This is a genomic window from Duganella sp. Leaf61 (genome assembly GCF_001421905.1).
Taxonomy (GTDB): domain Bacteria; phylum Pseudomonadota; class Gammaproteobacteria; order Burkholderiales; family Burkholderiaceae_D; genus Rugamonas; species Rugamonas zoogloeoides.
The window spans coordinates 1-115,343 of the sequence record NZ_LMLM01000033.1 but is presented as its reverse complement, the minus strand read 5'-3'; the positions used below and the strand labels follow the sequence as shown (position 1 = coordinate 115,343).

The 115,343-nt window shown below is 62.7% G+C and carries 104 protein-coding genes and 1 tRNA gene (1 of these 105 running past the window's edge); 59 read left to right on the top strand and 46 right to left on the bottom strand.

The annotated features are described in order from the left end of the window. From lysS to udk, 4 genes are all read right to left on the bottom strand, one after another. Positions 1–1,362 carry the 5' portion of a lysine--tRNA ligase gene (gene lysS / locus ASF04_RS25670; protein WP_056148265.1) on the bottom strand. Its footprint begins 168 nt before the window's first position, so only the first 1,362 of its 1,530 coding nucleotides appear in the window; it begins with the start codon at positions 1,360–1,362; the stop codon falls past the left edge of the window. 29 nt (positions 1,363–1,391) lie between these two features. Further along, entirely contained in the window at positions 1,392–2,087 is a 696-nt protein-coding gene (locus tag ASF04_RS25665; RefSeq protein ID WP_056148644.1) for an HAD family phosphatase, read from the bottom strand. A gap of 14 nt (positions 2,088–2,101) precedes the next feature. Continuing rightward, a protein-coding gene (gene prfB, locus ASF04_RS25660) for a peptide chain release factor 2 (protein ID WP_152882120.1) occupies positions 2,102–3,206 on the bottom strand; the annotation gives its coding sequence in 2 pieces (ribosomal slippage) (positions 2,102–3,124 and positions 3,126–3,206; 1,104 coding nt in all). Positions 3,207–3,294: 88 nt separating this feature from the next. Continuing rightward, positions 3,295–3,936 carry a uridine kinase gene (gene udk, locus ASF04_RS25655; RefSeq protein WP_056148263.1) on the bottom strand — a complete coding sequence of 214 codons (642 nt, stop codon included), beginning with the start codon at positions 3,934–3,936 and terminating at the stop codon, positions 3,295–3,297. Between the two features lie 170 nt (positions 3,937–4,106). Here udk and ASF04_RS25650 point away from each other — a divergent pair, with 170 nt between their 5' ends. The 7 genes from ASF04_RS25650 (at position 4,107) to ASF04_RS25620 (ending at position 12,084) form a co-directional block, all read left to right on the top strand. Continuing rightward, positions 4,107–6,137 carry a bifunctional 2',3'-cyclic-nucleotide 2'-phosphodiesterase/3'-nucleotidase gene (locus tag ASF04_RS25650; protein WP_056148260.1) on the top strand — a complete coding sequence of 677 codons (2,031 nt, stop codon included), beginning with the start codon at positions 4,107–4,109 and terminating at the stop codon, positions 6,135–6,137. A 118-nt stretch (positions 6,138–6,255) separates the two neighbouring features. Continuing rightward, entirely contained in the window at positions 6,256–6,984 is a 729-nt protein-coding gene (locus ASF04_RS25645; protein ID WP_056148257.1) for a Crp/Fnr family transcriptional regulator, read from the top strand. Then, positions 6,981–8,699, top strand: coding sequence for an ATP-binding protein (locus ASF04_RS25640; RefSeq protein ID WP_056148254.1), 1,719 nt, complete (start codon positions 6,981–6,983; stop codon positions 8,697–8,699). The genes ASF04_RS25645 and ASF04_RS25640 overlap by 4 nt, the downstream gene beginning before the upstream one ends. After that, positions 8,696–9,523, top strand: a complete 828-nt coding sequence (locus ASF04_RS25635) for a response regulator (protein WP_056148252.1) — start codon at positions 8,696–8,698, stop codon at positions 9,521–9,523. Before ASF04_RS25640 ends, ASF04_RS25635 begins: the two co-directional genes overlap by 4 nt. A 65-nt stretch (positions 9,524–9,588) precedes the next feature. Next, on the top strand, positions 9,589–10,428 hold the full coding sequence (locus tag ASF04_RS25630; protein WP_056148251.1) for an aldo/keto reductase: 840 nt from the start codon (positions 9,589–9,591) through the stop codon (positions 10,426–10,428). Positions 10,429–10,454: 26 nt separating this feature from the next. After that, positions 10,455–11,537, top strand: a complete 1,083-nt coding sequence (locus ASF04_RS25625; protein WP_056148250.1) for a DUF4272 domain-containing protein — start codon at positions 10,455–10,457, stop codon at positions 11,535–11,537. A 109-nt stretch (positions 11,538–11,646) separates the two neighbouring features. Then, complete coding sequence (locus ASF04_RS25620) at positions 11,647–12,084, top strand: RcnB family protein (RefSeq protein WP_056148249.1); 438 nt, start codon at positions 11,647–11,649, stop codon at positions 12,082–12,084. A gap of 58 nt (positions 12,085–12,142) precedes the next feature. Here ASF04_RS25620 and ASF04_RS25615 read toward each other — a convergent pair whose 3' ends face one another. After that, positions 12,143–12,904, bottom strand: coding sequence for a lipase secretion chaperone (locus tag ASF04_RS25615; protein ID WP_156368774.1), 762 nt, complete (start codon positions 12,902–12,904; stop codon positions 12,143–12,145). Then, the gene (locus ASF04_RS25610; protein WP_056148247.1) at positions 12,904–13,833 is read right to left on the bottom strand and encodes a glycoside hydrolase family 43 protein; all 930 of its coding nucleotides are present in this window, start codon (positions 13,831–13,833) and stop codon (positions 12,904–12,906) included. The genes ASF04_RS25615 and ASF04_RS25610 overlap by 1 nt, the downstream gene beginning before the upstream one ends. 260 nt (positions 13,834–14,093) lie before the next feature. On the opposite strand from ASF04_RS25610, the gene ASF04_RS25605 reads away from it, so the two are divergent. Continuing rightward, the gene (locus ASF04_RS25605) at positions 14,094–15,974 is read left to right on the top strand and encodes a carbohydrate-binding module family 20 domain-containing protein (RefSeq protein ID WP_229205204.1); all 1,881 of its coding nucleotides are present in this window, start codon (positions 14,094–14,096) and stop codon (positions 15,972–15,974) included. A gap of 25 nt (positions 15,975–15,999) precedes the next feature. Here the strand turns inward: ASF04_RS25605 and ASF04_RS25600 are convergent, their stop codons facing one another. From ASF04_RS25600 to ASF04_RS25580, 5 genes are read right to left on the bottom strand one after another with little or no spacing between them, the layout of a single operon-like run. Then, the gene (locus tag ASF04_RS25600) at positions 16,000–16,329 is read right to left on the bottom strand and encodes a DUF2288 domain-containing protein (protein ID WP_056148244.1); all 330 of its coding nucleotides are present in this window, start codon (positions 16,327–16,329) and stop codon (positions 16,000–16,002) included. 1 nt (position 16,330) lies between these two features. After that, positions 16,331–17,020 (bottom strand): RES family NAD+ phosphorylase, encoded by a 690-nt coding sequence (locus ASF04_RS25595; protein ID WP_056148241.1) that lies wholly within the window; start codon positions 17,018–17,020, stop codon positions 16,331–16,333. Then, positions 17,020–17,454 carry an antitoxin Xre/MbcA/ParS toxin-binding domain-containing protein gene (locus ASF04_RS25590; RefSeq protein ID WP_056148239.1) on the bottom strand — a complete coding sequence of 145 codons (435 nt, stop codon included), beginning with the start codon at positions 17,452–17,454 and terminating at the stop codon, positions 17,020–17,022. Before ASF04_RS25590 ends, ASF04_RS25595 begins: the two co-directional genes overlap by 1 nt. 52 nt (positions 17,455–17,506) lie before the next feature. Then, positions 17,507–19,201, bottom strand: coding sequence for a single-stranded-DNA-specific exonuclease RecJ (gene recJ / locus ASF04_RS25585; RefSeq protein WP_056148238.1), 1,695 nt, complete (start codon positions 19,199–19,201; stop codon positions 17,507–17,509). Between the two features lies 1 nt (position 19,202). Next, positions 19,203–20,252: a hypothetical protein gene (locus ASF04_RS25580; protein WP_056148234.1), complete on the bottom strand. Its 1,050-nt coding sequence runs from the start codon at positions 20,250–20,252 to the stop codon at positions 19,203–19,205. A gap of 308 nt (positions 20,253–20,560) precedes the next feature. Here ASF04_RS25580 and ASF04_RS25575 point away from each other — a divergent pair, with 308 nt between their 5' ends. The 12 genes from ASF04_RS25575 (at position 20,561) to ASF04_RS25520 (ending at position 36,804) form a co-directional block, all read left to right on the top strand. Further along, positions 20,561–25,354, top strand: a complete 4,794-nt coding sequence (locus ASF04_RS25575; RefSeq protein ID WP_056148227.1) for an SdrD B-like domain-containing protein — start codon at positions 20,561–20,563, stop codon at positions 25,352–25,354. 50 nt (positions 25,355–25,404) lie between these two features. Continuing rightward, entirely contained in the window at positions 25,405–26,154 is a 750-nt protein-coding gene (locus tag ASF04_RS25570; RefSeq protein ID WP_056148225.1) for a Cys-Gln thioester bond-forming surface protein, read from the top strand. A 95-nt stretch (positions 26,155–26,249) separates the two neighbouring features. Beyond that, positions 26,250–27,515 carry a lipoprotein-releasing ABC transporter permease subunit gene (locus ASF04_RS25565; protein WP_056148222.1) on the top strand — a complete coding sequence of 422 codons (1,266 nt, stop codon included), beginning with the start codon at positions 26,250–26,252 and terminating at the stop codon, positions 27,513–27,515. Between the two features lie 18 nt (positions 27,516–27,533). Continuing rightward, positions 27,534–28,799 (top strand): lipoprotein-releasing ABC transporter permease subunit, encoded by a 1,266-nt coding sequence (locus ASF04_RS25560; RefSeq protein WP_056148220.1) that lies wholly within the window; start codon positions 27,534–27,536, stop codon positions 28,797–28,799. Beyond that, entirely contained in the window at positions 28,792–29,547 is a 756-nt protein-coding gene (gene lolD, locus ASF04_RS25555; protein ID WP_056148217.1) for a lipoprotein-releasing ABC transporter ATP-binding protein LolD, read from the top strand. The genes ASF04_RS25560 and lolD overlap by 8 nt, the downstream gene beginning before the upstream one ends. A gap of 28 nt (positions 29,548–29,575) precedes the next feature. Next, positions 29,576–30,376: a TatD family hydrolase gene (locus ASF04_RS25550; protein WP_056148213.1), complete on the top strand. Its 801-nt coding sequence runs from the start codon at positions 29,576–29,578 to the stop codon at positions 30,374–30,376. Between the two features lie 116 nt (positions 30,377–30,492). Continuing rightward, positions 30,493–31,341, top strand: a complete 849-nt coding sequence (locus tag ASF04_RS25545) for a CsgG/HfaB family protein (protein ID WP_082489022.1) — start codon at positions 30,493–30,495, stop codon at positions 31,339–31,341. A 73-nt stretch (positions 31,342–31,414) separates the two neighbouring features. Then, the gene (locus ASF04_RS25540) at positions 31,415–33,949 is read left to right on the top strand and encodes a DNA internalization-related competence protein ComEC/Rec2 (RefSeq protein ID WP_056148210.1); all 2,535 of its coding nucleotides are present in this window, start codon (positions 31,415–31,417) and stop codon (positions 33,947–33,949) included. Positions 33,950–34,071: 122 nt separating this feature from the next. Further along, positions 34,072–34,905: an alpha/beta fold hydrolase gene (locus tag ASF04_RS25535; protein ID WP_056148204.1), complete on the top strand. Its 834-nt coding sequence runs from the start codon at positions 34,072–34,074 to the stop codon at positions 34,903–34,905. A 54-nt stretch (positions 34,906–34,959) separates the two neighbouring features. Continuing rightward, positions 34,960–35,526 (top strand): dCTP deaminase, encoded by a 567-nt coding sequence (gene dcd / locus ASF04_RS25530; protein ID WP_026637094.1) that lies wholly within the window; start codon positions 34,960–34,962, stop codon positions 35,524–35,526. Positions 35,527–35,582: 56 nt separating this feature from the next. After that, positions 35,583–36,314 (top strand): bifunctional 2-polyprenyl-6-hydroxyphenol methylase/3-demethylubiquinol 3-O-methyltransferase UbiG, encoded by a 732-nt coding sequence (locus ASF04_RS25525; protein ID WP_056148199.1) that lies wholly within the window; start codon positions 35,583–35,585, stop codon positions 36,312–36,314. A 112-nt stretch (positions 36,315–36,426) separates the two neighbouring features. After that, on the top strand, positions 36,427–36,804 hold the full coding sequence (locus ASF04_RS25520; protein ID WP_082489021.1) for a FlxA-like family protein: 378 nt from the start codon (positions 36,427–36,429) through the stop codon (positions 36,802–36,804). 8 nt (positions 36,805–36,812) lie between these two features. On the opposite strand, the gene ASF04_RS25515 is transcribed toward ASF04_RS25520, so the two are convergent. The 3 genes from ASF04_RS25515 to ASF04_RS25505 are packed head-to-tail and all read right to left on the bottom strand — an operon-like array spanning position 36,813 to position 40,254. Then, entirely contained in the window at positions 36,813–38,012 is a 1,200-nt protein-coding gene (locus ASF04_RS25515) for a PrpF domain-containing protein (RefSeq protein ID WP_056148194.1), read from the bottom strand. 3 nt (positions 38,013–38,015) lie between these two features. Further along, a complete protein-coding gene (locus ASF04_RS25510) occupies positions 38,016–39,557 on the bottom strand; it encodes a cell wall metabolism sensor histidine kinase WalK (RefSeq protein ID WP_056148191.1) in 1,542 nt (513 codons plus the stop codon). 4 nt (positions 39,558–39,561) lie between these two features. Beyond that, complete coding sequence (locus tag ASF04_RS25505) at positions 39,562–40,254, bottom strand: response regulator transcription factor (RefSeq protein WP_019920796.1); 693 nt, start codon at positions 40,252–40,254, stop codon at positions 39,562–39,564. Positions 40,255–40,457: 203 nt separating this feature from the next. On the opposite strand from ASF04_RS25505, the gene ASF04_RS25500 reads away from it, so the two are divergent. Together ASF04_RS25500 and ASF04_RS25495 are read left to right on the top strand one after the other, a co-directional pair. Then, positions 40,458–41,042, top strand: coding sequence for a Spy/CpxP family protein refolding chaperone (locus ASF04_RS25500; protein WP_056148636.1), 585 nt, complete (start codon positions 40,458–40,460; stop codon positions 41,040–41,042). A 67-nt stretch (positions 41,043–41,109) separates the two neighbouring features. After that, a complete protein-coding gene (locus ASF04_RS25495) occupies positions 41,110–42,009 on the top strand; it encodes an intradiol ring-cleavage dioxygenase (RefSeq protein WP_056148188.1) in 900 nt (299 codons plus the stop codon). A gap of 53 nt (positions 42,010–42,062) precedes the next feature. Here the strand turns inward: ASF04_RS25495 and ASF04_RS25490 are convergent, their stop codons facing one another. The 3 genes from ASF04_RS25490 to ASF04_RS25480 form a co-directional block, all read right to left on the bottom strand. After that, a complete protein-coding gene (locus ASF04_RS25490; RefSeq protein WP_019920800.1) occupies positions 42,063–42,254 on the bottom strand; it encodes a YqaE/Pmp3 family membrane protein in 192 nt (63 codons plus the stop codon). A 135-nt stretch (positions 42,255–42,389) separates the two neighbouring features. Continuing rightward, the gene (locus ASF04_RS25485) at positions 42,390–44,642 is read right to left on the bottom strand and encodes an arginine/lysine/ornithine decarboxylase (protein WP_019920801.1); all 2,253 of its coding nucleotides are present in this window, start codon (positions 44,640–44,642) and stop codon (positions 42,390–42,392) included. 217 nt (positions 44,643–44,859) lie between these two features. Next, the gene (locus ASF04_RS25480) at positions 44,860–45,345 is read right to left on the bottom strand and encodes a dihydrofolate reductase (RefSeq protein WP_056148185.1); all 486 of its coding nucleotides are present in this window, start codon (positions 45,343–45,345) and stop codon (positions 44,860–44,862) included. 195 nt (positions 45,346–45,540) lie between these two features. On the opposite strand from ASF04_RS25480, the gene ASF04_RS25475 reads away from it, so the two are divergent. Then, positions 45,541–48,432 carry an insulinase family protein gene (locus tag ASF04_RS25475; RefSeq protein ID WP_056148182.1) on the top strand — a complete coding sequence of 964 codons (2,892 nt, stop codon included), beginning with the start codon at positions 45,541–45,543 and terminating at the stop codon, positions 48,430–48,432. Positions 48,433–48,493: 61 nt separating this feature from the next. Here ASF04_RS25475 and ASF04_RS25470 read toward each other — a convergent pair whose 3' ends face one another. From ASF04_RS25470 to wrbA, 11 genes are all read right to left on the bottom strand, one after another. Further along, positions 48,494–49,195: an alpha/beta fold hydrolase gene (locus ASF04_RS25470; RefSeq protein WP_056148179.1), complete on the bottom strand. Its 702-nt coding sequence runs from the start codon at positions 49,193–49,195 to the stop codon at positions 48,494–48,496. Next, positions 49,192–50,163 (bottom strand): thymidylate synthase, encoded by a 972-nt coding sequence (locus tag ASF04_RS25465; protein ID WP_056148176.1) that lies wholly within the window; start codon positions 50,161–50,163, stop codon positions 49,192–49,194. The genes ASF04_RS25470 and ASF04_RS25465 overlap by 4 nt, the downstream gene beginning before the upstream one ends. 107 nt (positions 50,164–50,270) lie before the next feature. Continuing rightward, complete coding sequence (locus ASF04_RS25460) at positions 50,271–51,812, bottom strand: DEAD/DEAH box helicase (protein ID WP_056148173.1); 1,542 nt, start codon at positions 51,810–51,812, stop codon at positions 50,271–50,273. An 80-nt stretch (positions 51,813–51,892) separates the two neighbouring features. Next, on the bottom strand, positions 51,893–52,981 hold the full coding sequence (locus ASF04_RS25455) for a low specificity L-threonine aldolase (protein WP_056148170.1): 1,089 nt from the start codon (positions 52,979–52,981) through the stop codon (positions 51,893–51,895). A 43-nt stretch (positions 52,982–53,024) separates the two neighbouring features. Then, positions 53,025–54,902 carry an ABC transporter transmembrane domain-containing protein gene (locus tag ASF04_RS25450; RefSeq protein ID WP_056148167.1) on the bottom strand — a complete coding sequence of 626 codons (1,878 nt, stop codon included), beginning with the start codon at positions 54,900–54,902 and terminating at the stop codon, positions 53,025–53,027. Between the two features lie 28 nt (positions 54,903–54,930). Further along, positions 54,931–56,022 carry a lipocalin-like domain-containing protein gene (locus tag ASF04_RS25445; protein ID WP_056148164.1) on the bottom strand — a complete coding sequence of 364 codons (1,092 nt, stop codon included), beginning with the start codon at positions 56,020–56,022 and terminating at the stop codon, positions 54,931–54,933. After that, positions 56,022–58,592: an FtsX-like permease family protein gene (locus ASF04_RS25440; protein ID WP_056148161.1), complete on the bottom strand. Its 2,571-nt coding sequence runs from the start codon at positions 58,590–58,592 to the stop codon at positions 56,022–56,024. The genes ASF04_RS25445 and ASF04_RS25440 overlap by 1 nt, the downstream gene beginning before the upstream one ends. Continuing rightward, a complete protein-coding gene (locus ASF04_RS25435) occupies positions 58,592–59,053 on the bottom strand; it encodes a DUF4124 domain-containing protein (protein WP_056148158.1) in 462 nt (153 codons plus the stop codon). The genes ASF04_RS25440 and ASF04_RS25435 overlap by 1 nt, the downstream gene beginning before the upstream one ends. A gap of 11 nt (positions 59,054–59,064) precedes the next feature. Then, on the bottom strand, positions 59,065–60,483 hold the full coding sequence (locus ASF04_RS25430; protein WP_056148155.1) for an FAD-binding oxidoreductase: 1,419 nt from the start codon (positions 60,481–60,483) through the stop codon (positions 59,065–59,067). After that, the gene (locus ASF04_RS25425; RefSeq protein WP_056148152.1) at positions 60,480–60,887 is read right to left on the bottom strand and encodes a DUF2069 domain-containing protein; all 408 of its coding nucleotides are present in this window, start codon (positions 60,885–60,887) and stop codon (positions 60,480–60,482) included. Before ASF04_RS25425 ends, ASF04_RS25430 begins: the two co-directional genes overlap by 4 nt. An 11-nt stretch (positions 60,888–60,898) precedes the next feature. Then, positions 60,899–61,507 (bottom strand): NAD(P)H:quinone oxidoreductase, encoded by a 609-nt coding sequence (gene wrbA, locus ASF04_RS25420; RefSeq protein ID WP_056148150.1) that lies wholly within the window; start codon positions 61,505–61,507, stop codon positions 60,899–60,901. Between the two features lie 81 nt (positions 61,508–61,588). Here wrbA and ASF04_RS25415 point away from each other — a divergent pair, with 81 nt between their 5' ends. Beyond that, positions 61,589–62,965: a YihY family inner membrane protein gene (locus tag ASF04_RS25415; protein WP_056148148.1), complete on the top strand. Its 1,377-nt coding sequence runs from the start codon at positions 61,589–61,591 to the stop codon at positions 62,963–62,965. A gap of 187 nt (positions 62,966–63,152) precedes the next feature. Continuing rightward, positions 63,153–63,611 carry a CBS domain-containing protein gene (locus ASF04_RS25410; protein ID WP_056148144.1) on the top strand — a complete coding sequence of 153 codons (459 nt, stop codon included), beginning with the start codon at positions 63,153–63,155 and terminating at the stop codon, positions 63,609–63,611. A gap of 49 nt (positions 63,612–63,660) precedes the next feature. On the opposite strand, the gene ASF04_RS25405 is transcribed toward ASF04_RS25410, so the two are convergent. Then, entirely contained in the window at positions 63,661–65,967 is a 2,307-nt protein-coding gene (locus tag ASF04_RS25405; RefSeq protein WP_056148141.1) for a bifunctional diguanylate cyclase/phosphodiesterase, read from the bottom strand. 237 nt (positions 65,968–66,204) lie between these two features. Here ASF04_RS25405 and aroC point away from each other — a divergent pair, with 237 nt between their 5' ends. After that, positions 66,205–67,302, top strand: a complete 1,098-nt coding sequence (aroC, locus tag ASF04_RS25400; protein WP_056148138.1) for a chorismate synthase — start codon at positions 66,205–66,207, stop codon at positions 67,300–67,302. 6 nt (positions 67,303–67,308) lie between these two features. Here aroC and ASF04_RS25395 read toward each other — a convergent pair whose 3' ends face one another. Then, complete coding sequence (locus tag ASF04_RS25395) at positions 67,309–68,823, bottom strand: HDOD domain-containing protein (protein WP_056148135.1); 1,515 nt, start codon at positions 68,821–68,823, stop codon at positions 67,309–67,311. Further along, complete coding sequence (locus ASF04_RS25390) at positions 68,820–70,496, bottom strand: bifunctional diguanylate cyclase/phosphodiesterase (protein ID WP_056148633.1); 1,677 nt, start codon at positions 70,494–70,496, stop codon at positions 68,820–68,822. The genes ASF04_RS25395 and ASF04_RS25390 overlap by 4 nt, the downstream gene beginning before the upstream one ends. A gap of 320 nt (positions 70,497–70,816) precedes the next feature. On the opposite strand from ASF04_RS25390, the gene upp reads away from it, so the two are divergent. The 3 genes from upp to ASF04_RS25375 all read left to right on the top strand — a co-directional run bounded on the left by upp (position 70,817) and on the right by ASF04_RS25375 (position 72,369). Next, positions 70,817–71,467 carry a uracil phosphoribosyltransferase gene (gene upp / locus ASF04_RS25385; RefSeq protein WP_019920820.1) on the top strand — a complete coding sequence of 217 codons (651 nt, stop codon included), beginning with the start codon at positions 70,817–70,819 and terminating at the stop codon, positions 71,465–71,467. Between the two features lie 13 nt (positions 71,468–71,480). Further along, entirely contained in the window at positions 71,481–71,846 is a 366-nt protein-coding gene (locus tag ASF04_RS25380) for an Hpt domain-containing protein (RefSeq protein ID WP_056148132.1), read from the top strand. Positions 71,847–72,165: 319 nt separating this feature from the next. Next, on the top strand, positions 72,166–72,369 hold the full coding sequence (locus tag ASF04_RS25375; RefSeq protein ID WP_008448165.1) for a cold-shock protein: 204 nt from the start codon (positions 72,166–72,168) through the stop codon (positions 72,367–72,369). A gap of 107 nt (positions 72,370–72,476) precedes the next feature. Here the strand turns inward: ASF04_RS25375 and ASF04_RS25370 are convergent, their stop codons facing one another. Then, on the bottom strand, positions 72,477–73,394 hold the full coding sequence (locus tag ASF04_RS25370) for a LysR family transcriptional regulator (RefSeq protein ID WP_056148129.1): 918 nt from the start codon (positions 73,392–73,394) through the stop codon (positions 72,477–72,479). Between the two features lie 197 nt (positions 73,395–73,591). Here ASF04_RS25370 and aceB point away from each other — a divergent pair, with 197 nt between their 5' ends. After that, positions 73,592–75,199 (top strand): malate synthase A, encoded by a 1,608-nt coding sequence (aceB, locus tag ASF04_RS25365; RefSeq protein WP_056148126.1) that lies wholly within the window; start codon positions 73,592–73,594, stop codon positions 75,197–75,199. Between the two features lie 122 nt (positions 75,200–75,321). Here aceB and gloB read toward each other — a convergent pair whose 3' ends face one another. Next, positions 75,322–76,128 carry a hydroxyacylglutathione hydrolase gene (gene gloB, locus ASF04_RS25360; RefSeq protein WP_056148123.1) on the bottom strand — a complete coding sequence of 269 codons (807 nt, stop codon included), beginning with the start codon at positions 76,126–76,128 and terminating at the stop codon, positions 75,322–75,324. A gap of 20 nt (positions 76,129–76,148) precedes the next feature. On the opposite strand from gloB, the gene ASF04_RS25355 reads away from it, so the two are divergent. The 4 genes from ASF04_RS25355 (at position 76,149) to ASF04_RS25340 (ending at position 78,354) form a co-directional block, all read left to right on the top strand. Then, complete coding sequence (locus ASF04_RS25355; protein ID WP_056148120.1) at positions 76,149–76,994, top strand: class I SAM-dependent methyltransferase; 846 nt, start codon at positions 76,149–76,151, stop codon at positions 76,992–76,994. After that, entirely contained in the window at positions 76,987–77,436 is a 450-nt protein-coding gene (rnhA, locus tag ASF04_RS25350) for a ribonuclease HI (protein ID WP_019920826.1), read from the top strand. Before ASF04_RS25355 ends, rnhA begins: the two co-directional genes overlap by 8 nt. Before the next feature lie 54 nt (positions 77,437–77,490). Continuing rightward, entirely contained in the window at positions 77,491–78,207 is a 717-nt protein-coding gene (gene dnaQ, locus ASF04_RS25345; RefSeq protein ID WP_056148116.1) for a DNA polymerase III subunit epsilon, read from the top strand. 72 nt (positions 78,208–78,279) lie between these two features. Continuing rightward, a tRNA-Val gene (locus ASF04_RS25340) sits at positions 78,280–78,354 on the top strand. Between the two features lie 134 nt (positions 78,355–78,488). Here the strand turns inward: ASF04_RS25340 and ASF04_RS25335 are convergent. From ASF04_RS25335 to ASF04_RS25325, 3 genes are all read right to left on the bottom strand, one after another. After that, on the bottom strand, positions 78,489–79,688 hold the full coding sequence (locus tag ASF04_RS25335; protein ID WP_056148114.1) for a site-specific integrase: 1,200 nt from the start codon (positions 79,686–79,688) through the stop codon (positions 78,489–78,491). A gap of 2 nt (positions 79,689–79,690) precedes the next feature. Then, complete coding sequence (locus ASF04_RS25330; RefSeq protein WP_056148112.1) at positions 79,691–79,885, bottom strand: hypothetical protein; 195 nt, start codon at positions 79,883–79,885, stop codon at positions 79,691–79,693. A 96-nt stretch (positions 79,886–79,981) separates the two neighbouring features. Next, positions 79,982–80,347, bottom strand: coding sequence for a hypothetical protein (locus tag ASF04_RS25325; protein ID WP_056148108.1), 366 nt, complete (start codon positions 80,345–80,347; stop codon positions 79,982–79,984). Positions 80,348–80,611: 264 nt separating this feature from the next. Between ASF04_RS25325 and kleE the strand changes: the two genes are divergently transcribed. The 7 genes from kleE (at position 80,612) to ASF04_RS25295 (ending at position 84,564) form a co-directional block, all read left to right on the top strand. Further along, positions 80,612–80,956, top strand: coding sequence for a KleE stable inheritance protein (gene kleE, locus ASF04_RS25320; protein ID WP_156368773.1), 345 nt, complete (start codon positions 80,612–80,614; stop codon positions 80,954–80,956). After that, positions 80,953–81,522: a hypothetical protein gene (locus ASF04_RS25315; protein WP_056148103.1), complete on the top strand. Its 570-nt coding sequence runs from the start codon at positions 80,953–80,955 to the stop codon at positions 81,520–81,522. The genes kleE and ASF04_RS25315 overlap by 4 nt, the downstream gene beginning before the upstream one ends. Before the next feature lie 230 nt (positions 81,523–81,752). Then, positions 81,753–81,953: a hypothetical protein gene (locus ASF04_RS28420; RefSeq protein WP_229205203.1), complete on the top strand. Its 201-nt coding sequence runs from the start codon at positions 81,753–81,755 to the stop codon at positions 81,951–81,953. Next, the gene (locus ASF04_RS25310; protein WP_229205202.1) at positions 81,940–82,857 is read left to right on the top strand and encodes a ParB/RepB/Spo0J family partition protein; all 918 of its coding nucleotides are present in this window, start codon (positions 81,940–81,942) and stop codon (positions 82,855–82,857) included. The genes ASF04_RS28420 and ASF04_RS25310 overlap by 14 nt, the downstream gene beginning before the upstream one ends. Before the next feature lie 170 nt (positions 82,858–83,027). Next, a complete protein-coding gene (locus tag ASF04_RS25305; RefSeq protein ID WP_056148099.1) occupies positions 83,028–83,759 on the top strand; it encodes a DNA-binding protein in 732 nt (243 codons plus the stop codon). A gap of 31 nt (positions 83,760–83,790) precedes the next feature. Then, positions 83,791–84,135 (top strand): KfrB domain-containing protein, encoded by a 345-nt coding sequence (locus tag ASF04_RS25300; protein ID WP_056148096.1) that lies wholly within the window; start codon positions 83,791–83,793, stop codon positions 84,133–84,135. 69 nt (positions 84,136–84,204) lie between these two features. Further along, on the top strand, positions 84,205–84,564 hold the full coding sequence (locus ASF04_RS25295) for a transcriptional regulator (protein ID WP_056148093.1): 360 nt from the start codon (positions 84,205–84,207) through the stop codon (positions 84,562–84,564). Positions 84,565–84,734: 170 nt separating this feature from the next. Here ASF04_RS25295 and ASF04_RS25290 read toward each other — a convergent pair whose 3' ends face one another. After that, positions 84,735–86,732, bottom strand: coding sequence for a P-loop NTPase fold protein (locus ASF04_RS25290; protein ID WP_156368772.1), 1,998 nt, complete (start codon positions 86,730–86,732; stop codon positions 84,735–84,737). Between the two features lie 1,409 nt (positions 86,733–88,141). Between ASF04_RS25290 and trbB the strand changes: the two genes are divergently transcribed. The 12 genes from trbB to ASF04_RS25235 are packed head-to-tail and all read left to right on the top strand — an operon-like array spanning position 88,142 to position 99,150. Beyond that, positions 88,142–89,107: a P-type conjugative transfer ATPase TrbB gene (trbB, locus tag ASF04_RS25285; protein WP_056148088.1), complete on the top strand. Its 966-nt coding sequence runs from the start codon at positions 88,142–88,144 to the stop codon at positions 89,105–89,107. Between the two features lies 1 nt (position 89,108). Next, positions 89,109–89,534, top strand: coding sequence for a conjugal transfer system pilin TrbC (trbC, locus tag ASF04_RS25280; RefSeq protein ID WP_200931146.1), 426 nt, complete (start codon positions 89,109–89,111; stop codon positions 89,532–89,534). A gap of 2 nt (positions 89,535–89,536) precedes the next feature. Continuing rightward, positions 89,537–89,848 carry a conjugal transfer protein TrbD gene (locus ASF04_RS25275; protein ID WP_056148085.1) on the top strand — a complete coding sequence of 104 codons (312 nt, stop codon included), beginning with the start codon at positions 89,537–89,539 and terminating at the stop codon, positions 89,846–89,848. Further along, positions 89,845–92,379 (top strand): VirB4 family type IV secretion/conjugal transfer ATPase, encoded by a 2,535-nt coding sequence (locus ASF04_RS25270; protein WP_056148082.1) that lies wholly within the window; start codon positions 89,845–89,847, stop codon positions 92,377–92,379. The genes ASF04_RS25275 and ASF04_RS25270 overlap by 4 nt, the downstream gene beginning before the upstream one ends. Continuing rightward, positions 92,376–93,152, top strand: coding sequence for a VirB8/TrbF family protein (locus ASF04_RS25265; protein WP_056148079.1), 777 nt, complete (start codon positions 92,376–92,378; stop codon positions 93,150–93,152). The genes ASF04_RS25270 and ASF04_RS25265 overlap by 4 nt, the downstream gene beginning before the upstream one ends. A gap of 8 nt (positions 93,153–93,160) precedes the next feature. Continuing rightward, on the top strand, positions 93,161–94,099 hold the full coding sequence (trbG, locus tag ASF04_RS25260; protein WP_082489018.1) for a P-type conjugative transfer protein TrbG: 939 nt from the start codon (positions 93,161–93,163) through the stop codon (positions 94,097–94,099). Position 94,100: 1 nt separating this feature from the next. Then, positions 94,101–94,571, top strand: a complete 471-nt coding sequence (locus ASF04_RS25255; protein WP_056148077.1) for a hypothetical protein — start codon at positions 94,101–94,103, stop codon at positions 94,569–94,571. A 2-nt stretch (positions 94,572–94,573) separates the two neighbouring features. Further along, a complete protein-coding gene (locus ASF04_RS25250) occupies positions 94,574–95,989 on the top strand; it encodes a TrbI/VirB10 family protein (protein ID WP_056148074.1) in 1,416 nt (471 codons plus the stop codon). A 15-nt stretch (positions 95,990–96,004) separates the two neighbouring features. Further along, positions 96,005–96,787 carry a P-type conjugative transfer protein TrbJ gene (gene trbJ, locus ASF04_RS25245; protein WP_200931145.1) on the top strand — a complete coding sequence of 261 codons (783 nt, stop codon included), beginning with the start codon at positions 96,005–96,007 and terminating at the stop codon, positions 96,785–96,787. Beyond that, positions 96,787–96,936, top strand: coding sequence for a hypothetical protein (locus ASF04_RS27700; RefSeq protein ID WP_156368771.1), 150 nt, complete (start codon positions 96,787–96,789; stop codon positions 96,934–96,936). The genes trbJ and ASF04_RS27700 overlap by 1 nt, the downstream gene beginning before the upstream one ends. Position 96,937: 1 nt before the next feature. Then, positions 96,938–98,536, top strand: a complete 1,599-nt coding sequence (gene trbL, locus ASF04_RS25240; RefSeq protein WP_056148072.1) for a P-type conjugative transfer protein TrbL — start codon at positions 96,938–96,940, stop codon at positions 98,534–98,536. A gap of 23 nt (positions 98,537–98,559) precedes the next feature. Then, positions 98,560–99,150, top strand: coding sequence for a hypothetical protein (locus ASF04_RS25235; RefSeq protein ID WP_056148070.1), 591 nt, complete (start codon positions 98,560–98,562; stop codon positions 99,148–99,150). Positions 99,151–99,541: 391 nt separating this feature from the next. Here ASF04_RS25235 and ASF04_RS25230 read toward each other — a convergent pair whose 3' ends face one another. From ASF04_RS25230 to traJ, 8 genes are all read right to left on the bottom strand, one after another. Beyond that, on the bottom strand, positions 99,542–100,525 hold the full coding sequence (locus ASF04_RS25230; protein WP_056148068.1) for a zeta toxin family protein: 984 nt from the start codon (positions 100,523–100,525) through the stop codon (positions 99,542–99,544). Between the two features lie 49 nt (positions 100,526–100,574). Further along, a complete protein-coding gene (locus tag ASF04_RS25225; RefSeq protein WP_156368770.1) occupies positions 100,575–100,811 on the bottom strand; it encodes a hypothetical protein in 237 nt (78 codons plus the stop codon). Positions 100,812–100,902: 91 nt separating this feature from the next. Then, positions 100,903–104,274 carry a zincin-like metallopeptidase domain-containing protein gene (locus ASF04_RS25220; protein ID WP_056148063.1) on the bottom strand — a complete coding sequence of 1,124 codons (3,372 nt, stop codon included), beginning with the start codon at positions 104,272–104,274 and terminating at the stop codon, positions 100,903–100,905. A gap of 36 nt (positions 104,275–104,310) precedes the next feature. Next, entirely contained in the window at positions 104,311–104,541 is a 231-nt protein-coding gene (locus ASF04_RS28855) for a hypothetical protein (protein WP_156368769.1), read from the bottom strand. Between the two features lie 29 nt (positions 104,542–104,570). Then, positions 104,571–105,149, bottom strand: a complete 579-nt coding sequence (gene traF, locus ASF04_RS25210) for a conjugative transfer signal peptidase TraF (protein ID WP_056148057.1) — start codon at positions 105,147–105,149, stop codon at positions 104,571–104,573. Then, positions 105,146–107,122 (bottom strand): type IV secretory system conjugative DNA transfer family protein, encoded by a 1,977-nt coding sequence (locus ASF04_RS25205; protein ID WP_056148618.1) that lies wholly within the window; start codon positions 107,120–107,122, stop codon positions 105,146–105,148. The genes traF and ASF04_RS25205 overlap by 4 nt, the downstream gene beginning before the upstream one ends. Continuing rightward, positions 107,119–109,686: a TraI/MobA(P) family conjugative relaxase gene (traI, locus tag ASF04_RS25200; protein WP_056148055.1), complete on the bottom strand. Its 2,568-nt coding sequence runs from the start codon at positions 109,684–109,686 to the stop codon at positions 107,119–107,121. The genes ASF04_RS25205 and traI overlap by 4 nt, the downstream gene beginning before the upstream one ends. A gap of 24 nt (positions 109,687–109,710) precedes the next feature. Next, on the bottom strand, positions 109,711–110,082 hold the full coding sequence (traJ, locus tag ASF04_RS25195; protein ID WP_056148053.1) for a conjugal transfer transcriptional regulator TraJ: 372 nt from the start codon (positions 110,080–110,082) through the stop codon (positions 109,711–109,713). Positions 110,083–110,399: 317 nt separating this feature from the next. Between traJ and ASF04_RS25190 the strand changes: the two genes are divergently transcribed. From ASF04_RS25190 to ASF04_RS25180, 3 genes are read left to right on the top strand one after another with little or no spacing between them, the layout of a single operon-like run. Further along, on the top strand, positions 110,400–110,774 hold the full coding sequence (locus ASF04_RS25190; RefSeq protein WP_056148050.1) for a TraK family protein: 375 nt from the start codon (positions 110,400–110,402) through the stop codon (positions 110,772–110,774). Continuing rightward, a complete protein-coding gene (locus tag ASF04_RS25185; protein WP_056148047.1) occupies positions 110,774–111,502 on the top strand; it encodes a conjugal transfer protein TraL in 729 nt (242 codons plus the stop codon). The genes ASF04_RS25190 and ASF04_RS25185 overlap by 1 nt, the downstream gene beginning before the upstream one ends. Beyond that, positions 111,502–111,939, top strand: a complete 438-nt coding sequence (locus ASF04_RS25180) for a conjugal transfer protein TraM (protein WP_056148042.1) — start codon at positions 111,502–111,504, stop codon at positions 111,937–111,939. The genes ASF04_RS25185 and ASF04_RS25180 overlap by 1 nt, the downstream gene beginning before the upstream one ends. Positions 111,940–111,971: 32 nt before the next feature. On the opposite strand, the gene ASF04_RS25175 is transcribed toward ASF04_RS25180, so the two are convergent. Then, positions 111,972–112,220, bottom strand: a complete 249-nt coding sequence (locus tag ASF04_RS25175) for a hypothetical protein (protein WP_056148039.1) — start codon at positions 112,218–112,220, stop codon at positions 111,972–111,974. Between the two features lie 360 nt (positions 112,221–112,580). Between ASF04_RS25175 and dcm the strand changes: the two genes are divergently transcribed. The 3 genes from dcm (at position 112,581) to ASF04_RS27695 (ending at position 115,242) form a co-directional block, all read left to right on the top strand. Then, positions 112,581–113,945 carry a DNA (cytosine-5-)-methyltransferase gene (gene dcm / locus ASF04_RS25170; RefSeq protein WP_056148036.1) on the top strand — a complete coding sequence of 455 codons (1,365 nt, stop codon included), beginning with the start codon at positions 112,581–112,583 and terminating at the stop codon, positions 113,943–113,945. Between the two features lies 1 nt (position 113,946). Beyond that, on the top strand, positions 113,947–114,438 hold the full coding sequence (locus ASF04_RS27120) for a very short patch repair endonuclease (RefSeq protein ID WP_082489017.1): 492 nt from the start codon (positions 113,947–113,949) through the stop codon (positions 114,436–114,438). Positions 114,439–114,774: 336 nt separating this feature from the next. After that, positions 114,775–115,242, top strand: a complete 468-nt coding sequence (locus ASF04_RS27695; protein WP_156368768.1) for a hypothetical protein — start codon at positions 114,775–114,777, stop codon at positions 115,240–115,242. Positions 115,243–115,343: the final 101 nt, after the last annotated feature.

Sequence of the window (115,343 nt, the reverse complement as noted above, 5' to 3'; positions counted from 1 at the left end):
GCCGGCGTCCTTGGCCGCTACCTGCGCCAGGAAGCGTGCCGACTGGTCTTCGGCATCGTTGAGCTCCGAGAAGCCGTTGGCGATCTCGCGGCCGACCATGAACAGCTCGAAACGCTCGGTAATGCCTTCGCGGGTGTCCGACGCGCGGGCCAGCGGCGACACTTCCACCGGGTAGTCGATGATGTACGTCGGCTCCCATAGCTGCGCTTCGGCGGTTTCTTCGAACAGCGCCAGTTGCAGCGCACCCAGGCCGGCGGTGGCGAACGGTTTCACGCCAAACTTCAGCAGTTCGGTCTTGATGAATTCAGCGTCGTTCAGCTGCTCGGCGGTGTAGCCCGGTGCGTACTTGTTGATCGCTTCGACGATGGTCAGGCGGTGGAACGGCTTGGCCAGGTCCAGCTCGCGGCCGCCGTAGGTGAGCGTGGCGGTGCCGTGGGCATCGATGGCGGCCTGGCGGATGATCGCTTCGGTGAAGTCCATCAGCCACTGGTAGTCGGTGTAGGCCGCGTAGAATTCCATCATCGTGAATTCAGGGTTGTGACGGATCGACACGCCTTCGTTGCGGAAGTTGCGGTTGATCTCGAACACGCGGTCGAAGCCGCCCACCACCAGACGTTTCAGGTACAGCTCGGGCGCGATACGCAGGAACATCTGCATGTCGAGCGCGTTGTGGTGCGTGGTGAAAGGCTTGGCGGATGCGCCACCTGGAATGGTGTGCAGCATCGGCGTTTCCACTTCCATGAATTCGTTCTTTTCCATGAAACGGCGCATCGACGAGATGGCGGCGGTACGCGCCTTGAAGGTGCGGCGCGTCTCTTCGTTCATGATCAGGTCCACGTAGCGCTGGCGGTACTTGGTTTCCTGGTCGGCCAGGCCGTGGAATTTGTCCGGCAGCGGACGCAGCGACTTGGTGATCAGGCGCAGTTCGGTGACCTTGATGGTCAGCTCGTCGGTCTTGGTCTTGAACAGGGTGCCGGTCACGCCCAGGATGTCGCCAAGGTCGTAGTGGTGCAGCGCGGCCATGGCGGCTTCGCCGGTCAGGTCGAGCGTGGCGTAGATCTGGATGCGGCCGTCGGCATTCTTGCCGGACGAATCCTGCAGGGTGGCGAAAGCGGCTTTTTTACCGGCTTCGCGCTTGAGCATCATGCGGCCGGCCAGCACCACGGTGACCGGAGCGGCTTCGAGTTCCTCGCGCGTCTTCGCACCGAATTCGGCGTGCAGGTCGGCAGCCTTGTGTTGCGGTTTGAAGTCGTTGGGGAAGGCGACGCCTTGCTGGCGCAGGGCTGCCAGCTTGGCGCGGCGCTCGGCGATGATCTTGTTTTCGTCGGGCGCTGCTGCTTGGTCTTGAAGATCCGTAGTCATGGTCTGTTTCTTTGGTGGGGTGAAGATTATTAATTGGTGGCGTCGGCCAGCGTATAGGGCTCGGTCGCAAACAGCGCGTCCACATCGAGCTCGCTGAAGTCGCGGGCAATCGCGATCACGTTGTCGAACTGGACGAACGCTTCGGCCGGCAGGGTGGTGGTGAGCACCACCGCGCGCATGCCGGCGCGGCGCGCCGCTTCCACGCCCAGCGGCGCGTCCTCGAACACGATGCTGTTGGCGGGCAGGCTGCCGGCACGCTCGGCGGCCAGCAGGAACACGTCCGGGTTCGGTTTGCCGCGCTTGACGTCGGCGGCGCCGGCGATGGCGTCGAACTGCTTGCGCAGATCCAGGCCGTCAAGCGTGAAGTCGATATTGGCCGGCGGCGCGGCCGTGGCCACGGCCAGCTTCACGCCAGCGGCTTTGGCGCGGGCGATGAACTGCTCGAAGCCGCCCGTGACGGCCAGGTGCGGCGCATACAGTTCGCGGTACAGCGACTCTTTTTCCACGTCGAGCGCAGCGGTTTCTTCGTTGGTGAGGTGGCTGCCCAGGTAGGTGCGCATGATTTCATGGCCCTGGCGGCCGGCCGTGTCGCGGAAAAACGCGTCCGGGTCGAGCGTGTGACCACGCTTGCCGAAGAACGCCAGCCACGATTCGGTGTGGTAGGCCATGTTGTCCACGATGGTGCCGTCCATGTCGAAGATGAACGCGCGCTGCGATGTCGTCATCGGGTCTGCCATAGTTAAACGCCTTGTTTCAAAGAGGCCGAGATGAAGTCGTCGATTTCACCGTCCAGTACTGCCTTGGTGTTACCGGTTTCGAAGTTGGTGCGCAAATCCTTGATGCGCGACTGGTCCAGCACATACGAACGGATTTGATGGCCCCAGCCCACGTCGGTCTTGGAGTCTTCCAGTTTCTGCTGCTCGCTCATGCGCTTGCGCAGTTCCATTTCGTACAGCTTGGCCTTGAGCATTTCCATCGCCTCGGCCTTGTTGCGGTGCTGCGAACGGTCGTTCTGGCACTGCACCACGATGCCGGAAGGCGCGTGGGTAAGACGAACCGCCGAATCGGTTTTATTAATGTGCTGGCCACCGGCGCCGGACGCACGATAGGTATCGATGCGCAGGTCGGCCGGGTTGATCTCGATATCGATCGAGTCATCGACTTCCGGGTACACGAACAGCGACGTAAACGACGTGTGGCGGCCGTTGGCCGAGTCGAACGGCGACTTGCGCACCAGGCGGTGCACGCCGGTCTCGGTGCGCAGGAAGCCGTAGGCGTATTCGCCTTCGACCTTGATGGTGGCGGTCTTGATGCCGGCCACCTCGCCGTCGGACTGCTCCATGACTTCGACCTTGAAGCCCTTGCGGTCGCAATAGCGCACGTACTGGCGCAGCAGCATCGAGGCCCAGTCCTGGGCTTCGGTACCGCCGGCGCCGGCCTGGATGTCGATGAAGCAGTTGTTCGGGTCCATCGGATTGTTGAACATCCGGCGGAATTCCATGCCCTCGATGACCACGCGCACGGCTTCGGCATCGACGATCAGTGCTTCCAGCGTGTCGTCGTCGCCTTCTTCCCTGGCCATGGCGAACAGGTCGGCCATGTCCTTGAGGTCGGTGTCGGCCTTGGTCAGCGCGAACACGATGGCCTCCAGCGATTTTTTTTCCTTGCCGAGATCCTGCGCCTTTTTAGGGTCGTTCCAGATCGTCGGGTCTTCCATTTCTTCGTTTACTTGCTCGAGCTTCTCTGACTTTTTATCGAAGTCAAAGATACCTCCGAAGTTCGGCTTCACGCGACGTCAGGTCGGTGAGCAGGGCGGAGAGGGAGTTGATGCGTTCGGCTTCCATGTTTTCTTCTTCTCTAAGGGCGAAATCAAACCCTAGATTATACGCTATGAAAGCCCAACCATCTTCTCCCTCACGCCAATCGGCCGGATCACCCGCGCTTCAACTGCTTGATCACGCTTGCCACCTTGGCAGTGATCACGTCGATCGCCGGGCCGTTGGCGCCGTGCGGGAAAATCACGTCGGCGTTGCGCTTGGTCGGTTCGATGAACTGCTTGTGCATCGGGCGCACGGTGTCCATGTACTGGCCCACCACGCTGTCCACCGAGCGGCCCCGCTCCGTGATGTCGCGCTGCATGCGGCGGATGAAGCGCACGTCGGACGCGGTATCGACGTAGATTTTCAGCGACATCATGTCGCGCAGGTCGGCGTCGTACAGGGCGAACAGGCCCTCGATCACGATCACTGGCGCCGGCTTGACGGGGATGGTGCGCGTGGAGCGGTTGTGCAGGGTGAAGTCGTACTCGGGCATCTCGATCGACTCGCCGCGACGCAGGGCCTGGACGTGCTGCACCAGCAGCGGCCACTCGAAAGCGTTGGGATGGTCGTAATTCTGGTCGGGGCGCAGTTCGGGCGCAAGGTGCGACTGGTCGCAGTAGTAATCGTCCTGCATCACCACCGAGACCATGTCGGAACCGAAGGCGGAAAGCACTTGCTGGGACACCGTGGACTTGCCACTGCCGCTACCGCCTGCGACACCAATAATAAACGGTTGGAATGGGATATTGTTCATACCCCGCATGATACCGGAACCGCGCCTTTACCGACAGGGACCAATGGCGGCAGATTCATGCAAAAATCCGCAAGATGGCTTAAAGATTAAGTTTGCGTCCCGTTGCATATGTCTTGATTCGCGCTGGATCGCTGCGTATTATGCTGCGATCTTCCCTGATCTGATGACTTATGCCGCTGCTGCCGCCTTTCCCCCGTCTCCGACTGTTATCCACCATCCTGCTGGCCGGGGCAGGCAACCTGGCCGTCGCTGCCAACCCGGCTGCCACGCCGGCCGGCGCCCAAGCGACCATGGCCCTGCTGGAGACTACCGACCTGCATGCCAATGTCCTCGGGTACGACTACTACAAGCTCAAACCCGAGCCGGCGCTCGGGCTGGAACGCACAGCCACGCTGATCCGCCAGGCGCGTGCCCAGTACCCGAACAACCTGCTGCTCGATAACGGCGACGCTTTGCAAGGCACGGCGTTATCGGATTATCAAGCCAAGGTGGCGCCGGTGCAGTGCGGCCAGTTGCCGGCCATCTACAAGGCGATGGACTTGCTGGGCGTCGATGGCGCCGGCATCGGCAACCATGAATTCAACTACGGCCTGCCGTACCTGAACCAGGTCACCGGCAGCGCCTTCGATGTGGACGGCGTGCCAGCCGATGCGCCGCGCTGCGCGGGGCCGAAATTCCCGATCGTGCTGGCCAACGTGGTCAGCACCCGCTCGGGCAAGCCGCTGTTCGCGCCGTACAGCATTCTTACCCGGCAAATTGCCGCTACCGGCCCCGATGGCAAGCCGGTCAACGCCACCATCAAGGTGGGCATCATCGGTTTCGCTCCGCCCGAGATCCTGGCATGGGACAAGCGCTGGCTCGATGGCAAGGTGACTGCCGAAGGCGTGCGGGAGACCGCGCAAAAATTCATTCCGATCATGCGCGCCCAGGGCGCCGACCTGATCGTGGCGCTGTCGCACGGCGGCATCGATGGCGCGCCGTACACGCCGGCCATGGAAAACGCCAATTACTACCTGGCGCAAGTGCCGGGCGTGGACGCCCTGCTGATCGGCCACTCGCACCTGCCGTTCCCGCTGGCCACCAGCACGGTCGCGCAATTTAACCTGCCGGGCGTGGACAAGGCCAGGGGCACCGTGCACGGCGTGCCGACCGTGATGGCCAGCCTGTGGGGCAAGCACCTGGGCGTGATCGCGCTGCACATGACCTACGACGGGCAGCGCTGGAATATCGATAAAACCCGCACCACGGTGGAAGCGCGCAGCACCCGCAACGCCGACGGTACTTACGTGGACGCCGATCCGGCCGTGGCGCAACTGGTAGCGGCCGAACACGAGGCCACCATCCGTTACGTGCAAACCCCGGTGGGCAACAGCGACTTCCGCATGTCGTCGTACTTTGCCGATGTGGGCGATGTCAGCGCGGTGCAGCTGGTGAACCAGGCCCAGACCGATTACGTGCACAACTACGTGCAGGCCAATTTGCCGCAGTACGCGGCGCTGCCGGTGCTGTCGATGGCGTCGCCTTTCAAGACCGGAGCTGCCGGCGTGGGCGACTACACCGATGTCAAGCCAGGTGCGCTGGCGCTCAACAACGCCGCCGACTTGTACCTGTACCCGAACGAGCTGCATGCGGTCAAGGTCGATGGCGCGGGCCTGAAGGCGTGGCTGGAAAAATCGGCCGAGCGCTTCAACCGCATCGATCCGGCCGCCACGGCGCCGCAGGAACTGATCAACACCGGTTCGGCCGGTTATAACTTCGACATGCCCACCACGACCGACATCAGCTACCAGATCGACGTGACGCGGCCGGTCGGCCAGCGCATCGTGGCATTGAACTGGCAGGGCGCGCCGGTCACGCCCGGCCAGCAGTTCCTGGTCGCCACCAATAACTACCGCGCCAGCGGCGGCGGCAATTTCCCCGGGCTGGACGGCAGCCAGACCGTGGTGGCCGCGCCGGACAGCAGCCGCGACGTGCTGATCGCGTTCATCCGGAAGACCAGGAACCTTACCCGCGCTGCCAACGGTGCCACCCGCAGCTGGCGCTTTGCGCCCGTACAGGTGGCCGGCCCCGTGGTATTCCACGCGGCGCCGGGCATGATCGCGCTGGCCGGCGAGGCGGGTTTGACGGGCGTGACCGAGCTGCAATCCGACGACGGCAGCGGCAAGGGCTTTGCACTGTACGCGGTCGATCTGGCGCAATAGAAGGCGATAACCGTGCGCGACGCATGGCGCAGGGCATTGTGTGTTACTGTGCGCAACGGTCCTCGTTCACCGTCCCAGTAGCCCGCCTAGTTGACGACTGGAACCCAGGACCGTCTTCATGCGTCTTAACAATCCCAATCAAAACCACCTGTTGGCGGCGCTGCTCGACGCCGAGTTCGACCGGCTGTCGCCGCACCTCGATCCGATCATGATGCGCCTGGGCGATGTGCTCTACGAGTCCGGCGCCGCCATCAACCACGTGTATTTTCCCACGTCGGCCATCGTCTCGCTGCATTACGTGCTGGAAAACGGCAGCTCGTCCGAGATCGCCGGCGTCGGCAACGAGGGCATGCTGGGCATCTCGCTGTTCATGGGCGGGAACACGACGCCCAGCCGCGCCGTGGTGCAGACCGCCGGCCATGGCTACCGCCTCAAGTCCCACCTGCTGCTCGACGAGTTCAACCGCGCCGGGCCGGTGATGCGCCTGCTGCTGCGCTACACCCAGGCGCTGCTCACGCAAATGTCGCAAACCGCGATCTGCAACCGCCACCACACGGTGGACCAGCAGTTGTGCCGCTGGCTGCTGCTCACCCTCGACCGATTGCCCACCAGTGAACTCACCATGACCCAGGAACTGATCGCCAACATGCTGGGCGTGCGCCGCGAAGGCGTGACGGTGGCAGCCGGCCGGCTGCAGGCCATGGGTTATATCAGCAACCGGCGCGGCCATATCTCGGTGCTCGATCGCCATGGCCTGGAGGGCGATGTGTGCGAGTGCTACGAGGTGGTCAAAAAAGAATTCGCCCGGTTGATGTCGGACGTGCGCCAGCGCCAGGAGGTCAAATGAACGCCGGCCTTTCTGTCGCCAAGCTGCTGCTCGAAGCCGATGCACTGCAAACGGCCATCCATAACAGCGCCAACTTTTGCAGTATCGCCACCGATGTCAACGGCGTGATCCAGATTTTCAATGTCGGCGCAGAGCGCATGCTGGGCTACAGCGCGGCCGAAGTGCTGAACCACGTCACGCCCGCCGGCCTGGCCGATCCGCAGGAAGACGTCGAACGGGCGGCCGCCCTGAGCCTGGAGGCCGGTGTACAAATCCAGCCCGGGTTCGAGGCGCTGGTGTTCAAGGCCTCGCGCGGCATCGAGGACAGCTACGACATGACCTTCATCCGCAAGGATGGCAGCCGGCTGCCGGTGAGCATGTCGGTGAGCGCGCTGCGCGACGCCGGCCAGAACATCATCGGCTACCTGTTGATGGGAACCGATAACACGGCCCGCAAACAGGCCGAACGCGAACAGGCCTTGCTGGACCAGCGCCTGCGCGAGCAGCAACTGGCGCTGCAGGACACCAACGTGGAGCTGGAAGCGGCGCGGGCGCTGGCCGAAAAGGCCAACCTGGCCAAGTCCGAGTTTTTATCGGCCATGAGCCACGAGCTGCGCACGCCGCTCAATGCGGTGCTTGGTTTTGCCCAGTTGCTGGCGTCGGACAAGCCGCCGCCGACCACGTCGCAACAGCGCTCGCTTGACCAGATTCTCAAGGGGGGCTGGTATTTGCTGCAACTGATCAACGAGATCCTCGATCTCGCCATGATCGAGTCGGGCAAGGTGACCATGTCGCAGGAGTCGATGGGGTTGGCGGAGGTGCTCAAGGACTGCCAGACGCTGATCACGCCGCAGGCCGAAAAGCGCGGCATCCGGCTGTTCTTTGCCGCCATGAGCGAGCCGTACTATGTCCACGCCGACCGCACCCGGGTCAAGCAGGTGATGATCAACCTGCTGTCCAACGCCATCAAGTACAACCGCCGGGGCGGCATGGTGATCGTCGAATGCGCCCGGGCCGAAGGCGCCCGCGTGCGCGTGAGCGTGACCGACACTGGCGCGGGGCTCAATGCCGAGCAGGTCGAGCAGCTGTTCCAGCCGTTCAACCGCCTGGGCCAGGAAGAGGGCGCGGAAGAGGGCACCGGCATCGGCCTGGTGGTCACCAGGCAGCTGACCGAGTTGATGGGCGGCGCCATCGGCGTGTTCAGCGAAGTGGGCGTTGGTACCACGTTCTGGATCGAGCTGGCCGCCAGCAGTGAACCGGTGCTGGAAATTCCCGCGTCCGACTTGGCGCCGGCAGCGGCCGTGGGCGCCGGCGCACCGTTGAAAACCCTGCTGTACATCGAAGACAATCCGGCCAATCTGAGCCTGGTGGAGCAGCTGGTACTGCGCCGCAGCGACCTCAAACTGCTGACGGCCATCGACGGCTATGCCGGCATCGAACTGGCGCGCACCTACCAGCCGGACGTGATCCTGATGGACATCAACCTGCCCGGCATCAGCGGCTTCGGCTGCCTGAAGATCCTGCACGATGATGCCGCCACCGCGCATATCCCGGTGCTGGCGCTGTCGGCCAACGCCATGGCGCGCGACGTGGAAAAAGGCGTGGAGGCGGGATTTTTCCAGTATCTGACCAAGCCGATCAACGTCACGCAGTTCATGTGCGCACTCGACGAAGCGCTGGCCTTTGCCGCCGTCCATGGCAGCCCGCAAACATCTACCGAGGAAACCGCATCATGATAGAACCATCCGACATCCACGCCGCCCAGATCCTGATCGTGGACGACCAGGAAGCCAACGTCATGCTGCTCGAGCAGATGCTGGCCAACGCCGGCTATACCAATGTGCACAGCACCATGGACCCGTTCCAGGTCGCCGGCCTGCATCTCGCAAACCATTACGACCTGATCCTGCTCGACCTGCAAATGCCAGGCATGGACGGCTTTGCGGTATTGCAGGCGCTGCACGATATCGAACCGGACGGCTATGTGCCGGTGCTGGTGGTCACGGCCCAGCCGACCCACAAGCTGCGCGCGCTGCAGGCGGGCGCCAAGGACTTTATCGGCAAGCCGTTCGACCTGCTGGAAGTGGAAACGCGGATCCAGAACATGCTGGAAGTGCGCCTGCTGCACCGCAAGCTGCGCCGCTACAACCAGCAGCTCGAATTCACGGTACTCGAGCGCACGGCGCAGCTGCGCGAAAGCGAAGCACGCTTCCAGCGCTTTGCCGAACTGTCCACCGACTGGTACTGGGAACAGGACGCCGACGGTCAGCTGGTGAACTGCCACGGCCCGGTGGCCGACATGGTAGGGCTGTCCGGCGCCGCCACCGGCGGCTGGGACGTGGCCGAGCGCGCGGAACTGGAAGCGAACATCGCCGACCGCAAGCCGTTCCTCGACTTTATCTACAGCCGCACCGCCGACAGCGGCGCGGTCCAGTACCTGCAAGTGAGCGGCGAACCGGTCTTCGACGAAGCGAGCCGCTTCATCGGCTACCGCGGCGTGGGCCGCGACGTCACCGCCATGGCGCTGCTGTTCTCCGCCCGAGAGAGCGCCAGCGCCTGACGTCAGCCGCATTTGCGACGTTTTCGGTACACTAGCCGGTCTTTGATGGTCACCGGAGTACGGCAATGAAAACAGTCACATTTGGGTCCGGCGTCAGCGTGCCGGTGCTGGGGCAGGGAACGTGGAATATGGGCGAGGATGCCTCGCGCAAGGCCGCCGAGGTGCGGGCCTTGCAGCTGGGCCTCGACCTGGGCATGACCCTGATCGATACCGCCGAGATGTACGGCGAGGGCGGCGCCGAGGAAGTGGTCGGCGCGGCGCTGGCCGGGCGGCGCTCGGACGCTTTCCTGGTCAGCAAGGTGTATCCGCACAACGCCAGTTTCGACGGCGTGCGCGCGGCCTGCGAGCGCAGCTTGCGGCGCCTGCGCATCGAGTCCATCGACCTGTACCTGCTGCACTGGCAGGGCCACCATCCGCTGGCAGAAACCTTCGACGGATTCGAGGCGCTCAGGCAGGCCGGCAAGATCAGGGACTATGGCGTCAGCAATCTCGATTTGCCCAGCATGGAGGAGGCCATCGGTTATGGCGCCCCCGCCACCGACCAGGTGCTGTACAACCTGCTCAAGCGCGGCATCGAGTTCGACTTGCTGCCGTGGTGCCGCGCGCGCGGCATGCCGGTGATGGCGTATTCGCCGCTCGAGAGCAGCGGGCGCGAACAGGCCGCCTTGCTGGGCCACCCGGCCCTGCGCACGGTGGCCGATGCGCATGACGCCACGCCCGCGCAGATCGCACTGGCCTGGGTGCTGCACCAGGACGGCGTGATCGCTATCCCCAAGGCGGTCGATCCTGTACACTTGCGCGCCAACCGCGCCGCCGCCGACATCCGGCTCACCAGCGACGACCTGGCCGCCCTGGACCGCGCGTTTCCGCCGCCGCGCCGGGCGCGTGCGCTGGACATGAGATAACCATGCGATAACTGCCAATCACCACTATGTTCAAACGACTCAAGCAACTGCTCAACCCCACGCCGCCGGCCCCGCAAGGCGACGAAATCCTGGTCAACGCCTACGCCACCGTGGCTCACCTGCCGCCGCGCGACTTCCCGCACGTGACGGGCGGCCTGCGCGGCCTGGCCGATCCCGAACTGGCCAAGCACCTCAACGGCTTCATGCACCATGTCGCGGATGCCGGCCAGGGCAAGATGACGCGCACCCGCTACCACGTGATCCGCCACATCCAGCGCGTGCAGCAGCATGCCAGCCTGGCGCTGGCGCCGGCGGACATGCCGGCCATGCTGGCGTGGGCCCGGGACGCCAACGCCATCCTGTTCATGGCCGACGGCAGCGTGCTCGATCCGCAGGGCCGCGCGCTGCTCAAACCCGCTGCCGCCGATGGCGATTCGCAAGCGGCGCTGCCATACCCGCCAGCGGCGTGGGACCGCAAGGCCCGCACCGATGCGGTCCTGGCCCAGCGCCAGGTGACGGTGCCGGCCGACCTGCCGCCCGTGGTCTCGGAGCCCGAGTTGCGCCTGCGCACGCCGGAAGACGTATTGCGCCGCATGCTGGCGCTGTTCGTCGTGGCGATCCGCGCCGAGTCGTTGACGGGCGAGCGCCCGATTGCAGTGGCCGACCTGCAGCAGCGCTTTCCGCCGGCGTTTGCCGGTCTCACCGAACTGGAACGCGATTTCCTGGCCAAGGATGCGCCCACCGCGCAGGAAATCACCCAGTTCCTGTGGCGCTACGAGGCGATCCTGGTGCTGCAATGGGCGCTCGGTTTGCAGGATGCGCTGCCGTTCCCCGACGCGATCTGCGATGTGGCGGCCATTTCCAGCACCGTCATCGAACGCGGCACCGAAGGCTTGCGCAAGCAGCCGGTCGTACGCGGCGCCACCGAGGTGCTCGACGCGCTGGATTTGCACTACCGCCTGCACTGGGCTTCGCGCCAGGCGCTGCTCAAGAAAACTGCGGTGCCTGCGGGCCTGAACGACAGCGTCCTGCAGGAGCGCCACCACGCGCTGAACTGGCTGGTGCGCTTCGAGGACCGCGAATGGGACGAGGTCGATACGCCGACCTGAGCCGCCTAAGTAAAACCCTTATGTACGCTACCGAACGGAATCAAATGTTTACCGAGAGTATATTTCACTGATCCCAGAGCAATCCTTGGGCTTAACTGAAGGAGCGAATATGAACAAGAAAATTATCCTCGGCGCAGTATTGGCAGCATTCGTGGGCACGATGGGCAGCGCCATGGCGCAAGGTCGCGGCAACGACGACCATCGCGGCAAACCCGACAAGCACGATAAACACGACAACAGGGGCAACAACAAGTACAAGGACAAGCACGACGACCGTCGCGACTTCGATGGCGATCGCCGCAACGACCGCTACGATTATCGCCATGACAATCGCGGTGCCAACCGGGGCGCCGGTCCGCGCCACGACCTGTACAAGGGCCATCGCCTGCCGCCGCAGTACCGCAGCAAGCAGTACGTGGTCGATAACTGGCGCACCCATCGCCTGAGCGCGCCACCGCGCGGCTACCACTGGGTGCAGACCGGCGCTGACTACGTGCTGGTGGGGATCGCCACCGGCGTGATCGCGACGCTGATCCTGTCGAATTGATCTTCACGGTAGCACCAATGACGGGCCGCAGCGATGCGGCCTTTTTTTTGTTCGCAGTTCAGCGTGGCGCACGGCCGATTGCCGCGTCGATCACTTCGCGCATGTGCTGCGCGTGCAGCCGCTCCTCTTCGGTCGCCGCACGGGCCGACGCACGGGCCCACTTAGGGGCTGGCTCGCGGGCTTCGGCCAGCGCCTGTTCCAGGTAGGCGTCTTCCGTGCCGAACCACTGATCCGCGACCTCCGCGCCCAGCAAGCGCTCGCGCAGCTGCCGGCGCTGCGCCTGCCAGCGCGCCAGCCTGTGCAGGTCGGGATCGTCGCCAAAATTTTGTGCTGCCAACAGCGTGGCGTGAGTGGCCAGATAGCGGTCGTACCGTGCGGCCAGCGCTTGCGCCTCGGCTGCAGCGCGGGCGGGCAGCCTGCGCTGCAGGTGGTCGTCCAGTTGTTGCAGGCGCTGCGGATTGCGCCGGTCGTTTAAATACCGCTCCATCACCACCCGCAGCGCGTGGTCGGCAACCAGTCGCTGGTCGTCGGTCAGCGCCAGGTCAGGCGGAACCGCAGGCAGCAGGGCAAGCCCCGCGTGCGCAGTGGCCGTGTTCGCAGACTGGTCTGCCGGCGGCGAATCGCCAGCCGCGCCGGTCGGCGCTGGCATCGGGCCGCCTGGCGTGCCGGCGGCGCCGGTTGCCATCGCGTGATCGGCAGGCCGTACAGCCGTTGTCGGCAATGGCAATCCCGGCGCGACCATGCCCGGCGCCATTGCCGCCGCCAGCACCGTCGCGGCGAGCGCCAGCGTCGCTGCTGCCGCCACAGGCGCTGCCTGCATCAGTAGGTAGGCCAGCCGTTGGTGAAGAACAGATCGCTCATGAACAGCACTGGCGTGTAGTTGTTCTGGCTGTCGAGCGCATGGCGCGCCAGCACGCCATTGCTGATCGACTCGGCGCCCGGCGCGATGAAGCGGCCGCCGCCTGCATCGAGCACGGTGCCGCCGCCGTTGCGCAGGTCCACGCCGTTCTTGTCGAGGTAGGGGCCGGTCACGCTGGTCGAGCGGCCATAGGCGATACGGTAGGTGCTGTTGGCGCCGTCGCAGCATTTGCCCTTGGAGACGAACAGGTAGTAATACGAGCCGTTGGCCACGATGAACGGGTTTTCGATGCCGATCGAGTCGGTCGCCAGCCGGGTCCTGGCGCCGAACGGTTTCAAGGTATTGGCATCGACGCGCGTGATGTAGATCCCGGTCTGGAACGAGCCGTAACTGAGCCAAGGTTGACCGGCTTTATCGACAAAGAAGTTGGGATCGATGGCATTGAAATTGTCGCCAGGAGCGGAGGTGATGACGGCGCCCTGGTCCACCCAGTTCCCCTGGGCGATGCTCGATGCCGTCGCCAGCCCGATGGCCGACTTCTGGCTGCCGAACGTCGAGACTGCGTAATAGAGTATGGCCTTGCCGTTCCACTCGTGCAGGTCGGGCGCCCACGCCTGTTTCTTGTTGCCGTTGTACTGGCCCCACCACGACAGGCCGTTGCCGAAGATCGGCACGCCCTGGGTCCAGGCGCGGCCGTTGGCCGAGTACTTGACGCCGACGCCGGTATCGCTGGTCTCCACGATCCACCAGGTATTGGCAGCCTTGTACAGGTGCGGGTCGTGGGTGACGATATCACCGGTCAAGGTCCAGGTGGCGGCAGCCGCGCCGGCCGAGGCGATGGCCAGGCAGCCGGCGGCCGCCCATTGTTTTAGGTGCTTCAGGGTTGTCATGATGTCTCCGTTTTTTTATCGATGCCGGCGTTGCGGCAGTACCCCATGCTGTGCCCGGTTCGCCTGCGCGTCTAATCAAATTTTTGAGCGCAGCGATATCGTGATGCGTATCGCTGCTACAAATATATATGTAGTCAGGTTACTGAAAAATGTAGTTCAAGAGGAAAATATTTTCTGCATTGTGTACAAATTGAATGTAGTTCTGCTACATTTTGTGCGGGAGACATGATTCCCAAAAACATAACGACAAGGACACGATGATGACCCATACGAGACTACGCAACATCCCACGCATCCTGTGCGCTGCCGGCCTGCTCGGCGCTGCCATGGCGCCCGCGCACGCCGCCCTCAATCCCGCCGACACATCGGTACAGATGTTCCGCTGGAAGTGGAACGACATCGCCAAAGAATGCACGAATTTCCTCGGGCCGCAGGGTTTCGGCGCCGTGCAGGTGTCGCCGCCGACCGCTGCCGCCAGCCTGGGCACGTGGTGGGACGTGTACCAGCCGGTCAATTTCAATTCCCTCAAGAGCAACATGGGCACCGAGGCCGAGTTCAAGTCCATGGTCAACACCTGTCATGCGGCCAAGGTACGCATTTACGTGGACGTGGTGGTCAACCACGTGGCGGCCGGCGCCGGTACCGCCACCGACGGCTCGACCTGGAATTCCAGTTCGCTGACGTACCCGTTCTTCAGTGCCAGCGATTTCCACCCGGCGTGCGACATCGCCGGCGGCGATTACGGCTATCCCGGCAACCGCAACAACGTGATGGTGTGCCGCCTGAGCGGCCTGCCCGACCTGAAAACCGAAGGCAGCTACGTGCAGGGCCAGGTAAAAACCTATCTGAACAAGCTGGTGGCGCTGGGCGTGGACGGCTTGCGCTTCGACGCGGCCAAGCACATGCAGCCGGCCGACATCCAGGCCATCATGAGCGGCGTCACGTCAACCACCACGTCGGGCGAGCCGCTGTGGGTGACGCAGGAGGTGATCCCGGACAGCAACGTGGTGCGTTCGACGTATTTTGCGGCCGGCACCCTCAACGAATTCCAGTACTCGTACGCATTGAAAGCCATGTTCCGCAACGAGAACGGCGCCAGCCTGTCGCAGGTGCGCACCATCATGGGCACGCCCGGCAACTGGGGTGGCAGCTGGGGCTTCATCCCGAGCGAGAAGGCGACCGTGTTCGTGAACAACTGGGATACCGAGCGCAATGGCAGCTCGCTGGTCGCCAGCAACTACGTTGCGGGCAGCATCAACGACACGCAAGGCACCAAGCGCTACGACCTGGCCAACATCTTCATGCTGGCGTGGCCGTATGGCGCGGCGCAACTGCATTCGGGCTTCCGCTTTACCAGCTACGACCAGGCGCCGCCGTCGGCCAGTCCGTTCGATGCGAACGGCAATCCCGTCATCAACCAGCAGTGGGATTTCATTCACCGCTGGAGCGATATCGCGAACATGGTGGCGTTCCGCGCGGTCACGCGCGGGCAGGGCGTCGATAACTTCACCACTGGAACCGCCAACCAGGTCGCGTTTGCGCGCGGCGCCAAGGGCTACGTGGCGATCAACAACGACAGCGCGCCGTGGAACGTCTCGCTGCAAACCCAGCTGCCAGCCGGCACCTATTGCAACGTGGTGCAGGGCCAGTTGAACGGCACGGCTTCTGCGTGCACGGGCGGCAGCGTCACGGTGGCATCCAATGGCGTCATCAGCGTGAGCATTCCGGGTAACGGCGGTTCGACCGTGCCGGCAGTGGCCCTGCACGTCAACCAGAAAATCGCCGGCAGCGGCGGTGGCGGCGGTGGTGGCACCTGCACCACGGTCCCGGTGACGTTCCGCGTGGCAAACGCCAACACCGCGTTCGGGCAGAACCTGAACGTGGTGGGCAACCAGGCCGCACTGGGCAACTGGACGCCGGGCGCCGGCACCCAGATGACGATCGAAGGCAGCGGCGCCAATGTGCCGTGGTCGAGCACGGTGCAACTGCCGCCGGCCACGGCGATCCAGTACAAGTTCGTCAAGGTTGGCGCGTCGGCCGTGTGGGAGAGTAACCAGGGGACTGCCAGCGGCAACCGCGAGGCAACCACGCCGGGCTGCGGCGGTTCGCTCACGCTCGACGGCGGCAGCTTCAGGAATTAGAACCTGTCCCGGCAGGGCCAGGTTCTTAATGCAGGTTCGCCGGTACGGCTTTTTGCTGCTGTACCAGGATGAACGGGCTGACCACGGACGCCCACAGCTGGGCGTTCGATTCCAGCCAGCCTTGCGCCTGCTGGTCGCTGACCTTGGCCAGCAGGCCGGCTTCCATCCACCTGGAGATATTGTCCTTGTCGTCGTGCGAGATGCGCACGGCCACGTCGACCAGGTCGAGCGAGTCGGCCACCCACACCACGTTGCCCTGGGCGAAGTGCTTGAGCAGTTCGGTCCATGGCAGGCGCGCGGTTTCGCGGTTGATCTTGTCGCGCAGTTCGGTATCTTTTTCTGGTTTGGTTTGCATATCAAATAACTTCTACTGTAGGTTGCGGATTGCCGCGCCATGTTAACCGATAGACCGCGCCTTTGCGCACATTGCCCACCAGCGCAGGGCGGAAGCATGCGAGATTGGTGCCGCCCGGGCGCCGCACGCTCGGGTACAGCACACCGAGCGAGCCGCCGTCGAGCAGCCGTTCGGCCAGCGTTTGCGAGTCGACATAGCTGTCCGGCGCCAGGCAGGCGGCGTAGCGTGGCTGGCCGCGCAGGTCGTGGAATGCCGCAGTGAAGTCGGCCAGCATGCACTGGTATTGCACGCTGTCGTCGAAGCGGTTGATTTCGGCGTACTCCACGGTCTTGTGGAAAATGACTTCGGCCAGCGCGGTGTCGGCGTCGAACGCGCAATACCAGGCGCCGCGGCGGCTGTCGTTGAAGCGGCTGCCCTGCGGATGGGCGTAGGTGTAGGCAGCGTTGATGATGCGGAAGTTCGGCACGCCGAATACCAGTTCGTCGACGCTGATACCGGACGCGCCGCCATTTTGCGTGCGCAGGCGGGCATTGGTGGCGTTATCGAGATCGAACAGGTCGCGCAGGTGCGCGTCGTCCTCGGCCAATGGCGCCAGCACCGAATCCTCGACGTCGGCAAAGCGCGACGGCAGCAGCCGGCAGGTGTCGAACTGGCGCAGCGCGGTCAGTGGCGGAACCAGGCTGACCGCCACTACAGTCCCCCGCGCCGGGCGTCGAGCAGCTGGCGCACGGTTTGCATGGCCAGCAGGCCACCGCCCAGCATGTAGGCAAGCGGCGTGCGGCCTTCGAAAATCTGGTTGGTGTTGGGCAGGTTGACCCATTCGTCGGCGAGCTTGTCGCCGTACAGGATGTGCAGCGCCTTGTAGATGCCGAGCAGGTACGAGATGCGCGTGATGCAATCGACTTCCAGCACGCGTTCCGGCTTCTTTTTCCAGTCGTACCAGGCGCTGTTGGACAGGCCGCCGAGCAGTTGGCGCGCATCTTCGTCGCGCACCTTCCAGGTGGCTGCCAGCTTGAAAAAGCCCTTGAGGGCGGACGTGGACAACCGCTCGCGCTCGGCCCTGGCGTTCAGATCGACCAGTACAGTCGGCTCGAAGCGGCTGCGGGGGTAGGCATAATTGAGCATAAATCCTCCGGTAATGGATTGGTTATACTCCGTTTTCGGATGAAATGCAATCTTACGCCGCTTCGGCGTGCTCCACCAGCAACTGCACCTTGGTCACGCCGTTAAACTCGTTGGCATCGAGCCGGAATGCTACCCTGGCGCGGTCGCCGAGAGAATCGATGTGGCCGAACCAGATCGCATCGTAGCGGGCGCCGTTCTTTTCCAGCAGCAGTTTCAAATGGCGCTCCTTGAGGATGCGCTGGCTGACCACGCGGAATTCGTCGCAGAACACCGGCGGCGCGAAGCCCTGGCCCCATACCTGGCCCGCCATCAGGTCGATGAACGAGGTGGTGTAGTAGGCGTCCTCGAGCGGGCCGTCGGTTTCGATCACGCGTTCCAGTTGCTGCTCGGTGAGCCAGGCGCGGCCCACTTCCTCGAATGCGATCGAGAACGCTTCGAAGGCGTCGGCGCGCAGGGTCAGGCCAGCGGCCATGGCGTGGCCACCGAACTTGTCGATCAGGCTCGGCGCCTTTTTATACACGAGGTCGAGCGCGTCGCGCAGGTGGAAGCCGGGGATCGACCGGCCGGAGCCCTTGATCCAGCCGTCGCCGGCCGGCGCGAAGGTAATCGTCGGACGGAAGAATTTTTCTTTCAAACGCGAAGCGACGATGCCGATCACGCCCTGGTGCCAGCTGTCGTCAAACACGCAGATGGTGCTGCTGTTGGCCGGCTCGAAGGTGTCCAGGTGCAGCAGCGCCGTGTCCTGCATGTCCGCCTCGATTTCGCGGCGTTTCAAGTTGATGTCGTTCAGTTGCTGGGCCAGCACCCAGGCGCGGTCTTCGTCGTCGGTGACCAGGCACTCGATCCCGAGCGACATGTCTTCCAGGCGGCCGGCCGCGTTCAGGCGCGGGCCCAGCGCAAAACCGAGGTCGAATGGCGACGCGGTGCGCGGATTGCGCCCGGCGACGCGGAACAGCGCGGCGACGCCCGCGTGCATCTGGCCCGCGCGCATGCGTTTGAGGCCTTGGGCGACCAGGATGCGGTTGTTGGGGTCGAGCCGCACCACGTCGGCCACCGTGCCCAGCGCCACCAGGTCGAGCAGTTCCTGCAGCTTCGGCTGGGTCCTGGTGTCGAACACGCCGCGCTGGCGCAATTCGGCGCGCAGGGCCAGCAGCACGTAGAACACCACGCCCACGCCGGCAATGTGCTTGCTGGGGAAACCGCACTCGGGCTGGTTCGGGTTGACGATCACGCGCGCGGCGGGCAGGGTGTCGGCCGGCAGGTGGTGGTCGGTTACCACCACTTCGATGCCACGGCGGTTCGCTTCGGCCACGCCGTCGATGCTGGCGATGCCGTTATCGACCGTGATGATGATGTCGGGCTGCTTTTCACGTGCAGTCAATGCCACGATCTCGGGCGTGAGACCATAGCCGTACTCGAAGCGGTTGGGCACGATGTAGTCGATGTCGGCGCCCATCTGGCGCAGGCCGCGCAGGGCCACGGCGCAGGCGGTGGCGCCGTCGCAGTCGTAGTCGGCCACGATCACCATGCGCTTGTTGGCGGCAATCGAATCGGCCAGGAATACGGCGGCAGCGCCGATATTCATTAGGCCCGACGGCGGGATCATGGCCGCCAGCTCGCTCGACAGGTCCCTGGCGTCGGTCAGGCCGCGCGCCGCGTACAGGCGCGCCAGCACCGGGTGGATACCTTCCTGGCGCAGCACTTCTGATTCACGGAACGGAATGGGGCGAATGGCGATACGGGTCATGTCAGGCTTGCTTCAATAAGTTCAGGTTCGGCTGGCGCCAGAATTTGTGCTGTGCCATTTTCGTGCTGGTCACTTCCAGCCAGCTTTCGCGGTGACTGAGCATCAGGTGTGCGCGGCCCACGCGGCCATCCTTCAGCGCCGCCAGCAGCGGCGCACACCAGTGCTGGTCGATATGCTGCAAGGCGGCGATCCATTCGGCCCACTCGCTGGCCTGGCCCGGCGCGACCAGGTCGGCCACCACGGCCACGCTGTGGCCCGGGCGGGTGAGCAGTTGTTCCACGCTGGCCTGGCGCAGTTCGGGCGCAGCCAGTGCCTGCAGCCACGACGGCCCGCCGCTGACCGCCAGCATGGGCGCCGATGCAGGCGCAGCGTTCGAAGACCCACCCCAGCACCAGTAAGAGTTCACCGCCGGCAGTCCGCGCGCCTCGCGCGCAGCGTTGACCGGGTGCTGATGCCACAACATCTGGATTTCGTTTTGCAGACGCCGGTAGTCGCGCGCGCGGTCGCCCTCGGGCAGCCAGTCGCCGAGGTTCTGGTTCACCACCGAGTCGGGCGAGGCGGTGGCCAGTTGGTCCCAGTCGTCGGCGCGCACGAACCACAGGCCCGGCGCGGCAAACAGCAGCGGCTTGCCGAGTTCCTCGAAATACGGGCGGGCGGCATCATACAGGGCGCGGGCGTCGGCTTCGTCGAGTTGCAGTGCGCGCGGGTCGGCCAGCGACGGATGGGTGCTCGACACTTGTATATGCGCCGGTTGCAGGATCAGCCAGTGGCCTGCGGCCGCTTGCGCCGACAGGTCGCAGCCGCGCATGCAGGCGCCGGCCAGCGGCGCGCCGGTCTGGAACGTGATGGGCGCCGGCGCCAGGTCGAGGGTGCGGGCCAGCCACGCTTCATGCGGCAACACGCGGCTGTGCTGGGTAAAACTGTGCAGTTGTTGCAGGCTGTGGCGGCCGAGCAGGGCCGCCAGGGCCGGGGCTTGCAGGGCGCGCAGCAGGTGCGGCGCCATTTCCGCCGGAGGCAAGGCGAAGGGCAGGGCGAGGGTGATATCGGTCATCCCGAGATTGTAGGCGATTGCGGCGCACGACGAAGGATTGTTTAAAAAAGTCGCCGCACACCATGCAAAATTAAATAGTTGCCGCAAAGAAAACTGTATTATTTCGCGCACAAAACAATTACAAATAAAAAATTATAGTTATCTAAATCAAATCTTCGCTATAATCTCGACAACAAACATGAATGCAAGTCATCACCCAACCCCGTGATGGCCCCGTAACACCCCATACCGCCGCTGCACCACCCGAAATCACGTTTCGCTGCGCCGGCTCACTGTCGATAAAAAAACGAACTGAAGAAAGCGAACGCATGAGCTCGATCAATCTTGCTACCACTATTCACATTTGCGAAGATACCGAAGGTAGCTTCGAGATCCGTGATATCCTGGCCAGCGCCGGTTACACCCCCAGCACCGGCAATACGCTCAAGATCAATGCCGTGTCGGTGGTGCTGCCCGATGGTACGGTCACCAGCAAGGACAGTCCGTTGTTCGGCAAGATTGATGCGGACACCTTGTATGTTCGTCCGGGTCAGTGGGCTGCCAACTACAACGGCGAGTTCGTCACCTACGAGTTCGTGCTCGACCAGGGCACCAAGGGCAATACGATCACGCTGAACCTGCGCGTGATCGTCGATCCGGTCAACGACGCCCCGACCGGCGCCGACAAAACCTTCGACCTCGACAATGGCAGCCCGGTGACGCTCACCCAGGCCGATTTCGGCTTTGTCGATGCCGTCGAGCACGACGCCTTCCAGTCGGTGATCATCACCGCCTTGCCGCCGGCCGGCACCCTCAAGCTGAACGGCGTGGCCGTTACCCTCAACACCGAGATTTCCGCCGCCGACATCCAGGCTGGCAAGTTGAGCTTCGAGCCGAGCCAGAGCACGGCTGGTACCTTCGAAGTCGGCTTCAAGGTGCGCGATGCGGGCGGCCTGGTTGGCTGCGGCGCGGCCGATACCAGCGCCACCCCGAACTACCTCACCTTCAAGATTCCGCCAGCGCACCTGGGCGACCTGGTCTGGGAAGATGCCAACGGCAATGGCGTGCAAGATGCCGGCGAAGCGGGCGTCGCGGGCGTGGAAGTGCAACTGAAAGCAGCCAACGGCGATGTCGTGGCCACCACCACCACCGATGCCAGCGGCAACTACCATTTCGACGTGGCAGCCGGCACCTATTCGGTGACCGTCAAGGCCCCGGCCGGCTACGCCGTGGCCGCGCAGGCGCAAGGCGCCGATGGCGCGCTCGACAGCGACATCGATGCCAGCGGCAACACCGGGCTGATCAACCTGGCCGCCAACACCACCAATAACAATGTCGATGCCGGCCTGTACCGTCCAGCCACGCTGGGCGACACCGTCTGGTACGACACCAACCGCAACGGCGTGCAGGACGGCGGCGAAGGCGGCGTGGCGGGCGTACGCGTCACCCTGCTCGACGCCGCCGGCCAGCCGGCCGGCACGGCAGTCACCGACGCCGACGGTCACTACCAGTTCAGCAACCTGAAACCGGGCGCCTACAGCGTCCAGTTCGACAAGGCCACGCTGCCGGCCAACTACCTGTTCACGGCCCAGGGCCAGGGCGCCGACCGCGCGCTCGACTCCGACGCCAACGTCGATACCGGCATCACCGCGCAAGTGGTGCTGGCCTCGGGCGACAGCGTGCAGCACCTGGACGCCGGCCTGGTCATCCAGCAAAGCACCGTGGGCGACCGCGTGTGGGAAGACCGCAACGGCAACGGCGTGCAGGACGCCGGCGAAGCGGGCCTCGACGGCGTGGTCGTCAACCTGAAGGACGCCAACGGCAACGTGGTCGCCAGCGTGACCACCCATGACGGCGGCCAGTACGGCTTCACCGTCGATCCGGGCACCTATTCGGTGGCGGTAGCGCCGCCGGCCGGCTATGTATTCACCGCTGCTGGCCAGGGCGCCAATGGCGCACTCGACAGCGATGTGGGCGCCAACGGCCAGACCACCGTGGTGCTGGCCCCGGGCCAGAACAACCTCGACATCGACGCCGGCCTGTACCGTCCGGCGTCGATCAGCGAATTCGTCTGGTTCGACAAGAACCGTGACGGCCTGGTCAGTGAAGGCGAAACCGGCGCCGCTGGTGTACGCGTCACTTTGCTCGACGCTAACGGCAACGCCGTGCCGGGCGCCGTGGCCACCACCGACGCCAGTGGCCACTACCAGTTCACCGGTTTGCAGCCGGGCACGTATAGCGTGCAGTTCGATAAATCGACCTTGCCAGCCGGCTACGCACTGACCACCGCCAGCACCGGCGCGCCTGGTAGTGGCGGTTCCGACGCCAACCTTGATACCGGCGCGACCGGCAAGGTCACGCTGGCCTCCGGCGACGACGTGACCGTGCGCGCCGGCCTGGTGGCGCAGAAAGCCACCATCGGCGACCGCGTGTGGGAAGACAGCAATGCCAACGGCGTGCAGGATGCGGGCGAAGCCGGCATCGTTGGCGCCACCGTGCAACTGAAGGACAGCACCGGCAAGGTCGTGCAGACCACCACTACCGGCATCGACGGCAACTACAGCTTCTCGGCCGATGCCGGCACCTACACGGTTGCCGTCACCGCGCCCAAGGGCTATGTATTCACCACCGCCAACGCGGGCGGCAATGCCGCGCTCGACAGCAATGTCGGCAGCACCGGCCAGAGCGGCCAGATCACCGTGGCCAACGGCGAAACCAATAACACCATCGATGCCGGCTTGTACAAAACCGCCAGCGTGGGCGACCGCGTGTGGTTTGACAAGAACGCCAACGGCTTGCAGGACAGCGGCGAAGCCGGCATTTGCAACGTCAAGGTGACTTTGCTCGATGCTAACGGCAAGCAGGTCGGTGCGGCGGTGTGGACCGACGCTAACGGCAACTACCAGTTCACCAACCTCAAGCCTGGCACCTACAGCGTGCAGTTCGACAAGTCCACGCTGCCAGAAGGCATGAGCTTTACCACCGCCCATGCCGGCAGCAACGACAAGGTCGATTCCGACGCCAGCGCCAGCGGCCTGTCGCACAGCTTCACGCTGGTTTCCGGCGAAGTCAACAACAGCGTCGATGCCGGCGTGGTGGCAGCTGCCACCATCGGCGACCGCGTGTGGCTCGACAAGAACGGCAACGGCATCCAGGACAGCGGCGAAAGCGGCAAGTCGGGCGTGACCATGGAACTGCGCGACAGCACCGGCAAGCTCGTCAAGACCACCACCACCGACAGCAACGGCAACTACAAGTTCGTGGTGGAGGCGGGCACCTACAGCGTGGCCATGAAACTGCCGAACGGTTACGCCGTCACCAAGCAAAACGTTGGCAGCAGCGATGCGGCGGACAGCGACGCCAACGCCAGCGGCAACCTCGGCTCGGTCACCGTGAGTGCCGGCCAGAACGTCACCAACATGGATGCCGGCATTTATCAGACCGGCGCCATCGGCGACCGCGTGTGGCTCGACGCCAATGGCGACGGCATCCAGCAAAGCAACGAGAGCGGTGTACGCGGCGTGAAAGTCACGCTGTTCGACGAGGCGGGCAAGGCAATCGCCACTGACGTTACCGACGCTTACGGCCAGTACCTGTTCAGCGACCTGGGCCCGGGCAAATATTCGGTCAAGTTCGATGCACCGGAAGGCTATCTGTTCACCAAGCAGAACCAGGGCTACTACGACAGCATCGATTCGGATGCGGACGCCAACGGCGTGATCTCGCAGTTCACGTTGGCCTCGGGCGCCGTGGACCTGACCCGCGACGCCGGCCTGATCAAGGCATCGAGCATCGGTGACCGCGTGTGGGAAGACAGCAACTACAACGGCGTGCAGGATGCCGGCGAAAAAGGTGTCGATGGCGTGACCGTCAAGCTGTACGACGCCAACAACGTGCTCAAGGCCACCACCGTCACCCACGACGGCGGCCAGTACCTGTTCAGCGGTCTCACCGCCGGCAACTACAAGGTGGAAGTGACCAACAGCAGCGGCTGGTTCTTCACCAAGTCCGGCATGGGCAACGACAGTACCGATTCCGACATCACCAGTGTCAACGGCAACGTGGGCCGTACCGGCACCATCGCGCTGGGCACGGGCCAGAACATCACCACCGAAGACGCCGGCATTTACCGCAAGGCCAGCATCGGCGACAAGGTCTGGCGCGACAGCAACCACAACGGCGTGCAGGATGCCGGCGAAGAAGGTATCGGCGGCGTGACGGTATCGCTGTTCGATGCGGTAACGAAGAAGCAGCTGGGCGCTTCGGTCAAGACCGATGCCAACGGCAACTACAAGTTTGCCGACCTGACCCCGGGCAGCTACTACGTTCAGTTCGACAAGACCGACGTCAAGTTCAAGGGCTACAACATGAGCGACTGGAAGTGGGGCGTCAAGAACACCGGCACCAACGACGCCATCGACTCGGACGTGGCCGGCGACGGCAAGATGTTCAACAACGTTACCAAGACCGATACCATCACCCTCACGTCCGGCAAGAACGACATGAGCTGGGACGCGGCGATCACGCCGATCGCGATCGACCTGAACGGCGACGGCATCCACACCATCGCCCGCGAAGACATGACCGGCAGCTTCGACCTGCTGGGCACCGGCAAGGCGATCCAGACCGGCTGGTTGTCCAAGGGCGACGGCTTCCTGGCCATCGACAGCAACCACAACGGCCAGATCGACGATATCAGCGAACTGTTCGGCGGCATGGGCAAGGGCGACGGCTTCGCCAAGCTGGCCAGCTACGACAGCAACGGCGACGGCGTGGTCGATGCACTCGATGCGGACTTCGCCAGCCTGTTGATCTGGCAGGACGCCAACAGCGACGGCAAGACCGACGCCGGCGAACTGGTGTCGCTCACGCAAGCCGGCGTGGTGAGCCTGAAGCTGGCCTACACCGACCTGGCGTTCCTCGATGCGAATAACAATCTGCACATGGAAAGCAGCACCGTTACGCTGGCCAACGGCCACAGCGCCGCCATGACCGACGTGTATTTCAACGTGGCCGCCAGCGATGCTGCCGACGCCGGCATCACGGCGCCGACCATCGACCAGCTGATTGCCGATGCCGCCCAGGTGCAGCTGGTGGGGCAGTGTCCAGTGTTTGTAGTCTGACCGTACTAAATCGATAAAAACCAATAATTTATATTTAAAAGAGAATAACAATGAACATCACTTTGCAAAACGCCCTGAAATCCTCCGCTTTCGCCATCGCCATCGCTTTCTCGGGCGCCAGCTACGCTACGCCTGGTCAGTCGCCAGCGCCAGTCGTCACCTACAACCAGAATCCGGTCGATGGCGGCATGGTCTTCGATGCGGACGCCAAGTTCTTCAAGGAACCGGCGGCTGGCGACTTCCACGCCCAGGGCGTGGCGCTGTACCAGATGACCGGCAACGACAGCTATGCCCAGCAGTTCTACGCCTACTGCTTCGCGCCGACGGTGGACACCCTGACCAATGCCATCTACACCGCGACCTTCAATGTATTCGTCAAGGACTCGGTCAAAGCCCTGTTTGAAATGGCCTACGCCAACACCCTCACCGGCGTAGGTACCGGCCAGAGCACCGACGCCCAGATCGCCTTCCAGCTGGCGCTGTGGGAGCTGCAAGATGGTAACAGCGACCTGTTCTCGGGCGACCAGTATTACACCCGCGGCAACGACGCCAACGTGGAAGCGGCCCAGCTGCTGATTGACAATATCCAGGGCTACCAGCTGAAAAACATGTACAGCTACACCAAGTTCACCGGCTTCGAGGGCGCTGCGCAGTCGCAGACCATGCTGGGCGTGTCGGCCGTGTCGGCCGTGCCGGAAGTGCAAACCTGGACCATGATGGGCATGGGCTTGGCCCTGGTGGGCGTGATGGGGCGCCGTCGCCGCAAGGATGACGACCTGGGCGACGAAAAGTTCTCCTGATTCGGTCGCATGAAGCGGTGCGTGATGGCAATTTCCTGAAGTTGTGGCACACTGCGGCCTCAACCCATCACGCGTGACCGTTTTTTATGAGTTTTATGAGTGTCGTCAGCAATTTGCCGTACGAATGGCTGGTCGGCCTGCGTTACACGCGGGCCGGCAAGCGCGGCGGCCGTAATCGTTTTATCTCCTTTATCGCCGCAATTTCCATGGCCGGCATCGCGCTGGGCGTGGCCGCGCTGATCGTCGTGCTGTCGGTCATGAACGGCTTTGAAAAAGAGGTTACCAACCGCATGCTGTCGGTACTGGCCCACGTCGAATTGTTCGACCTGCGCGGCCAGATGCCGGACTGGCGCCAGCAGGCACTCGAGGCACGCAAGAATCCCGAAGTCGTTGGCGTGGCGCCGTTTGCCGAAGCGCAGGGCATGCTGGTGCGCGGCGACGTGCTCAAACCCGCGATCATCCGTGGCGTGCTGCCCGAGATGGAGGCGCAAGTATCCGACGTCATCAAGCAGATGCGCCAGGGCAGTTTCAATGCGCTGCAACCGGGCAGCGACAACATCGTGCTCGGCATCGAGCTGGCGCGCCTGCTCGATGTAAAACCCGGCGAAAAAGTGACCTTGGCGCTGGCCGACGGCCAGCCCACCAGCGCCGGCGTGATGCCGCGCATGCACACCTTCCACGTCGTCGGCATTTTCGAGGCCGGCCACAATCAGTTCGACTCCACGCTCGCCTTTGTGCACCTGGCCGACGCCGAAAGCATCCTCAATATCGACGCGCCCGCCGGCCTGCGCCTGGGCGTGGCCGACATGCAGCAGGCGCCCCAGGTGGCGCGCGAACTCAAGACGGCCATGCCGGGCCAACTGTACGTGCGCGACTGGACCATGCTCAACGCCACCTGGTTTGCAGCCGTGCAAAGCCAGAAGCACATGATGTTCATTATTCTCACCATGATCGTCGCGGTGGCCGCCTTCAACCTGGTCTCCACGCTGGTGATGACGGTGACCGACAAGCAGGCCGACATCGCGATTCTGCGCACGCTGGGTGCGTCGCCGTTTTCCATCATGCAGATTTTCATGATCCAGGGTGCGCTGGTGGGCGTGGCCGGTACTGCCATCGGCGTGGGCCTGGGATCGCTGCTGGCCCTGAACGTCGATGTGATCGTGCCGGCCATCGAGCAGCTGCTGGGCATGAAATTCCTGTCGAAGGACATTTACTTCATCAGCGCCTTGCCGTCGGACCTGCGCTGGGGCGATGTGCTGCGCATCGGCGGCGTGTCGGTGCTGCTGGCGTTCGTGGCCACGCTGTACCCGAGCTGGCGCGCGGCGCGCGTGAAGCCGGCGCAGGCGCTGCGGTATGAGTAATCCTGGAATTAACACACTATGAGCATCATGAAAAATTTGCCGTACGAATGGCTGGTGGGCCTGCGCTACACGCGGGCCGGCAAGCGTAGCGGCCGTAACAGCTTTATCTCGTTCATTTCACTGATCTCGATGGCCGGCATCGGCCTCGGCGTGGCTGCGCTGATCATCGTGCTGTCGGTGATGAACGGCTTCCAGAAAGAGGTGACCGGTCGCATGCTGTCGGTGCTGGCGCACGTGGAAGTGTTCGACGCCAATGGCTCGATGCCCAACTGGCGCGAGCAGATTGCTGCCGCCCGCAGCAACCCGGCAGTGGTGGGCGCGGCGCCGTTTGCCGAAATGCAGGGCATGCTGGTGCGCGAAGACATCCTGCGGCCCGCCATCGTGCGCGGCGTGCTGCCGGACCTCGAACCGACCGTGTCCGACGTGGCTGCGCAAACGCGGCGCGGCAGCTTCGCCCAGTTGCAGCCGGGCGCCTACAATATCGTGCTGGGCGTGGAGCTGGCGCGCTCGCTGCACGCCCAGCTTGGCGACAAGGTGACGCTGGCGCTGGCGCAAGGCCAGGCCACGCCGGCCGGCGTGCTGCCGCGCATGCGCTCGTTCACGGTGACCGGCATTTTCGAGGCCGGCCACAGCGAATTCGATTCGTCGCTGGCGTTTGTGCACCTGACCGACGCCGAGAAGATGCTGCGCCTCGACGCCCCGGCCGGCCTGCGTCTGCGGTTGGTGGACATGCACCGCGCGCCCCAGGTGGCGCAGGAACTCAAGCGCAGCATGGCGGGCGACCTGACCGTGCGCGACTGGTCGCAGCTGAACGCCACCTGGTTTGCTGCGGTGCAGATCGAAAAACGCATGATGTCGATCATCCTGGCGCTGATCATCGCGGTGGCCGCCTTCAACCTGGTTTCGACCCTGGTGATGACGGTGACCGACAAGCAGGCCGACATCGCCATCCTGCGCACGCTGGGCGCATCGCCGGCATCGATCATGAAAATCTTCGTGATCCAGGGCGCGCTGGTGGGCATCCTCGGCGCCATGCTGGGCGTGGCGGGCGGCGTGCTGGTGGCGCTCAATATCGACGTCATCGTGCCATTCATTGAACATTTATTGGGAGTGCAGTTCTTGTCCAAGGATATCTACAGTAACAGCACCGTGCCATCGGACTTGCGCTGGCCGGACGTATTCAAGATCGGCGGCCTGGCCGTGGTGCTGGCCTTCCTGGCCACGCTTTACCCGAGCCGCTGGGCCGCGCGCGTAAAACCTGCGGAGGCGCTGCGTTATGAGTAATACCAATCAGCCGGTGGTTCTGTCGTGCCGCAACCTCGGTAAAACCTTCACCCAGGGCAGCTACTCGGTGCAGGTGCTGGCCGGCATCGACATCGACGTGCGCCGTGGCGAACGGGTGGCCATCGTCGGCGCCTCGGGCTCCGGTAAATCGACCTTGCTGCACCTGCTGGGTGGCCTCGATACGCCTACCAGCGGCACCGTCACGCTGCTGGACCAGGACTTCGCCACCCTGAGCGAAACCGCGCGCGGCGACTTGCGCAACAAGTCGCTCGGCTTCGTGTACCAGTTCCATCACCTGCTGCCGGAATTCTCCGCGCTCGACAACGTTGCCATGCCGCTCCTGATCCGCCGCGTGAAACGCGCGGAAGCGAGCAGCGTGGCCCAGCAGATGCTGGCGCGCGTCAATCTCGCCAAGCGCGTGACCCATGTGCCGGGCGAACTCTCGGGCGGCGAACGCCAGCGCACGGCACTGGCGCGTGCGCTGGTCACGCAGCCGGCCTGCGTGCTGGCCGACGAACCAACGGGTAACCTCGATCAGGCCACCGCCCAGCAGATTTTCGACCTGATGCTGGAACTCTCGCAAACCCTCGGAACGGCATTCATCATCGTCACCCATGACGTGGAACTGGCGCGCCGCTGCGACCGCGTGCTGCGCCTGACCGACGAAGGGTTGCGGCCCTATGAGTCGGCCCCACCGGTAGCTCCGGCATCAGGCACGCCTGATACCGATTACCGGACCTTGGTGTAAAGCGACGGCCAGGCTGAAGGAGCACATCGTGTGGATCGATACGCATTGCCATCTTGACGCCGGCGAGTTCGGCGACGAATCCATCGCCCAGGCAGCATTGGCGCAGCAGCAGGGCGTGGACATGATCGTCATCCCGGCGGTGGAGGTGGCCACCTTTGCCACCGTGGCGCAACTGGCCGCCAGCATCCCGAACGGCTGCTACGCGCTGGGCATCCACCCGATCTTCGTGCCGCACGCAAAAGAAGACGACTTGCGCGTGATGCGCGAGCAGGTGGCCGCTGCGATGGACGATCCGCTGTTTGTCGCCATCGGCGAAGTGGGTCTCGATTTCTTCATTCCGATGCTGTGCGAACCGGCCATGCGCGAGAAGCAAATCTTCTTCTTCCGCGAACAACTGCGCATCGCGCGCGACTTCGGCCTGCCGATCCTGACCCACGTGCGCAAGTCGCAGGACGTGGTGCTCAAGCACGTGCGCCAGATCACCCCCAACGGCGGCATCGCCCACGCCTTCAACGGCAGTTTCCAGCAGGCGCAGGGCTATATCGACGTCGGCTTCAAACTGGGTTTCGGCGGCGCCATGACGTTTACGCGCGCGCTGCAGATCCGGCGCCTGGCCGCCGAGTTGCCGCTGGAGGCGATTGTGCTGGAAACCGACGCACCCGATATCTCGCCGGCGTGGGTGCATCCGGGGCGCAATAGTCCGGACCAGATTCCGCGCATTGGAGAAGTGTTGGCGCAGTTGCGGGGGATGTCGCTGGAGGAGGTGGCGGTGGCCAGCTCTGCTGCGGCCAGGGCGGTGTTGCCGAGGATGAAGCTGGCAGCCGATTGAGCGGTATCAAGGTCTGCTGGACGTCGGTATAAGCGCCACATTTGGCGCGCGTGGGCCGGAGCATAATGGTTCTTTGACTATTGTCATAAATGAATCATTGCTCACGGAAGACTCCCATGACAGCCTATTTCTACCTGCCGCTCTGCCTGCCACTCTGTTTGTTGCACCGCGCGTTGCGCTGCCTGCTGTGCAGCCTGTTGCTGCTTCCCATCCTGTGCCTGGCCGACCCCAGCGATGTCTCCGAACGCCAGATCGACGTCCCCAAGTGCGCCACGCCGGCGGCCAAGGTGGTGTTCACCGAATTCAAGTGCAAGTCCGCCGATTGCAGCTCGGGCGCCGGGCAGCAGGATCCGCGCCAGTATCGCTGGTGGCAGTCGGGCGGCACCGTCTCGCAGCCGCATTACACCGGGGTGGGTACCGGCATGACCGAAATGCTGGCGACCGCGCTCACGCAAACCGGCTGCTTCGACGTCCAGGAACGCGCCGAGCTCGAGGAAATCCACCGCGAAATGGCGCTGATGGGCAAGCGGGTGGAGGCGGAGGCCGCCGATTACATGATCACCGGTTCGATCACTTCGCTCGGCTTCGAACAAAGCTCCACCGGCCTGGGCGGGCTGAGTTTTCTCAAGGGCCCGCTCGGCCTGATAGCCGGCGCTGTGGACTACAAGCAGTCGAAAGTCCATATGAACATCGACATCCGCGTGGTCGATGTGCGGCGCGCGCGCATTATCGCATCCAAGACTTTTCAGGCGAATAACCAGAAGAACGGTTTCGGTGTATCGGCCATGGGCTGGGGCGGCGGTACCGGCCTCGGTGGCAACCATGCCAGCATCAGCGGTTCACCGCTGGAGGAAGTCGCGCGCGATTTGCTGGTCAAATCGACGGCCTTCCTGACCGAGACCATCGCCGCCAGGAATATTACCGAGCACGTGGTGGTCAAGGCCGGGGCGGTGGCGGCGAAGTAGCCCGCCGCACTTGGCCCTGTGTTTGATCTGATGGCTTCGAAGCCGACAATGCGTTGACTGACAGGGATGCGCGATGAGGGCGGCAATCATCGGATTTGCCATCGGTACAGCCTGCTTACAGCAGCAGGCAGCGCTGCCGGAACCCGCCGTCCTCGTCGCCGGCGTGGCCGGCTTCATGGTTTGCCTGGTCGGCGGGCATTTCCTGTTCAGGAAACTTTCGCAGCATAGGGACGGCGCGTGGCCCGCGATCTTTATCAGGGATGGCAGCGCCGTGTGGCCCAGGGTCTTGACCAAGCTGGCGTCTGGCTTGGCGGGATTTATAGCCGGCTTTTTGTGGGCCGCGTGGCTGGCCCACCGCGCCATGGCGCCGTCGTTGGCGCCTGACGACGAGGGCCGCGACTTCATCGTCATTGGCACCATCGATAATCTGCCCTACCGTTTCGCCCAGGGCGTGCGCTTCAACTTGGGCGTGGAGCGGGTGGAAGATCGTACCGGCACTGCCATCCTGCCGACGCCGGTGCCACCGCGCATCGCCATCTCCTGGTACAGCGGCTTTCGCGATCAACGGACCGACGTGGTCGGTGACGTGCAGCCAGGTGAGCGCTGGCGCCTGACGGTCCGGCTGCAACGCCCTCACGGCAACGCCAACCCGCACACCTTCGACTACGAAGCGTGGCTGCTGGAGCAGGGCGTGCGCGCCACCGGCTACGTGCGCGCCGACCGCGACAACCGCCGACTCGAGGCGTTTGTGGTCAGCGCCGGCAACCTGGTCGAGCGCAGCCGCGCGGCGTTGCGCTCGCGCATCGAGCTGGCCCTGGACGGCAAGCAGTACGCGGGCGTGATCGTCGCGCTGGTGGTGGGCGACCAGCGCGGCATCGGGCAATCGGACTGGCAGGTGTTCAACCGCACCGGCATCGGTCACCTGGTCAGCATCAGTGGCCTGCATATCACGATGGTGGCCGGGCTGTTTGCGCTGTTGGCGCTGACGCTGTGGCGGCACTCGTTTTTTACCGGCGCGCAGTTGCCGTTGCTGCTACCGGCGCAAAAGGTGGCGGCGCTGGTCGGAGCGGTCAGCGCGCTGTTGTACGTGCTGCTGGCCGGCTTTGGCGTGCCCGCGCAGCGCACGCTGTACATGCTGATCGTGCTGGCGGTGGCGCTGTGGTGCAACCGCTTGTCCGACTTTTCGCACGTGTTGTGCACGGCGCTGGGCGTGGTGGTGGTCATCGATCCGTGGGCCGTGCTGTGGCCGGGCTTCTGGCTGTCGTTTGGTGCGGTGGCAATCATCGTGTATGCCACGACGGGGCGGACCACGGCACGGCCAGTGCGCCTGCAACCGGGCGAGGCGCAGCCCGCCGAGTCGATTTCCACGCGCGCACAGGCGTGGGTGAAACAGCTGTGGCCGGCACTGAGGCTGGGCGCGCATACGCAATATGCCGTCACGCTTGGTTTGCTGCCGCTGACGATGCTGCTGTTCTCGCAGGTGTCCATCATCAGCCCGGTGGCCAATGCGGTGGCGATCCCGTTGATCAGCCTGATCATCACGCCGCTGGCGCTGGCTGGCAGCATGTTGCCGGCTGTGCTAGGTACGCCGTTGCTGGTGCTGGCGCATGCGCTGGTCGAGTGGCTGGCGGCTTGCCTGGTATGGTTCAGCGGACTGCGCTACGCGGTGTGGACCGCGCCGGTGCCGCCGTGGTGGCTGTTTTGCCTTGCCATGTCCGGTACCCTCTGGCTGCTGGCGCCGCGCGGCTGGCCGGCGCGCTGGCTGGGACTGGCGACGTGGATACCGTTGCTGGCGGCCGAATCCGTGCATCCGGCGCCGGGACGGATGACCGTCACCGCCTTCGACGTGGGGCAGGGCATGGCGCTGCTGATCGAAACCAGCGGCCACCGGCTGCTGTACGACACCGGTCCTGCCTATGGGCCAGACAGTAACGCGGGCGGACGCGTGCTGGTGCCGTATCTGCGGGCGCGCGGCATCGACAGGCTCGATGGCATGGTGGTGAGCCATAGCGATGTCGATCATGCGGGCGGCGCGCTGGCCGTGCTCGATAGTATTCACGCCGACTGGGTGCTGTCGTCGCTGAGTCCTGGCCACCCGATTGCCCAGGCGGCGCGCCAGCATGTGCGGTGCGCGGCTGGCCAGCGCTGGACCTGGGACGGCGTGCTGTTCGAAGTGCTGCACCCGTTGGCCGCCAGCCATGTGGATGCCGCGCTGAAATCGAACGCGCGCAGTTGCGTGCTGCGCATTACGGCAGCCGGTAAATCGGTACTGCTGGCCGGCGATATCGAGGCTGCGCAGGAAGCGCAGTTGCTGGCGCGCGACGCCGGACGATTGCGTGCCGACGTGCTGCTGGCGCCCCACCATGGCAGCGGCACCAGTTCCACGCCAGCTTTATTGCGGGCGGTACAGCCGCAGACGGCAATCTTCCAGGTCGGACATCGTAACCGCTACCAGCACCCCAAAAAGGAGGTATATCAGCGCTATGGCGAGCTGGGCATCGAACGCCTGCGCACCGACCGCACCGGCGCTCTCACGCTCGACTTCGGCCCCAGGCTGGAGATTCGCGCCTACCGTCTAACCAACGCCCGCTACTGGCATGACCGATAGAATGGCATAGCTGGCGCACAGTGTCGGGGCAAGTGGCCGTTTAGAACCTTTCCACCAAGCAGGGCAGACATCCACCCGTTACAATTGGCAGCTAACATAAAAACAATCTACGGAGATCGCCCGTGAGCCTGCCCAAGCTTCATTTTGCCCACGCCAACAGTTACCCGGCCGGTGTGTATCGCCAGATGTTCGGTCGCCTGGGCGAACACTTCGACCTGCAGGCGCTGGACATGCATGCCCACAACCCGCATTACCCGGTCACCGACTGCTGGCCGCACCTGGTGGACGAGTACATTGCCGAGCTGGTGGCGCGCTACACCGAGCCGGTGATCCTGGTCGGCCATTCGCTGGGAGGCATGCTCAGCCTGCTGGTGGCGTACCAGCGGCCCGACCTGGTGCGCTGCGTGGTGATGCTCGATGCGCCCGTCGTGGCCGGCTGGCGGGCGCTGGTGTGGCGCGTGATCAAGCTCGCGGGCAAGGAGTACGACATGCCGCCAGCCAAGTTCTCCAAGCGCCGCCGCTTCGTCTGGCCCGATGCCGAGACGGCTTTTCAACACTTCGCAGCCAAGGATATTTTTGCCGCCTGGGCCCCGGGCGTGCTGGCCGATTACATCGCCTGCGGTCTCAAGCCGCACCCGGACGGTGTGCAACTGCGTTACACGCGCGAAGTCGAAACCAAGGTGTATGCGACGCTGCCGCATCACCTCGGTGGCATCCTGCGCCGCGGGCTCAAGGTGCCGATCGGTTTTATCGGCGGCGCCGATTCGTGGGAAACCAGCCAGTCGGGCCATCAACACACCAGGGCGCTGGTGGGATCGCACTTCCGCATCGTGGCCGGTGGGCATTTGTTTCCGATGGAGACGCCGCTGGTGGCGGCGGACGCCACCATAGAAATGATCGGCGAATTACTGATGGAGCAGCCTAAAAATATGTTGAAGGCCGGTGCTTTCGCGTAAAATCTCGTCCATTCGGCGCAGCCGCGCCCTCCCAGCACTCAGGATGACTTTGCGATGACGATTAAAAGCGATAAATGGATACGCCGCATGGCGCAAGAGCACGGCATGATCGAGCCGTTTTTCCCGGACCAGGTGCGCATGGAAGAAGGCCGCAAGGTCATTTCCTACGGCACCTCGTCGTACGGCTACGATATCCGCTGCGCCGACGAATTCAAGGTGTTTACCAACATTAACAGCACCATCGTCGATCCGAAGAACTTCGACTCGAACTCGTTCGTCGATATCAAGAGCGACGTCTGCATCATTCCGCCGAACTCGTTCGCGCTGGCCCGCACCGTCGAATACTTCCGCATTCCGCGCAGCGTGCTGACCGTGTGCCTCGGCAAATCGACCTATGCCCGCTGCGGCATCATCGTCAACGTCACCCCGTTCGAACCGGAATGGGAGGGTTACGTGACCCTGGAATTCTCCAACACCACGCCACTGCCAGCCAAGATTTACGCCGGCGAGGGCTGCGCGCAAGTGCTGTTCTTCGAAAGCGACGAGCTGTGCGACGTCTCGTACAAGGACCGCAACGGCAAATACCAGGGACAACACGGCGTGACCCTGCCGCGCGCGTAACTGTGCGCGAGCCTGCAATCGATTAAAATTTGCTTTTTAATTAATCAGGCGACCAGATGGCGACGCAAGGCGAGCACGAATATTTCGAAAAAATTGGCCATGACGGCATGCAGCACGCCACGCACAAGCCCTGGTCCGATGCCGAATGCGGACTGTACTTGATGGAGCTTGGCGCCATGCTCGGATTGATGCCGGAGCGTGGCCGCTTGCTCGACATGGGCTGCGGCACCGGGTGGACCAGCGTGATGTTCGCCAAGCGCGGCTACGATGTGGTTGGTACCGACCTGGTGCCGCAGGCGATTGCGGCCGGTTACCAGCTCAAGGAAAAGGAAGGTCTGGAAAACCTCCAGTTCGTGGCGGCGGACTACGAGTCCCTTTCTTTCCGTGAAGAGTTCGACGTGGTGGTGTTTTTCGACTGCCTGCATCACGCGGTGGACGAAGTGAGCGCCCTGCAGAGCGCCTGGCGCGCCCTGAAGCCGGGCGGTATCTGCATTACCTCGGAACCCGGTTTGGGCCATGCGCGTCGGTCTGCCGCTGTGATGGCGGAATTCGGCACGACCGAGCGCGATATGCATCCGGCCAAGATCATCCGTTCAGGCCAAAAAGCAGGCTTCCGCGAATTCAGCGTACATCCGCATGCCTCTTATCTCTACATTGCCTTGTACCGCCAGACCGCCAACAGCCGCCTCGGCAAGCTGCTGCGAATACCCGGCATGCGTACCTTGGTCGGCTTGTTTACCGTGCTGCTGTCGAAGCACCAGGCAGGGATCGTGGTACTGCGAAAATAAACGCCAGCGGACGGCGGTCTTAACGCTGCTTTACATCGCTTTACATGACGCGGGCTTCGGCCCGCATTTGCTTTGCCGTTAACTGTTTAACAGAAACGTCAGGGAGCAAAAAATGGTATCAGCAGTAGGATCGAGCACGGCAGCGGTGAGCACGAGCGGCGCATCGTCGGAAAGCAGCACCATCGCCAACCTGCAAAAGCAGATGCAGGCGCTGCAGAAGGATTTGACGGAGGCGAACAAGGATACTTCCGAGACGGGCCAGGCCAAGGCCAAGCTGCTGCAAACGCAGGTGGACGCGCTCCAGCAGCAAATCGCCCAGTTGCAGGCGCAGGCCGCGCAGAAGGCACAGCAACAGCAGGCCGCTTCGGCAGCCTCGGCCACGGCAGCCGATACCGCCACCACCGACACGGCAACCGCCACCAGTACCAGTACCAGCGCCGTCAAGTCACGCTACGACACGCTCGGTTCCATCATCGATACGACGGCTTAGAATTGTTCTCAGGCGACACGCTCCATGACGGCGGCCACCAGCGCCGCCGACGCCCGGTACAACGGCACATGGCCGCGCAACAGCACCTGGGCGCTGCGCCGGTAGGCGGCGCTACGGATCTCGGGCAGCCCGGCCGCCATGCGCGCCACCACAGTCGCATCGAGGATGCCGGCCGGATTTTCGATGCCGACCTCCACGTCGGCAAACGCACCGCCGAGCGACGGCACGCCGTGCGCCGCCCGCTGCGCCACCGAGCCCGGCACCAGCACGGCCGCCGCCAGGCAACAACCGCCGGATACCGCCATCGACGCGTGCCCCAGTTGCGGCGTGAAGTAGCGGGTGGCGATATTGCCGCCTGCTTGCGGCGCGCCGACGATGCAAATCTTGGGGATGGTTTCGCTGCGCGCCAGCTCGTCTTCGGTCATCAGGGCCCCATCGCGCCGGCGCAAGCCCATGCGCAAGCCCGCTGCCACCCAAAGGCGCTGCAAGGTTTGCTTGAAGACCGGGTCGGCATCGAGTTCGGCGATCGATTCGTGCGCGGTCTTGCCCAGCTCGGCCGCATCGCAGATCACCATCGGCACCGCCACATCCACGCACGACACCGAATAGCCGTCGATCAGATCGACCACGTTGCCGGTGGGCAGCAGCCGACCGGTCTTGGCACCCACGGGCGATTGCATGAACAGGTCCACGGCCGGGTAGGCGCCATCGACGCCCGGTATCTCGGCGGTGACGAAGCTGCCGTCAGGCGCCGCCTGCATGCGCGAGACGGTGGTCACGCCCGTGTTGGTGTTGCGTATCCGAAGATCCGCCTTTGAAGTCACCAGACCGCTATCGGTTGCCCACAACTGCAGGGCAGCCGACATATTGCCGCAATTAACGCTCCAGTCGATGGCGCCGTGGTTGTGCGCCAGCTGGGCCAGCGTGCTGACCAGCACATTGCCTTCCGGGTCCGGTTCGATCGCGGCGAAGAACACCTTGTTGCTGGTGGGGCTGCCGCGTCCCAGGCCGGTGATCTGCTTGTTGCGGTCGTTTTGCCCGGCCAGCGGCACGCCCATCAGGTGGCGCAGCAGTTCTTCGCGCAGTGCCAGGTCCTGCGGTGACCAGCGCTCCCACAGCACCAGCCCGGTGGAGGTCCCGCCGCGCATGTGGTGGAGCGGAAATTCCAGCACACGGTGGCGCAGGCGCGGGGCAAATGATTCATCCATGGCTCAAATCGGCTTGACCGGCAAGATGATCTCCACGCACAGCCCGCCACCTTCGCGATTGCTGGCACGGATGACACCGCCATGCGCTTCGATCACGTGCTGGGCAATTGCCAGGCCCAGGCCGTGGCCTTCGGTGCTGGCGTTGCTGGAACGGAAGAACGGTTGGAAGATGGTGTCGAGGTCGGCTGGCGCCACGCCGGGGCCACGGTCCAGCACGCGTATCGACAGGCGTTGCGCACCGGGCAGCGTCTGCACTTGCAGTTGTACCTCGCCCCCCTCCGGGCTGTGCTTGATGGCGTTGCGCACCACGTTTTCGATGGCGCGGCCCAGCAGGTCGGTCTGGCCGATGACGACCACGTCGGCTTCGCCGTGCTGCGTCACGCTGCGCTGCTGGCTGGTCGCCTCGAATCGGGCGTCATCGGCAATCTGGTCGATCAGGTCGGCCATGCTGATTTCTTCCTGGCTGGCCTTGATGGCGCCCGCTTCCAGGCGGGCCAGGGTGAGCAGTTCACCGACCAGCTTGTCCATGCGTACGCTTTCGCGCTCCACCCGCTCCATCGACGCGGCCATCTTGTCGGGCTGCTGGTGGGCCAGGCCGATGGCCGCCTGCAGGCGCGCCAGCGGCGAGCGCAGTTCGTGCGAGACGTCGTGCAGCAGGCGGGTCTGGCCGTCGATCAGGCTGCGCAGGCGCGCGGTCATGCGGTCGAAGTCGCGGCCCAAGTCGTTGAGTTCGGTACCGCGCTTGCCGGTGGCATTGACAAAGCGCGGCGACAGATCGCCGCCGGCGGCAGCGTCGAACGCCTGGCGCAGCGCCCGGATCGGGCGCGAAAAATACCAGGCCAGCAGGAACGAGAACAGCAGGCTGGCCAGCACGGCCGCCACCAGCGGCACCCACGGCGTGAGCGGCTGGAAGCGCGGGCCCATCGGTCCGCGCATGTCGCTGCCGGGCGGCCCGCGCAGCTCGGCGCCTGGCGCTCCGCCGGGATTCATCTGGCCTCCTGGTCCGCCGGTCCGGTTCGGTTGCCCCGGCTGCTCCCAGCGTGGCGGCGGCTGGCCACCGGGCATACCCTCGCGGTTCATGAACATGCGCACGTCGCGGTCGTTGATGCCGAGCAGCGAACGCTCCTTGTCGTAGCCGCGCATCCGTTCCGACGACGGCAGGAACAGCAGGTAGCGGTTGCCTTGCGGATCATAGACATGGCGCACCACGCGGCGGCGCTCTTCGTCGCGCAGCAGGGCGCGCGATTCGCGCAGCATGGCGTCGCTGACGATGCGCCCCAGCAGCTCACGACCGGCATCGTTGACGGCGTACACGCGGCGGCGGTCCATGTTTTCCAGCATGCGCTTGAGGGCGTTGGCGCCGCCAAACTCGAGCGTGGCGGCAGCGGAATTGATTGCCATCTCCGCCGGCGGGCTGGTGTCAATGTCGGTTTGCTCGGCCTGCTGGTTGCGGTTCTTGAGCCACACCGCGCCGCCGATGCCCACGGTGGCCGCCAGTTGCGCCAGCAGGATGCACACGAAGAACTTCCAAAACAAACGGCCCACAGGCTTACTCCTTGATCAGCTGATAGCCCAGGCGGTACACGGTTTGCAGGCACGAGCGGCCGTCGGCGATGGTGCCGAGCTTGTGGCGCAGGCTCGAGAGGTGAACGTCGATGTTGCGGTCGAAGCGCGCCAGCGGGCGGCCCAGGCCCTGTTCCGACAGGGTGTTCTTGCTGACCGGGCGGCCGGCGTTGCGGGCCAGCACTTCGAGCAGGTTGAATTCGGTGCTGGTCAGCTCCAGCTTGCCGCCGGCCCAGGTGGCGCGCCGTTGTTCCGGCCACATGGTCAGCTGGCCCACCACGATGGCCGAAGCGTTGCCGCTATCGGCCGGCACGCTGTGGGCGCGGCGCAGGATGGCGCGGATGCGCGCAGTCAGTTCGCGTGGGGTGCACGGCTTGGCGACGTAATCGTCGGCGCCCAGCTCCAGGCCCACGATGCGGTCGGTGTCGTCGCCGCGGCCGGTCAGCATCAGGATCGGCAACTGGCTGTTGGTGCGGATGCGGCGCAGGGTTTCCAGGCCGTTCATGCGCGGCATCATGACATCGAGAATGGCGATCGCATAGGCACCGGTACTCGCCTCGATGGTGCCGGCCTCGCCATCGTGCACGGCCTTGACGTCGAAACCTTCCTGTTCCAGGTATTCCTTGAACATGCCGACCAGTTCGATGTCGTCGTCTATCAGCAGTACTTTGCTCTTCATGTGCAGCGATTCTTTCTATGGGGATCGCCCATCATAACAGCGCCTTCGGCGTGCCAGCGCCGTTTTACCCGGTTTTACAACGCGTTACTTTGCGGAAATGGGCTATCAAAACAACATCTTTACCTTGTTTTACCGGAGCTTTACGGCACTTAAACCGGGGCGACCGGAAAATACTGGTTCGCTTAGCAACCATGGATGAACGCATGAAAAACTCCACGCACCGTTTGAACCACCTCCTGCTGGCTGCTGCTGTCGCGCTGCCATTGTTGTCCGTCACCAGCGCCGTGCGCTCGGCCGATATGAGTGCCGACCATCGGCCCGCCATGGAAGAAGGGCGGGGCGGCGGCCACGGTGACGGTCCTGATGGTCCCGACGGCGGCGCCGGCGGCCGTGGTCCGATGGGCCCGCCGCCAGGCGCGGGTTTCAGCTTCGGACCCGGCCCCGGCCCGGGCTTCGGCCCGCAGGCGCCGCTGTTCCGTGGCGTCGAACTGACCGAGGCCCAGGAAGATAATATCTTCGCCATCCTGCATGCCGAAAAACCGTACTTGCGCGAGCAGGCCAAGGCGGCGGGCAAGGCCCAGGAAGCGTTGCGCGCCTTGGCCGACGGCGACAAGTACGACGACGCCAAGGCTGCCGCACTGGCCCAGGCGGCGGCCACGGCCAGCGCCAACATCACATTGCAGCACGTGCGTACCCGACAGAAATTGCTGGCCGTGCTCACGCCCGAGCAGCGCAAGCAACAAGACCAGGAACGCCCCGACGACCGGCCACGCCGCCAGCGTCCCTGATCGCGCAGCCGTCGCAGCGAGCCACCTTCAGCAGAACACATTAAACGAAAAACAGGGAGTAAGCCTCATGCATAACCACGATAGCCACGATGGCCACTATAGCCACCACGACCACAGCCTGGCCGCCGACCTGGCCGCCATGCTCAACCTGAACAGCGACCGCCGCCAGACCTTGCGCTGGCTGCTGGCCGGCGCGTCGGCACTGCCGATCCTCGGTTGCGGCGGTGGTTCGGATGGGGACACCTCGACCGGCACGAACACGACTACGCCGGCAACCGGCACCACCACCACGCCCGTGACCACTACCACGCCGACCGGTTCGTGCTCGGTGATTCCGGAAGAAACCGGCGGTCCGTATCCGGCCGACGGTACCAACAGCAACGCCAGCGGCGTAGTCAACGTGCTCACGCAGTCGGGCGTGGTGCGCAGCGATATTCGCAGCAGCTTCAATGGCGCCACCGGCACGGCGGCCGGTATCCCGCTGACCATCAAGCTGCAGATCGTCAATGTAAACGGCAGTTGCGCCACGCTGGAAGGCTTTGCCGTGTACCTGTGGCACTGCGACCGCGATGGTAACTACTCGCTGTACTCGAGCGGCGTAACCACGCAAAACTACCTGCGCGGTGTGCAGGTGAGTGACAGCAGTGGCAATGTGAGTTTTACGTCGGTTTATCCGGGCTGCTATTCGGGCCGGGTACCGCACGTTCACTTCGAGGTGTACCGCACGCTGGCGGCGGCTACCAGCGCCTCGAACCGCCTCAAGACGTCGCAGTTCGCGTTCCCGGATGCGGCCAGCAATGCCGTGTACGCCACCACCGGCTACAGCGCCAGCGTGCGTAATATGGCGGCGATCAGCCTGGCGACGGACAATGTGTTCAGCGACGGCGCAACGCTGCAAACGGTGACCGTCACCGGCAATGTCACCGATGGCTACGTGGCGACGCTGACGGTGGGTGTATCGGCCTGACGACGACTAAACGTCAGCAGCACGATAAAGGCAGCCGAGGCTGCCTTTATTGCTTACCGTCCGCCCATGGCGTTGCGGATTTTCTGGTCGGTCTTGTACTGGCTCAGCGCGTACACGGCCCAGATCGCGGCGGGCAGCCAGCCGATCACCGTGACTTGCAGGATCAGGCAAATAATGCCAGCCATCGGACGACCGATGGTGAAAAAGGTGAGCCACGGCAGCAGCAGTGCAATGATCAGGCGCATACGTTTATCTCTCTTGGCCTGCGAACGACAGGAGCGTTCGGACAACATGTCCGTAGAACCAATTTAGCATAAAAAAAGAGCGGCCGAAGCCGCTCTCTCTCGTGCAGTGTGAGGCAGTAAACACTGCCCGCTACATCACTGTTTCACGCAATCGACGAAGTAACCGCGCTTGCCGTCCACTTCGCGTTTCACCAGGCCGTGCACGTCGGTTTCGAAGCCGGGGAAGCGCTCGTTGAAATCGCGCGCGAAGCGCAGGTAATCGACGATAGTCTTGTTGAAACGCTCGCCCGGGATCAACAGCGGAATGCCCGGTGGGTAAGGCGTGAGCAGGATCGACGTGATGCGGCCTTCCAGGTCTTCGATCGCCACGCGCTCGATTTCGCGGTGTGCCATCTTGGCAAACGCGTCCGACGGCTTCATGGCCGGGATCATGTCCGACAAGTACATCTCGGTGGTGAGGCGCGCCACGTCGTAGGCCTTGTAGAAGTCGTGGATCTGCTGGCACAGGTCGCGCAGGCCCATCGACTCGTAGGTCGGGTTGGCCGCCGCGAACTCGGGCAGGATGCGCCACATCGGCTGGTTCTTGTCGTAGTCGTCCTTGAACTGCTGCAGCGCCGTCAGCAGCGTGTTCCAGCGGCCCTTGGTGATGCCGATGGTGAACATGATGAAGAACGAGTACAGGCCGCACTTCTCGATGATCACGCCGTGTTCGGCCAGGTACTTGGTGACGATCGATGCCGGAATGCCGCTGTCGGCAAACTGGCCGTCGAGCGACAGGCCCGGGTTGACGATGGTGGCCTTGATCGGGTCGAGCATGTTGAAGTTGGGCGCCAGGTCGCCGAAGCCGTGCCAGTCGTCTTCCGCCTTGATCACCCAGTCTTCGCGCGAGCCGATGCCTTCTTCGGCAAACTCCTGCGGGCCCCATACCTTGAACCACCAGTCCTTGCCCCACTCGGCGTCGATCTTCTTCATGGCGCGGCGGAAGTCCAGCGCTTCGAGGATAGATTCTTCCACCAGCGCGGTGCCGCCCGGCGCCTCCATCATGGCAGCGGCGACGTCGCACGAAGCGATGATCGAGTACTGCGGCGAGGTGGACGTGTGCATCAGGTACGCCTCGTTGAAGGCGTCGCGGTCCAGCTTGACCGACTCCGATTCACGTACCAGCACTTGCGAGGCCTGCGACAGGCCGGCAAGCAGCTTGTGGGTCGATTGGGTCGAGAAGATCATCGACTCCTTGGCGCGCGGACGGTCTTTGCCGATCGCGTGCATGTCCTTGTAAAAATCGTGGAAGGTGGCGTGCGGCAGCCAGGCTTCGTCGAAGTGCAGGGTGTCGATCTGGCCGTCGAGCAGTTCGCGCAGGGTTTCAACGTTGTACACCACGCCGTCGTAGGTCGATTGCGTGATCGTCAGGATGCGCGGCTTCTTGTTGACGGCTTCGCGCGCGAACGGGTTGGCTTCGATCTTGCGGCGGATGCTCTCCATCGAGAATTCGGCCAGCGGGATCGGGCCGATGATGCCCAGGTGATTCCGGGTAGGCATCAGGAACACGGGGATCGCGCCGCACATGATGATCGAGTGCAGAATCGACTTGTGGCAGTTACGGTCGACGACCACGATGTCGCCCGGCGCCACGGTGGAGTGCCACACCATCTTGTTTGACGTGGAGGTGCCGTTGGTCACGAAGTAGCAGTGGTCGGCGTTGAAGATGCGCGCGGCATTGCGCTCGGACTTGGCCACCGGACCGGTGTGGTCGAGCAGCTGGCCCAGTTCTTCGACGGCGTTGCAGACGTCGGCGCGCAGCATGTTCTCGCCAAAAAACTGGTGGAACATCTGGCCGATCGGCGATTTCAGGAACGCCACGCCGCCCGAGTGGCCGGGGCAGTGCCACGAGTACGAACCGTCGTTGGCGTATTCCACCAGCGCGCGGAAGAACGGCGGCGCCAGGCCGTCGAGGTAGGACTTGGCTTCGCGGATAATGTGGCGCGCCACGAATTCCGGCGTGTCCTCGAACATGTGGATGAAGCCGTGCAGTTCGCGCAGGATATCGTTGGGGATGTGGCGCGAAGTGCGGGTTTCGCCGTACAGGTAGATCGGGATGTCGGCGTTTTTATGGCGGATCTCTTCGACGAACGCGCGCAGCGATTTGAGCGCCACGTCGGTTTCCTCGAACGAGCCGGCGCCGAATTCCTCGTCGTCGATCGACAGCACGAAGGCCGACGCGCGCGACTGCTGCTGGGCGAACTGGGACAGGTCGCCGTAGCTGGTCACGCCCACCACTTCCATGCCTTCTTTTTCCATCGCATCGGCCAGGGCACGAATGCCTAAACCGGACGTGTTCTCGGAACGGAAATCCTCGTCGATGATGACGATGGGGAAACGAAATTTCATGCATGTCTCCAAAAAAGCAAGCCGCCCAACTCTTTGTATAAGGGGCGGCCCTGGGCGCGACCACTGTAGTACAGCGTCGCCGAAAAAAATAAGAACGGGATTCTCGCAGAAATGCAGCCGCTGCGGGGAAAAAATATCATATCTAAATACGGCCAAACCCGGGCAGAATGCCGCACCGGTGTGACCGCATTGTTACATTATGCGGTACAAGCGGTATTTATCCGTGCCGGCTGTACGTGACAAACGCGTAGGGCAGGCCGGATGCGGCCGCAACATGGCTTTCGCGCGCGGTTTCCTGCCAGGCGGCGGCGTCGATTTCCGGGAAAAAGGCGTCGCAAGCGAAGGTCTGGCCGATTTCGGTGACGACCAGGGTGGTAGCCAGCGCCATCGACTGGGCGTAAATCTCGGCGCCGCCGATGACATAGCCGTCCGTGCCATCCAATAACGCTACTGCCTCCTCGAGCGAGGCGACCGTCTCGGCGCCCTCGTGGCGCCAGTCCGCGTTGCGGGTGACGACGATATTGCGGCGGTTGGGCAGCGGGCGGCCGATCGATTCGAACGTCTTGCGGCCCATGATGATCGGATGGCCGGTGGTGAGGCGCTTGAAATGCGCCAGGTCTTCCGGCAGCTTCCAGGGCAGGGTGTTGTTGATGCCGATGCCGCGTTGCTGGTCGGTGGCGACGATGATGGTCAGGTTACGCATGAAAATACCGGTTCTGGGATGGAATAGCCGACATTATCGCGGAAATCGGCGGGTGCGGCCATTCGACAGCGAGGCAGGTGCACCCGGTCGTACGCCTTGTCCGACGAGATTGCCGATCTGCGTTACACTGTGTGATACGTACCACCCTCTGAAATCCGGCTTTTTTAGCCTAACGAAAAGCCCAACCGAGTGCCTATGACGACGACTTTTGAAAAAATCGGCAGCCGCGTGATCCCCGCGCTGCAAGCCACCGTAGAAGAATACATTTCACCGCGCACCGGTGCGCGCCACATTCACCTCGCCAGCGACCAGGCGGAAAAGGTGTTTCTCGTGGCGTTCCCCACCGTGCCCGATGTCAGCGACGGCCGTGCCCACATTCTGGAGCACCTGTCGCTGTGCGGCTCGCAGCGCTACCCGGTGCGCGACCCGTTCTTCTCGATGATGCGCCGGTCCACGGCCACGTTCATGAACGCGTTCACCTACGCCGACCGCACCGTCTATCCGTTCTCGAGCACCGACAGCAAGGATTTCTACAACCTGCTCGACGTGTACCTCGACGCCACGTTCTTCCCCAACCTCGACTACCTGAACTTCCTGCAGGAAGGCTGGCGCTACGTTCTCAAGGACGGCAAGCTCGGTTACCAGGGCGTGGTGTTCAACGAAATGAAGGGCGCCTTCAACGATCCGATCCGCGCGCTGTACAGCGGCATCGAGCACACGCTGCTGGCCGGCACCACGTACGAAGTCGAATCGGGCGGCGATCCGTTGGTGATCCCGGAACTGACGCACCAGATGCTCAAGGACTTCCACGCCAGCCATTACCACCCGTCGCAAGCCGTGTTCATGACCGCCGGCGATATCAGCGCGGTGGAAGTGCAGCAGCAGATCGAGGAAAAAGTGCTGTCCAAGCTGCCGGCATCGACCGCGCCGCGCATGCTGCCCGAACTGGCCGCCGCCTGGACTGAGCCGAAATCGAACGAAGTGCGCATCCCGTCGCAAACCGCCAAGCCCGACGAACACGGTGTGCAGCTCACGTGGCTGATGGGCGAATCGTCCGACATCGATGTGTTCTTCAATACCTACCTGCTGTCTTCCGGCCTGTTGGGTGACTCGTCGTCGCCGGTCATGAAGGCCATGGAATCGGCCGGCTTCGGTCGTCCGTCCGCGCTCAATGGCCAGGACAACGGTCCGCGCCAGATGATTTTCCACCTCGGCATGGAAGGCCTGACCGAACCGCAGATCGAAGAAGCGCGCGCCCGCATCTGGGCCGCGCTGGAGCGCGCCGCGGAAGAGGGCGTGCCGACCGAATCGCTGCAGGCGGCCTTGCGCGACGTGCGCTACAGCCAGCGCGATACCGCATCGGGCCGCATGCCCAACGCGCTGTCGCGCCTGCTGAACGCGCTGCCGATCTCGATGCGCGACGGCGACGTGTTCCTCGCCTTCGACAACGAAGAGCACCTGGTCAAGCTGGAACAGGCAATCGCGGATCCGGCTTACTTCAAGGGCCTGGTGCGCAAGCTGCTCGACAATCCTACCCGCCTGACCACCCGCGTGTTGCCGGACGCCGACTACTTCAAGAAGCGCGACGCGGTCGAGGAAGCCCGCCTGGAAGAGCGCACGCGCGCCCTGACCGACGCGGAGCGTGCCCGCATCGAGCAGGAATCGGCCCAACTTGAAGCGCACCAGCAGCTGCCGTCGAACTCCGACGTGCTGCCGCGTATCCGCCCAAGCGACGTCAGCGCCGAGCCGCGCGCTGCGTTGCCGCTGCCGTCGCCATTGGCCGACGCCGGCGACGCCATCGTGCTGCCGTTCGAGATTGCCTCCAATGGTCTGTCGTATCTGCGCGTCAGCTATGACGTTTCCGGCTTCGCGGTCGAAGACTGGCCGTGGCTGCGCCTGTGGGTGGACCTGGTCACGCAACTGGGCGTGGGCGACATGGACTACGAAGACGCCGATGCCTGGCGCCAGCGCATGGCCCCTTCGTACGACCTCAATTTCGACGCCACCCAGCACCCGGGCGGCCACCTGAGCATGGAACTGTGGTTCTCCGCCAGCGGCCTGCGCGAAGAACACGCGAACATCGCGCAACTGGTCTCGCGCAGCCTGGCCGAAGCGCGCTTCGACGAGCATGAGCGCCTGGCGTTCCTGATCGACAGCCAGGTGCAGGACCGCCTGAACGGCCTGGCGCAGTCGGGTAACCGCTACGCCATGCTCACTGCCGCTGCGCCATTGTCGGTGCTGCGCCGCTTCGAGGATATCGTCAGCGGCGCCGCCAGCCTGGCGTTCCAGGGCGAGCTGCTGGAACTGAGCAAAACGCCGGAAGGCCTTGCGCACATCGCCGGTCGCCTGAATGCACTGCACCAGCGCGTGATCGCCATCACTCCGACCGTGCTCGCTGCCGGCGCCGGTAATGACGGTGAAGCGCTGGGCCGCCTGCTCAAGTTGCCGGCCTCGCAAGCGGCCGTACCCGCCGTGGCGCCCAAGCTGGAAGCCATCGCGCTGGAAAACGCCGGCCTGCACGCGGTCAGCCAGATCAACCACTGCGTGGTGTCGTACCGCGCCCCGATGATGCAGGAAGATGGCGCCGCAGCGTTGGCAGTTGCCGCCGAACTGATGACCAACCAGCTGCTGCACGTGGCGCTGCGCGAAAAAGGTGGTGCCTACGGCGGCAACGCCGGCTACAACGGCGGCACCGGCACTTTCCTGATGGCGTCGTACCGCGATCCGCGCCTGGGCGAAACCTATGCCGACTTCGATACCGCCATCGACGACCTGCTCACCGGCGAGTTCTCGCAGGAGATGCTGGAAGAGGCGATCATCTGCGTGATCAAGGGCATGGACAAGCCCAACTCGCCGTACGACCAGGTGCTGCACGCCTGGGGCCTGAAACGCCGTGGCATCGACCAGGCCCTGCGCCAGCGCTTCCGCACCGAGGTGCTCACGTGCAGCATGGACCAGATCCGCACTGCGGTGCGCACCTGGCTCAAGAACGGCGAACCTAGCCGCGCGGCGTTTGTCGGCGATGTGACCAAGGATGTGGCGGGGTTGAAGGTCGTGGATTTGCTGAGCCTGGCCAAGAAGGCCTGATGTAATCAGGCCCGAAAAAAAAGCCTGCGGTGATCGCAGGCTTTTTTCATGGTGCAGTCGTTCATCGGTAGAACGCGTTCAGCAGGTCTGCCAGCGGCTCGGGCGCTTCCAGCGGAATCATGTGCCCTGTGTCTTGCGCAATCATCTCCAGCCGCGCAGCGGGCAGGCGTGAGGCCATGTCGCGCAGATCGGCTGCAGGTACCAGCTGGTCGCCGTCGGCGCCCACAATCAGCACCGGGAACGGCAACTCTTGCAGCCGGTCCATGTAATCGACGCGGTCGATGGTGGTGGTGAACTGCGCCAGCAGCACCTCTTTACCCAGGTCCACGGCCATTTGCTGGATCACGCCGGTGATCGACTCGTCGGCCATGTGAGCGGGATGCAGCAGCTCGCGCAGGCGCTGGCGCGTCATGCCCGAATAGGCATTCTTTTCCAGCATGGCGACAATGCGCTTGCGCGCTTGCGCTTCCGTCGGCAGCAAACCCTTGCAGGAGTTGGCGATCAGGACCAGCGTCCCGATGCGCTCCGGGTGCGCCACCGCGTATTCCACGGCCAGGTAGGCGCCCAGCGAAAATCCCACCAGGTTGGTTTTTGGGGCGCTGTGCGCGGCGATCAGTTCGCGCATCTGCTCGCGCGTGCGTGCCTTGTGCAACGGCACGTGATTCAGGTCGAAACCGCCCAGCAGCGGCGCCACGCGCGACCACATGCGCTCGTCGCACAGCGTACCTGGGATCAGGTCGAGACGATTTTTCCGGTCCGTCATACCGCCATGGGCGCGGTGAGCGGCGCGTGGTGTTCGTAGCCTTCGAGCGAGAAGTCGGATGGTTCGATTTTTTCCAGCCATTCCGGCTCGTACTTGCCGGTGCTGGCGAAGTCCGGCACGCGGTCCGAGATGCGCAGCTGCGGCGCCGCGAACGGCGTGCGGGTGAGCTGCTCCTTGACCATGTCCATGTGGTTCTCGTAGATGTGCGCATCGCCGATGAAGTAGCTGAACCAGCGCGGCGTGTAGCCGGTGAGGCGGCCCACCAGGTGCATCAGCGCGGCGCCCTCGGCCAGGTTGAACGGCGTACCCAGTCCCAGGTCGTTCGAGCGCACGTACAGGCACATCGACAGCTCGCGCGTGGTCGGATTCGGGATGAACTGGTACAGCAAATGGCACGCGGGCAGGGCGACCGAATCGAGCACCGCCGGGTTCCAGCCGTGGAACAGGATGCGGCGGCTGCCCGGGTTGTTGACGATGGTGTCGAGGCATTCGCGCAGCTGGTCGATCGACTTATGCAGCAGCACCTTGGTCGCGCCGTTGTCTTCGAATTGCGAGATCAGGCGGAAGCCGTTCTTCTGGGCGTCGGCGATTTGCGCGTGCTGGTCCACGTCCAGCAGCTTGAAGCCGGGCCACTGGCGCCACTGCACACCATACACGGGTCCAAGATCGTCTTCACCGAGGCGGTACGGATTATCGAGCCACTGCTGGTTTTCGTTGGCATTCTGATCCCAGACCTTGCAGCCCAGCGCGCGGAACTCGGCCGCGTTGCGCGAAGCGCGCATGAAAGCGCACAGCTCGCCGATCACGGACTTGAACGCCAGCCGCTTGGTGGTCACGGCCGGAAAACCTTCGCGCAGGTCGAAGCGCATCATGGCGCCGGGAACGCTGAGGGTGCGGATGCCGGTGCGGTTGTCCTGCCAGCTGCCGGTGTCGAGGATGGTTTGGATCAGGTCCAGGTATTGCTTCATTTGAATCTCCAACGTGGTGCGGAAGCACGCTTTGTCGGTGCCATCCCGGGGATCGGGAATACCCGAAGGCGGGTATTTTAGCAGGACCGCACCTTCAACGTCGAAGCTTAGCGTGGGCCAGCCTTGGGCTTGCGGCTTCCTGCCTGCGCCATGACCTTGCCGGCAGCGCGCGCCAGCGATTTGGCGCCGCGCCCTCCGGTGACCACGATGGCGCCTTGTGGCGCAGCCGCCTTGGCCGGCGACCGGGACCCAGGCTTGCTGCCACCAGCGGCCGGGCCGGACGGCGCGCGCGTCGCTGGCTTGCCACCGCCGGCAACCCCTTTGGCGCCGCCAGCCGATGCCGCTGCCTTGCCGTTGCGACCAGCCGCAGGCGAAGGAGCTGCTGAAGGCGCTCGCGCCGCCTCCTTGCCACCCGCCGGCCCCGTAAACGGCCGCTTCTTCTTGCCCGGCGCCGCAGCAGCAGCTTTTTTCGCCGCTGCTGCCGCCGCTGCGGCAGGCGCGGTTTCCGGCACCCGGTGGTCGGCCTCGAAGCCCGGCTCCTCGAAGCGCGCGATCACCTGGCGTGTCATGGTTTCGATGGCTTTCAACATGTCCGCTTCATCGGCGCACACCAGCGAAATCGCTTCGCCTCCGAGGCCCGCGCGGCCGGTGCGGCCGATGCGGTGGATGTAATCTTCCGCCACCGAGGGCAGGTCGAAATTGACCACTTGCGGCAGCGCCTCGATATCGAGACCGCGCGCGGCAACGTCGGTGGCCACGAGCAGCTGCACTTCGGCCTTTTTAAACCGGGCCAGGGCTTTCAGGCGCGCCGGCTGGGTCTTGTCGCCGTGGATGGTGTCGGCCGTGATGCCGTGGTCGTGCAGGGTTTTGACCAGCAGCTCGGCGCCCTTGCGGGTTTTGACGAACACCAGCGCCTGGCGCCAGCCGAATTTGGCCAGCAGGTGCAGCAGCAATTCCGGCTTCCTGCGCTTGTCGGTCGGGATCAGCCATTGACGTACCGACTTGGTGATCGAGTTGCTGGCCTCGACCTGCACGGTGACCGGGTCCTTGAGCAAACTCTTGGTCAGCTTGCGGATCTCGTCCGAGAACGTGGCGGAAAACAGCAAGGTCTGGCGCTGTTTCGGCAGCGCCGCCAGCAGGATATCGAGGTCGCGCTCGAACCCCAGGTCCAGCATGCGGTCCGCTTCGTCGAGCACCAGCGTTTGCAGCTGCTTGAAGCTCACCGCGCCCTGGTCGAGCAAATCGATCAGGCGGCCGGGCGTGGCCACCAGCACATCGAGCCCCTTGCGCAGCTTGGCGATCTGCGGCTCGATCGGCACGCCGCCGTAGGCGACAGCGGCGCGCAGCGGCAAGTTGCCGCCGTAGCTGCGGAAGCTCTCGAACACCTGTTCGGCCAGCTCGCGGGTAGGGGCCAGCACCAGGCAGCGCACGGCCGTGGGCGCATTCTCGCCTTCCAGGGTCAGGCGTTGCAGGATGGGCAGGGCGAAGCCGGCGGTCTTGCCGGTGCCGGTTTGGGCGGCGGCCATCAGGTCGCGGCCCGCCAGCACGGCGGGAATCGCCTGCTTCTGGACCGGCGTCGGCTGCTTGTAGCCCAGGGTGTCCAGCGTTTGCAGGAGGGGGGCGATCAGGCCCAGTGCTTGGAAAGTCATGGTATGTGCAGTGATATCGTTCAACAGCGCGCAGTGTAGCCGGTCAGGCCCCATTACGCGAATAAAGATCGGAAGCCGCGTTATTGATCGGCCAGGGCTTGCGACCACAGGGCAAGGATCTCGTGCACCCGCGCGTCCGGCAGGTACAGCAGGTTGTCGCCCACGTACAGCTCGACGTAGCAGCGCCCGGGCAGCGCCGCGTGCTGGGCGCCGTTGAACAGCCACACGCCGTGCTGGCCGGCGATGCGGTTGCGGATGTCGAGTGCATGGTCGCGCGCTACCGGCAAATGCAGGTGCAGCATGTTGGCGTGCGGGCGCCCCGGATTCGGTACCAGCAGCGGGTACTTGCGCAACTGCTGGTACAGCCATTCGGTGCGACGGAAGTAGTCGGGCATGGCGGCCAGGCGGGCGTCGAACTGCATGGCGGCGGCCACCACGTACGGCGTGCGTTGATAGACATTGCCGCCCTGGCGACGGAACCATTCGCGGGCGCGGTCGATGAAGGCGGCGTCGCCCGCCAGCATGGCGCCGGCCATGCCGCCGATGCCCTTGTACAGCGACACATAGACGGTGTTGAAGCCGGCGGCAATCTGCGCCACGTCGCGGCCGTAGGCGGCCGCCGTCTCCCACAGCCGGGCGCCATCCATGTGCAGGTGAATGCCTTGATCGCGGCAGCAGTCCTTGATGGCGGCCAGTTCGTCCCAAGACGGGCACTGGCCGCCGATTTCGCGCATCGGCAATTCCAGCAGTGCCGCGCCCAGCTTGTCGGGGATGCCTTGCAGGTCTTCCACTAACCATGGCCGGTGCGGATCACCGATCTGCAGCGCCTGGAAGTGGTCGAACAGCTGGTGGTTGCCGCGTTCGTGCCTGAGGATGTGGGCGGTAGGGTGCAGCGCCACCAGCCGGCTGCCGCGCTCCATGCACGCCAGGCGCAGCGCGGTCGCCTGCGCCATGGTGCCGGTGATGCAGAACAGCGCCGACTCGAAGCCCAGCAGGCGCGCCACCTTGGCTTCGAACTCCTGGATCAGCGGTCCGCAGCCGTAGATATCATGGGTGACGTCGTTGGCATTGCACCACTCGGACATGGCGGCGAACAGCTGCGCCGGCGTCGGTTGGCGGTGGCCGGGCAGCAGGGTGTGGCAGGTCTGGCGCAGTTCCGTGTCGTTCAAGGGGTTCCCCTTCGAGATCGGGCAATCCCCGCATGATACCGGATCAGTGGACCGTGTGAACGTTGTGAAATTGCAGCGCCGCCAGGTTGGCATAGATGCCGCCCAGCGCCACCAGCGAGGCGTGGGTGCCGGTTTCGACGATTTTGCCGTCTTCCATGACGATGATGCGATCGGCGCGCTGCACGGTGGCCAGTCGGTGGGCGATGATCACGGTGGTGCGGCCGATCATGGCCGCTTCCAGCGCGCTTTGCACCAGGCGTTCCGACTCCGCATCCAGCGCGCTGGTGGCTTCGTCGAGCAGCAGCAGCGGCGGGTTTTTCAGCAGCGCGCGGGCAATCGCGATGCGCTGGCGCTGGCCGCCGGACAGGCGCACACCGCGCTCGCCCAGGAACGACTGGTAGCCTTGCGGCAGGCGTTCGATGAATTCGTGGGCGGCAGCCATTTTTGCGGCGGCAATCACTTCATCGTCGGTGGCATCGGCCCGGCCGTAGCGGATGTTTTCCATGGCGTTGGCGGAGAAGATCACGGTGTCTTGCGGCACGATGCCGATGGCGCCGCGCAGCGTGTGCAGATCGAGCTGGCGGATGTCCACGCCATCGAGCTTGATGGCGCCGTGCTGCGGATCGTAAAAGCGCAGGAACAGCTGGAACAGCGTGGTCTTGCCAGCGCCCGATGGACCGACCACGGCCACGGTTTCGCCGGGCTGGATGTCGAGCGAGAGGCTGGTCAACGCTGCCGACTCTGGGCGCGACGGATACAGGAAAGTCACGTCCTCGAGGCTCAGCGATGCGCCGTTGGCCGCGCGCGGCGGCAGCGCCAGAGGTTGGACGGGCGCTTCGATGGCCGACTTGACCGCCATCAGTTCCAGCAGGCGCTCGGTGGCGCCGGCTGCGCGCTGCGCTTCGCCCATCACTTCCGACAACGCGCCGATGGCGCCGGCCACGATCGACGCGTACAGGATGAACTGGCCCAGATCGCCGCCCGTCATTTCGCCGTTGATCACCGCGTGGGCGCCGAGCCACAGCACGAACACGATGGCGCCGAACACCAGCACGATGGCGATCATGGTCAGCATGGCGCGCGCGCGGATGCGGCGCATGGCGGTCTGGAACGCGCCTTCCACCGATGCGCTGAAGCGGTTCGATTCGATTTTCTCGTGGGTAAAGGCCTGCACGGTGGGCATGGCGTTGAGGATCTCGCCGGCCATGGCGGAGGCATCGGCCACGCGGTCTTGCGAATCGCGCGAGAGTTTGCGCACGCGGCGGCCGAAAATGATGATCGGCAGGACGGTGAGCACCAGCAGGCCGATGATGATGGCCGAGAGCTTGGGGCTGGTCACGAACAGCATCACCAGGCCGCCGATGAACAGCAGCGAGTTACGCAGCGCCATCGAGATGCTGGTGCCCACCACGGCCTGGATCAGCGTGGTGTCGGTGGTGATGCGCGAGAGGACTTCGCCTGTTTGCGTGGTCTCGAAAAACTCGGGGCTTTGCTTGACCACGTGGCTGTACACGGCATCGCGGATGTCGGTGGTGACGCGCTCGCCGAGCCACGACACGGTGTAAAAGCGCGCGGCCGTGGCCAGCGCCAGCACGGTGGCCAGGCCGAACAGCGCCAGGAACACCAGGTCCACGTGCTTGATGCTCTTGTCACCGACTGCGCCCGGCACGGTGGCGGCGCTGCCGAAACCGAGGTCGATCATCTGCTTGAAGGCGGCGGGGATGGCCAGCGTGGCGGCGGCGGCGACCAGCAGCGCCAGGCCGGCCATGACGAACTGCCGCTTGTATGGCGCCAGAAATGGCAGCAGGCCGCGCAGGGTGGCAATGCTGCCTTTTTCGGCGATGCGCGCGGTGGAAGGCGCGGCGGACTGCGCGGGGGCGGGCTTGCTGTTGCCAGTGCTGGCGGTGGTGCTATTGGTCATCGTGTGGCTTATCTGGTTATTCCAACTACTACAATTTCATGGGGCGGACATAGCCCGTCAGTTCGAGGTACGCGCGGCCGACGCGCCGGCCGTCGCGGCTAAGCGTAACCGCGCCTTCCCAGTACACGGCGCCGGTCGAGCGGCGCGAATCGAGTTCCTGGTCGTCCTGCAGCGGTTCCACCTGCCAGATGGTAGCGCCGGTGGTCAACCGCAAGGCCACCGGATATTCTGCCTTGGTACGTGGCGAACGCCAGCGCCGCTGCGGTGTGAAATCCACCTGTTCCGGCGCGAACTGCGTGATCTTACCGGAAGCGTCGCGCCATGTCGCGTGGGCCCATAGTTTACCACCTGTCTTGCTGCGGATTTGGAAAGCCATCAGGGCGCCGCCGTCGTCGAGGTTGGCGCCGATCCATTCCCAGCCCGCCGCCTCGGCATCGAGCACCTGCGACGACCATTCGTGGTCCAGCCACGAGGCGCCCTTGACTGCCACCGCCTGGCCGGCGCGGGTGATGGTGCCGGTGGTGGTGAGCTGCGGTTCGCTGTAATAGTAGCTGGCCTGGGCGGGGTGCGGTCCCTTGCGCGAAAAGCCGCCCACGCCTTGCACCAGTACCGGCTGCGACGGCGCCAGCTTGAGCTGCAAGGTAAAACCGGAAGCCTCGACGTGGACCGCGTAGGTGCCGTCAGACTGGCGCGCCATGCGCCAGTCTTCGAGCTTGATGTCGGTGTCGCCGGTCTTAGCGTAGGCCAGGCCCAGGCCCTCGCGGGCACTGCGCTGGTCGTGCAGCAGCTTGCCATTGGTGGTGTCGGACAGCGCCGCGTGGCCGATGATCAGCTGCTTGGGTGCGAACTGGCTGGGGTTGGCGCGGTCATGGTCGCTGGCGCTGCGGAAGAACGTGACCTGGTAGCCGAGCGATTTGCCGTCTGCGGTCTCGACCCAACCGGTCACGTACCACCATTCGGTCTTGAAGTCCGGGTGGGCGCCGTAATCGCGCGGGAACTGCAATGCCGCGCCGGGCGCCAGCGGGATGACGGCCGCGAATTTGGGCGCGGCGCCCCATGCAGGAACAGTACCAGCCCACAGTAGCGCCACCATGGCCAACAACAATCGTACGAGCGGCATTACCAGTCCTCCCTGACGGCGCGTATCGGACGACCGGACAGCGATTGCCGGCCCGCCAGCAGCGCCGTCAACGCGGCGGCCGACAGCAGCAGCGCGGCGACGGCCGCCAGCAAGCCCCACGGCAGGTGCAGTTGCATGGTCCAGTGGAACGACTGCGGATTGACCACGAACACCAGGACCAGGCTGATCACCCAGCCCAGCACGAAACCGGTGGCGATGCCGAGCGCGGTGAGCGACCCGCCTTCGATGGCCAGGATGGCCAGGATCTGGCGCTGCGTCACGCCCACGTGGCGCAGCATGCCGAACTCCTTGGCGCGCGCCAGCGTCTGCGCCGAAAAGGTCGCTGCCACGCCAAACAGGCCGATCACGATGGCGATCGCTTCCAACAAATAAGTGATGGCGAAGCTGCGGTCGAAAATCTTCATCGACATGTCGCGGATGTCCGACGGGGTGCTGATGTCGAGCGTGGCGGCGAACGGCAGCGCATTCAAGGCCCGTTCCACGCCGGCGTGGCTGGTGCCCGGTGCGAGCCACAGCGCCACGCTGCTGGCGTCCCGGTCGCCGGTGATGGCGCGGTAGTCAAGCATGCGCATCTGGATCGAGCCGGTGGGCCGCGCATAGTCGCGCCACACGCCGGCCACCGTAAACGCATGTTGGCGGCCTGCCAGCGGCAGATCGACGCGCGCGCCCACCTGCATGCCGTACAAATCGACCATCGCTTCCGAGATCCACACGGGCGGCGGTTCGCCCGGCACCGGCTTGCGGACCTCTCCGACTATCGCCAGCACCTTGCCGGGATCAGTCGCATCGACGTCGCGCGCGATCAGCGCCACGGCGGGCCGGTCGGCCGCCAGCGCGATGGGCTGCACGCGCAGGAAATCGGTGCCGTCAACGCCGGTCAGCGCGGCGATGGCCTGCTGTTCGGTGGGCCGCAGCCCGGCCGTGGTGCCGCCGCTGACGGTGCTTACGTAGATATCCGCTGGGAGGATGTGGCGCATCCAGTCGTCGAGCGACACGCGGAAGCTCGACACCATGATCGCCATCGCTACCATCAGGCTAAAGCTTGACAGCACACCGCCCAGCGCGATGCCGGCCTGGCTCGACGCATTGGCCAGCCGCGCCAGCGTGAGCGTGAGCACGGGCGAGGCGCCGGGGCGGCTGGCGACGACCGCGCTCCAGCGCCGGTGCGCGGCGCGGAATACTGCGGCGGCCAGGCGTGGCATCAGCGCGATCACGCTCACCAGCAGCAGTGCGATCGACAGGTAGCCGAAGATGGGCAGCTCGAACACGGGCGGCGCCTGCGACAGCAGCGCCGCCACCGCAATGCCGGCCAGCGGCGGCCACACGGTGGCCAAACGTGAGATTGCTGCTTCCTCGGTGCCGGACTTGAGCGCCACGGCCGGCTTGGCGCGTGCCGCATCCCAGGCCGGCGCGGCGCAACCCAGTAGCGCGACAGTGACGCCCAGCGCAAAGTACACGCCAGCGGCCACCGGGGTGAAATGCACGGTCGGACGCACGCCGGAAAAAAAGCCGGCGCCCAGGTCGGCGCCCATGAAGTGCAGGGCGGTGGCGGCCAGCGCGTAACCGCCAGCGATGCCGAGGGCGGAACCCAGCACGCCCAGGCACAGGCCTTCAAGCAGGATCTGGCGCAGCAACTGGCGCCGCTCCATGCCCAGCACGCGCAGCAGCGCGAACTGGCTGCGGCGCCGGATCACCGACAGGGCCTGGGTGGAAAATACCAGGAAGGCGCCGGTAAACAGCGCGACCAGCGCCAGAACCGTCAGGTTGACGCGGTAGGCGCGGCTCATGCCCTCGTTGCGGCTGCTCTGGTCCTCGTCGTTGGGCTGGTTCACCAGGAAGCGGCCCGGGTAGTCACGTTGCAGGCGCTGCTGCAGCCGGGTTTTGAACACATCGCGGTTGACGCCGTCGCGCAGCTTGAGGTCCACGCGCGACAGCTTGCCCAGCCGGTCGAAGCGCCATTGCGCGGCGCCGATGTCCATCACGCCCAGGCGCTGGCCGGCGCGCGCGCTTTGCAGGGCGCCCGCGTAGCGCAGCGCCACCGTGCCCACGCCGAGCTGGAAGGACAACGGCTGGTCTGGCTTTGCCGAAAGCCATTGCTGTGCGGCTGGCGACAGAAAAATCGCGTCGTCGGCAAGGGTGTCCTGCAGGTGTTCTTCCGAGGGGGCGCCCACCAGGTCGGGCGAAATGAAGCCGGCGCGGAAAACGTCGATGCCGATGATCTTGAGCGCGCTGCGCTGGCCCGGTAGCGAGGCTTCCATTTCAAGGATGGGCGAGGCGACCGCCACTTCCGGCAGGGCAGCCAGCACCGGGTAAATCGCCTCATCGAACGTCGGTTCGGTGCCGCGCACCTGCACATCGGCCACGCCGGACAGGCCTTTGATGGCCGACGAAAATTCGTTGAAGGCGGCCGCGTTGATCAGGTGTATGGCAAAGCCGAGCGCGATGCCGATGGCAATTGCCGCCACCGCCACCAGCGTGCGCACCGGGTGCGCCCGCCATTCGCCCAGCAGCAGCCAGCTTCCCAACCGTCCCGGCGCCAGCGCCGTCATCAGCGGGCGCACTCCAGGGCCAGCAGTTCGGCGGCGCGGCGGGCCTTGAGGCGGGCGGCATCGACCGTGGCGGCCGTGGCGCGGCGCGCGTCATCATCGGCCCACTGGCGATTGAGGCGCAGCTTGCCGCATTTGCGCTCGTGCGTGGCGGCGACCTGCGCGGCCCTGGCGTCAAGCTTTGCTTCGTGCTCGTCGCGCGCTACGCGGGTCTTTTCCAGCGCCGCCGCTTCCTTGCGGGCGCGGGCCAGGCTGGCTGCGGCTGCCGGATCGACTTGCGGTGCCGCCGGCCGGGCAAGGGTGCTGGCCGAGGTGGCCGTGGCAGGGCAGGGCGTGTCGCCGTAGCTGACCTTGCCGTCGACGATGCATTTGTGGATGTCTTGCGCATGCACCGTATGCAGGGTGGTCGCGCATAACAGGGCCGTGGTCATCACGCCGACCGGCCCGTACAGATGAGGTTGCATGGCTGTCCCGTTCACAAAATTTTCCCGGGATTCATGATACCGAGCGGGTCCAGCGCACCTTTGATGGCCCGCATCATGTTCAGCTCCACTGCCGATTTATGGTGCACGAGTTCGTCTCTTTTCAGCGCGCCGATACCGTGCTCGGCCGAAATCGAGCCGCCAAATGCTTCCACGCAGTCGTACACCACGCGGTTGACCTGGTCCTGCTTGAGCAGGAATTCGTCGTTGGACACGCCGTCGGGCGGCGCCACGTTGTAGTGCAGGTTGCCGTCGCCGAGGTGACCGAAGCACACCAGCTGGCAGCCGGAGAAGGCGGCCTCGAGCTTCGGTTCGGTGGCGGCAATGAAGTCGGCGATGCGCGACACCGGCAGCGAGATGTCGTGCTTGATGTTCTTGCCGGCCTTGGCCTGCGCCAGCGGGATATGCTCGCGCAATTGCCACAGGCCGGTCGATTGGGCCATCGACGTGGCCACCACGGCGTCGTCGATCACGTCGCCGTCCAGCGCCGCGCCAATGGCCCGTTCCAGCAGGCCCACGGCATGGGCTTCGGACTCGCTGCTCGAGAGTTCCAGCAGCACGTACTGGGCGTGCGGCGTTTTGAAAGGCTGCGGCAGCTGCGGGAATTCGCGCGCCACCAGCGCCAGGCAATACTGCGACATCAGCTCGAAGCCGGTCAGGCTTGCACCGCAGTGGTCCTGCATCAGGTTCAGCAGCCGCAGCGCGTACACGGGCGAGGGCAGCGCGGCCAGCGCGGTAATCGCGGCTTTCGGCTGCGGGTACAGTTTCAGCACCGCGCCGGTGATGATGCCCAAGGTGCCCTCGGCGCCAATGAACAGGTCGCGCAGGTCGTAGCCGGTGTTGTCCTTGCGCAGCCCGCGCAAGCCGTTCCATATCTCCCCCTGCGGCGTGACCACTTCCAGGCCCAGGCACAGGTCCCGCGTGTTGCCGTAACGGAGCACGGCGGTGCCGCCCGCGTTGGTGGCCAGGTTGCCGCCGATGGTGCAACTACCCTCGGCCGCCAGCGACAGCGGGAACAAACAGCCTTGCGCGGCGGCCGCTTCCTGCGCGTGCTGCAGGATGCAGCCGGCATCGACGGTCATGGTGCGGTTGACGGCATCGACCTGGCGCACGGCATTCATGCGCGCCAGCGACAGCACCACCGCGCCGCCGCCGGCGTCGGGCACGCTGCCCAGCACCAGTCCGGTGTTGCCGCCCTGCGGCACGATCGGCACGCGCCACTGCGCGCAGGCGCGCACCAGGGCCGCAACTTCGACCACCGTGGCGGGACGCAGCACGGCCAGTGCCCGGCCCGTGTAGCGCCCGCGCTGGTCGGTGAGGAAGGCGGCCTTGTCGGCATCGAGGTCAAGGACGTAATCCGCGCCAACGATGGCGCGGCACTGGTCGAGGAAAGCGCTGGGTGTCTCCGTCATTTGACCGTGGTGACCTTTACTTTGTCGAGCAGTTCCTTGGCCAGCTTTTTCGCCGCCCGTTTATAAGGGCGCAGGTACAGCAGCGCGCAGGCGAAATACACGCAGACGATGATCGCCTCGCCCCAGCCCAGCCAGGCCGAGTCGCGGTCGGCGTCGCTCCAGCCGCGCACGATGCCCTCGGTGAAGTACAGCAGTATCATCATCGACGTCCACTGCAAGGTGTAGATGTCGCGCTTCCATACGCCGTACAGCGGCAGCAGCAGCGGCGCGGCCTTGAGCACCAGCCACGAACCGCCCGGTTTCAGCGGCGCGATCACCATCTCCCACAACACGCACCACACGATCAGCAGGCCCAGGCTGCCGACGGCGCCCCAGTGAAAATACTTGTGCAAGGTGGTGTGCATGGCGTCGTCCTCTAGCGGGTTGCGAGCTTGGCGGCTGTTTCGGCCAGGCGCCGGCCCTGGGCGATGGCCAGGCGCTTTTCGTCGTCGGTGATCGGGCGGGCGCCATCGAGGCCGGCCCAGTGGCTGGCGCCGTACGGCGTGCCGCCGCTGGCGGTGGTCATCAATTCCGGGTTGGTGTAGGGCAGGCCCAGCACCATCAGGCCGTGGTGGAACAGCGGCACCATCATGGTGAGCAGCGTGGATTCCTGGCCGCCGTGCAGGCTGCCGGTGGACGTGAACACGCAAGCCGGCTTGCCGGCCAGCGCGCCGGACAGCCACTGGCTCGACGTGCCATCCCAAAAGTACTTCATCGACGCGGCCATATTGCCGAAGCGGGTGGGCGAACCGACGGCGATGCCGGCGCATTCGGCCAGGTCGTCCAGTTCCACGTACGGCGCGCCGTCGAGCGGCACCTCGGGCGCCGTAGCTTCGGTGACGGTGGAGACGGCGGGCACGGTGCGCAGGCGCGCATCGCAGCCCGGTACGCTCTCGATGCCCTGGGCGATCAGCTCCGCCAATTTGCGCGTGGCGCCGTGACGCGAGTAGAACAGGACAAGAATAATCAGATTGGGTTGGCTCATCGCAGGTATTATAGGGGGTTAAAGCGGGCGCGGGCGGTGTGAAAATCGGCCGCCGCCGCTCCTGAAATCCGATTATCGCTCATGTTCCAAAAATATATACAACCGATTTTCTTCTACCTGCTGCGCAGCTGCCGCAACGGTGTCAATACCGTGCGCGCGCTGTCGTGGTCCGAAGTGCGCGACCTGGTGCTGTTCGCCCACCGCCGCCTGCGCGAGGAAAGCCTGCCGCAAGTGGCTGGCAGCCTCACTTTCACCACCGTGTTCGCGCTGGTGCCGCTGCTCACCATCGCGCTGGCGATTTTTACCACCTTCCCGATGTTTAATACCTTCCGCGCGTCGCTGGAAGCGTATTTCGTCCAGAGCGTGATGCCCAAGACGATCTCGGCCACCATCCTCAACTACCTGACCATGTTCGCGTCCAAGGCCACGAGGTTGTCGGCGGTGGGCGCGGTGGCGCTGATTTTCACGTCGATCGCCATGATGAACCTGATCGAGCGCGTGTTCAACCGCATCTGGCGCGTGCGCGGGGAGCGCAGCTGGACTCGCCGCATCCTGGTCTATTGGGCCATCATCACGCTCGGGCCACTGCTGATCGGCGTCTCGCTGACGCTGTCGTCCACCGTGTTCATGGCCACGTCCGACCTGTTCGAGCAGTTTCCGGTGGTGGGCGCCATCGTGTACACGTTCGCGTCGCTGGCCGTGACCACCGCCAGTTTTACCTTGCTGTACGTGGCGGTGCCCAATCGCGACGTGGACTGGTACGACGCCGCCTGGGGCGGCCTGGTGGCCGGCGTGGCGTTCGAACTGGCCAAGCGCGGCTTTGCGGTCTTCATCACGCAATTCCCCACGTATTCCAAGATCTACGGCGCGCTGGCGGCCTTGCCGCTGTTCCTGGTGTGGATTTATGTGTCGTGGGTGATCACCCTGATTGGCGCCTTGCTGGTGGCCGCGCTGCCGGTGGTCAAATACGAGCGCTGGTGGCACGAGGCCAAGCCCGGCGGCGAATTCGTCGATGCCATGGCCATTCTGAAAGTGCTGTTCCTGGCCTGCAAATGCGGCGACACGGCATTGGTCAGCGCCGGCACCATCCGCACCCGTACCCGGCTGGGTTTTGACGAGATGGATACCCTGCTTGAAAAAATGCTGGTCGAGGGCTGGGTGGGGCGCGTCAACGTGCCGGCGCCGCGCCGGGTGCAGTGGGGCAAGCGCGTGTCCGACGGCAGCGACCACTGGGTATTGCTGGCAAATGTAGAGAAACTGACGCTGGCCGAGGTGTACCGGCTGTTCGTGTTCGGCGGCATGGCGGTCAATGCCGGCGTGGTGGACGATGACGCGGACGAGCGCGACAAGCTGTCGGCGCGCGAAGCGGCGCAACTGGCGCGCGAAGTGGAAAACGCCGTCGAAACCGGGCTCGGCAAAAGCCTGGCAGACCACTTCGGCCCCATCGATTGCCGTTAATAACCACGCTCTGGTTGCGGTGCAGCATAAGAGTGTTGCAACACTCTTATCAAATTCTTGCGATATCGTGGGGCGTGGCGCTGGATTTTTCGCCATGCATAGGCTACATTCGGCTTAGGCTTAAACATTAAAATTAATAATGACATCATCTACCCACGAAGCCTCTCAGCGGACAGGACGGTCAAATATGAAAGTCTCCGAAATCCTGCAGGTCAAAGGCAGCATTCTCTATACCATCTCACCCGACCAGCCGTTGGCCGAAGCGGCCGACATCATGGCGGAAAAAGACATCGGCTCGCTGGTCGTCATGGAATTCGGCGACCTGGTTGGCATGCTCACGTTCCGCGAAGTGCTGCGCGCGCTGCATACCAACGAGGGCAATGTCGGCGCCGGCACGGTGCGCAAGCACATGGACGACTACCCGATCACGGTCACGCCCGATACCGAAGTCAACGAAGTGCGCCGCATCATGCTGGAAAAACATGCGCGCTATCTGCCCGTGATGAACGCCAAGACCATTCTCGGCGTGATTTCGTTCTACGACGTGGCGCGCGCGGTGCTGGAAGCGCAAAGCTTCGAAAACCGCATGCTCAAGGCCTATATCCGCGACTGGCCCGGCGATCAGGCCGAGCCGCATCCGGACTGACAGTCCAGCGCGCCCTGCGCCCGGCGTGACCGGGGCAGGGAGCCACCGTCTATTTTTCGCCGTTGAGCCATACCTGCAGCGCATCGGCCTTCATCGGCCTGGCAAACAAAAAGCCTTGCGCCAGCGGGCAGCCCAGCGCGTGCAGGATCTGCGCCTGGCGCTCGTCTTCCACTCCTTCCGCGATCACCGTCAGGCCCAGGTTGCGGCCCAATTGAATCACCATCTCGGCAATGCTGCTGCCGCGTGCCGAGCCGGTAATTTCGGTGACGAACGCGCGGTCGATTTTCAGGCGGTCCACTTGCAGGCGCTGCAAGTACGACAGCGACGAAAAACCGGTGCCGAAGTCGTCGATCGCAATCGAGACGCCGGTCTGCTTGATCTGGTCGAGCATCTCGATCAGCAAATCCGGCTCTTCCATTGCCATCGATTCGGTGATTTCCAGTTCGATGTTCTGCGGCGGCGCGCCGGTTTCCTCCAGTGCGCGGCGCAGCATCTCGAGGAAGTGCGGGTGGCGGAACTGCACCTGCGAGACGTTGACCGACATGACGAAATCGAGGTGGCCGGCCGCGCGCACGGCCATCAGTTCGCGGCACGCGGTGCGCAGCACCCATTCGCCCAGGTCGATGATCAGGCCCGAATATTCGGCGATCGGGATGAAACGGTCGGGTGAGACGAAGGTGCCGTCTTCGGTCTGCCAGCGCAGCAGCGCTTCGGCGCCGACCGGCCGCCGTGTTTCGAGGTCGATCTGCGGCTGGTACATGACGAACAGCTGGCGCTGGCCAAACGCGGTGCGCAGCGCGTGCATCATGCGTACCCGCTCGCGGATTTCCACGCCCATCGAGCGCGAAAAATAGCAGTAGCCGGCGCGTTGCTGCGATTTGGCGCGTTTCAGGGCGATGTCGGCATCCTTCAATGCGTCGCCACCGCTGCCTTCGTGTTCTTCCAGGCGCACCAGTCCCAGCGTGGCTGACAGTTGTACATCCTGGCCGTCGATGCGGAATGGCTGCTGGAACAGCGCCAGCAGCGCGGCGGGCGTGACCAGGTTGGCGTCGCCCAGCAGCGCGAAAATGTCGCCGCCAATGCGCGCCACCGTCACATGCCGCCCCAGGTCCGCCCGCAGGCGGTTGGCGACCGACACCAGCAGCAGGTCGCCGAACTGGTGGCCCAGCGCGTCGTTGGTTTCCGAAAAATGGTCGAGATCGACGAGGGCCAGCGTGGCCTGCTGGTCCGCCGGCTCCACTGTCGTGGATGCGGCCAGCCGCTCCTCCAGCATTTCGAGCAGGCGGGTGCGGTTGGGCAGCTTGGACAGCTGGTCGTAGAACGCCGCGTTGTGAAGATGGCTGACCAGTTCCACGTTGTCCAGCCCCACCGCCACGTTGCCGCAAAAGACGTCGAGCAGGCGTTCGTTGATGTCGGAGGGCGGGGTAGTAACGTCGAGGTAGGCGACAAAGTCGCGGCTGGCCTTGCCGGCGAAGTACAGGGTGATGGAGTCGGGACCGTACACATTGCCGCGTTGTGCCAGGGCCTGTTCCATGACCGCCCGGATGCTGTCGTCGGCCAGCGGTGCGTGATGGACGTGGCGGGCGTGGGCATGGGCGCCGTGGTCGAGGTGAGCGTGCCGACCGCAGGCCGCCATCACCATCAGTTCGTGGCAGCCGCCGTCGCCAGGGCAGTCCTTGACGCACAATACGCCGCTGGCGGGAATGCCCAGCAGGTCGCCGATCTGCGCCAGCACGCCGGAGGCAAAATTTTGTACACCGTGCAGCGCCATCAACTCGGTGCTGGCGTGGACGATCTGGTTCAGGCCGCGGCGGCTGTCGTCGATCTTGCGGATCTGTTCATACGAACGGATGGCCGACGTGACAGTGGTATAGAGCTTGATGCGGGTGAGTTCGGACTTGGTCTTGTAGTCGTTGATGTCGAAATCGCGGATGGCGTCGATTTCGGGCGCGTAGCCGGGCTGGCCGGTGCGCAGGATGATGCGCACATCGGCAAGCTTGAGCGTTTCGCGGATATGTCGCACCAGGTGCAGGCCGGCGTCATCCTGTTCCATCACCACGTCGAGCAGGATCACGGCGATGTCGGTTTCGGTGGCGAGCAACTGGCGCGCCTGGGTGGCAGAATAGGCATGGACGAATTCCAGCGGCCTGCCTTGCATGTCGAGGTTGCCGAGCGCGAAGGTGGTAGTGGAATGGACGTCCTCGTCATCGTCGATGATCATCACGCGCCATACGCCGGTGGTGCTGGTGTCTGTCGTTGCCGCCGGATGTTCGTCCAGGAATACCAGGTCGTCTTGATCATCCTTGGCCACAGACGTAATCTGCCGGTAGCCAGGAGGGGTGATCGGTTGGGGCATGTGTCGCGTCTCCAGGATTGCTCGGTGTTCTTCTGGGTAAGTATATAGCGAATTGTTAAAATGAACTCGAATTTCCCCTGTGATAGTCCACCGGCCGTTGCGCTGCCGTTGCACATGCGTCTGTATTGCAACAAAGAATCGACCAGGCTCACGGATGGGGCAGCGCCCCGGCACGCGTCGGGCGTGCGGTAGCTGTTAGAATATAGAAATCCCTAAAATTCCAAAGATTCTCTTCCTATGTCCGGTAATACATTTGGTAAATTGTTTTCTGTAACTACTTTCGGTGAATCGCACGGTCCCGCAATTGGCTGCGTGATCGATGGCTGCCCGCCGGGCCTGGCCTTGTCCGAAGCCGATATTCAGCCGGAACTCGACCGCCGCAAACCGGGCACGTCGCGCCACGTCACGCAGCGCCAGGAATCGGACACGGTGGAGATCCTGTCGGGCGTGTACCAGGGTGTGACCACCGGCACCCCGATCGCGCTGTTGATCCGCAACGAAGACCAACGCAGCAAGGACTACGGCAACATCGCCGAGAGCTTCCGTCCGGGCCACGCCGACTACACCTATTGGCACAAGTACGGCGTCCGCGATCCGCGCGGTGGCGGCCGGTCGTCGGCGCGCCTGACCGCGCCCATCGTCGGCGCTGCCGCCGTGGCCAAAAAGTGGTTGCAGCAGCAGTACGGCACCACGTTCAAAGGCTGCATGAGCCAGCTGGGCGATATTCCGGTTCCGTTCCAGGACTGGACCCACGTGCACGACAATCCGTTTTTTGCCGCCAGCGGCGACGCCGGCCTGATCGCCCACATGGAAGCGACCATGGACGAACTGCGCAAGGCCGGCGACTCGATTGGCGCGCGCATCGACGTCATCGCCCAGAATGTGCCGGTGGGCCTGGGCCAGCCGATCTACGACAAGCTCGATGCCGATATCGCCTACGCGATGATGGGCATTAATGCGGTGAAGGGTGTGGAAATTGGCGCCGGCTTCAAGTCGGTGGCGCAAAAGGGCACCGAGCATGGCGACGAACTGACGCCGCAGGGCTTCGTCGGCAATAACGCCGGCGGCGTGTTGGGCGGCATCTCCACCGGCCAGGACATCGCGGTCTCGATCGCCATCAAGCCGACGTCGTCGATCCGCACCCCGCGCCATTCGATCGACAAAGAGGGCAACCCGGTGCTGGTGGAAACCTTTGGCCGCCACGACCCGTGCGTGGGCATACGCGCCACGCCGATCGCTGAAGCGATGCTGGCGCTGGTGCTGATCGACCACGCGCTGATGCATCGCGCCCAGTGCGGCGACGTCAAGGTGGCTACACCCGACATCTCCCGGTAAGCTTCTTCAGGCGCGGGTGGGGGCGGTGATGGTGGCCACCGTCTCCTGCTTATGGCGCCGTTCGGCGGCGCGCACCACCATCATGCGGATGTCGTTGAGCAGCGAGAACTCGGTGGGGCTGAGCTGGATCGGCGGGAAGGTGTCATCCCAGTCGCCATACAGGAAGCCGGCCGCCTGGCCGTTGTATGACAGCGGAATGATGACAAAGCTGTGCGCCTCCGACAGCGAGGTTTTCCACCACTGCGGCAGCTTGGCCGCGAACTTGGCGTCGCGGGCATTTTCGATGAAGATCACGCGGTCGCTGTTGAGCGACGCGTGGAACACGTTCGGTTCGTAGGCGTCGTCAAAGCTCATCGCTGCCAGCAGCTCGCGGCTGTCATTGCCGAAGCAGATGCGCGCTGCGTACAGGCTTTCGCGGCGGTTGCGCACGAACGCGATGGCGCGCGAAAACTCCAGTCCCTTGTAAATGGTCTCCAGTGCGATCTGCACCATCTGGCCGGGGCTGGCCGTGTCCAGCACGTCGCGCATATCGGCCAGGCCGCTGAGCAGGATCTTGTTGCCGGCCGCGCGCTGGCGGTTTTGCGCCTGCGCTTTCGCGCGCCGCTCGGCCGGGCGCGAAAGCGGGGCGATGGTCAGATCGTTGGCCGCCACCACCTTGGCCTGCTCGATGGCGATCATCAGGTTGTCCGCCTCCATGCCCAGCAGCGACGAATAGCTCTCGGTCAGCGCCTGCACCTCGGCTGCGCCCACGGCGTCGTCGTGCCACAGCGATTCGGCGCACATGGCGGACATGGTGGACAGGCCCGCCACCCAGTCGGCCGGCTCGATGGCAGCGCCTTCTTCGGGCGGATCCATGTGGCGCATGCCGTCGACCAACTGCGTGGGTAGGCGCCAGTGCAGGGCGGCGGCGTGGCCCAGCTGCTCCATGCTCAGTCCCAGCATGTCGGGGGCGACGGCTTCGACGCTGGTGCCGTCGTCGTCGGCGCGGCGTTGCAGCTCGAGCCAGCGCTCGGGCATGTAAAAGGTGAGCATCATGCGGCCCAGTGTGTGCAGCATCGAGCACACCACGGCTTCTTCGCCGCGCGGGTTGTGGGCGGCCGTGGCGATCTGCTGCGCCACGATGCCTGCCAATACCGCTTTTTCCATTTCGATGTGCGCCACCGTGGCTTCGCCGTCGGCCGTGTCGGCGCCCATTTCCTCGATCAGCTTGAGTCCCAGCGCCAGGTGGCCAATGGCGTCGGTGCCCAGCACCACCACGGCTTTCGAGACCGTGTTGACGTGCTGGCCGAAGGCCGAGTACATGCTGCTGTTGGCCAGCCGCAGGACTTTTTGCGTGAGCACCGGATCGGACAGCACGGTGCTGGTCATGTTGAATGCCTGGTCGTCCTCGCCGCGCATGGCGCCCAGGATCGACGTGATGGCCTTGGCGAAGCCGGGCATGTCGCCGCGCCGGCGCGTGCACTCCCACAGCTTCGCCAGGGTCTTCTCGCCTTGCTCTCCAATGACTTCCGAGTCGGTCATGGCGTCACCTGCATGGCCTGGGCCGGCACTGCATGCGGTAGCAGCTTGGCGTGGATGCTTTCGCGCAGCGCCGCCATGGCGACGTTGGCGGGCATGGGTTTGCCGGTCAGGTAGCCCTGGATGTACTGGCAGCCCCGGTCGTTGAGCCAGCCCATCTGCTCTTCGGTTTCCACGCCTTCGGCCACCACGGACAGGTCCAGGTGGCGCGACAGGTCGAGCACCGTGCTGCAGATGGCGCCATCCTTTTGCGAGCCGGGCAGGTCGCGGATGAAGGCGCGGTCGATCTTCAGCACGGAAATCGGGAAGCGCTTGAGATAGGCCAGCGACGAATAGCCGGTGCCGAAATCGTCGATGGCGATGCGCGCGCGGCGCTCGGCCATCTTGGACAGGATGGCTTCCGCGTGGACCGGGTCGATCATCAGCGTTCCTTCGGTAATTTCGAGTACCAGCTGTTCGCCGGGCAGGCCGGAGAAGGCCAGGGCGTCGTCGAGCACGTCGAGGAATTTATCATTGCGGAATTGGCGCGGGCTGATATTGACCGATATGTACAGGCTGCGGCGCGCCACTTCCTCGAACTGGCGCAGCTGCACGCATGCCGCTTTGAGCGCCCAGGCGCCCAGCAGGTTGATCAGGCCATTGGCCTCGGCGATCGGAATGAAGCGCACCGGCGGCACCATGCCGAGCGTGGGGTGCTTCCAGCGCATCAGCGTCTCGAAGCCCTGGATTTCGCGCGTGGGCGCATCGACGATCGGCTGGTAGTACAACAGGAACTCGCCTTCGCGCACGGCCTGGAACATGGCCGCCTCGAGCGAGATATCGTGCTGCGGCGGTCCTGCATGCGAGGGGCTGTAGACCACGCAGCGCGCCTTGCCGGTTTCCTTGGCGCGCGACATGGCGGCATCGGCCAGCGCCACTAAACGCACCTCGTCCTCCGCGTGCAGCGGGTAGATTGACACGCCGACCGAAGCGCCCACGTAAATGGTGTGCTTGCCGATGTCGAATGGCGACTGCAGCGAAGCGATCAACCGCCCGGTGACCAGCTTGATCTGTGCCTCGGTGTGGGTGCCGGGCAGGATGGCGACGAATTCGTCGCCGCCCACGCGCGCCAGCGTATCGCTGTCGCGCAGGGTTTTGCGCAGGCGCGCGGCGGCCATTTGCAGCAGGGCGTCGCCCACCGGGTGGCCAAGACCATCGTTGACTTTCTTGAAACTGTCGAGGCCGATGGTGGCCACCGAGAAACCCTGGCCGGAACGGCGCGCGTTGGCGATCACCATGCGGATGCGGTCCGACAGCAGCAGGCGGTTGGGCAGCTCGGTGAGCGCGTCGTGGGTGGCCAGGTGGCGCAGGCGCTCTTCGGTGGCTTGTTGCTGCGACATGTTACGGCCCACCACCAGCGTGCCGCCCGACTGCGGCAGGAAGGAAATGCGTAATTCGTGCCAGACTTCGCTCTCGGGCGCCTTGATGCGCACTTGCAGAAGCTGTGGCGTGCGCGTGGACTGGGCTTCCGCCAGCGCCGTCGTGATCGATGCATGATGATCATCGCTGACCAGCCGCGCCAGCGACAGGCCGGCGAGCGGCGCCAGGCGCCCGATCAGCGTGGTGGCGCGCTTGCTGGCAAAGGCGACCGCGCCGGTGGCATCGAGGCGAAACACCACATCGCCAGCTTCTTCCATGAAATGGTCCAGCTCGTGGAGCAAATCGTGTGGCGTCTGAGGTGATGGGGGCTGTTGCATTGCAAAAATCTAAGCTTTCTAATTTGTATATGTGACATACGGATTATGTGAATCTTGCAAATCCATAAAGCACTTTATCACTTCTGCGCGGGGTTTTACATGGCTAAAGACAACATTCTGTTGGGTTTCATTAATTTCTTTTGAGAAATCTCTAAAACCGCACAAATAGTTGTTTCGCCATGTTGTCACGGTGTCACCGCCACCGCGCGAGCACCGCTTGTATAATGGCGTGCATAAACGTCCTCATAGAGCAAACAATAATGAAACAAGATCCGCGCTTCCCGAACCTGTTCATCACCGACCATCCGCTGATCCAGCACAAGCTGAGCCATATGCGCGCCAAGGATACGTCGACCCGGACTTTCCGTGATCTGCTCAAGGAAATTACGCTGCTGATGGGCTATGAGATCACGCGCGACTTGCCGCTGACTACCCGCACCGTCGAAACGCCGTTGATGACCATCGATGCGCCGGTGATCGCCGGTCGCAAACTGGCCATCGTGCCGATCCTGCGTGCCGGCATCGGCATGAGCGACGGCTTGCTGGACCTGGTGCCGTCTGCGCGCGTGGGCCATATCGGCGTGTTCCGCGACCCGGCCACCCACTTGCCGGTGGAATACCTGGTGCGCTTGCCCGACACCGTCGAGCGTACCTTTATCTTGTGCGACCCGATGGTTGCCACCGGTAACTCGGCCGTGCATGCGGTTGATGTCCTCAAAAAACGCGGTGTTACTGACGAACAGATCATTTTCCTGTCGCTGGTGGCGGCGCCGGAAGGCGTGGAAGTGTTCCAGAAATCGCACCCGGGCGTAAAACTGTATTGCGCCTCGCTCGATTCACACCTGGACGACCATGCCTACATCATCCCGGGCCTGGGCGATGCCGGCGACCGCATCTTCGGTACCAAGTAATCGCCGCATATATATGACCGCTTCGACCGATCCTGATTTTCGCGCCCGCCTGGCGGCGCTCAACGCCAAGTTCGCCGCTACCGTGCCAGGGACGATGGACAAGATTGCGCAGGCGCTCGCTGCCTGCCGTGACAGTGCCAGTACCGAGGGCACCGCGCCCTCCGCCGCAGCGCTGCACCAGTTGCACGAACTGCTGCACGGCGTGGCCGGTTCGGCCGGCACCTTCGGATTTGCGACGTTGGGGCAGGAGGCACGCCGCGTCGAACAGCAGGTGCGCACGGTCATGAAAGAGGGCGCCGGCTGGGGGAGTATCCCGGCCCAGGTGGAGCGCTTGCTGGCATGGGCGGCGCGCGACGCGAGTGCTGCCGAATACGATTGAAACACGCAGTCCACTTGATCTATCGCAAATCGGTTATGATCTAGTTGTCTATAATGACATGTACGCTTTAAACGAGAGAGTTGCTGTTCATGAGCAGCGGTAGGTGAAGCAAAAAACGGAAGATTGTTCACGCTGTCTTCCGGCTTTTTCTACCAAAAAATGCGGTCTTTTGCATTTATTTTTGTGAACACGTGCTTTTCTCTAGTAAATGGGTATAATACGGAATCGTTTAGATTCAAGAGTACTGCAGTTTGTATGTCTTTCTTGCCTCAAACGATATCACGGGCGCAAGCCCAACTTAACTGAAATAGGAATTGTAATGGCAACTGGTATCGTAAAATGGTTCAATGATTCGAAGGGCTTCGGCTTTATCACCCCTGACGAAGGCGGCGAAGATCTGTTCGCTCACTTCTCGGCGATTCAGTCGGCAGGCTTCAAGTCGCTGCAAGAGAACCAACGCGTTTCTTTTGAAGTGACCGCTGGTCCTAAGGGCAAGCAAGCTTCGAACATTCAGCCTCTGTAATACGCTGGATCTAACGAAATAAAGAAATCCTCGGTAACCGAGGATTTTTTTTCGTCTGTATGTTTGGTAAACCGCACGTCTGCGCGCGGTGACGCCTGTCTTTCCTTTCAATGCTGCGCAGGTTTGCGCCGCCAGTAGTCGGGCTGCGCATACGCCCGCCGCAAAAAATCCACGAACGCCCGCACCCGCAACGGCAAATGCCGGCGCTGCGCGAACACCGCGTGGATATCGTTGCCCGGCGCCGCAAACTCGGCCAGCACCGTGCGCAATTTGCCTGCTTCGATCTCGCTGCCCACTTCCCACATTGACCGCCACGCCAGTCCCTTGCCGGCCAGCGCCCATTCGTGCAGCACCTGGCCGTCGTTGCAGCCCATATTGCCTCCCACTTTCAGCACCACGTTCTTGCCGTTCTCCCGAAAAGTCCAGCCGCGCTGGCTGCCTTCGCTGCTGATCGCCAGGCAGTTGTGACGCGCCAGGTCGGCCAGGGTTTCCGGCGTGCCGTGGCGCTTGAGATAGGAGGGCGCCGCCACCACCACCCGTTCGTTATCGGCCAGCTTGACGCTCACCAGGCTGGAATCGGCAAGGCTGGCGATGCGGATCGCCACGTCGATGCCTTCGCCGACGATGTCGGTCACGCGGTCGGTCATATTCAGGGTCGCGGTGAGGTCCTGGTGTTCGGCCAGGAATGACGGCAGCAATGGCGCCACGTGCTGGCGGCCGAAACCGGCGGGCGCCGAGATCATCAGGTGGCCGGTGGCGCGGGCGCTGCGTTCGGCCACGGCTGATTCGGCTTCCTCGAGCTCGGCCAGGATGCGCTGGCAATCCTCGAGAAATGCCGTGCCCTCGTCGGTGAGGGCCAGTTTGCGCGTGGTTCGTTGCAGTAACTTGACGCCGAGGCGTGCTTCGAGCGCATCGAGCCGGCGGCCGATCATGGCCGGCGCAATGCCTTCCGCGCGCGCAGCAGCCGACAGGCTGCCCCTGGCAACGACCTCGACAAAGGTTGAAATCTGTCTGAATTGACCCATCGTGAACTTTCTATCTGTGACAAAAACGCATGGATGAAGTGATATTTAGTCTCGTTTGCGTAACTAAAGAGTGAATATACTGGAAAAAAAGCCATGGTGTCACCGAGCCGACACACAAAAAAAGAAACCGGCGTGCGCACTGTGGGGGTGCTTATAATTTGGTATGGAAGTTAACTTTTCTCTTGGAGATCTTGCACATGACGCTGCCTTCTGCTCAACCTCTTAATCTGCCCCAGGGCATGGAAATTACCGGTGACATCAAACCCGGTTACGAAGCCATCCTCACCACCGAGGCGTTGAGTCTCGTGGTCAAGCTCACGCGCGAATTCGAGGCGCGTCGCCAGCAGTTGCTGGCCGTGAGGGTAGAGCGCGCCAAGCGTCTGGACGCCGGCGAACGTCCCGACTTCCTGCCCGAGACCGCAGAAATCCGCAACGGCGACTGGACCATCGCGCCGATTCCTGCTGCGCTCGAATGCCGCCGCGTGGAAATTACCGGCCCGGTCGAGCGCAAGATGGTGATCAACGCCCTTAACTCGGGCGCCGACAGCTATATGACCGACTTCGAGGATTCCAATACGCCCAACTGGGATAACCAGATCACCGGCCAGATCAATATGAAGGATGCGGTGCGCCGCACCATCTCGCTCGAGCAAAACGGCAAGTCGTACAAGCTCAACGATAAGGTTGCCACGCTGGTGGTGCGTCCACGCGGCTGGCACCTTGATGAAAAACACGTGCTGGTCGATGGCAAGCGCATTTCCGGCGGCATCTTCGATTTTGCCCTGTTCATGGTGCACAACGCCAAGGAGCAACTGGCGCGCGGCGCCGGCCCCTATTTTTACCTGCCGAAAATGGAATCGCACCTGGAAGCGCGCCTGTGGAACGATATTTTCGTCATGACGCAAAACGAGTTGGGCCTGCCGCAGGGCACCATCAAGGCTACTGTGCTGATCGAAACCATCCTGGCTGCATTCGAGATGGACGAGATCCTGTACGAGCTGCGCGAACACAGCTCGGGCCTGAACGCCGGCCGCTGGGATTACATCTTCTCGTGCATCAAGAAATTCAAGCTGGACAAGGATTTCTGCCTGGCCGACCGCGCCAAGGTGACGATGACCGCGCCGTTCATGCGTGCTTACGCGCTGCTGCTGCTCAAGACCTGCCACAAGCGCAACGCACCGGCCATCGGCGGCATGGCGGCGTTGATTCCGATCAAGAACGATCCGGAGAAAAACGATGTCGCCATGGGCGGCGTCCGCAACGACAAGGCGCGCGACGCCACCGACGGCTACGACGGCGGCTGGGTCGCACATCCGGGCCTGGTCGAACTGGCGATGGGCGAATTCACCAAGGTCCTTGGCGACAAACCCAACCAGATCGACAAGCAGCGCCTCGACATCGAGGTCACGCGCGAACAGCTGCTCGACTTCAAGCCCGAAGCGCCAATCACCGAGGCTGGCCTGCGCTACAACATCAATGTCGGCATCCACTACCTGGGCAGCTGGCTGGCAGGCAATGGCTGCGTGCCGATCCACAACCTGATGGAAGATGCTGCGACGGCCGAGATCAGCCGTTCGCAAGTGTGGCAATGGATCCGTTCCGACAAGGGCGTATTGGAAGACGGCCGCAAGGTCACGGCCGACATGGTGCGGACGATGATTCCGGAAGAGCTGGCCAAGGTGCAGCGCGATGCGCCCGGTGGCGACGGCCCGACCTATCCGCGCGCCGCGCAAATCTTCGAAGAGATGTCCACTTCGACCGAGTTTGCCGAGTTCCTGACCTTGCCGCTGTACGAAGAAATCTGATCCGGATCGGCAACCTTCAAGTCATCGTCCCCGCGCACGCGGGGACCCATGCTGAGTACGCAGATACGCCACACATGGATCCCACTGGCGTGGCGGTCTTCCCCGCACTCGCTGCAGTCACCTCAAAAATCGTTCTTCCACAAGCGCAAAGCCGTAAACGTCGCCAGCGGCGTGTCGATCTTGTCGAGCTTGCCAGCCTTTACCATTTCCTTTGCGATTGCCGGTTCGCGATAGCGCAGGAACGGGTTGGTGGCCTTTTCGATCGCGATCGTGCTGGGCACGGTGGGCAGGTTGTGCTCGCGCTTGTCGGTCTCTACTTTTACCCTTTCCTGCAGTGCCACGTTATCGGGCTCGACCATGCGCGCGAAGCGCAGGTTGGATAGGGTATATTCATGGGCGCAGTACACCTTGGTATCATCGGGCAGCGCGGCCAGCTTGCCGAGTGAGCTGATCATCTGCGCGGGCGTGCCTTCGAACAGCCTTCCGCAGCCGCCGGCAAACAGGGTGTCGCCGCAGAACAGCCAGGTGGGCTCGGCATCGAGCGGTGCGCGCACGTAGGCAATGTGGCCCATGGTATGACCCGGCACATCGAGTACGCTCACGCGCAGCGCCAGGCCCGGCACGTCGATCTGCTTGCCTTCGCCGACGGGCAGGGTGACGGTGGCGATGCTCTCGTTGCGCGGTCCGTAAACGGGAACCTGGTAATGCTGTAATAATTCGGGAACGCCGCCGATGTGGTCAGCGTGATGGTGGGTCAGTAGAATGGCGGTGAGCCTGAGGCCGTGTTCCTTGAGCGCGGCCAGGACCGGCTTGGCTTCGCCGGGATCGACGACAGCAGCGTGTACGTCGTCATGGATCAGCCACAGGTAGTTGTCTTTAAACGCTGGAATCGTAAGAACACTGAGAGCTTGTTGAGAAGATATGGTCATTGGATCGCTAAAGGCTGGACATGGATAAAGCAGGTTCGGAGCAATCCATTATAGCGCTGGAAGGCTGGCTGCAAACGCCCGCCGGTGTGTACATGCGTGCGTGGGAACAAACGTGTCTTGATAATTTAACGGTAGATATTTTCGGCTACAACGCGGTGCAGATCGGCCTGCCGCAGATCGACGCGCTGGCCGCCAACCGCATGCCCAACAAGTGGTTGGTAGACCGCAAGGTACGGCCGGAAAACATCGTGCCAACCTCGCTGTCCGCGCCTGCCGGCACCATGGTCACGATGACCGCGCCGGTGATTGCCATGCCGCCGGCGCGGCCCGTCTCCCTCACCTGCGATTTCACCGAACTGCCGTTCGCCTCGCACAGCCTGGACCTGGTGGTACTGCCGCATGTGCTCGAGTTTTCCACCGATCCGCACCAGGTGCTGCGCGAAGTCGAGCGCGTGCTGATACCCGAAGGGCAGGTGATCATTTGCGGTTTCAATCCCACCAGCCTGTGGGGTGCGCGCCATGTGCTGCGCCGCGTGGGTGGCGCCTCGTTCCTGCCGCCCACGGAATCGCTGATTACCATGCCGCGCATGAAGGACTGGCTGAAATTGCTCAATATGGGCGACAGCCACAGCCACCTCGGCTGCTACGCGCCCGCCTGCCGCACAGAAAAATGGCTGCAACGCTACGCATTCATGGATAATGCCGGTCCGCGCTGGTGGCCGTTCTTTGGCGGCGTGTATATCATCCAGGCCATCAAGCGCGTGAAAGGCATGCATCTGATCGGCCCGGCGTGGGCCAAGAAATCGGCAACGGCCCCGGCGGTCGTGCCGGCAACCAACAAAAGACGGGAACAGCAGGATGGATAAGGTCGAAATTTTTACTGACGGCGCATGCAAGGGCAACCCTGGTCTCGGTGGCTGGGGCGCATTCCTGGTGGCTGGCAACTCCGAGAAGGAAATCTGCGGCGGCACGCGCGACACCACCAACAACCGCATGGAATTGCAAGCCGTGATCGAAGCCCTGAGCATTCTCAAGCGGCCCTGCGACGTCGTGCTGCACACCGACAGCCAGTACGTGCAAAAGGGCATCAGCGAGTGGATCCATGGCTGGAAAGCACGCGGCTGGAAAACCGCTTCGAAGGAACCGGTCAAGAACGAAGACCTGTGGAAGGCGCTCGATATCGCGCAAGCGCTGCACACTGTGGAGTGGCGCTGGGTACGCGGCCACAACGGCCACCCCGGCAACGAGCGCGCCGACATGCTGGCCAACCGCGGCGTGGAAGTGGCGCGCGCCGCCAGTAAGAAGTAAAACTGGCCAGCCTGTTATACTAGCCCGCTTGTCTGTAGCAATCACCGAAACACTATGCGCCAAATCGTACTCGATACCGAAACCACCGGCATCAACCCCAAGCTGGGCAACCGCATCATCGAGATCGGCTGTGTCGAACTCGAAAACCGCATGCTGACGGGGAACAACTTCCACGTCTATATCAATCCCGACCGCGATTCGGAAGAGGGCGCGCTCAACGTCCACGGTCTGACCACCGAGTTCCTGAGCGACAAGCCGCGCTTTCACGAAATCGTCGAAGACTTGCGCGCCTACATACAGGGCGCCGAAGTCATCATCCACAACGCACCGTTCGACCTGGGGTTCCTGAACCACGAATTCAAGCTGCTGAACCTGCCGGAATTCAGCAGCCACATCGGCAGCGTGATCGACACCCTGGTGCAAGCGAAAGAACTGCACCCCGGCAAGCGCAACTCGCTGGACGCGCTGTGCGACCGCTACGGCATCTCCAACGCCCACCGCAAACTGCACGGCGCGCTGCTCGATTCGGAGTTGCTGGCCGACGTCTATCTGGCGATGACACGCGGCCAGAACAGCCTGGGCATGGATGTGGAAGAGGTCAAACCGGCCGGCAGCGAATTGCTGGCGCCGGTGGCCATGGCCGACATCATCTTCCTGCCAGCCTCGGACGACGAACTGGCAGCGCACGTGGAAGCGCTGGCCGGCCTGGACAAGGCTGTCAAAGGACAATGCATCTGGACCGCCGCCATGGCGCAGCAATTATCGGCGTGAGAGACAACGGAAGAATTTTCACGTTGGCCCTTCCATTTTGACTGGGACGTATCGTATAATTCGCCTCGCTTCGGGAGGTTAGCTCAGGGGTAGAGCACTGCATTCACACTGCAGGGGTCGCAAGTTCGAAACTTGCACTTCCCACCAAGAATATCCTTTATTTTCAACGGGTTGCATCGCGCAGGCGAGCTCTGTTACAAATTTGGGGCAAATTTGGGGCAATGCGAAATGCACTCCCCTATGAAAAAACCGGCCTAGGCCGGTTTTTTTTCGCCCTGATTTCAGTCAAATCTGGGGAACTCATCTACGCGTTTTTCATTGCTCTGGCGGTAGAGCTGGAGCAGGCGCTGGCGCTTGTCATCTTCCAGTCCGGCATGCACCCATTTCCCGTACGTACGCATGACCAGTGTCGTGTCTGCGTGACCGAGCTGGCTCGCGACATACAGCGGGTTGGCGCCGAGCATCAGCAAATTGGACGCGAACGAATGCCGCGTTTGGTACGGGTTGCGGAAGCGCACTTCGGCAATCTCGAGGATTTCCTTCCAGCGTTTATAAATCGGCTTGTCGCCATTCCACTGCTGCCGGGTCGTTGGATTGACAAAGACCAAGCCGGCATCCTGGCCGGTATACGGCAGTTGCCCGTTCAGTGCCGCCAGCGCACCCACGCGCAGGTCGATATTGCGCAATCCGGCGGGTGTCTTTGCCGTATGCTTGGTTTCGCCGTCCACGTAGGCTCCCTCGACGGCAACGTAATGCCGGTCTTTGCGCACCGCCTTCCACTGCAGGGCGATATATTCCGAGGGGCGCATGCCGGTGCAGAACGCGAACTGCAGCATGTTGCGATCCTCCTCGCGGCTGCATGACAGCAGGATCGCTTCGATCTCGTCAATGTCGAAAGGATCGGCCCGGAAGGTACTGGTGCGCTGCTCGCGCGGCAAAAGCTTGGACAGCTTGATGCTGTCGAACGGGTTGGCTTCCAGCAGGTCCTCCGTGACGCCCAGTTCCATGGCGTTGCGCATCGGTGTGAGGATCAGCTGGATCGTCTTGCGTTTCACGGTAAGCGACATGATCCAGGTGCGCAGATCCCGCGCTGTAACGCTCGCGGCCGGCACCTGCTTCCATTTCGGATAAAGGTGTGTCTGCGCCACCTGCTGATAATTGTTATAGCTCGAGAGCGCCAGATTGCGTTCAGCGATACGCAGGTAATCATCGAGCAGCTGGCCCACTGTGGTGGGGCGCGGCGGCGCCTTTCTTGGCGTGGCCGGCAGCGGCTTCTGCATCGCCTTGACCGTCTTGGAGTTGGGGAAGAAATCCTTGTAGCGGAAACTGTTCTTTGCGATCGAATTGACGACCTCGCCGTAAAGGCGCGTGGCATACGCGATGTTTGTCTTGGTGTGGGCCAGTCGCAGCGACTCGCGGCAGCGCTTCCCCTGATACTGAAAAACGATACGGATCGTTTCTGACCGTACGCCCTTGCGCAACTCTATTCCCGCGCCGCTGTGCCTTGCTCCCATGATTCCACCCATTTTTCCGCGGCCGGCAAATTCACCCACAACATGTCGTCGACCACCTTGCAGTGCGCGCCATCGCGCCATTTGCCGGCGCGCCGGCGGGCATGAACCGATGCGGCAGTGTCGCCCGTCAGTTCCTCGTATTTTTTCACTTTGACCCATTTCATCGGATGACTCATTTGACACCTCCGGCCGTGGTTTGGTTGCATCGCCTGGATGGCAGGAGCGGCTGGCGGTCTGCGCAGCGCCAGCCGCAGGGAGGGCTAGTACTCCGTCAGCGCCAACGGCACTTTGCGGCCGCTATGCAGATCGTCCTGGAATGCCAGCGCCTTGCGATAGCCTTCAGTGAAATTGCGCACAGCACGCATCGGTACCGTCTCGCGCTTGGAGCGGCACCGAGACCGCTCCGCCGCGTACGAGGTATGCACCGGCGTCATGTCCCATTCCAGCGCAACGATCAGGGCGTAGGGCTCGCCATCGGACTGGCAGCTGAACGTCCCGCCGGAGCCGGTGGCCAGGGCATCGTCCAGCGCGGTGCGCAAGTCGAGCAGGGCTACCCGGTCCCCGACGATGACGCCGATCTCATCCCAGCGGGACGGACCCATGAAATGCAGCATACGTTCGCTCATCACAGCCTCCTTGTGGTCATGCGCCGAACTACAGCGCGATCAGTATGTCGAAATGACGAGGCCAGTATGGAAGGGCTTGCGCACGCGGGAAAGCGAAATGGAACGGAAATATCGAATGGATCAAAGTGCAGCGGTGACTGGTGCGCAAGCTGTGCTTCAGCAGCTAAATTCACGGGCCGAATCTGCGCGCGTTTGATGTGGCACAAGGGGGCGAAGATTGCCGGGTTCAGGATTGAATATTTGGCGCCAATCGGGGAGGGCGGCATGGCACGCATTATCGAGTTTCCCAAGATCCATCGCCGCTTTTACGCGATGCCCAAGCCGGGGCCTGGCGCCGGGCCGGCGCGGTGGTTACTGTGGTGTGTTGCGCTGGTTGCCGGTGCACTGGCCGCGCCGCTGTTCCTGCTGCTATCCCTGTTGATCGGCCTGTGGCCGGTGCTTTGGTGGATTCTGGTCGCGGATGTCATCGTCCAGTTGATACGCATCGTGTTCATTGGCGGGATGTCGGCCGTGCTGGGGTGGCTGCACTTGTCGGTGCTGGCAGGTGTCGCCATCCTGGTGGCGCTGCTCGTCAACGCATTGGCTGATAAGGAAAGGGTGCGGCTGTGAGCACATGGAACCAGGCAATTCTTGCCCGCGCTGTGTTGGCGCCGGATCAGGCAAAGCAGCTGGCGGACAAGGTCATCGCGTGGCTTGCTGACGAGGGCATCATTCTCGATGCGCCGTCAAACTGTGATTTTGATGACAGCCTCTGCTATCCGCCCGGTCCGGATTTTTTGAAGGTCCATAACTTGGAGGACCTTGGGCCGGATCCGACTCGCTTCGCCGATTCTTACCGAGTGGGGATGAGGGATATGCGGCTGGTGCTAGGGCGTGGCCCGGTATTCAACGCGCAGGGGCGGTTCCTCTCTGCGCATTGTCCTTCCTGCCAACAGCCTGTGCAGGTTGACGACCTTCTTCGTTCCGGCGAATCCTGGATCAGCGGTGAGTGCGACGTGATGCAGTGTCCCCACTGCGAAGTGGATTGCGAACTCCCGCTGTGGGAGCACGACGATATCGCCTTCGTGATGCTTGCATTTGAGTTCTGGGACTGGGCAGTTTTATCGGAACGTTTCGTGGCGTCCGTTGGCGATAAGCTTGGCGTCAAGGTGACGCTTTTGACCGGAAAGCATTAAGCGCCAATCTCAGAGGACCATTGCCTTAAAGCCGGCTGGCCGTTGCGCTGATCCAGCATGTAGGTGGCTGGCGCGTCCAAGTCAATTAAAAGATCTTATCGATCCCCGCAGATCACCCCGCATATTTTAGCTGCGAAATTCGTTGGTGCATTCATCGGCATTGATCAATATCAACGAGTTTCTGGTGGCGCTAGGCAACATGGCTCCATGTTCAGCCAGCAGGATGCCCGATGACCAGCAATATTTTATTCTTGGCTGCCCCGACGCGCCGCCTGATGCCGTGGCTGTCAAAACAACTGCCAGTGGTCAATGGATGGTTTTCCGCGCGCCGGGCAACGCACGCCGTGGCGGTCGCCCTGCTTTTGGCGCCGGCGGCGCTCCGAGTGGATTCCATCAATACAGATCTTGGCGGCCATCTTGGCCACCGCTAACGAGGCTGGGAGAGATGGTTCTCTGTCGGGAAACGGCCGTCCCCTGCAACTCCCGCTCGACCTGATCGACGAGGATCCCTTGCAGCCGAGGGCTGACAATAGTCCAGGCTTTTCGGCGCCCAGCCTGCGCGAACTCGGTGAGTCCATTCGACGGCGTGGCATCAAGACCCCTCTCTCGGTGCGCAGGCATCCACAGCATCCGGGCCGCTACATCATCAACCATGGCGCCCGGCGCTTTCGCGCGGCCAGGTTGGCGGGACTGCAGACCGTTCCGGCTTTCGTCGATGACGATTACAACGAAGCCGACCAGGTCGTCGAAAACCTGCACCGCAACGATCTGACAGCACGCGAGATTGCCGACTACATCGGCCGCGAGCTGGCGCGGGGACTGCGCCGGAAGGAGATTGCGCAGCGCATCAGCAAGTCCGCTGCATACATCACCCAGCATGCGGCGCTGCTGGATCTGCCCGAGCCAATTGCGGAAGCGTTCAATGCGGGGCGTGTGCGCGACGTGACGCTGGTCAACGAACTTGTGTTGGCCTGGAAAATCCAGCCGGATACGGTGAGCGTATGGCTGGCAGAACCTGCCCAGGAAATTACACGCGGCACGGTTCGCCTCCTGCGTGAATTCCTTTGCCAGGAAATTTTAGATGATGCTGCTGTCGCGGTTGCCGACGCTGGCGTACTCGCCGTAAGTAAATCTCAGCAGTCGGAAACTATCGCTGGCGCTGCTTTTCACGGAGCGCTTCAGTTCAAGCACGACGGTAAAATTTGCGCACCGTTACTGCGGCGCCGACCATCCGCGCCGACCTCAGTGTGGGTGCGCTACGCCGATGGCAGCGCGGCCGAGATAGCGGTGGCGACGCTGGTGGTCGCAGGGTGGGAGCACCGACCATCCAGGTAACAGCGCATTGTCGAGGACGGGTTCAAGTCAAGTAATAGCAATATTATTACTATCGACGGAATATTATTCTTACCGTAATAATAATATTATTACTATCGTTTTCATTTGATTTGCCACAAACCTGGCCGTAGTGGGAGGAATACTCTTATTACTGGAAGGAGGGCGACATCATGGATCAAAACGCCGACAGCACCACCCGCATCATGGCCGCTGCGAACGAACTGTTTGACCAAGGCGACCGTGCGCAATTTCCCACCGTTGACGCTGTACGCAAGGCCGCGCACGTTAGCATGAACGACGCCACCAGCGTCATGAAGGAATGGCGCCGCATGCAGATCGTCGGCCGAAGGCCTGATCCCGTAGCGGTGCCTCCAGCCCTGCAGGACATTCACCGTGCCGGGCTGGAGGCATTGTGGGTTGCAGCGCAGGAGCATGCCAGCCAAAGCATGGCGAACATGCGGGCTGCGTGGGATGCGGAGCGCACGGAAAACGAACGACTGAACCGCGAAATGGTCGAAGCCTTCGAGGCACAGGCGGCTGAACTGGAACATGCCAACGGTGAACGAGCAGCTTGCAGTCAGCGCATCGCCGAACTGGAAGCCGAGGCACTCGCCCACCTGGAGTCGATGTCCCGGATGGCATCGAACTTGAGCGCGGCGCAGGCAGAGGTGCGCACCCATGCAGCGCGCGCGGTGGAGATCGAGCGGCGCGCCGACGAGCTACGCAGCGAGCTTGACCGCGCCCATGCCGCAAATGCCGCCCAGGCGGCGAAAGAAGCAGCCAGCCAGACGGAGCTTGCTGCAGTTCGCGCCGAGATGCTGCACTTGATGCAGATGGTTTCGGGCGCAATCGGCGGCAGAATTCCTGCGACAAAAGACTATAGTGATCGGAAACGACAGTGACCGCGACGACGCGCCATGCTAGGAGAAATAGATGAGCCAGAGGGTCTTGGTAATGAACGGCCAGCGCCTGCTCCAAAGCGAGAGCGACGGCAAATGGGTGACCAACAAGGTCGATAAGGCAGGGCAGCTCAAGCCGGGCATTTACTGTCTCGATGCCGCGCAGCCAGCGGGCAAGACCAGGCCTCATCTTGGCGTCATCGTCCATGCGGACCGGCAATCGGTTTTCCAGCAGTCGGGGCAGTCACTCGTCAGGCACGATGCCGATGCCTTCGCGCAGACGCCGGCGCACGGTGTGGCTGCGCGGATCGAATACGCCCAAGGCAAGGCAAGCTGCGAACAGGAAGGTCAGCAAGTGCGGCGTGGTATCAGGCGCTAGCGGCCACCGCAAGCCAATGTTCCACATGTCGCCAGGACCAAAATCGCGCAAAGGACACCGCATCGCATCATGTACAACCAGATATTCTTCACCAACGTGCTGCGCACGCTCGATGAACAGGGCATGACCAAGAGCGAGCTGGCCGACAAGGCCGGCATTTCGGTGTCGTTCCTGTCCGACCTGACCAATGCGAAAGCCAATCCCTCGCTCAAGGTGCTCGACGCCATCGCTCGCGCCCTCAACACAGCCCTGCCGGCGCTGCTGGAAATCACCGACCTTGACGACGCCACGCTGGCCGCGCTGATGGAGGGCCAAACCAGCCAGAGCCTGCCCGGTGGCATGGTGCGCATCACCGCTGTACTTACACCGTTTCAAGCGTTTACGGTGAAGCGCTGGGACGAGGAAAATCGCAGGAAGGTCAAGCGCTGATTTGCGCCCGCTACCAGCGCGGCAAAGGGCACTGCGTGCACATATTTGGGAAACAGCCGAAAGCATTGAGATCCCCTGAATTCCCCAAAATACGCGAATTTTAATGAACTTCTAGAAACCATTAAGTCGTCATTTTCGGGGTCAGTAACGCCCTAATTTGAGACGGGATACTAGTTGGCAGTCTGCACTGCGGCTAGTTTTTTTTGCAGTTGCTCCAGGCGGACTAAGAATTCTTCAACTGTCGGGATCAAGGTTTCTCGCAAATGAAATGTTGATAGCGTTTTGGACCCTCTGGAAGACATTCTGTCTTTAACAATGGCTAAGCAGGTCTGCCAAAAAACTAACTCTTCAAGTTGCCATGTTCTTTGGGCTCCAACGTGTTCGTAACGTGCGTGCACTGACCGTGATATCTGGTTAATCTTAGCACTCTGACTGGCCAAAATAGCGTTGGCCATGTCGGTGGCTTCAATATAGCTAAATATTGGTTGATCTGTGTAGAAGGCATCCCCGCCACCTTTGGTGTCGATACGAGACGCCCAGACCGACGCATCCCTCTCTAACTCATCCATCCAGGTCGAGGCCCAATTAAAAAAGGCGTTATGACGCGCTTTTTTTTGAGCGGTTTCATAATGGTTTGAAAATTCTTGAAACTCCGACATTTCGATGCTGTTGAATCTATATCCGAATGCGCTCTCACGGTCAAAGTAACCGCGAGGAACTCGCCGCTGGTCTCCGAAGTCGATCAATCCCTGAGCACCAATTCGATCTATAACCCCTTTTGCCGCAGATAAAATATCGGTCGGCGAATCGTTGATCAGCTGATCCTTTGCTAACTTAAGAAGAATACCTGTCACATGGAAAAGTTCTCCCCATTCGGTATACTCCAGGTTCAAAAATTTGTTGTGCGCCTCCTCTGCGAGGAGTGCGAATTCGTTGTCTTCTAGATCCCGGCTGTACCACAGGCGCCGCCAAAGAGGTTGCTCATTGGTTGCAAAGTATCGACTGAACTTAATGCCCTCCGCCGCTTCGTTGGCAGAAATACGCCCGTTTGAGAAAAACGACGAGTAAATATCAGGTGAGAGTGCCAAGTCCCAAGAGTCAGTAATCTTGTGAAGCGATAAACGCGTCTCCGCTTCCGAAGCTTCAGGCGTAGGATCATCAGTGCCAAACCTTATCCTACTCAATAAAAAACCGCCATCCTTAGATTTCACGATGTCGTTAGCTGTTACAGTTCCTGCTCGGTACTCCATGCTAAGTGAAAAAATATCGAGTACAAGCCGGTCAAGAAAGGCCGAATTCTCTTTTAAACGTTTTTCTTGTACTGGCATGCACGACCACATGTCAGCGAAGTCGAGCACAGCTTGGCGAACCAATCGCAAGTTGTTATGTTTGCCGCGCTGTTCTACTTCCCGTATTAAATTTTTTCGCGTTTTCAGGATGTTGATGGCGTCATCATCTACTAATTCCATGATGAAGCTATCGACTGCGGCTCTAACTTGTGGCCTCACATGAAATGTCCTGCCGATTACCTTTTCTTTGATCTTGCTGAACTTTACATCTGGACTTTCGATCTTCTCTTCATTCGCCAAGATCACCACGCGATACCCTTCGTGTTCTACGAACTGGTTGATATAGCCAAGCACCTCGGCTGGCGCGATGCGGCAACGTTCAAAATCGTCAAAAATCAAGACAGCTCCGTCCGGGCCGGCCATTTCCCCCAACTCTGGTAAACTTAAATTCAGCGTGTCATCGTCTTTGTCACCATCAATGTCAACTTTCAGAGAAACCTTTACCATAGATTTGATAATAGACCAAGAACGCTGAACCCCTTTGCTGGCCAAGCGGGGGTGAAGCTGCTGGAAAAATTGGTCAGAAATATCTGAAATAGTAGAGACCCCGTAAAGCGACACGTAGAGACACCGCTTACCATGAATTTCGAGCAGCTTCTCTCGTACGTTGTTAATGAACCAAGTTTTTCCACAGCCCCATGGACCCTCAATGAGGACGGAAAAATATGGAGCGATTGTGTTGGTGCAATATCGGATCAGGTAGCTTTCTAAAGCTTGGTTGATATTTTGATCTTCGGACGTTTCAGTGATCATTTTTTTCGGAAAAGATGAATCGAGTTGGATATCGGGGAGCTTGAATTTTAGGATCAGTGATTGCAAATGACGTGCTTTGATACGCTAATAATAAACAAATAAATTATCCATTCTTAGTTGCCTTCGTATGTGTATAGGTTATGCAGACTTTACAATGGCGCCTTGAAAAACTAAGAACAGTGACAGCCCCGCGAAGAGCTGACGCTGCCAGTATTCCCGGATTTGTGTGAAATCCTGTCAATAGTAATTAGTATTAGAGCGCTAGCTGGATCTCGCATGATAGTCATTACGCCATAATTCGTTCCGCGCCGATCCAAAAACGACGCGTTCGACATGGTCGGACCGCGGCACCGTCACTTCAAAGCGGCCGCTTTTCCCTGGCCGAGTCAGTGCCATGTCGATCAATAGCCGCGCAGTGAAACCTTCCTGCACGACCCTGATGTCCTCTGCGAGGATTGCGCTGTGGAAAATGGGGCCGCCGATTTTCAGCGAAGACTTTCCGTCACGAAGCTACACCTCGCGAGGGGAAAACAGACGTCATTTGTCTTAGCAATCTTATGGAAAAACATGGCGGTGCTTCCTAGGCGTTTCATTGTAGCGGATTTCCCTTACAGCCTTCGACCACGTTATCGTGGTTTGGTTTCTCCGGGTGTCGAGCTATTTTTTTGACTGGACTTCGGTGTCCTGTTTTTATCTTGTTAATTTCGTTACGCTGGTTTTTGTCGCCGGTTTGTTGCAGCCATGGACGGCAAATGTCTTTGGCGTGCTGATGCCGGCATCCCTGCGCGCCAGCCGCTCGCCTGTCGCGGGTTCCCGGGCCTCGGCTGCAAACAGGGAACAGAGCGAGGCTATCGTCCGCTTGCGTTGCCGAGCGCAGCGTAGCGAGCGATGACGTCATGCAGCCTGCCAGCTTGGTTCACATCGATTGCAGCGGTTTTGCTGTGGGTGGGAGCGTACCGCAGCTCTAGTCGTTCCAACAGTCCATTGCCTTTCCCGACGGGACAGTTGTGCCAGGTGCCGAGCGTACGACTATTGCCGCGTGCCGAGCAATATTGAATCCAGCTATGCCTGGCTGGGCTGCTTTGTTCGGCGATGCAGTGAATTTTGAGGACGGCCTGCACGGTCGTCAGCGTGCTGGTTGCGCGAGGCTCTATCGTTACGCTCAGGACGCCGTCATTGGCCTTGTCCCGGTTTGCGCGTGATCAGAGACGACCGCAGGTCGGGCACCGCGACGATCAGGCTGATAATTTCCGTGCCGGTCAACAAAGAAACACGACACCAGCGATCTTGTTGCGTCTTCAATTTAGATTCACTGAATCCACTTTCCACGCACACACTTTTCCCCATCTCAACAGTCCAGGCCGCCTGATTTGCGCCGGCTCAAACGCAACGCACGTTACGCGCGATTTCGTGCCGATTGCGGTGTCCGCCAGTTTTTGCCTGCGCTAGATTGGAACCATCGACGGAGGCAAGTCATGGACGGTCTGGCAGACAACGAAACACTGGCGCGCGCGCAGCGCAAGCTCGAACGGGACATGGGCCCGGTCCTGCTCGCGGCGCTGCACGACCCGCGCACGGTCGAGATCATGCTCAATGCGGACGGGCGCCTGTGGCACGAGCGCCTGGGCGAGTCGATGCGCTGCATCGGCAGCCTGCGCGCGGCGCAAGGCGAGGCGCTGATCCGCACCGTTGCCAGCTCGCTCGGCAAGACCGTCACCGCCAGTACCCCGCTGGTGGAAGGCGAGCTGCCGATCGACGGCTCGCGCTTCTCCGGCCAGCTGGGCCCCATCGTCACCGCGCCGACGTTCGCCATCAGGAAGCGTGCGGTTGCCGTGTTTACGCTTGAGGAGTACGTGGAGGCGGGCATCATGTCGCAGCGCCACTATGAGGCGCTGGTGGACGCCATCCACCGCCACCTGAATATCCTGGTGAGCGGCGGCACCGGGTCCGGCAAGACCACCGCCATCAACGCCATCATCCGGGAGATGGTCAGGCACGATCCCGCCGAGCGGATGTGCATCATCGAAGACATCGGCGAGATCCAATGCACTGCCGAGAACTACGTCCAGTACCACACCACCATCGATGTGACGATGACCGCGCTGCTCAAGGTCATCTTGCGCATGCGGCCGGACCGCATCCTCGTCGGCGAGGTGCGCGGCGCCGAAGCGCTCGACCTGCTCGACGCCTGGAACACCGGCCACGAAGGCGGCGCCGCCACGCTTCACGCCAACAACTCGCGCGCGGCGCTCCGGCGCCTGAAGTCCCTGATCAGCCGCAACGACGCCGCGCCCACAGACATTGAACCGCTGATCGGCGAGGTGGTTCACATGATTGTCCATATCGCCCGCACCCCCGAAGGCCGCCGCGTCAAGGAAATCATCGAGATTTCCGGCTACGAGGACGGCCAATATCTCACCCGAACCATCCAAGGAGATTGACATGATTGCTGCAAAAATGATCCCCGCTGCCTGGAGCCGCCGCCGGCTGCTCGCGCTGTTCGCTGTGATGCTGCTGGCGCTGCTGGTGCTCTCGCCGCATCCCGCCTGGGCGGCGGAGGGTACCGGCGGCTCGCTGCCTTATGAATCCTGGCTGACCAACCTGCGCAACTCGGTCACGGGACCGGTCGCTTTCGCGCTGTCGATCATCGGCATCGTCATCGCCGGCGGTGTGCTGATCTTCGGCGGCGACCTCAATGGCTTCTTCCGCACCCTGATCTTCCTGGTGCTGGTGATGGCGCTGCTGGTCGGCGCGCAGAACGTGATGAGCACCTTCTTCGGCCGTGGCGCGGAAATCGCGGCGTTGCAGGATGTCTCTGCCTCGCCGCTGCGCCACATGGCAGCCACGCTCACGAACCGGGTGGCGTGATCATGGCCCTGCGCGCGATCCCCATCCGCCGGGCCGGCAACCGCCAGAACCTGTTCATGGGCGGGGACCGGGAGCTGGTGATGTTCTCCGGCGTGATGGCGTTCGCGCTGATTTTCAGCGCGCAGGAATTGAGGGCCACGGTCGTCGGCCTGCTGCTGTGGTTCTGCGCGCTGTACCTGTGCCGGCTGATGGCCAAGTCCGATCCGAAGCTGCGCTTCGTGTACATGCGCCACCGGCGCTACCGGCCGTACTACCCGGCGCGCAGCACGCCGTTCCGCGTCAATCCGAACAGCCAGGGGAAGCAATACAAATGATCACCACCACTACTGCAATCGCGCTGCTCGGCACCGTGATGCTGCTCCTGCTGTACCTGCGGCTGCGCGCCGCTGGCAGCCACCTGGAGCTCAAGCGCCACCGCTCGAAAGGCGCCGGTTTTGCCGACCTGCTCAACTACGCCGCCATGGTGGACGACGGCGTCATCGTCGGCAAGAACGGCGCGTTCATGGCCGCCTGGCTGTACGAGGGCGAGGACAACGCCAGCAGCACCGAGGAGCAGCGCGAGATGGTGTCGTTCCGCCTGAACCAGGCGCTGGCCGGCATGGGCAGCGGCTGGATGATCCACGTCGATGCGGTGCGCCGCGCTGCCGCCAGCTATCCGCCGGCGAGCGCCTCACATTTCCCCGATCCGCTCACCGCCGCCGTGGACGAGGAGCGCCGCCGACTGTTCGAAAAGCTCGGCACGATGTACGAAGGCCTGTTCGTGCTGACCGTGACGTACTTTCCACCGCTGCTCGCGCAGCGCAAGTTCGTCGAACTGATGTTCGATGACGAGGCAGCACCGCAGGACCGCAAGGCGCGCACGCGCAACCTGATCGATTACTTCAAGCGCGAATGCATGAACGTCGAGTCGCGCCTGTCCGCCGCCGTCAGCCTCAGGCGCCTGCGCAGCGAGCGGATCGTGCAGGAGGACGGCGGCAGCGTCACGCATGACGACTTTCTGCGCTGGTTGCAGTTCTGTGTCACGGGCCTGAACCACCCCGTGCTCCTGCCCGGCAACCCGATGTACCTGGACGCCCTGATCGGGGGGCAGGAGCTGTGGAGCGGTGTCGTGCCAAAAATCGGGCGCAAGTTCGTGCAGGCCGTCGCCATCGAGGGCTTTCCGCTCGAGTCCACGCCGGGCATCCTGACCGCGCTGGGCGAACAGCCGTGCGAATACCGCTGGTCGTCGCGTTTCATTTTCATGGACCCGCACGAAGCGGTGGCGCACCTCGACAAGTTTCGCAAAAAATGGAAGCAGAAGGTGCGCGGCTTCTTCGACCAGGTGTTCAACACCAACACCGGCAGCATCGACGAAGACGCCATGTCGATGGTGGCCGACGCCCAGTCGGCCATCGCGGAAACCAACAGCGGCATGGTCTCGCAGGGCTACTACACCAGCGTGGTGATCCTGATGGACGAGGACCGCGACAAGCTCGATGCCGCCGCGCGCCTGCTGGAAAAGGCCATCAACCGCATCGGCTTTACCGCGCGCATCGAGACCATCAACACGCTCGACGCCTTTCTCGGCAGCCTGCCGGGCCACGGCGTGGAGAACGTGCGCCGCCCGCTGATCCACACCATGAACCTGGCCGACCTGCTTCCGACCAGCACCATCTGGACGGGGGCGCACCATGCGCCATGCCCCATGTATCCGCCAGAATCGCCGCCACTGATGCACTGCGTGACCGGCGGCTCCACGCCGTTCCGCCTGAACCTGCACGTGCGCGACCTCGGACATTCACTGATGTTCGGTCCCACGAGGATGGGCAAATCCACGATGCTGGCGCTGATCGCCATGCAGGCGCGCCGCTACATGGGCATGTCGATTTTCGTATTCGACAAGGGCATGTCGATGTACCCGACCACCAGGGGCGTGGGCGGCAGCCACTTCACGGTGGCCGCCGACGACAGCCGGCTGGCCTTCTGCCCGCTGCAATTCCTGGACACGAAGGGCGACCGCGCCTGGGCGATGGAATGGATCGACACCATCCTGGCGCTCAACGGCGTCGCCTCCACGCCGGACCAGCGCAACGAAATCGGCCGGGCCGTCGTGAACATGCATGCCAGCGCCGCGCGCACCCTGACCGAGTTTGCGCTCACCATCCAGGACCAGGATATCCGCGCGGCGCTCAAGCAATACACGGTGGACGGGCTGATGGGCCACCTGCTCGACGCCGAGGAAGATGGCCTGAACCTGTCCACCTTCACCACCTTCGAGGTCGAGGAGCTGATGAACCTCGGTAACAAGTTTGCGCTGCCGGTGCTGCTGTACCTGTTCCGCCGCATCGAACGCAGCCTGCACGGCCAGCCGGCGATGATCGTGATCGACGAAGCGTGGATCATGCTGGGCCACCCGGCGTTCCGCGACAAGATCCGGGAGTGGCTCAAGTCCTTCGCCAAGAAAAACTGCGTGGTGCTGCTGGCCACCCAAAGCCTGTCCGACGCGGCGCGCAGCGGCATCCTCGACGTGATCGTCGAATCGACCGCTACCAAGATCTACCTGGCCAACCGCGATGCGCGAACCCCGGAGGCGGCGGCTCTGTACAGCCAGATGAACCTCAACGCCAGGCAAATCGAAGTCATCGCCACGGCCGTCCCCAAGCGGCAGTACTACGTCGTGTCCGAGGGCGGCTGCCGCCTGTACGAGGCCGCACTGGGGCCGCTGGCCATGGCATTCGCCGGTTCCACCGACAAGGAATCGATCGCCGCCATCAGGCAGCTCGAGGTAGAGCGGGGCGACGGCTGGCGCGATGCGTGGCTGGCGTCCAAGGGACTCGATCTCAAAGACTACGGAGCACGACCATGAATATCGGGACGATGATCACCAGGCTGGCGCGCCGGCGTGCAGCCAGTGAAGCAGGCGAACAACGGCTTGAGCCGACCATCCTCGATGGCGGCCGGCGCCAAGGCGAGAGCGAAAACCCGTACCTGGCCGCGCGCCGCACCTGGAACGACCAGAGCGCGGCCAACGCCGCCAGCCGGCAGATGTTCCAGCTGCTTGGCGTGCTGGCGCTGCTGGTGGCGCTGGCAGGCGTGGGCGGCATGGTCTATATCGGCAGCCAGTCCCGGTTCGTGCCCTACGTGGTGGAAGTGGACCGGCTCGGCCAGCAGCAGGCCGTGGCGCGCGCGGACCGCGCGGCGCCCATCGACCGGCGCGTGCTGCACGCATCGGTGGCCGACTGGATCGGCAGCATGCGCCTGGTCACTCCCGACATCGCCCTGCAGCGCAAGGCGGTATTCAAGGTGTACGCCATGCTCGCGCCGAACGATCCTGCGACGGCCAAGGCCAACGAATGGCTCAACGGCACAGAGGAAAGCAACCCGTTCAAGCGCGCCGCGCGGGAGACGGCCAGCATCGAGATCACGTCCGTGATTCCGCAAACGCCTGATACCTGGCAGGTGGACTGGATGGAAACCGTGCGCGACCGGCAGGGCGTCAAGAAGGGCGATGCGCAGCGCTGGCGCGCGCTCGTCACCATCTATGTCGTACCGGCCACGCCGGACACCACCGAAGAAGACCTGCGCAACAACCCGCTGGGGGTACACGTGCGCGACTTCTCCTGGTCGAAACAACTTTAGAGGGGAACATGATGCGCAAGCTCTTGACCATCCTGTCGCTGTGCGCGCTGGCGCCGGTGGTGCCGCTGGCGGCGGCACAGGATAACCCAGCGAAGGCGGCAAAAACGCTACCGTTGCCGGCCAGCGACGATCCGGCCGACGCCTACTTCGACCGCAAGAATCCGCGCCTGACGGCGCAGGACAAGGAAGCGCTGGCGATTGCCCGGCGCTGGGAGAAGGGCGCCGACGCCGGCGTCAAGCCGTTCGCTGGACCTGCCGGCGCGGTGCGCTTCATCTACGGCGTGCAGCAGGCCAGCGTCGTCTGCGCCGTGCTGCAAGTGTGCGACATCGCCCTGCAGCCGGGCGAGCAGGTCAACAACCTGCACGTTGGCGACCCGCGCTTCACGGTGGAACCGGCCGTGAGCGGCGCGGGCGCCACCGAGGTCCAGCACCTGATCCTCAAGCCGCTCGACGTGGGCCTGCAAACCAACCTGGTGATCACCACCAGCCGGCGCACCTACCACATCAGGCTCAGCTCCCATCGCACCGAATTCATGCAGCAGGTGAGCTTTACCTACCCCGAGGATGCGCTGGCCAGGTGGGATGCCGTGCGCACCCGCGAGAAGAAGGAACGGCAGGAACGCACGATCCCGGAGACCGGCGAGTATCTCGGCGACCTCAGCTTCCACTATGAGGTGTCCGGCACGGCGCCATGGAAGCCGGTGCGCGTGTTCAACGACGGCGTCAAGACGGTGATCCAGATGCCTGCCGCGATGGCGCAGACGGAAGCGCCAACCTTGCTGGTGGTGCGCAAGGAGGGCAGCTGGTTCTCCGGCGACGAAACGGTGATGGTCAACTACCGCGTCCAGGGCGACCGCTACATCGTCGATACCGTTTTCGACAAGGCCATCCTGATCGCCGGCGTGGGCCGCGACCAGGACCGCGTCACGATCACGAAGGGGAAATGACATGCGCTGCCTGCCACTCGTCATCGCCGCCGCATTGAGCCTGCCGGGCTGCGCCAGCGCGCCGCCACCGGCCGTGCATGGCTATTTTTTCGATGCAGCCGCAGCCACGCCAGCCTTTGCGCAGGCAGTCGCGGACGATGCCGTAAAAAAGTTGGCGGCACTGCACCCGCCGGCCCATACCCGCCTGCAACTGCTGCACCCGATGCAGGACGACTTCGGCGCCGCGCTGACGGCGGCGCTGCGCAACGCCGGCTACGCCATCGCGGAACCTGCCGCCGTTGCGGCGGTCAATACATCAGTTAACGCTGCGGTGCAGCCGGGCCCAGCGACGCTGGCCTACATCGTGGACCGGCAAGCCGAACTGGGGTTGTGGCGCCTGACCTTGCTGCTCAACGGCCAGCCGCTCTCGCGGCTGTACAGGCTTGATGGCGGCGTGGTCGTGCCGGCAAGCCACTGGATCAGGAAGGAGTAGCCATGAGCACCAGTCCCGATGCCGACATGGCGCCGGAAGCATCGCCCGGCGACCAGTCCGGCCGCTCCGGCGTGCGCCGCGTCAACAACCTGCCGATCTACATCGTGGCCGGTGCGCTGGGCGTGTTCCTGCTGATCATGGCGCTGGTGGCATGGGACCGGGCCGCCAACCAGCACCAGGGTACCAAGCCCGCCGACGAACTGCGCAAGGGGAACACCAAGATGTTTGCCGAGGAAATCGCAGGCAGCCAGAAAGACGGGATGGTGCAGCCCAAGGCGCCCGGGCCACCGGCGCTGCCGGCGGAATCCGCGCCCGGGACGATCCTGGTGGCCCGGCCTGACAACCTGGACTTGCCGCCATTGCCGCCCGGCTCACAGGGCCAAGTGAGCGGCAACACAGGTCCAACACCGCGCGACGAGGAGGCCATGCGCTTTCGCATGATGAAGATGCAGCAGTTCGACGAAGCGGTCAGGGCCAGGACGGGGTTGGCAGTGATCGCGCCGCGCAGCGCCGCTTCCAGCCCGCTTGCACCGAATGGCACAGGCGCAGGAACCGGGCCGGGGATCGGCACGGTCGCAGGTACAGACACCATGCTGGCCCGCCTGGCATCGGTACGCCAGCAAATCGACGAAAGCACCCGCGACGATCCGGCCGCCGCGTATGCAGCGCGCCTGCGGCAGATCCAGGGCGGCGGCGCGACCGACGGCCAGAACCCCGGCGATCCCGGTGCGAACGCAGCATCCGGCCACCGCAACGACATCACGCAGTTCGCAGGCTCCGCCAAGGAAGACCGCTGGCGCCTGGACGCCCGCGTCGAAGCGCCGCGCTCACCGTATGAACTGCGGGCCGGCTTCGTGGTGCCCGCCACGCTCATTTCCGGCATCAATTCCGAGCTGCCCGGGCAGATCGTGGCGCAGGTGAGCCAGGACGTGTATGACACGCCCGTCGGCAGGTACAAGCTCATTCCGCAGGGCTCGCGCCTGGTGGGTAGCTACGCCAGCGATGTCGCCTACGGCCAGTCGCGCATTCTGATCGCCTGGCAGCGCATCGTGTTCCCGGACGGGAAGGCACTCGACATCGGCGCCATGCCGGGGGCGGACGGGGCCGGCTACGGCGGCTTCAAGGACCAGGTCAACAACCATTATTTCCGCGTGTTTTCGTCCGCATTCCTGATGTCGGGCGTTACCGCAGGCGTGGCGTTGAGCCAGCCGCAGACAGGCAACGCCAACGCCCGGCCGACAGCGGGCAGCGCGCTGAGCGAAGCCATGGGCCAGCAACTGGGCCAGGCGACAGCGCAGATGATCGCCAAGAACCTCAACATCGCGCCGACGCTGGAAATCCGGCCCGGCTACCGTTTCAACGTCATCGTCATCAAGGACATGACGTTCTCGAAACCGTATAAACCGTTTGATTATTAACGCCAAGGAGAAACCATGAAACCCCTGAACCGCAGACCGGTCCCCGCGCAGATCGCGGCGATCTTGATGGCGTCGTTGATGGCCGTCAGCAGCCCGGCCATGAGCACCGGCATCCCGGTGATCGACGGCGCCAACCTGAGCCAGAACCTGATAACCGCCATTGAAAACGTGGCGCACACATTGAAGCAGATCGAGCAGTACCGGACGCAGTTGCAGCAATACGAGAACATGCTGCAAAACACGACGGCGCCGTCGCAGCAGATCTGGGATGCGGCGAATGTGACCATGAACGACCTGCGAGCATCGATCGACACGCTCAGCCACTACAAAGCGACGCTGGGCAGCATTGATGCCTACCTGCGTAAATTCCGGGACGCGTCGGCATATCAGGACTCGCCGTGTTATTCGGTGAACGGCTGTACGCAAGCCCAGTGGGACGCAATGAAGGAGGCGGAGAGGTTTGGATCCCAGTCGCAAAAGCGATCAACGGAAGCGGTGTTCAAGGGGCTCGATCGTCAACAGGAAAACCTGCAGGTCGATGCATCGAAGTTGCAGCAGCTTCAGGCCGCAGCACAAGGCGCCAATGGGCAAGTCCAGGCAATCGGCTACGCGAATCAACTGGCCAGCCATCAGTCCAACCAACTTCTCCAGGTACGGGCGTTGCTGATCGCTCAGCAAAACCTCATGGCTACGCGCTTGCAGGCTGTGGCGAACAACGAAGCCAGGCAGCAGGCGGCCAGCGACAAATATTACCGCGTGCCTGGTCCATCGAACCGTGATCTCGACAGGAGGTTCTGATGAAATGGCTTCTCATGCTTGCTTTGGTGTTTGCACTTCCTGCTTGTGATAACAAGAAGGAAGAATCCGACGCCGAACGTAAAAAAAGACACGAGGAACGGTATAAAACACCGCCTCCGGCAGACAGGTCGAAAGACAGGGGTTTTTGATATGAACCGCTCGTTTCTCCAAATTGTTATCGCATTCATCGGCCTTTGTGTCGCGGGGACGGCTTTTGCCGCAATTCCGGATACGGGGCTATTGGACGATGTGACCAATCGATTCCTGACGCAGAGCGCGACCTGGGGAACGGTAATCAAAAATTACGCATCATGGTTATTCTGGGTACTTGCGACCATCAGCATGGTCTGGACATTTGGGCTGATGGCTTTGAAGAAGGCGGATCTGGGCGAATTCTTCGCGGAGTTTGTCCGCTTTACTGTCACCACCGGCTTCTTCTGGTGGTTACTCTCGAACGGTCCGGATATGGCTGTGGCGATCATCAAATCCCTTCGCACGATTGGCTCGCAGGCCGGCAACCTGCCGTTCGAGCTCACGCCATCGGGGCCGATGACTATTGCGTTCGACATCGTTAAAAAGGCTTTCAAAGGACTGAGCTGGGTTCACCCGATCGACAATCTGGGGATCGTGCTTGTTTCGGCAGCGTTGGTGGTGGCGATGGCTGTGGTGGCCGCGAACGTGCTGATTGCCCTAGTCACGGCATGGGTGATGGCATACGCTGGAGTATTCATCCTCGGGTTTGGCGGCGGACGCTGGACGTCGGACATGGCGATCGGCTATTTCAAGGCAATGCTTGGGATCGCGCTCGAGTTGATGACAGTAACGCTGCTTGTCGCGATAGCACTCAGCGTCGTGGACGGCTTTTACCAGAGACTCGACGAATCGTCGGTTTATGAATTGCTGCTTGTATTAAGTGTCTGCGTGGTACTGGCTCTGCTGATCCACAAGATTCCCCCGCGCGTCGCTGCACTCGCCGGCGGCGGTTCTGGCGCTCGGGTGAGCACGGGCTCGATTATGAGTGGCGCGGCAATGGCTGCTGCCGCCGTGGCGACTGGCGGCGCAGCCATCGCTGCGGGGGCTGCCAGTGCTGCTGGCGGCTTGCAGGCATTGAATGCCGCCTTTTCGAAAGCACGATCTGCAGAGAGTGCTGGAGATGGCGCCAAAGCTTTGATGAACGCTGCTGGTGCTGCGGGCGGGAGCCAGGCAGGCGGCGGCCCGAGTTCAGGTGCTTCGCTGGCTACCGCGATGGGCGATGCGGTTGGTGGGGCCGCGCCGTCGGCTGGCGCTACAAACAACGCCGGGGGCGGTGGTTTTCATTCATCGGCGAGTGCAAATACGGATGCAGAAGCATCTCGCCAAGCAACGAGTCCGAATGCTGAAATGCCTTCAGCGGCGGACGCCGGCAAACAAGCATCGGCGTCGGGACCATCTTCGAGTGGTAAAACAGGTTCGGCGCCGGGCAAGACCGCCAGGGTGGTGGGGCGTACAGTTGCCAACCTCGCTGCCGGCGCCTGGGACGTCACCAAATCCAAAGCGAATGACTTGCGCGACTCCGCCGCCGAACGCGTCGCCGATACTACTGGCGGAAAAATTGCGACAGCGATCAAAGCAAGGGGTGCTGTACAAAGCAAGCCAGCAGCGAACAGCTTTGATGGCGACAGCCTTTCTGCCGGCAAGCAGCCAGTCGATGCAGATGCAGAAGTCGCCGCCTTCCGCGACCGCGATAGCGACCCGGACGAACATGACTGAATGATTTCCTGCAAGGTGACAACATGCCGATGGATCTACCGCCGCAGCTGCACGAGCGCGTCGTCTGCTCAATCGCTGCTGCCGTGAAGTACGGCATTCCCGCCAATATCATGCTGGCCGTCGCGGAGAAGGAGGGCGGGAAAGCAGGGCAGTGGGTGCGCAATTCCAACGGTACGCACGATGTCGGTCCTCTTCAGTTCAACACAGCGTATCTGCGGCAGCTCTCGATTTATGGAATAGCCCCCGGCGATGTCGCGACCGCCGGCTGCTACCCGTATGAGCTGGCTGCGTGGCGCCTGCGCCAGCACATCAAACTGGACGCCGGAGACATCTGGACGCGCTGCGCGAATTATCATTCGCGAACGCCCCGGTTCAATCAGGCTTATCGTGCCGACCTGATTCGAAAATCAGAGCGCTGGGCAGTATGGATCGAGTCCCGATTTACTACGCAGCGGGTACAGGCGGGCACCGCTTCGATGACGCAAATGTACAGGCCCGTACCGGGAGAAAGACACGCGGAAAGCTCACCTCGCCGATCTTATCTCGCCAACACTCCCAAGGTGACCTATCAACCACGCGCTCTCGTCGAGTCACGCAGCGCTGAACTGCGGTGATTTGCCATCGATGATTTTCTTTACCAAGCTTTGGGCGGGCTCGGTAGAAACTGTATCCAGGGAGCGTGGAAACAGGTACTCCCTGCTTCTTGTCTTTTTTTCTCGTCAGTGATGGCTTAAATTTTTTCAAAGCTATCCGGCGCTTCGCAGAAAGCCTTCCATTCCTCGACCGTTTTTGGTTCCTTATACGAATCGCACGCCGCCAGGAAAAGGGCGAAACTGACCGATAAACACAATCTCAAAGTAAAGTTCTTCATCAAGATTCTCCCTGAATAATCCGCCTGGCCATACGTCCAGTATCTGAAATCCTGGTGTTCGACCAGGCCCGCTTTGCCCAGTTCATGCCTGATAAGCTCTGTTTGATCTGACGCAAGACCATTACCAATCCGAACTAAAGCCTCGGCTTTTTAGCCTTACGAGGCAAACGGACTACATCGCCAAGATGCACCAGTCTGGGGGCGTTCGCCATGCTGTATTGAATCGTCACCTGCTCGTTTCTGCCCGTTATAGCTGTAGCGGCAGATTTGCCAAGGAATTCCATCCCAAGCAGTAGATTGTCGTGGACCACTCCCAGGCCGGAGGAAGAATCGAGCTGGCAGATGAAGTTGTTCGTTTTTAAAATGACCGGACCGCTGTAACTTCCCCGCAGTTCATCTGTCGCGCCAAGCAATAGTCCTTTCTTTTCAACAGCCGCAGCAATCTGCTCGAGTTCGCGCTCGCGCAGTTGAAGCGGTCGGACCAGCCGTTTGGTCACCCACGCTTTCGCATCGGGCGCGACAAGCAGAGGACCATTTCGCTCAACCGTCGCCTGCAGTTTCGCCCGCTTGAAGTCGCCCGAGTTGTCGTAGATGTACGCGCTATCCGCCACCTCGACCGCGCGCGGCAGCAGGCTGAGCGTACGCTCGTAGCGTTCCCGCACCTTCTCCGGCACGACGAAGTGCCCGGTGGTCGTACCGGTCTCGTAGCGGAACCTCACGCGATCAACATTTTTCTCGGGATCGTCGGTGGTGATGAAGACGAGGAACAGGCGGTAGCCTTGCTCCTTGAGCAGCAGCATCTCGTTGATGCGCGAGGGATGGGACATCACGGTCTCGAAGGCAAACGACATCCGGCTGCCGATCGCTTCTGCACGCGCCGCGACCGCCGCTGCCTGCGCCGCCGCATCCCTCTCATCCTGGTCGCGAAAGCTGCCACGCAGGTCCTTCGCAACCTGGTCAGGATTGATGAAGCGCTCAGGAACGAGATAGTGGCCGCGCAGCGTGGAAAGGCCGGTCTGCCTGATGTCGTCGATCAGCGAGGTTTTGCCGGAGCCATTAGGACCGGCAAACATCATCACGTGCGGCGTCTGGTCGGCGGAGGATTTAGGATCGGACATGTGCCAACGCGGCTGGACGAACTCAGCCGCGCCTTAGGGATGGCAGATGTTATTTCACGCCAGCAAGGCGCTTGCTGACCGAGCTGGCCAGATCGGATGTGACGGCCTTGGCAGCGTCGCGCTTCGGCGCATTGGCCATGCGCAGCTTGATCTCCGCCAGCGTCTTTTCCATATTGCCGGTCAGCGCGTCGTCCCATTCCTTGACGGTGGCGCCAAGAAACGGCGCGTCGCCGCGCAATACCCCCGGCGAATCGAACCTGCGAGGTCCGCGAATCTTGAGTGTCATGATGGTCTCCCTTCAATTGACGTATGCATTTCATTATAGTCCAGGTTTTCTGCCACCGGCCCGGCGGGTGTCACCGGGCCGGGGCTGGCGATCACGCAATAGCAGCCGCACGCTTGCGCTTCGGCTTGAGCCCCACCGACTCTTCCTGCCCCGGCGTGAGCGCAACCTCCTGTTCCTGCACCGCAGCTTCACGGTGCCTGTCCACGATGTCGTTCACGGCCGAGCGTACCTGGCGCTCGACACCAGCCATGCCCAGCGAACTCCTGTTGGCCAAGTCGTTAAAGTCGGTGAACTGCTTCATCCGGTCAAGCGCATCGGTCTGCTCCTCGCTCAGAGCGTTCAGCCCGTTCCTGTGCTGGCGGAATGCGCTGACGGTCACCGGCTCCACGCCTGCCGGAAAGCTGTTCTCGCCGGGTGCGAAGATCGGCAGCAGCACCTTGCCGCCGACCAGGCTTGCCGCTTCCTCGGCTTTGATCCGGCCCGGATTGGCGCCTTGGGTCGCAGCCAGATGGCGGTCGTCGTCGCCGGCGATGATGACCGGCTTGTCCGGAAACTTGTCATGCAGCGCCCGCGCCACCTGCGCCAGGTTGCCCGCATCGAACGCCGCCACCGTGGCATAGCCCAGCGCCTGCTTGAGCGTCGCTGCTGTGGCATAACCCTCGGCGATGACAAGGGCAGGGGCGGCAGCCAGCTGCTCCATGCCGCCGACGGCGTGGAAGCAGCCGTCCTTCCTGCTGTCCTTTGCGAAGCGCTTGGTGCCGTCCTCCTGGATGTACTGCATGCTCCACTGCTTGCCATCGGCATCGACTGCCGGCACGTAGGTCTTCCTGCCATCCTTGTCGGTCAGCGCTCCGGCATGCGGGGCGATGCCCTTGGCCTGCATGTACGGCGTCGGCTCGGCCACCGTCACGAGCTTCTGCATTTGCCGCGCGACGCGTGCTGCCGCCTGCTCCTGGCGGCGCGATACCTCGGCTTCGCGCTGCTGCTGTCTGGATGCCGCCTGCGCCGCCAGCAGCGCCTTCTGCGCCGGATCTGCCACGTAGCCCTTGGCTTTCCACGACACTTCCTCGCCGGTCTTGTTGTTCTTGATGTAGCCGGCCGGGTGCCCGTCCAGGTGGCCCACGTAGAAGCCGGCGCCGGCATTCTGCGAGAATTTTTCTCCCTCCACGCTGATGCGGTGCTTCTCGCCGTCCATCACCGGGTGCTGGCCGCTGACCACGCAGCCCGCCGAACGCAGTGCCTCGGCAAATTCCTCTCGCGCCCCCATCGCCGGGGACTGCTGCGCGGGGACATTCTCCGGCTTCCATTTTTCCAGGCTGGACATGTCGGCGCCTGGCTCCGCGTACCATGATCTGGCAGAGCTGTCCCAGCGCGCGCCTGCGGCCTTGGCCTGCGCGCGATCATCAAACGGAACGGCAAGATACTGGCGCGGCGCATCAAGCGAGCCGGGCGCGCTCGCAGCGTTTGCCGCTGGCGCTTGCTGCATGGCGGCAGGCTGCTCCCGTTCTTGCGGCACCCATTTGGAAAACGGCGCCAGATCGAGGCCGCCAGGCACGAACCACGACTGCTCCTGGCGGTCCCACATTGCGCCAAGTGCTTTTGCTTCGTCCTTCTGCTTGTAAGGTACATCGATGAGCATCCTGCCTGCCGCCGCATCATTGTCCGACTGCGCCTGGTGTACCTTCTTCTCCTGTTCAACAGCGATCCGGCGTTGCAGGTCCTCGTCCTGCGTGACGGCCACGAAGTCGCTGTTCTTGCGCAGCTCGCGGGCGGCGGCAATGTCTTCCTCGGTGCTGTCGGGATCGCGGCGCACGCGCTCCTCGTTGATGCGCGCCAGCTTGGCTGCCGCTTCGTGCTCGTTCAGCGTCGAATGCGCGTCGAGCAGCGACAGGCGGTCCGCGAGGAAGGTGGCAAATTCCTCCTTGGCGTACCTCGCGACCATCGTATGCCTGCCGTCACTGTGCTCCGTGAACACGCCCCAGCCTTCTGGTTCCGCACCCTTGGGCAGGATGGTGGTGAACGACGGTTCGCCATCGACCATCTCGGTGCCGAAGCCTTCAACGCGCACGCGCCCGTTCCAGTCATGTGGCAACGCCAATCCCAGTACACTTTCGGATTCGCGCACAAATGCCTCCACTTGATCGGCTGTCGCGCCATTGGCGGCGCGCTCGCGCAGAAGATCCTTCCGGGCTGCGGCGACAGAAGAATCGAGCAGCCGCAGCTCCGCTCCTTCACGCGCTTCGGCGGCTTTCAGCGGCAGGTCCGCCATGTTGTCTGGCATGGCGTGCCGCTGCCAGAACGGATTGTCGCCGCTGGCGGGCCACATGTCCGACAGCACCGCGCTGATTCGCTCGAGCTGGGCGTCGCTGGCGACGTCCATTGCGCGCAGCAGCGTGCGCTGTTCCAGGCGCGCCAGCACCCAGGCCTCGGCGCGCTGCGCCAGCGTTTCCTGGTCGGTGCCATCGTTCGGCATTCCCATGTCAACCTCCGTCCGGTTTTGCGCGACCGCCACCACCTTTTGCTGCGCGCGTTCTGCGTACTGCTGGCCGTTTTGCAGCGCCTCGTCCTGTACCATCTTCTTCTCGAGCCCCAGCACGTAGGACTGGATTTTCTCGGCGTCGCTGGCGGCGCGGAAGATTTCAAGCGGGTCTTCGCGCAGCACCCTGATCCACGAATCGACGTAGGCCGCATGCTGCTTCGGATCGTGGCCGATGCCGATTTCGTCGCCCATGATCATGCTGGCGATTTCGGCCCGCAGCTCCTCCCGGGCATAGCCGTCGCTGCCGAAAGGGTGCACCAGGTCGCGGTCCAGGCGCGAAGCGTGGCCGCTCCAGTGGCCCAGTTCGTGCAGCGCTGTTGCGTAGTAGTTGTCGGCGGTGGGGAACTGTTCTTTTGCCGGCAGGTGGATGGTGTCGGTGGCGGGGCGGTAGAAGGCGCTGTCCTGCCGTCCGTGCCGCAGGTCGGCGCCGCTGGCCTGCAGGATTTTTTCGGCGCGATCGACAGGATTCCAGCTCTGCGCCTTGCGCTCCAGCGGCGGCAGGCCGTCGATCTGCTCGGCATTGAAGACGGTGGCAAAAAATACGCGGGGGCGCTCCAGCTGCACGGTTTCCTTGACCGGTTCGCCACGCGCATCGAAAATCGGCTTGCCGTTGGTATCGGTCTGGATCTGGTCCTCGGTGAATTTCCAGTACTGGATCGCCGTGCCTTTCTCGCCCTTGCGCACCTGCGCATCGAGCGACTCGGCCTGCTTGTAGGTCATCCAGCGCTGGTCCTCGCGGCCCTCGCTCATCAGGTGCAGGGCGTTGATGCCCTTGTAGCGGTTTCCCGTGACGGGATTGACCGGCAGGCGCGATGACACCTCGCCGGGTTGCCAAGGCTTCTGCCATGGCGCGGTGCCTTCGCGCAGCTGCTCGATCAGCTTTTCCGCGACCTTGTCGGGGAATGACTGCTTTTCGCTGTCCATGTTTTGTCCTCCTTGATCATGCGGCCGGCGCCAGGCTTACGCGTCGAGCGCGCTGTCGAAGGCCTCGGCCTCCGACAGCGCGTCTTCGCGGAAGGCCCCAGCCATCTCTGCTTCCGCCGGCGTGAACTCCGCTGCGAAGCCCGGGGTGAGCGCGTCATGCAGCTTCGATACGGCGAGGTGCTGATGCTCCAGGTTGAAATCCAGGTTGACTTCGTCCAACTCGCCGCGTGGGAACGGGATAACGGTTGCTGTCGTGTGCTGGTTCACGTTGTTCTCCTTGGGTAAAGCCTGCCGGCTCAGTGATGTGGGGCAGGCGTGGCATGGGGCGGGCGCTCATCGTGCCGGACCAGGACCGGCACGATCACGGCCTCGATCTGCGCGCGGTTGACCGGTCCGATGTAGCGCCCGTCGAACGAGGTGCTGCTGACGTCCGACATCAGCAGCGCCTCGGAATTGCCGATGACGAAATGCGTGGCCTGGTAGCGCGGCATGGGCCGGCCTGCTGCGTCCTGCCGCAGCGGTGCGCTCAGTGGTAGCAAGGTGCCGTTGACCGCTACGCCCGCGTTGCCGATATCGACCACGTCGTCCTTGAGGGCGGCCACCTTCTTCATCATGAAGCCATAGCCGCCGGGGCAGAAGCCGGCGGACAGGTAGCCTCGGCGCAGCGCCTCGGCGACCACGCCCACCTGCGGAGGGCACAGCACGACGTATGCGCCGCGCTCGACCGGCCGGCCGCTGGTCCAGTACAGTCCCACCGGGATGCTCTTGCTGGTGTTGACGCGCGCGCCTGCGAGATAGCACAGCACCCCGACAGCCAGTACTACGCTGCCCGCGATCGGCGCCGCCAGCACTGCCATGCGCCATATCTTCTTCATAGCCGGATCTCCCGCTTGTCGTGTGGCGTCACCACGCGCAGCACGTCGCTGTGTTCCGGCTCCGGCACGGCTGCGCGGGCGCTGAAGATGCGGTCCTTGAAGTACAGCGGCTGGCGCCCGTAAATGGCGGGAAAACCGGCGACGTACACCACCATGTCGCCGGGTGCGACGATCAGCTCTCCCTCCTTGGCGGGGCCCGGCATACGCAGGCACTCGTCGGGCGTGAGCAGCGGGCGCTGGACTTCCTGGATGGTGCGCGACACCTGGCCGTGCAGGGCGCTGGTACGCTTGCCGCTGGTGGTGATCTGCTCCTTGGCCACCGTGGTGGTGCCGGTCAGCTTGGACAGGTGCTCTGCCGTTTCGATGCGGTTGGGCGGGTAGGCGTTCTGTACGTGGCAGTTCGAGGTGATCGTCTCGTCCGGGCCGTAGCCGGTTTCGCGGCTCTTGAGCTGGTTGATGTCCTGGCAGATCAGGTACAGCTTGATGCCGTAGGCGGCGATGAAGGCGAGCGACTCCTGCAGGATCTCCAGCCGGCCAAGGCTGGGGAATTCATCGATCATCCCCAGCAGCCGGTACTTGTAGCCGCGCCTGGCGCGCACGAACGATCTTGGCTCGATTTTTCTGCCTGCCCTGGCCAGCCATGTCTGCCACCACGGTGCAGCGGCCAGTGCGCGCTCGAATTCGAGCTTGTCGGCCAGCAGCCGCACCACCATGTTGACCATTACCCGCACCAATGGACGCAGCCGCGCCTTGTCGTTGGGCTGGGTGACGATGTACAGGCTCACCGGCCGGTCATGGTTCATCAGGTCGCGGATGCGGAAGTTGGAGACGCCCACGTTTTTTGCTACCACCGGGTCGCGGTACAGGGCGAGATAGGACTTTGCCGTGGACAGTACCGACCCGGCTTCTTCTTCCGGGCGGTCCATCATGTCGCGCGCGGCGGCGCTCACCACCGGGTGCGGCTGGCCATCGACGTGGCCGTAAGTGACCATTTCCATCCAGAGCTCGGCCACGCTGCGGTCCGGGTTGGCCAGCAGGTGATCGACGTAGGGCAGGGAGGCAGGCGTGCCCTCGTGGCGGCGCTTGTGCAGCGCGTGCAGGATCACGCCAACCAAGAGCGCCTGGCTGGTTTTCTGCCAGTGTGTCTCCAGGCCCTTGCCATCCGGGTCCACGACCAGCGTCGCCAGGTTCTGCACGTCGCCCACCTCGTACGAGGTGCCGATGCGGATCTCGTCGAGCGGATTGAAAAAAACTTCGCAGTCAGGCGCCGCCGGCTCGAAGCGCAGCACCTTGTTGCGCGCGTGCTTCTGCCGCCAGCCGGCAGTCATCGCCCACAGCTCGCCTTTCAGGTCGGTGATGACGGCGCTCTCGGGCCACGACAGCAGCGTAGGAACAACCAGGCCGACGCCTTTGCCCGAGCGCGTGGGCGCGTAGGTCAAGACGTGCTCCGGGCCGTCGTGGCGCAGGTAGTGCAGGGCGCCGCCCTTGTCGAGCCAAGCGCCCACGTACACGCCGGCATGCGGCTTCGATAGCGTGCCGCGCAGCCGATCAAAGAATGAGCGCCGCGCAGGCAGCAGGCCGGCCTGCTCGATATCGCGCTTGTTGGCCCACCGCGCCGAACCGTGCAGGTATTCGTTCACCCGGGAGGTATTGGCCATCACCATCCGGGTGACGGCCAGGACGATCAGGCCAAGGCTGGCGATCGAGATGCCGGCGCCGCCGGCGCGCCGGAAGGCGTCGGGGTGCAGATGGTACCATTTCGCCGCCCACTGCATGATCGCCCACGGCGGATAGATCTCGCGGAAATGCGCGCCGAGCGAAGGCTGGTAGTGCATGTCGCGTGCAAAGATCTGGGTGGCGGCATGCAGCGCGGCGTAGAGCGTGAAGGCAGCGAGCACCGGCACCAGCTTGCCCGATTTCTTGCGGGCGGTGCGTACCTGCGGCCCTACCGCGTTGTTGAATCGGTCTTTCATCTGCTCCATCCTTTCCTCTTGACCGTACCTGCGGCCGTGACGGTGACCGTCTGGCCGCGCGGCAGGCGCTTGAGACGCTGCGCCGTCGCGTCGTCCACGGGCAGCACCGCGATGCCGTCGCCAAGCCGCAGCAGGGCCAGCGCCTGGGCATCGATGCGGCGCAGGCCGGCGAACTCGGCAGAGGTATCTTCGCTAAAAGTGTAGAGCTTGTGCTTCGGTATATCGAACCCATTGACGCGCTTTTGTTCTCGCTCAATGATGTATTTCTCGGCTGCACGTAGCTGGCGGGTTTTTGATGGAATCTGGATATTTTTTGTAGCGTCTGCTGGTTGCCCGGCGTCTCTTTCCACCCCGCGTTTTGGCTGTGCGTTGCTGGCCGTCTGTACGTTCCCGGTTCCTGCCGGCGGAGATGGCAAGTGCGCAGGGGGACGACGGGCGGTGTCTTTCACGGGCGCGGTGGATTGTGACCCCTGCTGGTTTTCGTCACGCTGCTCAACGCGAGGCAGACCGGGGGCAGCCGCCTTGTCCAGTGCCAGCCTGCCAAGCCGGGACAGCGGCAGCAGGCGGCCCTGGCTCGCTGGCGGCGGCGCCGTGCCGGCGCTAGCCACCAGCGGCTTGCCGCCGGCGATCTGGCCGCCGCGCCTCACATGTGCAGCGCGTCTTCCTGGCCGATGAAGATACCGTCGCACGCCGTGAGCTGGTTCGGCTCCCGGCTTGCCCAGGTGATCAGGTACATCACCCGGCAGTAGCATTTCAGTTCGCTCGGGGACGTGAACCACACCGAGTTCGGACAGCCCTCGCAGATGGTGGCGGGCTGCGGCCGGCGGCGCGGCTCCAGGGTTTCCAGCGTGTGGCTGGGTACCGTGGGCATGCTGCTGTTGTCCGGCTGGCCGCCTGGCGCTTGCGCGTTCTGCTGGGCGGCCGGTGACTGCTGCACGGCTGCCATGGCGGCCTTGATCAGGTCGTCGTCCTGCTCCTGCGTATTGGTTTGTGTCGTTGCCATGATGATTCCCCTTCCTGGTCGTAGATTGCGCCAGCAGCTGGCGGCGCCGTTCCAGCGCGTCGTCGTCGAAGCTGACGGAAAGATGGGCGGCAGCGGCCGCCCGCGCGATGTGCTCCTTGAACTGCTCCGAACCGGTCACCGAGATGCGGTGCCCGTAGCGCGCCATCGCCAGGCGCAGCGCAGCTTCGAGTTCCGCCTGGGTGGCGCCACGCGCGACATCGAGCCTGGCGCCGTCGTCGCGTACCACGCTGGCGCCGAAGCGGTAGATCAGCGTTCCCTTTTTCGTCACGCTGTCGTGCCGGGCGCCTGCAAACGGCGCCTGTACCGGGCCTGTGCCGCGCAGCGTGTCGCCGTGGTGGGTAGAAGCCTTCCTGCGCGCGCGAAGCGCCTGCAGCGCCTCCTGGTCGCCCGCGTGGGCCTCCTGCCGCAGCCAGTCTGCCCACGCCAGCCGCCGGTACTTGCCGTGGATCTGCTGCCGCTCCTTGAGGTATTGCCGGTTGATGGCAGTGATCTCGTCGCGCAGTACCTTGCTCGTGGCTGCATACATGAGTTTCTTGCCGGTGCGCGAAGCGCGGACCAGCCTGATGGCGGCGCGCTTGAGGCGGCCGTTACGCTTGGCGGCCTCGATGAGGCGCTGTTTGCGCGTAGCGGCCTTGCGCCACTCGTCCGCCCTCGTCGCCATCGCCAGGTGCTGTGAGCTCTTGTAGCGCGCGAAGAGGGCGGTGGTGTCCGCATTCGTTCCGGTGGGCTGCTTGCTGTAGCGCTTTCCGGGCCGCTGGGCCGGCGTGGTGTGGGGCGACGGCTGGAAGCTGCCCAGCCGGCTCTCCAGTTTTTCTTTTGAAAATTCCCGGGCGACGGAGCTCGCTTTTACCGATATGCCGTCCTCGCTGGTGATGACGAAGCCGTTCCCGCGCGCCCGCAGCTGGAGGCCATGTTCGTCGAGCGCCTGGTGCAATTGCGCCCAGGTGCGCGCCTCCCTGATCTGGTCCGCGCACTCGCGCCTGATCCAGCCAAGCAGGCTCTCGACGGCCGCGTGCTGCTCCAAGTCCGCCGCGCGGTTCTCGCTGGTGGTTTTGCCCGGCGTGTGATTGTCGCGCTGCAAGCCGAATGCCTTTTCCATCCGGTCGCACAGCTTGGCGAAGGTGTGGTACGCGTTGTAAGGCTCGTGGACGGTCAGGCGGGCAGGGTGGACCTTGTTGATGGCGATATGCATGTGCAGGTTGTCGGTGTCGTGGTGCACGACGCTGATGCGCTGGTGCTCGCCAAAGCCGAGGCCGTCGCATATTTTCTGTTCGATGGCTTTCAGTATTTCGGGCGCCGGGCTTTCGCCTTCGCGGAAGCTGACAATCAGGTGGTAAGTTTTGTCTGCGTGTGAGCGAGTGTTCTGCTCTTGCGTGATGGTCACTTCGAGCGCAGCATTGCGCGCGTCGGCAGACTGGCAGTTGGTCAGCAGAACCTCGCCGACACGCACGTCTTTGCCCTGCGCGCCGATGAGATATCGAATCAGGCCGATGAAACTGCTTTTCTTCGCAGACTTCATCGCAACGTGCTTGATGATCATGTCGGTCTCCGGACATTTCAGCGGCTAAAAGTCTTGCTGCCCTGTGCCACTTAGCACCACCTGCTGCATTACCTCGTGGATCGTGTCTTGGGTATCAGCGATCTTGCTGAGCAGTGCGCGGATGGTGGCTTCGCCGAAAGCTTCCGTTCTCTCGTCGTTGGTCAGCCATAGCTTGAGCAGCCCGCCGAGCCGTCCCAGGTCGCCATTGACGCGTACAAGTTCCTCGACGCGCCGGTGATCGAGCATTCCCCTCACGCGATAGCCGAGCCCCACCTTGAGCAAGTACGACGACACGCTCAGGTTCGCGTTTGCGGCCAGCACCAGCAGCCGGTTGCGTTGCTCTGGCAGGCAATACACCTTGATCGGCGGTGTGCCCCGCTTGGTTTGTTCAGCCATGGCTTGTCCTTGAATCTGGGCGGCGGTAGCCGCTTGGCCTCGCAGAGCAGGATTCCGTTGAGCACGAAGTGCGAATAAGGAATGTGTTGTGGGAACGCAGCCGCCGGCTGTGGGCCCACAACACCTATCCTGCCCGGCTCTGCGCGCCGGTTACTCCACGAAAGAGTACGGTAGCGACTTCGGACGAACCTCGTTTTGATCAAGCTTTTGGCGAGTATTTGACCGGTATACCGAAATCAATGACGAGGCCTGCCTATACTGGAACAGGGCCAGAACGGCACAGACACCGGAACATTTCACCTGGGCGACAAGCAGCCATGAACAAACGGGACAACGAAACGCTGGAAGCGTGGGCAACGCGACGCGCATCAACTCCGCGCCAGAAGAACCTTGTTGCGCTGCTGGCCGTGCGCGACGATATCAAAGCCGGCCTGGACGCCGGCTATCCCGTGCTCACGATCTGGCGCTACCTGCATGAGAAGGGACGAGTGCCGTGTCAGTACGACACATTCCGCAACTTCGTCAACCGCTACATCCGCAAGGAGGCAGCCAAAAATCCAGCCAAAACGCCGCCAGTGCCTGCAAGGGCTCCCGTATTGCTGCCGCTAAAGACTGGCGTACAAAGGAGTCCGCCTGACGAGATTCGCGGCTTCACATTCAACCCGGTACCAAGGAAGGAGGATTTAATATAATGGCCAAGATCCACATGCTGCTGCAAGGGAAGGGCGGGGTAGGCAAGTCGGTTGCCGCTGCGTTTCTGGCGCAGTACAAGCTAGAGCGCGGACATGCGCTAACCTGCATCGATACAGACCCCGTCAACGCAACCTTCAACGGATACAAGGCGCTAGACGTCCAGCTCCTGCAGATCATGGAAGGCGACGAGATCAACCCGCGCAGTTTCGACACGCTGATCGAAATGATCGCCGCAGCACAAGGCGATGTCGTTATCGACAACGGCGCCAGCGCCTTTGTGCCGCTGTCACATTTCGTGATCAGCAACCAAGTGCCCGCGCTGCTCGGGGGGATGGGACACCAGCTCATCATCCATACCGTTGTCACCGGTGGGCAGGCGCTGCTTGATACTGTGAGCGGATTTGCTCAGCTGCTCGGCCAGTTCCGCGAAGACGAGGCGCAGTTCATTGTCTGGCTCAATCCGTTCTGGGGACCCATCGAACAGGAAGGTAAGCCGTTTGAGCAGATGAGGGCTTATTCAGCACACAAGGAGCGCGTGTCGGCCATCGTGCATCTGCCGGACCTGAAGAAGGAGACCTATGGCAGAGACTTGGCTGAGATGCTCCAAACGCGTCTGACATTCGACGAAGCGCTGGCTCGAGAGACGCTGACAATCATGACCAGGCAGCGGTTGAAAATCGTCAAGGGCCAAGTGTTCGGGCAGCTGGACAAGGCGGCGGTGCTGTGATGAATGCTGACGATAAAATTGAACTGCTGATCCGCGAGATCGCCAGCAAGCACGGGATCGCGGTTGCGCGCGATGATCCAATACTTGTTTTACAGACGATTAATCATCGACTGTTGCAGGACAGCGTATCTGCACAGCAGAAGCTGCTCACTCAGTACAAGGAGGAGATAGAGGCCTTGGGCAATCGCTGGGGGATGGACGCTCACGAGAAAGCGGAGCGCGTACTAAATGCTGCGCTGGATGCGAGCAGAGAGTCGATGGCCCAGATGGCGGACATATCAGCTAGGTCGGTAGCCTCAACAGTTACCGACAGAATAGCGGTGATGGTGAGTAGGATGGAAGAGGCGTCGTCACGCGGCTACGTGGCTGCCGTGCTCAACTTGTCTGCTGCCTGCGTCACGGCGATAGCTGTTGCGATTTTCATGGTTCTTCGCTGACGATAGTTCCGGTGTGAGTTTGATCAGTAAGATCAAGGCGAGGAACCGCCGTTTGATTTGACCGGCGAGAAGTCATCGTCGCTCAGTTCGATATCTTCACCCCAGTGGTTTTTCACCATGGCTGTGAGTTGTTCGCGCGTACCTTCAAATTCCACCGACCATGGCTCACCGCTTCGGTCGCTAATGTGCACGTCGTGATCTCTCAAAATTAGTTGTTCGAACTCGTCATCAATGGAGTGCGCGTCAAGCTCAAGTGTGTAGCGCTGCACGGGTTCGTTCATATTTGTAAAGCTCCAAAGTGGAAAATTGCAGTGTAGCAAACAGCCAACTGCCTGTCGACGGAGAAGTCGAATCGGAGAACTCATGCCCGATTGTGCGGTTTGCGAAATTACTCAGGACGTTCTTGCCAAGCCTGCCATGCCATGGCGCAACTTAGGCGACGCACATCGTTTTGCCTGCTGTGGAAGAAGTGCTCTCTGCTCTTGCCACAGATGGCTGACGCCATGGGAGGAAGATTAGATGGCTGTATCCATATACAGTATAATTTCATCATTTCCTTCTCTCTGCGGCGTTGGCTTTCCGGGCCACGACCGGTAGAATGAAAGGTTGGCAGTTGATGCAGATTTCCCCGAAGAGAACCCATGAAACATAAGCAAGAAGACCTGGCGTTGCTATCGCAGGTACTGGAAAGTTACGACCTGAAGAGAGTGGTTGAGGAGCTTAACGCAGCTTCCCCTGAGGCATGGACGAGGGAATCGTTGAAGCGCCTGATCAGTGGCTCGGCCGAGCAGGCGCTAAGCCAGATTGAGCATGAGCGCCTCAGATCTCTGCTTCCTCTGGCTCCTTCCAAAGGCGCAAAACCTAAATTCGATTTTATTGATCTGTTTGCAGGCATCGGTGGCATACGACGTGGTTTTGAGGAGGTCGGGGGACGTTGCGTGTTTACAAGCGAGTGGAATCCATACGCTGTCAGAACTTATAAAGCGAATCACTACAGCGACCCGTCTTTTCATAAATTCAACTCTGATATTAGGGAGATTACCCTAAGCAGCAATGTCGAGATCTCGGAAGACCAGGCCTACCGTAATATTGATTCAGAGATCCCTGATCACGATGTATTGTTAGCAGGTTTCCCATGTCAGCCTTTCTCGATCGCAGGTGTGTCGAAGAAAAATTCTTTAGGGCGCAAACATGGGTTCGAGTGCGACACCCAAGGCACGCTGTTTTTTGACGTGGCGCGTATTATTGCCGCTAAACGTCCGGTTGCATTTGTACTTGAGAATGTAAAAAACCTGAAGAGTCATGATAAAGGCAACACGTTCAGGGTAATCATGAAAAGCCTTGACGAGCTTGGCTATGTGGTTGCCGATGCTGAGAGCACCGGCACCGACGATCCGAAGATCATCGACAGCCGGCATTTCGTGCCGCAGCACCGAGAGCGAATAGTATTGGTCGGTTTCCGAAAGGATCTTGGCGTGGACGCTGGTTTTACGCTCCGGGAGATCGCTAAGCACTTCCCCGAGAAGAAGCCCTCACTGGGGGATATCCTTGATACCGATTATGATCGCAAGTATGTGCTGACGCCTAAGCTTTGGGAGTATCTGTTCAATTACTCTATTAAGCATAAAGCAAAAGGGAACGGCTTCGGCTATGGACTTGTTAAACCACATGACGTCACGCGCACACTGTCAGCTCGGTACTATAAGGACGGATCAGAAATTCTAATTGATCGAGGGTACGATCATAGTCTTGAGTTCAGTAATCCCCAGAATATTGATAATCGCCCCAGACGATTGACGCCTAAAGAATGCGCAAGATTGATGGGGTACGACCGTCCTGGTGAGTCGACATTCCGCATGCCAGTCTCTGATATGCAGACCTACAAACAATTCGGAAATTCCGTGGTAGTGCCTGTTTTCAGGGCGGTAGCCGAGCTCATGAAGGACCGGATCATTCGGGGCAAGAAGATTGCGGACGGATTGAAGAGCACCCCGTTAGCTGCCTAAAATGAGCGACGTGCATACTCCGGAGCAACGGCGCAGAAACATGCAGGCCGTTCGGAACAAGAATACCGCTCCGGAAGTTATGCTGAGGAAGCTGCTTTTCGCGCGTGGTCTCCGGTTCCGGCTACACGTCGCCGGCATGTACGGCAAGCCCGACTTTGTCCTTCCTAAACACCGCGTTGCTGTGTTTGTTCACGGATGTTTTTGGCACGGCCACGACTGTTATCTTTTTAAGCTTCCCAAGGCGCGGAGAGAGTTCTGGGCCGCCAAAATTGCTCTCAATCGTCAGCGTGACAGAGTCAATGTTGAAAGACTTTCTGAGGATGGTTGGCGCGTGCTGTTAGTTTGGGAGTGTGCCTTACGGGGACGTCTTCGTTGGGCTCCTGACTTGCTTGCTGATGCCGTGTCAACGTGGGTGCGTACTGGCTCTGCGCAGTCTGGGCCTACGGAAATCCGTCACGTCGCCGCACCACATTCAAACCAAAAGCGCGATTGACCAGCGCTCTTAGCACCGTCGCTTTACCCTTTGTGCACTTGCTTCCTTTAAGAAGTTTCGGTGCGATATTTCGTATCAGAATTTGAGTATCTTTTATCGGTAAAGATAGTCACGATCCCACGACATTACCTGAGGGGTACGCATTTTTACCTATGAATCATGGCATGTATTGAATAACATTGCGCGCTGAAGATTGCTTTGGGGTAATATGGCGAGCTGATGCCATTTTTCGCAGGTCGATATCCACCTTGGTGTGTTCGAACAGTGGGACATGCCGCTGCCTGCCGACGTGCGTAAGCTGGTCCGCTCTAATGCCAATATTTTCTGGATGAACACATGCAGACTCCTTGGGGACCACTTGACTCCCTTGATCTGAATAATCACGAATTAGCTATCAACATCCTTGGGGCAGACAAACATCAACTGGTGGAAGGGCTGGTGGTTGAGTCATTATTTGATCAGATAATGCGCGACGTCTCGCCCGCCGCCGTGGGCAACTATACGTCGCTCGATGTGGAGACTACCATTGTTAGGGCGCCGCGTGGACCGGATCGGTGGATATCGTTTGTCTGGGCCAGAACACGCCAGGCCGGTCTTCGTGATTATCTTCGGTCCCTTGAGAAGTCGTTCAGTACCTACCTGCTGCGCTTAGAAAAAGGCTACTTTTATGCAACTCCTGTGCGTGAGGGGGCGATCAATGGAAAGGATACGCTTCCTCTTGAAGAACTTGTGCGCAGGCTTGGCACTGCAACGCCGAAATATCCGGTAGTGAGCGATAGCGTTCGTGATCCTCAAAGACTGTAGTGGTCTAATGTACCCGGACACTGATTTAGGCGAGAATGCTCGCCATGGAGAGGTGTTTGATGAGCAAGCAAAGACGTACATTTTCCCCTGAGTTCAAGCAG

Coding starts and splice junctions, on each gene's coding strand:
- ASF04_RS25665 (WP_056148644.1), bottom strand. CDS start 2,087: ATGACGACATCGCAGCGCGCGTTCATCTTCGACATGGACGGCACCATC.
- udk (WP_056148263.1), bottom strand. CDS start 3,936: ATGAACAATATCCCATTCCAACCGTTTATTATTGGTGTCGCAGGCGGT.
- ASF04_RS25650 (WP_056148260.1), top strand. CDS start 4,107: ATGCCGCTGCTGCCGCCTTTCCCCCGTCTCCGACTGTTATCCACCATC.
- ASF04_RS25645 (WP_056148257.1), top strand. CDS start 6,256: ATGCGTCTTAACAATCCCAATCAAAACCACCTGTTGGCGGCGCTGCTC.
- ASF04_RS25640 (WP_056148254.1), top strand. CDS start 6,981: ATGAACGCCGGCCTTTCTGTCGCCAAGCTGCTGCTCGAAGCCGATGCA.
- ASF04_RS25635 (WP_056148252.1), top strand. CDS start 8,696: ATGATAGAACCATCCGACATCCACGCCGCCCAGATCCTGATCGTGGAC.
- ASF04_RS25630 (WP_056148251.1), top strand. CDS start 9,589: ATGAAAACAGTCACATTTGGGTCCGGCGTCAGCGTGCCGGTGCTGGGG.
- ASF04_RS25625 (WP_056148250.1), top strand. CDS start 10,455: ATGTTCAAACGACTCAAGCAACTGCTCAACCCCACGCCGCCGGCCCCG.
- ASF04_RS25620 (WP_056148249.1), top strand. CDS start 11,647: ATGAACAAGAAAATTATCCTCGGCGCAGTATTGGCAGCATTCGTGGGC.
- ASF04_RS25615 (WP_156368774.1), bottom strand. CDS start 12,904: ATGCAGGCAGCGCCTGTGGCGGCAGCAGCGACGCTGGCGCTCGCCGCG.
- ASF04_RS25610 (WP_056148247.1), bottom strand. CDS start 13,833: ATGACAACCCTGAAGCACCTAAAACAATGGGCGGCCGCCGGCTGCCTG.
- ASF04_RS25605 (WP_229205204.1), top strand. CDS start 14,094: ATGACCCATACGAGACTACGCAACATCCCACGCATCCTGTGCGCTGCC.
- ASF04_RS25600 (WP_056148244.1), bottom strand. CDS start 16,329: ATGCAAACCAAACCAGAAAAAGATACCGAACTGCGCGACAAGATCAAC.
- ASF04_RS25590 (WP_056148239.1), bottom strand. CDS start 17,454: ATGCTCAATTATGCCTACCCCCGCAGCCGCTTCGAGCCGACTGTACTG.
- recJ (WP_056148238.1), bottom strand. CDS start 19,201: ATGACCCGTATCGCCATTCGCCCCATTCCGTTCCGTGAATCAGAAGTG.
- ASF04_RS25580 (WP_056148234.1), bottom strand. CDS start 20,252: ATGACCGATATCACCCTCGCCCTGCCCTTCGCCTTGCCTCCGGCGGAA.
- ASF04_RS25575 (WP_056148227.1), top strand. CDS start 20,561: ATGAGCTCGATCAATCTTGCTACCACTATTCACATTTGCGAAGATACC.
- ASF04_RS25570 (WP_056148225.1), top strand. CDS start 25,405: ATGAACATCACTTTGCAAAACGCCCTGAAATCCTCCGCTTTCGCCATC.
- ASF04_RS25565 (WP_056148222.1), top strand. CDS start 26,250: ATGAGTGTCGTCAGCAATTTGCCGTACGAATGGCTGGTCGGCCTGCGT.
- ASF04_RS25560 (WP_056148220.1), top strand. CDS start 27,534: ATGAGCATCATGAAAAATTTGCCGTACGAATGGCTGGTGGGCCTGCGC.
- lolD (WP_056148217.1), top strand. CDS start 28,792: ATGAGTAATACCAATCAGCCGGTGGTTCTGTCGTGCCGCAACCTCGGT.
- ASF04_RS25545 (WP_082489022.1), top strand. CDS start 30,493: ATGACAGCCTATTTCTACCTGCCGCTCTGCCTGCCACTCTGTTTGTTG.
- ASF04_RS25540 (WP_056148210.1), top strand. CDS start 31,415: ATGAGGGCGGCAATCATCGGATTTGCCATCGGTACAGCCTGCTTACAG.
- dcd (WP_026637094.1), top strand. CDS start 34,960: ATGACGATTAAAAGCGATAAATGGATACGCCGCATGGCGCAAGAGCAC.
- ASF04_RS25525 (WP_056148199.1), top strand. CDS start 35,583: ATGGCGACGCAAGGCGAGCACGAATATTTCGAAAAAATTGGCCATGAC.
- ASF04_RS25520 (WP_082489021.1), top strand. CDS start 36,427: ATGGTATCAGCAGTAGGATCGAGCACGGCAGCGGTGAGCACGAGCGGC.
- ASF04_RS25515 (WP_056148194.1), bottom strand. CDS start 38,012: ATGGATGAATCATTTGCCCCGCGCCTGCGCCACCGTGTGCTGGAATTT.
- ASF04_RS25505 (WP_019920796.1), bottom strand. CDS start 40,254: ATGAAGAGCAAAGTACTGCTGATAGACGACGACATCGAACTGGTCGGC.
- ASF04_RS25500 (WP_056148636.1), top strand. CDS start 40,458: ATGAAAAACTCCACGCACCGTTTGAACCACCTCCTGCTGGCTGCTGCT.
- ASF04_RS25495 (WP_056148188.1), top strand. CDS start 41,110: ATGCATAACCACGATAGCCACGATGGCCACTATAGCCACCACGACCAC.
- ASF04_RS25490 (WP_019920800.1), bottom strand. CDS start 42,254: ATGCGCCTGATCATTGCACTGCTGCTGCCGTGGCTCACCTTTTTCACC.
- ASF04_RS25485 (WP_019920801.1), bottom strand. CDS start 44,642: ATGAAATTTCGTTTCCCCATCGTCATCATCGACGAGGATTTCCGTTCC.
- ASF04_RS25480 (WP_056148185.1), bottom strand. CDS start 45,345: ATGCGTAACCTGACCATCATCGTCGCCACCGACCAGCAACGCGGCATC.
- ASF04_RS25475 (WP_056148182.1), top strand. CDS start 45,541: ATGACGACGACTTTTGAAAAAATCGGCAGCCGCGTGATCCCCGCGCTG.
- ASF04_RS25470 (WP_056148179.1), bottom strand. CDS start 49,195: ATGACGGACCGGAAAAATCGTCTCGACCTGATCCCAGGTACGCTGTGC.
- ASF04_RS25465 (WP_056148176.1), bottom strand. CDS start 50,163: ATGAAGCAATACCTGGACCTGATCCAAACCATCCTCGACACCGGCAGC.
- ASF04_RS25460 (WP_056148173.1), bottom strand. CDS start 51,812: ATGACTTTCCAAGCACTGGGCCTGATCGCCCCCCTCCTGCAAACGCTG.
- ASF04_RS25450 (WP_056148167.1), bottom strand. CDS start 54,902: ATGACCAATAGCACCACCGCCAGCACTGGCAACAGCAAGCCCGCCCCC.
- ASF04_RS25445 (WP_056148164.1), bottom strand. CDS start 56,022: ATGCCGCTCGTACGATTGTTGTTGGCCATGGTGGCGCTACTGTGGGCT.
- ASF04_RS25440 (WP_056148161.1), bottom strand. CDS start 58,592: ATGACGGCGCTGGCGCCGGGACGGTTGGGAAGCTGGCTGCTGCTGGGC.
- ASF04_RS25435 (WP_056148158.1), bottom strand. CDS start 59,053: ATGCAACCTCATCTGTACGGGCCGGTCGGCGTGATGACCACGGCCCTG.
- ASF04_RS25430 (WP_056148155.1), bottom strand. CDS start 60,483: ATGACGGAGACACCCAGCGCTTTCCTCGACCAGTGCCGCGCCATCGTT.
- ASF04_RS25425 (WP_056148152.1), bottom strand. CDS start 60,887: ATGCACACCACCTTGCACAAGTATTTTCACTGGGGCGCCGTCGGCAGC.
- wrbA (WP_056148150.1), bottom strand. CDS start 61,507: ATGAGCCAACCCAATCTGATTATTCTTGTCCTGTTCTACTCGCGTCAC.
- ASF04_RS25415 (WP_056148148.1), top strand. CDS start 61,589: ATGTTCCAAAAATATATACAACCGATTTTCTTCTACCTGCTGCGCAGC.
- ASF04_RS25410 (WP_056148144.1), top strand. CDS start 63,153: ATGAAAGTCTCCGAAATCCTGCAGGTCAAAGGCAGCATTCTCTATACC.
- ASF04_RS25405 (WP_056148141.1), bottom strand. CDS start 65,967: ATGCCCCAACCGATCACCCCTCCTGGCTACCGGCAGATTACGTCTGTG.
- aroC (WP_056148138.1), top strand. CDS start 66,205: ATGTCCGGTAATACATTTGGTAAATTGTTTTCTGTAACTACTTTCGGT.
- ASF04_RS25395 (WP_056148135.1), bottom strand. CDS start 68,823: ATGACCGACTCGGAAGTCATTGGAGAGCAAGGCGAGAAGACCCTGGCG.
- ASF04_RS25390 (WP_056148633.1), bottom strand. CDS start 70,496: ATGGAAGAAGCTGGCGATGTGGTGTTTCGCCTCGATGCCACCGGCGCG.
- upp (WP_019920820.1), top strand. CDS start 70,817: ATGAAACAAGATCCGCGCTTCCCGAACCTGTTCATCACCGACCATCCG.
- ASF04_RS25380 (WP_056148132.1), top strand. CDS start 71,481: ATGACCGCTTCGACCGATCCTGATTTTCGCGCCCGCCTGGCGGCGCTC.
- ASF04_RS25375 (WP_008448165.1), top strand. CDS start 72,166: ATGGCAACTGGTATCGTAAAATGGTTCAATGATTCGAAGGGCTTCGGC.
- ASF04_RS25370 (WP_056148129.1), bottom strand. CDS start 73,394: ATGGGTCAATTCAGACAGATTTCAACCTTTGTCGAGGTCGTTGCCAGG.
- aceB (WP_056148126.1), top strand. CDS start 73,592: ATGACGCTGCCTTCTGCTCAACCTCTTAATCTGCCCCAGGGCATGGAA.
- gloB (WP_056148123.1), bottom strand. CDS start 76,128: ATGACCATATCTTCTCAACAAGCTCTCAGTGTTCTTACGATTCCAGCG.
- ASF04_RS25355 (WP_056148120.1), top strand. CDS start 76,149: ATGGATAAAGCAGGTTCGGAGCAATCCATTATAGCGCTGGAAGGCTGG.
- rnhA (WP_019920826.1), top strand. CDS start 76,987: ATGGATAAGGTCGAAATTTTTACTGACGGCGCATGCAAGGGCAACCCT.
- dnaQ (WP_056148116.1), top strand. CDS start 77,491: ATGCGCCAAATCGTACTCGATACCGAAACCACCGGCATCAACCCCAAG.
- ASF04_RS25330 (WP_056148112.1), bottom strand. CDS start 79,885: ATGAAATGGGTCAAAGTGAAAAAATACGAGGAACTGACGGGCGACACT.
- ASF04_RS25325 (WP_056148108.1), bottom strand. CDS start 80,347: ATGAGCGAACGTATGCTGCATTTCATGGGTCCGTCCCGCTGGGATGAG.
- kleE (WP_156368773.1), top strand. CDS start 80,612: ATGGCACGCATTATCGAGTTTCCCAAGATCCATCGCCGCTTTTACGCG.
- ASF04_RS28420 (WP_229205203.1), top strand. CDS start 81,753: ATGACCAGCAATATTTTATTCTTGGCTGCCCCGACGCGCCGCCTGATG.
- ASF04_RS25305 (WP_056148099.1), top strand. CDS start 83,028: ATGGATCAAAACGCCGACAGCACCACCCGCATCATGGCCGCTGCGAAC.
- ASF04_RS25300 (WP_056148096.1), top strand. CDS start 83,791: ATGAGCCAGAGGGTCTTGGTAATGAACGGCCAGCGCCTGCTCCAAAGC.
- ASF04_RS25295 (WP_056148093.1), top strand. CDS start 84,205: ATGTACAACCAGATATTCTTCACCAACGTGCTGCGCACGCTCGATGAA.
- trbB (WP_056148088.1), top strand. CDS start 88,142: ATGGACGGTCTGGCAGACAACGAAACACTGGCGCGCGCGCAGCGCAAG.
- trbC (WP_200931146.1), top strand. CDS start 89,109: ATGATTGCTGCAAAAATGATCCCCGCTGCCTGGAGCCGCCGCCGGCTG.
- ASF04_RS25275 (WP_056148085.1), top strand. CDS start 89,537: ATGGCCCTGCGCGCGATCCCCATCCGCCGGGCCGGCAACCGCCAGAAC.
- ASF04_RS25270 (WP_056148082.1), top strand. CDS start 89,845: ATGATCACCACCACTACTGCAATCGCGCTGCTCGGCACCGTGATGCTG.
- ASF04_RS25265 (WP_056148079.1), top strand. CDS start 92,376: ATGAATATCGGGACGATGATCACCAGGCTGGCGCGCCGGCGTGCAGCC.
- trbG (WP_082489018.1), top strand. CDS start 93,161: ATGATGCGCAAGCTCTTGACCATCCTGTCGCTGTGCGCGCTGGCGCCG.
- ASF04_RS25255 (WP_056148077.1), top strand. CDS start 94,101: ATGCGCTGCCTGCCACTCGTCATCGCCGCCGCATTGAGCCTGCCGGGC.
- ASF04_RS25250 (WP_056148074.1), top strand. CDS start 94,574: ATGAGCACCAGTCCCGATGCCGACATGGCGCCGGAAGCATCGCCCGGC.
- trbJ (WP_200931145.1), top strand. CDS start 96,005: ATGAAACCCCTGAACCGCAGACCGGTCCCCGCGCAGATCGCGGCGATC.
- ASF04_RS27700 (WP_156368771.1), top strand. CDS start 96,787: ATGAAATGGCTTCTCATGCTTGCTTTGGTGTTTGCACTTCCTGCTTGT.
- trbL (WP_056148072.1), top strand. CDS start 96,938: ATGAACCGCTCGTTTCTCCAAATTGTTATCGCATTCATCGGCCTTTGT.
- ASF04_RS25235 (WP_056148070.1), top strand. CDS start 98,560: ATGCCGATGGATCTACCGCCGCAGCTGCACGAGCGCGTCGTCTGCTCA.
- ASF04_RS25230 (WP_056148068.1), bottom strand. CDS start 100,525: ATGTCCGATCCTAAATCCTCCGCCGACCAGACGCCGCACGTGATGATG.
- ASF04_RS25225 (WP_156368770.1), bottom strand. CDS start 100,811: ATGACACTCAAGATTCGCGGACCTCGCAGGTTCGATTCGCCGGGGGTA.
- ASF04_RS25220 (WP_056148063.1), bottom strand. CDS start 104,274: ATGGACAGCGAAAAGCAGTCATTCCCCGACAAGGTCGCGGAAAAGCTG.
- traF (WP_056148057.1), bottom strand. CDS start 105,149: ATGAAGAAGATATGGCGCATGGCAGTGCTGGCGGCGCCGATCGCGGGC.
- ASF04_RS25205 (WP_056148618.1), bottom strand. CDS start 107,122: ATGAAAGACCGATTCAACAACGCGGTAGGGCCGCAGGTACGCACCGCC.
- traI (WP_056148055.1), bottom strand. CDS start 109,686: ATGATCATCAAGCACGTTGCGATGAAGTCTGCGAAGAAAAGCAGTTTC.
- traJ (WP_056148053.1), bottom strand. CDS start 110,082: ATGGCTGAACAAACCAAGCGGGGCACACCGCCGATCAAGGTGTATTGC.
- ASF04_RS25190 (WP_056148050.1), top strand. CDS start 110,400: ATGAACAAACGGGACAACGAAACGCTGGAAGCGTGGGCAACGCGACGC.
- ASF04_RS25185 (WP_056148047.1), top strand. CDS start 110,774: ATGGCCAAGATCCACATGCTGCTGCAAGGGAAGGGCGGGGTAGGCAAG.
- ASF04_RS25180 (WP_056148042.1), top strand. CDS start 111,502: ATGAATGCTGACGATAAAATTGAACTGCTGATCCGCGAGATCGCCAGC.
- ASF04_RS25175 (WP_056148039.1), bottom strand. CDS start 112,220: ATGAACGAACCCGTGCAGCGCTACACACTTGAGCTTGACGCGCACTCC.
- dcm (WP_056148036.1), top strand. CDS start 112,581: ATGAAACATAAGCAAGAAGACCTGGCGTTGCTATCGCAGGTACTGGAA.
- ASF04_RS27120 (WP_082489017.1), top strand. CDS start 113,947: ATGAGCGACGTGCATACTCCGGAGCAACGGCGCAGAAACATGCAGGCC.
- ASF04_RS27695 (WP_156368768.1), top strand. CDS start 114,775: ATGCAGACTCCTTGGGGACCACTTGACTCCCTTGATCTGAATAATCAC.